Here is a 115,343-nt window from a genome sequence, read left to right as displayed (position 1 = left end):
GCCCGATACCGCCTAGAACCGCCTGCGCCAGCGCGGTGACAACCACGCCCAGCGCCACGGCGCGTACCGCCTGTCCGGCAAGGACCACCGCAGCATCGCCACGCTTTGAGGCCAGACGGGTAGCGAAGTAGCGGAAACCATAGGCGACGCGTTCGCCGCGCCAGTAAAGCAGGGCGCTGAACAACAGCATCAGTCCGCAGTAAACCAGCAGTTTACCAATATGCGCCGCCTGGCCGACAAACCAGGTGGTGGTGGCGCCGATATAAGGGCGAACCTTAGCCATAATCGCCGCGCCGCCCATCTCCAGCAGGCTATGCCAGGCGGAATAGAGTTTATCGCCGATCAGCGGAATCGAGTTCAGCCAGGCGAAATCCGGCAGCGTTACCTGGCCGGTGCTGACGATTTTGATCAGCGGGGCGCTATTATCGACCAGGCTATTCACCAGTAAGGCGATAGGAATAACGAACAGTAAAAACAGCAGCAGCGTCATCACCAGCACCGCCAGCGAGCGCTTGCCAAACAGCAGCTTTTGCAGACGCAGCAGCACCGGCCAGGTGGCGATGACCACGGTGCCGGCCCAGGCAAAAGAGAGAATAAATGGTTGCACAACCCACAGGCAGGAAATAATTATCAGGGACAAAAACAGCACCGACAGCAGAATTTGCGGTATGTCCCGGGGCTGATGTTGGTTAATCATAGAGAAAATTTACCTTTCCAGTCGCGTCTCAATGCTGACGCAGCGTAATTCCATGTACAGATAATAATATCAATAATTTCGCGCGCCTGATTTTGCCCGTAAATCTCGTGGGCGGATATGAAAAAAATGTGATAAAAAGTTGAGTGCGCCACGCAAACGTTTAATTTGCGCATTATTACATCATCTAAACACAACATATTCAGGCAGGGTCAAGCGTCATGATCCCACAGATTTCTCAAGCGCCGGGCGTCGTTCAACTGGTGCTGAATTTTTTGCAGGTACTGGAGCAACAAGGATTCACCGGCGATACCGCCACCAGCTATGCCGACCGGCTCACCATGGCGACCGATAACAGCGTCTATCAGCTGTTGCCGGACGCCATTCTGTTTCCCCGTTCCACCGCGGACGTCGCTTTACTGGCGCGGCTGGCGGCGGAACCGCGCTTTCAATCGCTGATTTTTACCCCACGCGGCGGCGGTACCGGCACCAATGGTCAAGCGCTGAATGCGGGGATCATCGTCGATATGTCGCGCTATATGAACCGTATTATCGAAATCAATCCTGAAGAGGGGTGGGTGCGGGTCGAAGCCGGGGTAATCAAAGACCAGCTCAACCAGTTTCTTAAGCCCTACGGCTACTTCTTCGCGCCGGAACTGTCGACCAGTAACCGCGCGACGCTCGGCGGAATGATCAATACCGATGCTTCCGGACAGGGTTCATTGGTTTACGGTAAAACCTCCGATCATGTGCTTGGGGTGCGATCGGTACTGATGGGCGGCGATATCCTTGATACCTTGCCTATTCCCGCCGCGCTGGCGGAAACGCTGGGGCGAGAGCAGTCAGCGATTGGCCGCATCTATCGTACCGTCTATCAGCGCTGTAAAGCGCAGCGTCAGCTGATCATCGATAAATTCCCGAAATTGAACCGCTTCCTGACCGGCTACGATCTGCGTCATGTCTTTAATGATGAGATGAGCGAGTTCGACCTGACGCGCATTCTGACTGGCTCCGAAGGCACGCTGGCATTTATCACCGAAGCGCGGCTCGATATTACGCGTCTGCCGAAAGTGCGCCGCTTGGTCAACGTCAAGTATGACTCCTTTGATTCGGCGCTGCGTAACGCGCCCTTTATGGTTGAAGCGAAGGCGCTGTCGGTGGAGACCGTCGACTCGAAGGTGCTTAATCTGGCCCGCGAAGATATCGTCTGGCACTCGGTAAGCGAACTGATCGCCGATGTGCCGGATAAAGAGATGCTGGGTCTCAATATCGTTGAGTTTGCCGGGGATGATGCTGAATTAATCGACGGCCAGGTAACCACCCTGTGTCAGCGTCTTGATGAACTCATGTCGCAGGGCGCCGCGGGAGTCATTGGCTGGCAGGTCTGTCATGAACTGGATGGCGTTGAGCGCATCTATGCCATGCGTAAAAAGGCGGTTGGGCTGCTAGGCAACGCCAAAGGCGCCGCTAAACCGATTCCTTTTGCTGAAGATACCTGCGTGCCGCCGGAGCATCTGGCGGATTACATCACCGAGTTTCGTGCTTTACTCGACGGGCATGGCCTGAGCTACGGCATGTTTGGACACGTCGACGCCGGGGTGCTGCACGTTCGTCCGGCGTTGGATATGTGCGACCCGCAGCAGGAGGTGCTGATGAAGCAGATCTCCGATGAGGTGGTGGCGCTGACGGCCAAATATGGCGGCCTGCTGTGGGGCGAACACGGTAAAGGGTTCCGCGCCGAGTACAGTCCGGCCTTTTTTGGCGAGGAGTTATATAGCGAACTGCGTAAAGTGAAAGCGGCATTTGATCCGGACAACCGATTGAATCCGGGGAAAATTTGCCCACCGGAAGGCGTCGATGCGCCGATGATGAAAGTCGATGCAGTGAAGCGCGGCACCTACGATCGTCAAATTCCCATTGCCGTGCGTAGCGCCTGGCGTGGCGCGATGGAGTGTAACGGTAACGGTCTGTGCTTTAACTTCGATGTAAAAAGCCCGATGTGTCCGTCAATGAAGGTCAGTAATCAGCGCATTCATTCGCCGAAAGGCCGCGCGACGCTGGTGCGTGAATGGTTACGTCTGCTGGCCGACCGCGGGATAGACCCGAACAAACTGGAGCAAGAACTTCCGGAAAAAGGTGTGAGCCTGCGCGCCCTGATCGAGCGTACCCGCAATAGCTGGCATGCGCGTAAAGGCGAATATGATTTCTCGCATGAAGTGAAAGAGGCGATGTCCGGCTGCCTGGCCTGTAAGGCCTGTTCAACCCAGTGCCCGATTAAGATCGACGTGCCGGAATTCCGCTCCCGCTTCCTGCAGCTGTATCACAGCCGCTACCTGCGCCCGGTACGCGATCATCTGGTGGCGACGGTCGAATCGTACGCGCCGCTGATGGCCCAGGCGCCGAAAACATTCAACTTCTTTATCAATCAGCCGTGGATGCGCAAGCTGTCGGAAAAACACATCGGCATGGTCGATCTGCCGCTGCTCTCCGTACCGTCGCTCAAGCAGCAGCTGGCAGGCCATCGCTCCGCCAATACCACGCTTGAGGATCTGGAAGCAATGAGCGTCGAACAGCGTGCGAAGAGAGTGCTGGTGGTGCAGGATCCGTTTACCAGCTACTACGAAGCGCAGGTGGTGGCTGACTTTGTCCGCCTGATTGAAAAAGTCGGCTATCAGCCGGTACTGTTGCCGTTCTCACCGAACGGTAAAGCGCAGCATATCAAGGGGTTCCTGACGCGCTTCGCGCGCACGGCGCAGAAAACCGCTGATTTCCTCAACCGCGTAGCGCAGCTGGATATACCGATGGTTGGCGTCGACCCGGCGCTGGTGCTTTGCTATCGCGATGAATATAACCAGACGCTGGGCGAGAAACGCGGCGATTTTCGCGTGATGCTGGTGCATGAATGGCTGACCGAGGCGATAGCGCCTTCAGCCGGGAGGGACAACAGCGGCGAACCCTGGTACCTGTTTGGCCATTGCACCGAAGTGACGGCGCTACCGGCCGCGCCCAAACAGTGGGCAGAGATCTTTGCCCGTTGCGGGGCGAAAATGGAGTACATCAGTACGGGTTGCTGCGGCATGGCTGGCACCTACGGCCACGAAGTGAAAAACCACGCCAACTCGCTGGCGATTTACGCGCTTTCCTGGCAGCAGGCGATGGCGCGTTTACCGCGCGGTCGCTGTCTGGCCACCGGCTATTCCTGCCGAAGCCAGGTGAAGCGTATCGAAGGTAGCGGGGTACGTCACCCGCTGCAGGCTCTGCTGGAGATTATGGGATGATTTGGAAACGTCAGGCTTCGCTGCCGCAGCTTAACGCGATGGGCGAGGGAAACATGGTTGGCCTGTTGGATATTCACTTTGTGTCCATCAGCGATAACGCGATTGAAGCGACGATGCCGGTGGATCACCGTACACATCAGCCTTTTGGTCTGCTACACGGCGGCGCATCGGTGGTTCTGGCTGAAACCCTTGGCTCGGTCGCGGGCTATCTGTGTACCGAAGGAGAACAAAAAGTGGTCGGCCTGGAAGTCAATGCCAACCATATTCGTTCGGTGCGCAGCGGGCGGGTGCGAGGGGTTTGTACCGCGTTGCATGTTGGGTCTCGCCATCAGGTGTGGCAAATCGATATCACCGATGAGCAGGGGCGACTGTGCTGCTCCTCACGACTGACCACCGCCGTGGTGTAACGGTCGCCACATTATTTTAAGGGGATGCGCTTGCATCCCCTTCTTGTTATTGCGTTTCGTCCTTGATGACCTCGCTGGCGCCGTTTTTCTGCACCGAGGCGATACCCTTTTTAGCCGCATCTTTCGACGAGTACATCTCGCTGGTGGCGATGGTCTCATGGTTGTCAGCCTTCAGCAGAAAATACCACGGCTGCGAGACACTCTTTTCAGACTTTTTCAGTACGTAATATCCCATTTCTCACTCCTTCGGCGTTAACGAGCACTGAATAATCTGTAGACCATGGCTAACGGCACGGCAAGCAATCATTTAATAAATATATATTTGTTAAATCATTCGTTGTAATTATGCTACTATTTTAATTACGAATTACATTCACGGTAACAAAGAGGACGGAGTTAACCATGGGTATCATTTCCTGGATCATTTTTGGTTTGATCGCTGGTATTTTGGCTAAGTGGATTATGCCGGGCAAAGACGGCGGTGGATTTATTGTCACCGTGATCCTCGGTATTATCGGTGCGGTAGTCGGTGGCTGGATCAGTACGTTATTCGGCTTTGGCAAAGTTGACGGTTTTAACTTCGGTAGCTTTGTCGTGGCGGTAATTGGCGCACTTGTGGTGCTGTTTATCTACCGTAAAGTGAAGAGCTAATACGCCGAGCGCCTATTCACTCTGAGACAGCAAACCGCCGTGAATCACGGCGGTTTTTTTTGTGCTCATGATAGCCGCAAGCAAACAAAAAAAGCCCGCTGGATACCCGCGGGCGAACCCATTTTGGCAAATTTTTCGGATGCTTCCTTACAAAGGGCGTAAACACCGTTTTGCCGGATGTTAAGGCGCAGCCCGACCGCTTCCCGGCTGGAGAAGCGGCTGGGAAATTTTATGCCCAATTCAGCGGTAAAATAAGCTAACAAAAACGGTAGGGGAAGGGGGGAATGGTTACTCCAGTAACACGCTCATCACCAGCAGCACTACCATGCACATCGACATAATACTGATATCAATCATCCTGTAAGACACAAGCTCCCGTAAATAATAGCCCAGCGTTGCTCCGGCAAGTATTCATCAACGACGTCAATTGTACATGAGTAAACGCAGACTTAACCAACCCTGCTTTTAAGAATTAACTCACTTCATCACAAAATTGAATCGTTCTGCAAAGAAGGCTTGCTATTAATTGCCAGCAGCGTCGATTGGCGCTTTGGGGAAAATCTGTAGTCGGGCTTCGGATGTGTAAAATGGAATCAGCAGAAAAGCTAAACCTGCACCACCGGTTGCATACTGCACTGCCAGATCGGCGCTGCGGGTGATAAATATTTGATGACCTCCCCAACTACAAGCCACGCTCATATCCGGCGTACAGTTTTTCCATTTGCTCAGTAACTCGCCACTTTTTGTCAGGTATAAGTACTTCTTGTCCGAACCCGATGGCGGCGCCGCGGATTCGGCTAACAGGATGAACGTTTGAGTGCTTACTACTTTCCCTTGTCCGTCTAACGATGAGGCCTGTAGCGTTGCGGTAGGGTAGTTGAAGCGTAATTCAACGGTTGCGGCATTTTTATCACTGACGTAAAAAACCTGCGTTAAATTATCCGCGCCCCAATACTTTCCGCCGCTGGATTGAAGCGGTTTGATCTTAAATCGATATACGTTCTGCGTGCGTATATCCTGGCGCTGGGAGTATTCGGCATTGTATTGCGCGCTTTGCGGCGCGTTAACCGAGCAGCCGGTAAGTAACCCCATTAATATTAATGCTGAAAATTTGCGCATGCCTTCCCCGTCCATCATTCATCTATTGCCGCCGGTTGATTATGCCCGTTAAGCCAAACGATAAAAAACGCAGAACGCTACCAAACTCGGTAGGTCGTTGCATCACGCGCCATCTGACATATAGTTAAAATAAGTGGCGGCACGCTTGTTATTGCATCATGGAACAGAGAGGGAGATATGACAATTACGCTGTGCAAAGCTTGCGGTACCTCCTATGAATTTAGCGAAGTCCCTACACAACAACATTGCCCGATCTGCGAAGACGAGCGTCAATTTGTTCCTGTGGGCGGGCAGCAGTGGATTACGTTAAATAAGCTTAACGCATCGCATAACAATAAGTGGCAGCAGCATAACAGTGGGCTTTTTAGCATTCGCACCATCCCCAGTTTTGCCATTAACCAGCGTGCATTTCTGCTGCGTACGCCGCAGGGCAATATTCTGTGGGACTGCATCGCCAACCTCGATGAGGCGACAAAAACGCTGGTTTCCGCGCTGGGTGGGCTGAAAGCCATCGCTATCTCACATCCGCATTACTACAGTTGTATGCAGGATTGGGCGGCGGAGTTCAAGGCGCCAATCTATCTGCATGGGGATGACCGCCAGTGGGTCATGCGCGACAGCCCGTGGATTACCTTCTGGGAGGGAGATAGTCTGCAACTGATAGCCGATGCCAGTCTGATTCGCCTTGGTGGGCATTTTGCTGGTGGCTGCGTCCTGCACTGGGCGCAGGGCGACGGCCTGCTATTATCCGGCGATATAGTCCAGGTTGCGCCGGGAGCTAACGCCGTTTCTTTCATGTGGAGTTATCCCAATATGCTGCCGCTGCCGGCTGCCACGGTGAGTGATATCCTCCGACGTCTCGACGGGGTGAAGTTTAGTCAAATCTACGGCGCGTTTGAAGGGCGGGAAATTCTGGTTAATGCCCAAGAAATCGTACGTCAATCGGGGAAAAAGTATGTGGCATGTTTGGCCAGACATAGCGTCTAGTTATGCCGGGCTCTCTTTAGGACGAAAAAAAACTGAATCGGAAGTATTCTTGAACCAGTAATATGCCCGGCGAAAGTTCATGAGGAATTGGCCATGAATATTTCTGGTCTTAAGCGACACTTATTATTTTGTGTTAATGTTTCTGGTTTATTTACCACAAAAATGATAATCGATAGTCTGCTTTGTGCATTGCTTGTAGCGGTTTTTTACAATGAGGTTTATATCATGGTTTTCTTCGCCAGCGAGTCACTTACCGTGGTGCAATAAATATTCTATGGAAAGTCATTAAAGGCATGGCGAAGAGCGTCAGCGCGGGGGGCGTTTCTTGTTGTGTCTGTACGCCCCTGTGACGGGGCATGATTGAAAATTATAATAGAAAGTCTTTTGATAGAAGTAGGGAATAATATTTGAGTTATTAATATTTCTTTTTGAATGTGTTTTTTTGTTTTTTTCGATCCTTGATATAGGAGATGAAAACAGCAATAGCAAGTAACAAAAGAATTATCACAATAATAACGAAAAATAAATTTTCCATTTGAGATATCCTCAGGAATGAAGATCGGCGATTTTATTGTTATGGCGAAGAATCTACCTCTCTACCAGGAAAAATCCTAGTAAAAAATACGCGTCGGATAACAAAAAGTATAACCGAATGATGGTTCATAATAGAGGTGGCATTAAATTCCGAATTCCAGCGGCAGAAACGCTATTTTCTATAGCTATTTACTATTATTTCCCTTTGATGACATCCTGAAGGCACAAGCGTTCTCAATCCTGGCGCTGGCAAGGAAGCTGCCTGTGGCTACCACATAGACGGGCCTTTTGCCTATTCAATAAATAGGTATTTTCGATACATCTTTCTTCATTGCCGCTTTATATACGCGCTTATCCTAATAACTTATTATTTATCAATCTATTAATTGCAAAAAATGCGGTCTGATAACCTCTCGACCAGGGTCTATGCTTATAGAAAAGCGTAAAAAGGGGCGAAATGGCCGAATACCCCTGTTCCCGCAGGGTTGAAGTGATAATCATTATCACTAACATGAGGGTAGGGCCCGATAGCGGCAATCGATGAGGTAGAGCGATGGAATTACAAACAAGCACCTTTAATCCCGACGATTTTAACTGGCAGGGGCTGACGATGACCCCCGCGGCGGCGGCCCATATCCGCGAACTGATGCATAAACAGCCGGACAAGCAGGGGCTACGTCTGGGAATCAAAACCAGCGGCTGCGCCGGTTTTGGCTACGTGCTGGAGATGATTGCCGAACCGGCGGACGACGACCTGCTGTTTGAGCGCGACGGCGCGAAGCTGTTTGCGCCGCTGCAGGCGATGCCGTTTATTGATGGCACCGAACTGGATTATGTTCGCGAAGGCTTAAATGAAATATTCAAGTTTCATAACCCGAAAGCGCAGCACGAATGCGGCTGCGGCGAAAGCTTCGGGGTGCAGGCGGAGTAACTATGTCTCGAAATACTGAAGCAACTGACGATGTCAAAAGCTGGACCGGCGGCCCGCTCAACTATAAAGAAGGCTTCTTTACTCAGCTACAAACCGATGAGCTGGCCAAAGGCATCAACGAAGAGGTGGTTCGCGCGATTTCCGCGCGTCGTAATGAACCGGATTGGATGCTCGAATTTCGTCTCAACGCTTTTAAGGCGTGGCAGGAGATGGAAGAGCCGCACTGGCTGAAAGCGCATTACGATAAGCTCAATTATCAGGATTACAGCTACTACTCGGCGCCATCCTGCGGTAACTGCGATGATACCTGCGCCTCGGAACCCGGCGCGGTACAGCAAACCGGGGCGAATACCTTCCTGACGAATGAAGTCGAGGAAGCCTTTAACCTGCTTGGCGTACCGGTGCGTGAAGGCAAAGAAGTGGCGGTGGACGCCATTTTCGACTCGGTATCCGTGGCGACCACCTACCGCGAGAAGCTGGCGGAGCAGGGGATCATCTTCTGCTCCTTTGGCGAAGCGATTCACGATCATCCGGAACTGGTGAAAAAGTACCTTGGTACCGTAGTGCCGGGCAACGACAACTTTTTTGCCGCGCTGAACGCCGCGGTCGCCTCTGATGGCACCTTTATCTACGTGCCGAAAGGCGTGCGTTGCCCGATGGAACTGTCGACCTATTTCCGTATCAACGCCGAGAAAACCGGCCAGTTTGAACGTACGATTCTGGTCGCCGACGAAGGTAGCTATGTGAGCTATATCGAAGGCTGCTCGGCGCCGGTACGCGACAGCTATCAGCTGCACGCGGCGGTGGTGGAAGTCATCATCCATAAAGATGCAGAAGTGAAGTACTCCACCGTGCAGAATTGGTTCCCCGGCGATAACAATACCGGCGGCATCCTTAACTTCGTCACCAAGCGCGCGCTGTGCGAAGGCGAAAACAGCAAGATGTCGTGGACCCAGTCGGAAACCGGTTCGGCCATTACCTGGAAATACCCGAGCTGCATCCTGCGCGGCGATAACTCGATCGGCGAATTCTTCTCGGTGGCGCTGACCAGCGGCCATCAGCAGGCGGATACCGGGACCAAAATGATTCATATCGGCAAGAACACCCGCTCGACCATTATCTCAAAAGGGATCTCCGCCGGACACAGCCAGAACAGCTATCGTGGGCTGGTCAAAATTATGCCGACCGCCACTAACGCCCGTAACTTCACCCAGTGCGATTCGATGCTGATCGGCCCGGACTGCGGGGCGCATACCTTCCCCTATGTCGAATGCCGCAATAACAGCGCCCAGCTGGAACACGAAGCCACCACCTCGCGTATTGGCGAAGATCAGCTGTTCTACTGTCTGCAGCGCGGCATTAGCGAAGATGATGCGATCTCGATGATCGTCAATGGATTCTGTAAAGACGTGTTCTCAGAATTGCCGCTGGAGTTCGCCGTCGAAGCGCAAAAATTGCTGGCTATTAGCCTTGAACATAGCGTCGGCTGATAATTAAGGAAAAAAGATGTTAAGTATTAAAGATTTGCAGGTCGCCGTAGAAGACAAAGAGATCCTGCGCGGGCTGAACCTTGAGGTGCGCCCCGGCGAAGTGCACGCGATCATGGGCCCTAACGGCTCAGGGAAAAGTACGCTCTCGGCGACGCTCGCCGGACGGGAAGATTACGAAGTCACCGGCGGCAGCGTCGAGTTTAAGGGCAAAAACCTGCTCGAATTAGCCCCGGAGGATCGCGCCGGGGAAGGCATTTTTATGGCTTTTCAGTACCCGGTGGAAATTCCCGGCGTCAGTAATCAATTTTTCCTGCAAACCGCGCTCAATGCGGTGCGCGGCTATCGCGGCGTGGAAGCGCTGGATCGTTTCGATTTCCAGGATTTAATGGAAGAGAAGATCAAACTGCTGAAGATGCCGGAAGATCTGCTAACTCGTTCGGTGAACGTCGGTTTCTCCGGCGGCGAGAAAAAACGCAACGATATTCTGCAAATGGCGGTGCTTGAGCCTGAGTTGTGTATCCTGGATGAATCGGATTCCGGGCTGGATATAGATGCCCTGAAGATTGTCTCGGAGGGGGTTAACTCGCTGCGCGACGGCAAACGCGCCTTTATTATCGTCACCCACTATCAGCGTATCCTCGATTACATCAAACCGGATTACGTCCACGTGCTGTATCAGGGGCGGATCGTCAAGTCAGGCGATTTTACTCTGGTTAAACAACTGGAGGAGCAGGGCTATGGCTGGCTTAGCGAACAGCAGTAACGCGCTGCAGCAGTGGCATCATCTGTTTGAAGCGCAGGGCGAGGCGCGCACGCCGCAGGCCAATCAGCATCTGCAGCAGCTGTTGCGCCTGGGACTGCCGACGCGCAAACATGAAAACTGGAAATACACCCCGCTGGATACGCTGCTAAGCGGCACTTTTGTTGCAAGTCCGGCGACGCTCGGCGTGGCGCAGCGCGACGCGCTGGCGCTCAATCTCGACGCCTGGCGGATGGTGTTTGTCGATGGCCGCTTCAGCCCGGCGCTCAGTGACGATCTCGCCGCTAGCGGTTTTGACGTCAGCGTTGATAACCAGCGCCAGCATCTGCCGGAAGCGGTACAGCCGGAAGTGTTTCTGCATCTCACTGAAAGCCTGGCGCAGACGGTGACTCGCATCAGCGTGAAGCGCAACCAGCGCCCGGAAAAGCCGCTGCTGCTGATGCATATCACCAGCGGTCTGGCCGGCGACGAGCTTAATACCGCCCACTATCGTCATCATCTGGCGCTGGAGAGCGGGGCGCAGGCGACCATCATCGAACACTATACTAGCCTTGATGAGCAGCGGCATTTCACCGGCGGACGCCTGACCATGTCTGTCGCCGACAATGCCCATCTGCAGCATATCAAGCTGGCATTTGAAAATGGGCAAAGCTATCACTTCGCCCATAACGATCTGCTGCTTGGCCGCGATGCTTCGGCTTTCAGCAGCAGCTTCCTGCTGGGCGGCGCGGTGTTACGACACCATACCAGCACCCGTCTGGCTGGTGAAAACAGCAATCTGCGTATTAACTCGCTGGCGATGCCGGTGAAAAACGAGGTCTGCGACAGCCGCACCTGGCTCGATCACCGCGTTGGCTACTGCAACAGCCGTCAACTACACAAAACCATCGTCAGCGATAAGGGGCGGGCGGTGTTTAATGGTCTGATTAACGTCGCGAAACACGCGCTGAAAACCGATGGTCAGATGACCAATAACAATCTGTTGTTGGGAAGGCTGGCGGAAGTCGATACCAAACCACAGCTGGAAATTTACGCCGACGACGTCAAATGCAGCCACGGCGCTACCGTCGGGCGCATTGATGACGAACAGCTGTTTTATTTGCGCTCGCGTGGTATCGATCAACAGGCGGCGCAGCAGATGATCCTTTACGCCTTCGCCGCCGAGCTCACTGAAGCTATTAGCGATGATGCGCTGAAACAACAGGTGTTGGCGCGTATAGGCAAGCGCCTGCCGGGAGGAGATGCATGACATTTTCAGTGGAACGCCTGCGCGCCGATTTCCCAGTGCTGAGCCGCGAGGTTAATGGTCAGCCGCTGGTCTATCTCGATAGCGCCGCCAGCGCGCAGAAACCGGAAGCGGTGATTAATGCCGAAGCCGAGTTTTATCGCCACGGTTACGCTGCCGTCCATCGTGGTATCCATACCCTGAGCGCCGAAGCGACGGCGCGGATGGAGCAGGTACGCCAGCAGGCGGCCGCTTTCCTTAATGCCCGTTCGCCGGAAGAGCTGGTGTTCGTGCGCGGTACCACCGAAGGCATCAATCTGGTGGCCAATAGCTGGGGCGGGGCTAACGTCGGGGCTGGCGATAATATTATCGTCAGCGAGATGGAACACCACGCCAATATCGTGCCGTGGCAGATGCTCTGCGCCCGCGTCGGCGCCGAGCTAAGAGTGATCCCCCTCAACCAGGATGGCACCCTACAGCTCGACGTTATCCCCGGCCTGTTTGACGACCGTACCCGGCTGCTGGCGATAACCCAGGTGTCGAACGTGCTGGGGACGGAAAACCCGCTATCGGCGCTGATCCCGCTGGCGCATCAGCATGGCGCGAAGGTGCTGGTGGATGGCGCGCAGGCGGTGATGCATCACCCGGTGGATGTGCAGGCGCTGGATTGTGATTTTTACGTCTTCTCGGCGCATAAACTGTACGGGCCGACCGGTATCGGCGTGTTGTACGCCAAAGAAGCATTGCTGCAGGAGATGCCGCCGTGGGAAGGCGGCGGGTCGATGATTGCCACCGTCAGCCTGAAGGAGGGCACTACCTGGGCGAAAGCGCCGTGGCGCTTTGAAGCCGGTACGCCGAATACCGGCGGAATTATTGGCCTCGGCGCGGCGCTGGACTATGTCAGCCAGATTGGGCTTGAGCAGATTGGCGAATATGAGCAGACGCTGATGCGCTATGCTCTCGAGGAGCTGAAAAAGGTGCCGGACTTGACGCTTTATGGCCCGCAACATCGGTTGGGCGTCATCGCTTTTAACCTCGGGAAACATCATGCCTACGATGTCGGCAGTTTTCTCGATAACTACGGGATCGCGGTGCGCACCGGACACCACTGCGCAATGCCGCTGATGGCGTTCTACCAGGTTCCGGCGATGTGCCGGGCATCGCTGGCGATGTACAATACGATGGAAGAGGTGGATCGGCTGGTGGCCGGGCTACAGCGGATCCACAAATTACTTGGTTAAAGGACGCGACTATGGCGGCATTACCAGACAAAGACAAATTGCTGCGCAACTTTATCCGCTGCGCCAACTGGGAAGAGAAGTATCTCTACATCATTGAACTCGGCCAGCGCCTGGCGCCGCTCAGCGCGGAAGAACACATCGCGCAGAACATTATTCAGGGCTGCCAAAGCCAGGTGTGGATCGTGATGGAGCAGGAGCCATCCGGCGTGATTACCCTGCGCGGCGATAGCGATGCGGCCATCGTCAAAGGGCTGATTGCGGTGGTCTTCATCCTTTACGACCGCATGACCGCGCAGGATATTAGCGAATTCGATGTGCGTCCGTGGTTTGAAAAAATGGCGCTGACCCAGCATCTTACCCCCTCCCGCTCGCAGGGCCTTGAAGCGATGATCCGCGCAATTCGCGCGAAAGCTGCAAATCTTAGCTAGAATAAACAGGTAGATTTCATTCTGTTACGTGCGACGAAGGCGAGTGCTTTCGTCGCCGCGCAGATCCTGGCGTTTTATCAGCGAAAGAAGGAATCTCAGTATGAAACGCGCGTCTCTCATCACGATGACCCTTCTCGCAGCTCTGAGCGCGCAGCACGGCGCCTGGGCTGTCGATTATCCACTTCCCCCTGCCAACAGCCGTTTGATTGGCCAAAACCAATACTGGACGGTACAGGAAGGGGATCGCAACCTGCAGGCTATCGCCCGCCACTTCGACACGGCGGCGATGCTGATTCTTGAAGCCAACGATACGATTGCGCCGGTGCAGCCGAAGCCGGGCACCCGGGTCTTAATCCCATCGCAGATGCTGCTGCCGGATGTGCCGCGTGAAGGCATTGTCGTCAATCTGGCCGAGCTGCGGCTGTACTATTTCCCGCCGGGGCAAAATCAGGTGCAGGTCTATCCCCTCGGCATTGGCCAGTTGGGGCTGGAAACGCCGGAGATGACTACCCGCGTCGGGCAGAAAATCCCTAACCCGACCTGGACGCCAACTGCCGGTATTCGCGCGCGCTCGCTGGAGAAGGGCATTAAGCTGCCGCCGGTGATCCCCGCCGGGCCTAATAATCCATTAGGCCGTTACGCCCTGCGGTTGGCCTACGGTAACGGCGAATATCTGATCCACGGTACCAACGCCCCTGATAGCGTCGGGCTACGGGTGAGCTCCGGCTGTATGCGGATGAATGCCGATGACATTAAGGCGCTGTTCAGCCAGGTGCGCGCCGGGACGCCGGTGCGGATTATCAATCAGCCGGTGAAGTTCGCGGTAGAACCCGATGGTAAACGCTACGTAGAGGTCCACAGGCCGCTTTCGCAAACCGAAGGGGAAAATACCCGGACAATCTCTTACACGCTTCCTGCCGCGTTTCAGGCCTTTTCTGACGATAAAGCGGTGGATGATCTGCAGCTGAAAAAAGCGCTGTCGCGTAGAGCAGGGTATCCGGTGGTGGTTTCGGAAGGGGCGGGCAGCGCGACGACGGAGCTGTCGGCGCAGAATAGCCAGCACAACGACGCTAAGCTGACGCAGTAGGGTAAAACGACAGGCAAAAAAAATGGCGCACAATGTGCGCCATTTTTATTACCAGAACTCTTACTTACGGTAAGAGTGAGCCTGGTTGTCCAGACGCTGGTTAGCGCGAGCTGCGTCGTCTTTAGCAGCCTGAACGTCAGAACGCATTGCGTTCACGTCGTTGCTCAGCTGGTCAACTTTAGCGTTCAGAGTCTGAACGTCAGAAGACAGCTGATCGATTTTAGCATTGCTGGAGCAACCAGCCAGCAGAGTAGAACCCAGGATTACCGCGCCCAGTACCAGTTTAGTACGATTCATTATTAATACCCTCTAGATTGAGTTAATCTCCATGTAGCGTTACAAGTATTACACAAACTTTTTTGGGATGAGAATATTTTTTTTATCCGAATGCACTTATTTTTGATCGTTCGCTCAAAGAAGCATCGAATTCGTCGATCTGGTTTAAAAAGCGCTGTGAAAACAGAAGGCTTCCATCGGATTCATCTTAGATAATCTCTTATTAAATAGTAAAATCCGATTTGCATTTTTATTAAGAACAGCTAGGGAATGAATAAAAAAAAGCGCCCCAGAGGGACGCTTTAAAAAAAGATAAAATAACCTGTAAATTATTACAGCACGTGCACGGAGGCTGTGTTAGTGGTGCCGCTTGGAACCAGCGCGCCGGAAACCATCACAACCACGTCGCCTTTACGCGCCAGGCCGCTCTGCAGCGCCAGCTCTTTACCCAGGTGGTAGAAATCATCAGTAGAGGCGATCTCTTTCACCAGTTGCGGTACCACGCCTTTGCTGAGAACTAACTGACGAGCGGTGGTTTCGTTGGTGGTCAACGCAAGGATAGTGGCGTCCGGGAAGTATTTACGCACTGCGCGCGCAGATTTACCGCCCTGGGTGGCGACGACGATCAGCGGCGCTTCCAGTTTCTCAGCGGTTTCAACAGCGCCGCGGCAAACCGCTTCGGTAATGCGCAGTTTACGGTTGTCGTTGTTGTAATCAAGACGGCTGGTCATCACGCGGTCGGTACGCTCGCAGATGGTCGCCATAATGGTAACGGCTTCCAGCGGGTATTTACCTTTCGCGGATTCGCCGGACAGCATAACGGCATCGGTGCCGTCGAGGATGGCGTTAGCGACGTCGCCTGCTTCAGCGCGGGTCGGGCGCGGGTTTTTGATCATGGAATCCAGCATCTGGGTCGCGGTGATAACGACTTTGCGCGCGCGGATACATTTTTCGATGATCATCTTCTGCGCGAAGATAACTTCTTCAACCGGGATTTCAACGCCCATATCGCCGCGAGCAACCATGATGCCGTCAGAAGCTTCGAGGATTTCGTCGAAGTTGTTCAGACCTTCCTGGTTTTCGATTTTGGAGATGATCTGGATGTTTTCGCCGCCGTGCGCCTTCAGGTGCTCGCGGATTTCAACGACGTCAGAACGTTTACGGATAAAGGAAGCCGCAACGAAATCAACGCCTTGCTCACAACCGAAGATCAGGTCCTGCTTGTCTTTGTCAGCCAGCGCCGGCAGAGCGATGGAAACGCCCGGCAGGTTAACGCCTTTGTTCTCGCCGAGGTCGCCGTTGTTCAGCACTTTACAGATAACTTTGTTACCTTCGATAGCGGTCACTTCCATGCCGATCAGACCATCGTCGACCAGCACGGTGTTGCCGACGCTCAGGTCGGTGGTGAAGCCTTCGTAGGTCACCGCAACGATTTCATTGTTGCCGACCACGGACTTGTCAGTGGTAAAGGTAAAGGTCTGGCCCGCTTTCAGGGAGACGTCGTTGCCGCCTTCCAGCTTAATGGTGCGGATTTCCGGCCCTTTGGTATCCAGCAGGATTGCGGCTTTCTTACCGGTTTTGTTCATCACATTGCGCAGGTTCTGGATGCGCTGACCGTGTTCCGCATAGTCGCCGTGAGAGAAGTTCAGACGCATGACGTTCATGCCCGCGTCCAGCATTTTGGTCAACATCTCTTCGGATTCGGTTTTCGGACCGATGGTGCAAACAATTTTGGTCTTTTTCATGACAGTCTTAGTCTTTAAGTTGTGAAGGATATGGAAATCTCGCTCCGGGGGCGCACTGCCGCGGAGTCAAACCTGTGTTACGAAAGTTGCAATGCCACGCTCTAAGGATAGGTGACAACAAAAGAGCGTGCAGAAGAATGTGTGCTGGCGGTTCAGCCCATGAAAAGTGGCAATGTTTTGTACGTTTTTTTGTGCAGTCCAATGCGCTGAAACCATTCAAGAAAGAATCGAGGCGCATTATACGCTGCCGAAACCAAAAAGGAAAATAAAAACGGCGTTTCATTTTTAGTGTGATTAATGTAACAAAATTCACACGATTTGCTCGCGAACCTGCAACACACTTTTGCCGCAGCGGATCAGATTAAACGGCGTTTTATCATATTTACTAACCGATTAAAGGCAGTAAAACGCCTCATTGAACGAAAAAAATAGCGCAGTTTGCTTTATTATAAAATCGTATCAATAATGAATTGATTGATAATGATAATTTAAGAGTCTTAATAATGGGAAATAAAGCGAAAGACGACGAGCTCTATCAGGAAATGTGCCGCGTAGTGGGTAAGGTGGTATTGGAAATGCGCGATCTTGGCCAGCAGCCAAAACATATTGTTATTGCCGGTGTCGTACGCACCGCGCTAGCAAATAGCAAAATTGAACGTTCCGCGCTAACCCGCGAGGCGATGGAAAGGGTGATTCATGCGTTATCGGGGCACTAATCGCCGCGCCCCGACATAAGTAATGCTTAAGAGATAACGAACCGAATCACCGCTTTCACCGCAATCTCGCAGTGGTGTGAAACCATTGCTTCGTCGTCGATTTCAGGCAGCGGATCGTCGAGGTACAGGCTACTGAAGGTATAAAAATTCGATACCTGATAGAAGCTGAAGCTGCTAATCAGTCGGTGCACGTCGCGCGCCTGCAGACCGGCCTGGAAAATCCCCTGTTGCTGGCCGCGTTGTAAAATATCCTCGATTATCGACAACGCGGTACGGTTCAGCGGCTTCAGCTCCTCTGAACCCTTGAGCCACTTCCCGCGCTGCATGTTTTCCATGCAGATAACCCGCATATAGTCGGCATGCGTGGCGTGATAGCGCACGCTCCATTTCACCAGTTGCGCCAGCGCCTCTACCGGCGGCAGATGCTCCAGCCCCAGCTGTTGTTCCGTTTCACGGATCTGCGCATACACATGTTGCAGTACCGCCTGGTACAGCTGCTCTTTGCTCTTGAAGTAGTAAACCACCATACGCTTGGTAGTTTGCGCCTCGATGGCGATCTGCTCCATACGCGCGCCGGGAAGGCCATATTCGGCGAACACGGTAATGGCGGCGGCGAAGATGCGCTCTTTCAGGGATTGTGCTTCATCATGAGCAACGAGGGACATAACGACTCCTTTTTCTGTGGAGACAAAAAATACACATAATGATCACAATTCAGCAACCAAATCTGGCGCCTGTGAACCAAATGATACATAGTCAGTGCTCATGTCGAATGATGACCCGAGGACTCTTATGTTGCGTTCCATCGCTACCGTTTCGATATCCGGTACTTTACCTGAAAAGCTGCACGCTATTGCCGCGGCCGGTTATCAGGGCGTTGAAATCTTTGAAAACGATCTGCTCTATTATACGGGCACGCCGCGCGATATTCGCAACCTTGCCGCTGAATTAGGGCTAAAAATCACGCTTTTTCAACCCTTTCGTGATTTCGAGGGCGCCAGCCGCGCGCAGTTTGCCGCTAACCTGCAGCGGGCGAAGCGGAAATTCGCCCTGATGCATGAATTAGGCTGCAACACCATGCTGCTCTGTAGCAACGTTCAGCCGGACTGTTCTGCCGATATCGAACTGCAGGTCGCCGACCTGCGCGCGCTGGCTGAGCTCGCCGAGCAGGAGGGGATTATCATCGGCTACGAGGCGCTGGCGTGGGGAACCCACGTCAACCGCTGGCGTCAGGCATGGGAACGGGTGCAGCGGGTGAACAGCCCGGCGATGGGCATTGTGCTTGATAGCTTCCATATTCTGTCGCTCGGGGATGATCTACAAGGCCTTGCCGCGGTGCCGGTTGAGAAAATCACCTTCCTGCAGTTGGCTGACGCGCCGATGATGAAGATGGATGTCCTTGAATGGAGCCGTCATTTCCGCTGCTTCCCGGGCCAGGGGCAACTGCCGCTGGTGGAATTCGCCTGTGAACTGACCCGCTGCGGCTACCGCGGACCCTGGTCGCTGGAGATTTTCAATGACGGCTTTCGCGCCTCACCCAACGGCGCCACGGCAAAAGATGGCTACCGTTCATTGCTGTGGCTCGAAGAGCAGACTCGTCGGCAGCTTGCGGATAGCGACGCGGCGTTATTTTCGCCACCTGCGCTACCGCACTATGACGGTCTGGAGTTTATCGAGTTCGCCGCCAGTCCGGCGGAGTCTACCGCGCTAGGCCAGCGCCTGACGCAACTGGGCTTTAAGCTTCAGGGCAAGCATCGTTCCAAGCAGGTTGCGCTCTGGCGCAATGGCGAGGCGCGGGTGATTGTTAATGCGCAGCCGCACAGCTGGGCCGACCATTTTCATCAGCGCCACGGCGTCTCATTGTGCGCGATGGCGCTACGGGTAAGCCGCAGCGCGCCGGTGGTGGAACGCGCCCGCGCCTACGGTTATGCCACCTGGCAGGGGGATGCGGGGCCAAATGAGAGTTCGATCCCGGCGGTTTGCGCTCCGGATGGCAGCCTGATCTACCTGGTCGAAGCCGGTGACGATATCTACGCCCGCGATTTTCATTTACAGGCAGCGGCGCCGCGCGACGACTACCGCGGTATTGACCATCTCGCGTTAGGCATGGAGGCCGAGAGCCGCGACAACTGGATTATCTTTTTCCGTACGGTTTTCGGCTTCAGTCTCGAACATGAACAGACGTTGCCTGACCCGTATGGACTGGTGCGCAGCCTGGCGGTTCGTAGCCCGCAGGGCGATATTCGTCTGGCGCTGAATATATCGCAAAGCCGAGCCACGCAGATTGCGCGTTCGGTCGCCTGTTATCAGGGGGCCGGGCTGCAGCACGCCGCTTTTGCCTGTCGCGATTTACCCGTAACGCTCGAAAGTCTGCCGCAGGCTGCGCTGAACGCGCTGCCTATCCCGGCGAATTACTATGAGGATCTGCTGGCGCGCTTTGGCGAAGAGCCGCAGGTAGAGACATTGCAGCGCCTGCAAATTCTCTACGACCGTGACGCCCGCGGCGGCGAATTCCTGCATCTTTATACCCGTCCATTTGTGGCGGGGCGCTTCTTCTTCGAATTGACCGAACGGCGTGACGGTTACGCCCAGTACGGCGCGGTAAATGCCGCCGTCCGCCTTTCGGCCATGCAGTACAGTTAAACGTAGCAAATGGTTCACAACACAACATCGCAAACACAATAACAACATTCATCTGTACTCAAGACAGGAAACGACTATGAATTCTTATAGCCATAACCAGGCGACGGCGGCGGATACTGCGACCACCGCGCCTCGCTCCCGGCGGCGTATCGGGATCCTGGCGCTGCTGGCCGTCGGTACGATGATTAACTATCTCGACCGCACGGTGCTCGGTATCGCTGCGCCGAGACTGACCGCCGAGCTTGGCATTGATGCCGCTATTATGGGAATTGTTTTTTCGGCCTTTGCCTGGACCTATGCGCTGGCGCAAATTCCCGGCGGTATTTTCCTCGATCGTTTCGGCAATAAGGTGACCTATTTTCTCTCCCTGGCGCTGTGGTCGCTGTTCACTTTATTTCACGGTATGGCAATTGGCTTGAAAACGCTGTTGCTGTGTCGTTTTGGGCTTGGCGTCAGTGAAGCGCCCTGTTTTCCGGTTAACAGCAGGGTAGTGAGTACCTGGTTTCCGCAGCAGGAGCGCGCGAAGGCCACGGCGGTCTACACCGTCGGCGAATATCTCGGGCTGGCCTGTTTCTCGCCGCTGCTGTTCTGGATTATGGGCAGCTTCGGCTGGCGTGCGCTGTTTATCAGCGTCGGGGTTGTCGGCATCCTGTTCGCGCTGGTCTGGTGGCGTTGCTACCGCGAACCCCATCAGGACAGCCGCCTGAGCGACAGTGAACGCGAACATATTCTTCGCGGCGGCGGACTGGCTAGCGCGCAGCAGCAGCAAAACGCTTTTAGCTGGCCGCTGGTGCGCCAGCTGGTGGCAAAACGACAGGTGATTGGTGCCAGCGTCGGTCAATTCGCCGGTAATACCGTGCTGGTCTTCTTTCTGACCTGGTTTCCAACGTACCTGGCGACCGAGCGCCACATGGCGTGGTTGAAAGTAGGCTTCTTCGCCATCTTGCCGTTTCTCGCCGCAGCGGGTGGCGTGCTGTTTGGCGGCTGGCTCTCCGACAAGCTGTTGAAAGCCACCGGTTCGGCCAATCTGGCGCGTAAGCTGCCTATCGTCGTCGGGCTGATGATGGCCAGCAGCATTATTTCCGCCAACTGGCTGCCGAGCGACCTGGCGGTGATCCTGATGATGTCTTTTGCCTTTTTCGGTCAGGGTATGGTTGGCCTTGGCTGGACGCTAATCTCCGATATCGCGCCGCAGGGGATGGGCGGGATAACCGCCGGTATCTTTAATTTCTGCACCAATCTGGCGGGGATCCTCACGCCGCTGATTATCGGTTTTATCGTTGCCGCTTCCGGTAGTTTTTTCTACGCGCTGGTCTATATCGGCGGCGCGGCGCTGCTTGGCGTAGTGGCCTATCTGTTTATTCTTGGCGATGTCAAACGCATCGAACTTTCGCAGTAACAACAGGAGTAGGGCATGATCATTAGTGGTCATACGCGGCTGATAGCGCATCTTGGTTATCCGACCGCCAGTTTTAAAGCGCCGATGATTTATAACCCATGGCTGGCCCATTGCGAGGCGGACGTCAAAGTGGTGCCGATGGGGGTGAAGCCGGAGGATTACGCGGCGCTGGTGCCAGCGCTGTTTTCCATGACTAACATCGTCGGCGCGCTGGTCACCATGCCGCATAAAATGGCTACCTGCGGGCTGGTAGACCAACTGAGCCCGACGGCGGCAATCGCCGGCGCCTGCAACGCCATCCGCCGCGAAGCCGACGGCAGCCTGCTCGGCGATATGTTCGATGGTGCAGGCTTTGTGCTGGGGATTACGCGCAAAGGCTTTCAACCACAAGGGGCGAGGGCGCAGGTGTTCGGCTGCGGCGGCGTCGGCTCGGCGATTGCCGCATCGCTGGCGGCCGCCGGGGTCAGTACCTTGACGCTGTTCGACACCTGTGTCGCCGCCGCCGAGGCGCTGGCGCAGCGGCTGCATCAGCACTATCCGCGTCTGGAGATCGTTCTGATGCAGTGCGATCCCGCCGCGCAGGATCTGGTGGTCAACGCCACGCCGCTGGGCATGAAAGCGGCTGATCCGCTACCGCTGGATGTTTCGCGCCTGTCGCCGCGTACCTGGGTCGGCGAGGTGGTGATGAGCGTTGAATATACTCCGCTACTGCGGGCGGCGCAGGCGCTGGGGTGCCCGATTCAGCGCGGTACCGATATGCTGTTCGAGATGATCCCGGCCTATCTCGAGTTCTTCCAACTGCCGGTGGCGACGCCGGAACAGCTGCGCGAACGGGCGGAAATTCGCTACTGAATCAGCAAAAAAGGCGTTACCCTAGCGCTATATCTTCATCTTTATAGCGATTGTTGTGATGACCACTTCATTGACCCTGCTGGCGGCGGGAAGCCTGAAAAGCGCTTTCCTCCCGCTGCTGGCGCGATTTCAGCAGCTTAGCGGCATTCTGGTCGAGGCGCAGTTCGGCCCGGCTGGTCTGCTGCGCGAACGCATTGAAGGCGGCGAACGCTGCTCGCTGTTCGCCAGTGCGAATACCGAACACCCTCAGGCGCTGCTGCAGGCCGGGCTTGCGATAAACTGCTGTTCGTTTGCCGCCAACCGGCTGATGCTGACTGCGCGCCGCGCGCCTGACACCGATCGCGCTGACTGGCTGGCGTTACTTCGCGACGGGCGACTGCGGCTGGCGACCTCGACGCCGGGCTGCGATCCTTCCGGCGATTACACCTGGCAGCTTTTTGCCCGTCTTGAGGCCAGCTATCCGGGCCTCGGACGGACGTTGATGGCCCGGGCGCAGCAGCTGGTCGGCGGTCGGGCGTCGCTGACTGTACCGTCGGGCGCTACCGCAGGGGCATGGCTAATTGGCGAAGACTTTGCCGATCTGTTTATCGGCTACGCCCACTATGCGGTTCAGATGACGGAGAGCGCGCAGTTTCGCACATTACTCATTCCCGAGCCGTGGAATATTCGCTGCGAATATCAGCTGGCGGAAATTGAGGAGAGCGCCGCCGCGCGGCAGCTACGGCGCTTTATCACCGCTGAGGAAGGGCAGAATTTTCTGCGCGCGGCAGGATTTTTGACCGTTAGCGATGGATCGTAAACTGCGGCGCCAGTAACGGCACTGCGCTACCGGGATGGTCGATTTTGTGAACCGGCAGGCCGTAGGCACGCTGCAGGTTCGCTTCGCTGAGTACCGCGAACGACTCTCCCGCCAGCCATTCGCCGCCGGGCAACAGCAGCAGGGTGTGGCTGGCTATCTGCAGAGCATGAGTCGGGTCATGGGTGGTGAATACCACGGTGCGCCTCTGTCGATGAGCAAGATTGCTAATCAGCTGTAATACAACCTGTTGATTAGCCAGATCCAGCGCCGAACAGGGTTCGTCTAACAGAATATTTTGACTGGCGCCGACCAGCGCGCGGGCAATGAGCACCAACTGCTGCTGGCCGCCGGACAGAGCGCGAAACACCTGATTGGCCAATGCGGCGATCCCCAGCAGCGCCAGCGCCTGTTGAACCTCCCGCTCATCTTCCGGCCCCGGCTGCGCGAACAGATCGACGAGTCGCGCGCGGCCCATCAGCACCACATCCCGTACCCGCCAGCCAAACGCCGGGCGGAACGATTGCGGCACGATGGCGATGCCGCCTTCTACGTTAAACTGCCCGCCGAGCGGCGGCAGGACGCCGGTAAGGGTATCCAGTAGCGTACTTTTGCCGCGACCGTTGGCGCCCAGTATCGCCCAGATTTCCCCGTGACGGCACTGCATGGACAGTGGGGCGAAGAGCGGCTGACGATGGCCGTAGCGCAGGGCGTTCAGTGATAATGAAATGTTCATTGGGCCACACCGCGGCGTTGGGACTGAATCAGTAAAAGGGTAAACAGCGGTGCGCCGAGCAGGGCGGTAATAATGCCAATCGGAATCTCCGCCTGGGTTAACGTGCGCGCCAGGTCGTCCACCACCACCATAAACGCGCCGCCGAGCCAGAATGCTGTTGGCAGCAGGCGGCGGTGATCGGCGCCGACCAGCAGTCGCGCCAGATGCGGAATAACCAGCCCGACCCAGGCGATGCTGCCGCTGACCGCGACCTGGGCGGCGACCAGCACCGCGCAGCAGACCAACACTCCGCGGCGCAACTTGACCACCGAAACGCCAAGACCGCGCGCATCTTTATCCTCCAGCGCCAGCAGGTTGATACGCCAGCGCAGCTTTAGCAGGATAACGGCGGCGACGGCGACCGGCAGCGCCATGGACAGCACTTTATGCCAGTTGGCGGTGGCAAAGCTGCCGAGCAGCCAGAAAACGATATTCGGCAGGGTTTCTTCCGTATCGGCAAGGTACTGCATCAGGCTGACCAGCGCGGCAAAGAAACCGCTGAGAATAATGCCGGAAAGGATCAGCGCCAGCGTGTTTTCACGCCCCTGCAGCGTGGCGATGAGATAAACCAGCGCGAGCGCGGCGAGGCCGAAGAAGAAGGTGCAACCCATCATCGATACGATGTCGAAGCCCAGCAGGATAGCAAGCGTCCCGCCGAAGGCGGAGCCGGAGGTTACCCCGATGATATGCGGGTCGACCAGCGGGTTATGGAATACGCCCTGTAGCGTCGCGCCGCATAGCCCCAGCGAGCCGCCGGCCAGCAGCGCCATCGCTACCCTGGGAAGTCTGACTGACCAGACGATCTGCCCGGCGACGCCGCTGCCGGGCGCGCCATGGGTGAGCTCATGAAAGACCTCGTTCAGGCCGAGGTGGTATTGCCCCAGGCATAGTGAGGCGATAGCGATAAATAGCGTCGCCGCCGCCAGCCCGCCGTGCAGCAGCGCCCAGTGAAGGTTACTGCGCATTCGGCGTCCATTTCACGCGGTAGAAGCGTTGATAGTAATCCTGCGCTTTGGCATCGACATCGACGTTCCGGTAGCGGGAAGGATAGAGCTTTTTCGCCATCCACAGTTCGCCTATAGCCAACGCCTCCGGCATCGGATAGCCCCAGGCCTTGGCGTATTCCGGCATCAGCCATACGCGGTGGTTTTTCACCGCGTCTATCGCTTGCCATTGCGGGTCGTTTTCAATCTGTTTGACCACCTGCGGATAGCGGTCCTGGACGAAGATAACCTCAGGGTTCCATTGCAGAATCTGTTCCAGCGAGACCTGGCGTGCGCCCTTGACCGTGGCGGCGGCGACGTTTAGCGCTCCAGCATGCTTCATCATCAGCCCGGTATATTTGCCGGAACCGTAGGTGTTGAGATCAGGGTTGGCCATGTACACGCGCACCCGCTGGCTGTCAGGGATAGCGGCGACCGGGGCGTTAGCTTCTGCCCGCGCCGCGAAGGTGTAATCAATCAGCGCTTCGGCCTGGCTTTGGCGTTCGACCACTTCGCCAATCAGGCGGATCCCCTGTTTCAGCCCGTCGTTATAGGCCTGTTCTTCATCGGCCATCGTCGGGTTCATTTTGTTTTTCTCACCCGCCGCGTCCTGACGCAGGGATATCGCGACGACCGGAACTCCGGCGTTTTGGATCTGCTGGATCATCGCCTGCGGCGCGTAGTTAGCGACGAACACCACCTGCGGATGCAGCGCCAGCAGGCTTTCGATATTGACCTGAGTTAAATCGCCCGGCGTCGGCAGCTTTTCAATAGTGGGCATAAAGCGGACAAACTGCGGCCCGAGCTGTTTTTTCCAGCTGCTTAACACGCCAACGATATCGTCGGCGGCATTCAACTGGACCAGGAGATTAAGCGTCTGGTGCTGCAGGACAACCGCGCGGGTGATGTGATCCGGCAGCGTAACCTGGCGGCCCAGCTGGTCGGTGACGGTGCGCTCGGCAAAAGCCTGGCTGGTGAACAGGCTGGCGCAGCACAACGTCAGCGCCAAAAGTAAACGGTGTGGTGACATGGATTGACCCGGTTGGATAAGAATAATCGATGTATATTAAATTATATAGCGGTGCCGGGTGCAAATAATTACTGCGTTCCCACCTTGTTATGGCCGGCAGCGAGCTTGAGGTCCCGCCGGGAACAAAGCATCCACATCTTGCGTATCGATGGGCTTTGGCCTACGGTAAATCCACCACCAATTTATTTACGCGCCGTTATGTCTTATCCATCCCGCTTATTAAGTGATATCCCCGGTATTCGCTACGCTTTTCTTGATGTGCACGAAACCGCCGCCTTTCCGTACAGCGAAATGGCGCCGGTGAAGCTGGTGCACGGCAATGTGGTTCATCACTATCAGGGGCCGCAGGCAGAGCGGCCGCACGCCGATGCGGTGTTTACGGCCCTGCGTGGGCAAAAGGTCGGCGTCGTTACCGCCGACTGTTTACCGTTATTGATGGCCTCGCGGGATGGGCGCTATGTTTGCAGCGTGCATGCTGGCTGGCGCGGAGCGGCGAGCGGCATTATTGAAAACAGCCTGGCGCTGTTTCACCAGCATCAGGTGGCGCCAGAAGAGATAGTGGTGGTCTGCGGGCCGCATATTCACGCCTGCTGCTATGAGGTTTCGGCCGAGTTTTATCAAACGCTGTTGACCATGCCGGCGGGCGAGTTGGTACGACGCTACAGCGACGAGCTGTTTCATCAGCGCCTCGCTCCGCCAGAAGCGGGGCAAGCGCGGGCTAGCGGTAGCGATAATCTGTGGTTCGATCTCCGCGCGCTGGCGCAACGGGTGCTGCAACAGGCCGGGGTGGCGGCGGAAAATACCGAATGGCTGGGGAGCTGTACCTACTGCACGCCGCAGGCGCTAGGCTCGTACCGTCGGCGCACCCATTTTCCGGCGGCCAAAACCTTCCAGTACTCATGGATTATGCGCGAATGAGATAAAATGATGTTTGCTGATGTGTAACATCGGCGCACGCTTGCTATCTCTACGGTCCTTCAAACAAGGAGGATCGTAAAATGAAAGCTAACTCAGTTGTACTGGCCCTGACTCCGCTGCTGGCCGCCAGCGCTTTTTCCGCCCATGCAGGACCGCAAGCCCAGGCGGTATGCGGCTACAGCCACACCCTTGGCGACGACGCGATTATGATGTTCGGTATGCCAAACCAGGCGATGTGGCATGATTTCTTCGGCAATACCCACACCGATGCCGTTTCTACCTATCAAACCCTGCGCGCACAGCCGGAAACCACCTGTGATAACAAGGCCGACAGTTCTGCCTATTGGGCGCCGTCGATGAAGTTACCGGATGGACAGATAGTTACTCCGGCTTATCAGAAAACCTATTATCAGGCGACGAAAGTCGATCGCTATCCGCTACATCCTTTCCCGTCGGGGCTGGAGCTGCTGGCTGGCGACCACCACGGTTCCGCCCCAAGCTCGCGGATTACCTTCCTGTGCGCCAACGGTAAAGGCTATAGCAACAAGGCCGGTGAGGTTTGCGGCCTGCGTAAAGCGGGAGATGCGGTGCAGTTTAATATCGGTATTCAGTTCCCCAACTGCTGGGATGGCGTCAACCTGAAACCGAGCCATGACCACAGCAACGCTGCTTATGATGTCAACGGCGCCTGCCCGGCCGACTATCCGGTAAAAATCCCGACGGTCAATATGAATATCGCCTACGTACTGCCGCAGATTACGTCTCTGGACACGGCGAAAATTGAGCTGTCGATGGACCCGGTCATGAAGGACGATAAACGTGAAGAGAAGTGGGGCAGCATCTATACCGCCCATGCTGATTTCATGAACGGCTGGACGGTAGAGGGCGCGCACTTCATGACCGAACACTGTATGAATGAAGGTATGGATTGCGGTACCAACGTGCCATATAGCTTCTCGTTGGCGGAAGACAACGCGGTGGTTGAGAGCGCGCAGCCGAATGTGAACTTCGGCGCGCCCGAAGCGCTGCAAATTTCCGATAACTGGAAGAACGGCGGCCGCACCAGCAACCCGGAAACCCTCACCCTGGTGAAGTTTAAAATCCCGGCGCTGCCGAAAGATCAGGATGCGTCGCTGTTTAAATATCGCCTGCGTCTGTACGGCGGTAAGGTTGAAACTAACGGCGCGGACCAGATCTTCTTCTATCCGGCCAGTAATGACTGGAGCGCGGCGAGCGTAACCTGGAAGCATCGCCCGACCTGCAGCTACAATTCAGATGCTCAACTGTATCTCAATTCATCTCGTGAGTATCGGATGGTGGATATCGATAAAGCGGTACGTAAAGCGCTGGCGGAAGGGAAAACCGAGATCTCCTGGTACATCGGCGGCGATCGTCAGGGTAACCACTATCAGTTTGACGCCGCATCGGCGCAGAAGCAGCCGATCCTGATGCTGGTTGGTTTTAAAACCACTCCGGAAATTTAATTCACAATAAAGGTAAGTTATTCCCGGTGGCCGTGTCGCCACCGGGTTTTTAACCTACAACACCTTAAAGCCGTGGGTACCATCGCGCGCTAGCTGTTCCACGAGGCCATACTCCCAGTCGAGATAAGCCTGCATCGCCTCTGCGGTGTTATCGGTTCCTTCATATGGCCGTCGGTAGCGATCGCTGCGTGCTGTCGCCAGATGCGTCTCGCCCTGTTCCAGCGCCAGCCCGGCATTAATCCACGCCAGCGTCCCGCCGCTTAACAGCTGTATCGGCTTACCGGTCAATGCCGCGACTTCAGGCGCGGCGTAGCGGGCCAGCAGACTGCTGCCGCAGGTGACAACGTAACGTTCGGCGGGAGGAATGACTTCCAGCGCCTGACGCAGCTGCGAACGCACCAGCCACCAGGCGCCGGGGATATGCCGTGCGACATAGTTAGCGCTAGTGGTGAAATCCAGTACCACGGTGCCGGGTTCGCGCAATTGTTCCGCTAACTGCGCTGGGGTTATCTCCTCAACCACCGGCGCAGGCGGAACGCTGGCGGGCGGAACGCCGCGTTCGCTCAATTGCTCCACGCGGACATCGCGTAATACCGCCACTTCCCAGCCCATTTGCGCCAGCCAGGACGCCGCGATCGGCGCGCGTATCTCATCATCGGCGACCAGCACAATCCGCGCTCCGCGTACGCTGGCGTAATGATCGGTTTCCTGCACCAGCTGGCCGCCGGGGGCATTCACGCTGTGCGGCAGATGGCCTGCGGCATACTCCTCGGGGCTGCGAACATCAAACAGATAGGTGGTGCGGCTCGGCTGCTGTTGCCAGCGGGCTAAAGTAGGGGCATCAATGAAGGCCACGCCAGCGCGCTCGGCCAACTGCGTCACTGCAGCCACGCGTTGCGCTGAGGCGCGGAAATCGGCGTCGTAGCGCCGCTGCTGGCCGTGCTCGAGCTCCAGTCCGGCTAAGGTCCAGCCGATGGTGCCGTTGCGCAGCGCGTAAACCGGATTGGCTAAACCGGCATTACGTAGCGATTGGCTGCCGATAATGCTGCGGGTACGGCCGGCGCAATTAACGATAACCGGCGTTTGCTGCGATGGCAGCAGGCCTTCGATGCGTAACGCCAGCTCGCCGCCGGGCACGCTGATGCTGCCGGGAATATTCATCGTTTGATATTCATCAAAACGACGCGCATCGACCACCACGACCGGCTGTGGACCCTCGATTAGCGCCTTCACTTCCTCGGCGCTCAACGAGGGCGTCTGGCGCTCGCTCTCTACCAGCTCGCCGAACGCTTTGCTCGGTGAGTTAACGTCCTGAAAAAGCTCGCCGCCGCTACGCTGCCAGCCCGTCAGGCCGCCTGCCAGTAGCGCAACATCCTGATAGCCCCAGCGTTGCAGCCGCTTAACGGCCTGCTCCACGAGACCTTCGCCATTGTCGTAGAGGGTAATCGGCGTCGTCAGGCGCGGTACGCGGCGAAAAATCTCCAGCTCCAGCTTGCTCAGCGGCAAATTAGCGGCAAATAGCGGATGGTTAGTGGCAAATGCGGCCTCTTCGCGAACATCGATGAGCGCCACTTCCGCGCCATCGATCAGCGCCTGGCGCACCTCGGCTGGCTGGCGGTAATTGTAATCAGGCATATGAATTATCCTTTGAGAGATCCCAGATATTGGGCAAGTGACGGTTGGAGTAACCGGAGACGAAAGGTTTGGCGATCCCATCCGCGCTATAAACCGCACGCCTGACGCCGCCGATGTTAGCGCCATAGATGTGAATACTGATTGAGACGTGGTCCGCGAGCGCGTTACTCACCCGATGAATATCGCCATCGCGGGAAGAGACTTTTTCTACTTTGCCGGCAGAAAGCCGTTCAGCAGGACCATTGGCGATCGGTAAACCGCGTTCGTCGAGTCGATAGCGCTGATTCTCCTCCGCGCCGCGCAACATACCGATGGCCCCCCATACCCGATGGTCGTGGATCGGCGTCGATTGCCCCGGTCCCCAGACGAAGCTGACAATCGAAAAGCGTTGGCCGGAATCGACATGCAGCAAATACTGCTGATAGTGGTGGGGATGCGGCAGGGTGTACTCTTCCGGCAACCAGTCATCTTTTTGCACCAGCGAAGCCAGGCGCACGGCGACGGCGTCGAGCAGGGTGGCCTCATCGGTAAACTGGCGATGCAGGGCATCAAGGTCTTGAATGAACTGGCGTAATTTTTCCACTCGCGGTGCGGTCATGGGGATTTCCTGTGGTCGGGACTGGTCATTACGCTAGCAAAGGCGTTAATATAATTAAAATGCAATTTCCGCATATATTAATATGCAAAAATCACATTAAGGATTGTATGCGTATCGATGACATTGATGCTCTGCTGGCTACCGTGCAGTTTTCCTCTCTGAATCAGGCGGCGGAATACCTTGGCATTACCCAATCGGCGATTACCCGTCGGCTCCAGCGTCTGGAGCAAACCCTCAATGTGACGCTGCTGGAGCGCCAGACCCGGCCCCTGACGCTCACCGCCGCCGGACATCGGGTGTATGAGCAGTGCCTGAGCATCAAGCGGGAAACCAAAAAGCTGTACGGTCTGCTTGACCCGGAGGCGGAGCCGCAGGGCGTTCTGCGTCTCGGCGTGCCGCAGAGCGTGGCGGAAATCGCCCTCCAGCCGGCGCTGAGCGCGCTACGCCAGCAGTTCCCGGCCCTTGAGCCGCAGGTGACCTGCGGCTGGAGCGGGCTGCTGCAAAAACGGCTGGAGAGCGTCGAACTGGATGGCGTGCTGGCGATGGGACCACAACAGCAGCGCTTTGCTGACGGCTACAGCGGGAGACTGCTGTGCCCGCTGGATATCGTGGTCATCGCGGCGAAAAGCTGGCGACTGCACGCCGAAGCGCTGCGCGACTGTGCGCAGCGAGGCTGGATACTCAATCCCGACGGCTGCGGCCTGCGGGCCGGGCTAATCCGCGAACTGCACTCGCAGGGGCTGCGGCTGGCGCTGAACGTCGAGACCGCCGGCGCCCAGTTGCAAATCAGCCTGGTGGCGCAGGGGCTGGGGCTTGGCCTGGTGCCTCGCGCCGCGCTGGCCGCCAGCCCGTGGCGCGATGAAGTGTCCACGCTTGCGCTCGCGGATTTTCAGCCGCAAGTGCATCTGTGGCTGGTACAGGCACAGAATCTGGCTAATCTCAGCCAGCCGCTGACTTTTTTCGCCGGAAAAGTGGTCCAGCAACTTAATGCATCTGACTGATACGTATATGTTATTTTTATAAATGCTTATCTTGCATATTAAGTTATGATAAAAATGCATTTTGCTCATTAAGGGCCTGTGTATAGGGTAATGAAAACGCGCCGCCGCCGCGGCCCATTCATTACCTTACTACCAGGAGTTCTGTATGAGCATTCAGTTTCTCGGCATGATCGGCCACCGCCTGTCGTCGGAAACCATCGCCCCGGTAGGGCCGATTTTTGACCGTGATTATATTGTGCGCTTCGCGCAAACACATGAAGCCGCGGGGTTTGACCGCCTGCTGGTGGGGCACTGGTCCGATCAACCTGACGGCTTTTTGGTGACCGCGCTGGCGGGGTTGTCGACGCAAAAGATAGCTTTCCTGCTGGCGCACCGTCCCGGTTTTGTCTCGCCAACTCTCGCCGCGCGTAAATTCGCCACCCTTGAACATCTGCTTGGCGGCCGGCTGGCGGTACATATCATCAGCGGCGGCAATGACGCCGAGCAGCGCCGTGACGGCGATTATCTCGACCACGACCAGCGCTATGCGCGCACCGACGCCTTCCTCGAGACCATCCGCCAGGTCTGGACCGCCGAACAGCCGGTGGACATCGACAATGATTTTTATCAGGCGCAACAGGCCTGGTCAGCCATTCGCCCGCTGCAGAAACCGCATATTCCCCTCTATTTCGGCGGTTCATCGGAAGCGGCGATTACGGTGGCCGGTAAACACGCTAACGTCTTCGCGCTATGGGGGGAGTCGCTGGCGCAAACGGCGGAAACTATCCAGCGGGTACGGGCGGAAGCGGCAAAACATCAGCGCGAGATCGGTTTCAGCGTGTCGTTTCGGCCGATTATCGCCGATAGCGAAGCGGAAGCCTGGGAGAAGGCCGAGCATATTCTGCATGTCGCCACCGAGCGGGCGGCGCAGAGTGAGGGGGGCTTTAAAGCCAAGCCCGATAGCGTTGGCGCGCAGCGTCTGCGGGCCACGGCGGCGCAGGGTAAGGTGGTGGATAAACGCCTGTGGACCGGCATCGCGCAGCTGGTGGGCGGCGGCCACAATTCCACCGCGCTGGTCGGCACGCCGGAACAGGTTGCCGATGCGCTGCTCGACTACTACGACCTCGGCGTACGTAACTTCCTGATCCGCGGATTCGACCCGCTGAACGATGCGCAGGAGTATGGCAAAGCGCTGCTGCCAATTACCCGCGAAAAAGCCGCGCTGCGCGCCGTGGCGGAGCGCGCATCATGAGGCCTCACCCCAGCGATGACTGGGGGCGGCAGCTCGCGGAGATCCGCCATCTGATGACGGAGGAGGCGGCCAGCCATGATGCCAGCGGCGATTTTCCCCATCGCAATATTGACGTTCTGCGCCGACGCGGGTTTTTAAGCCTTGCCGTACCGCAGCAGTACGGCGGATCAGGCGCCAGTTTAGCCAAGCTGCAACAGGCCATTGCCGCCATCGCCTGGGGCGAACCGGCGACCGCGCTGATTGTCTGCATGCAGTACCTGCATCATCTGCGGCTGGCGGAAAATGTCCATTGGGCTGAGCCGCTACGCCAGCGCGTGTTTGATGATGCGCTCACAAACGGCGGGTTGATGAATAGCCTGCGCGTCGAGCCGGATCTGGGCTCTCCGGCGCGCGGCGGTCTGCCGCAAACGATAGCCAGCCGGAACAGCCGGGGCTGGCTGATTAACGGCCACAAAATTTATACCACCGGTATCGAAGGATTGAGCTGGCTGGCGCTGTGGGCGCGTAGCGACGACAATCCGCCGCTGGTCGGTAGCTGGCTGGTTCCTGCCGACAGCGAGGGCATCAGCGTAGTGAAAAGCTGGGATCACGTCGGCATGCGGGCCACCGGCAGTCACGAGGTGGTGCTGAAAAACGTACAGGTATCCGCCGGGCACGCGGTAGACGTTTGGCCTGCCGACGAGCCGCCCGCGCCGGACGCCGAACAGTTTCGTCTGTTTGCTAACCGTCATACGGCGCTACTGGCGGCGATTTACGATAGCGTGGCCCGCGCGGCGCGCGACTGGCTTGTCGCGTGGCTGGGTGCGCGGGTCCCCGGCAATCTTGGACAACCGCTTTCCAGTCTGCCGCGGGTACAGGAAAAAGTGGGGCAGATAGAGGGGCTGCTGCTGGTTAACCGCGCGCTGCTGGAGAATGCCGCGGAGCTGGGCTTTTCCGCTATTGAGGCCAATCTGGCGAAAGTCACTATCACCGATAACGCCATTCAGGCGGTCAATCTGGCGCTTGAACTCACCGGCAATCATGGTTTAAGCCGGCAAAATCCTCTGGAACGCCACTATCGCAACGTCCTGTGCGGGCGGGTACATACGCCGCAGAACGACAGCGCGTGGCAGGCGGCGGGTAAACACGCTTTTCAACAACAAGGATAATTCAGATGCGCATACCTCATTTTACCCGCATAGCCGGGGCGCTAATGCTATTGACGCTGAGCGGCTATGTTGCGGCTCAGGAAAGAATCACCCTGCGAATTGCCGATCAAAAAGGCGGCATGCGGTCGCAACTGGAAGCTGCTAACGCCTTGCAAAACCTCGCTTACGATATTAAATGGGCCGAGTTTCCTGCCGCCGCGCCGCTGGCTGAAGCGCTCAACGCCGGCGCGGTTGACGTGGGGATTATCGGCGATGCGCCGCTGCTGTTCGCGCTGGCGAACGGCGCGCCGGTAAAAGCGATTGCCGTCGATAAGAGCAACCCGGCGGGGACCGCCGTGCTGGTGCCGCCCGGCAGCGCGTTAAAAAGCGCGTCGGATCTAAAAGGTAAACGCATTGCCACCGGTAAAGGATCGATTGGCCATTTTGTGGCGCTGAAAGCGCTGGAGCAGGCGGGGATTTCGCCGAAGGATGTGCAGTGGGTATTCCTTGGCCCGGTGGATGCGAAAGTCGCGCTGCTTAACGGTTCGGTAGATGCCTGGGCAACCTGGGAGCCCTATACCACGCAGTTGGTGAAAACCGCCGAAGGGCAGATTCTGGTGAGCGGCAAAGGGCTGCTGCCGGGTAATACTTTCCTGGCCGCCACCGATAATGCGCTGAAGGATCCGCAAAAGCGCGCGGCGCTTCAGGATTATCTCACCCGACTGGCCGGCGCCGAGCGTTGGGCTTATGCCAATCTCGATAGCTATGGCAAAACGCTGGGGGAGATCATTCGCTTCCCGGCGGAGATCGCCCGCGCGCAGTTTGCCAACCGCCAGTCGCAGTGGCAGCGGCTGGACGCGCCGACGGTCGCCCAGCAGCAGTCGACGGCGGACTTTTATCTTGCCAACGGCCTCATTCGCGCAAAGCTCGATGTAACGCCGACATTTGATAACGGTTTCAGCGTGCCCGTCGCGCCGGTTCATGCGGAGGCGGCGCCATGATGACCACACGTTTTACCCGTCGTCGTTTCTTACAGTTTACCGGCGGTCTGGCGCTGGCCGGGGCGTCTGCGCCGCTATGGGCTCACGATATGGCGGAGATGGCGAGCGGCGATGAATATCCGGCGCTGCGTCTGGCGCAGCCTTACAAAATCAAGCTGGCGATCAACAAAAGCGCGGTGTGCCTGGCGCCGGTCGCCGTCGCGGAGCAGCAGAAGATTTTTAGTAAATATAATCTCGACGTTGAGTTTGTTAACTTCGGTAACTCGACGGATGTCCTGCTGGAAGCGATTGCCACCGGCAAGGCCGACGCCGGGGTCGGCATGGCGCTACGCTGGCTGAAGGCGCTGGAGCAGGGCTTTGATGTCAAGCTCACCGCCGGGACGCACGGCGGCTGCCTGAATCTGCTGACGGCCAAAAACTCGCCTTTTAGCGCGCTGGAGAGTCTGAAAGGGCAAACCATTGGCGTCACCGATATGGCCGGGCCGGATAAAAACTTCTTCGCCATCTTGCTGAAACGCCACGGTATCGACCCGATTAGCGATGTGCAGTGGAAAGTCTATCCGGCCGACCTGCTCAGCGTGGCGCTGGATAAACGCGAAATCGCCGCCATCAGCGGCAGCGAACCCTTCAGCTATCGCCTGCTGGAAACCGGCAAATATCAGCTAATCGCCAGCAATATGACCGGCGATTACGCCAACCTTAGCTGCTGCGTGCTGGGCGTCAGCGGCTCCCTTGCGCGCGATCATAAACCGGCGGCGGCCGCGCTTACCCAGGCGATTCTGGAAGCGCACAGTTATGCCGCCGCGCACCCGGAAAGCGTGGCGCAATCTTTTCTCGCCCATGCGCTAAACACTAACGAAGCGGAGGTGAGCGGCATTCTTCACGGCCAGGGGCACGGCCATCATGCGGTGGGCGAGGCTTTTGTTAAAGAGCTGACGCAGTATGCCGTGGATCTGCAGCGGGTACAGGTCATCAAACCGGGAACCGATCCTCATCAGTTTGCGGAGAGTATTTATGTCAACGTTTTCGCCTGATCGCGCGCTCGCCCGACCGGGGCCCGGCGCTCTGCTCTGGACGGAGGGCGGGTTTGCCGCCGCGCTATGGCTGCTGGGCGGCCTGTTCACGCAGGCCTGGCCCGATGCTGGTCGGCGCTGGCCGTTTAGCGAGGAGTGGGCGCTGGCGCAGTTCACTCTCGGCGGCGGCCTGCTGTTACTGACGCTGAGTTACCGTTACTGGCGCCAGCGGGGGGCGCGTTTGCAGCGTGCCGGGAAATGGCTGGCGCTGCTGCCGGTGCTCTTTGCGCTATGGGAAGGGCTGACGGCCAAAACGGCGTTGTTGCCGGTGCCGTTTTTCGCTCCGCCGCAGGCGCTGGTTGAAGTGCTGCACGATGACTGGCCGCGGCTGCTTGATAGCCTGTTGCATTCGCTGGGGCTACTCGGGCTCGGAGTGCTGCTTGGCACCAGCTGCGGGTTTATCAGCGGGCTGGCGATTGGCTGGTCTCAGCGTATTGGTTATTGGGTGCATCCGATTTTACGCCTGCTGGGGCCGGTGCCTTCCACCGCGCTGCTGCCGCTATGCCTGTTTATCTTTCCTTCAAGCTTCGGCGCCAGCGTGTTTTTGATTGCGCTCAGCACCTGGTTCCCGGTCACGGTATTGACCTGGTCCGGGGTCATCGGTATCGATAAAGCGTGGTATGACGTGGCGCGAACGCTGGGAGCCAGCCAGCGATTTCTGATCCTGCACGTGGCGATCCCCGCCGCGCTGCCGAACGTGTTTGTCGGCTTGTTTATGGGGCTTGGCGCGTCGTTTTCGGTGCTGATTGTCGCCGAAATGGTCGGCGTCAAATCCGGGATCGGTTTTTATCTACAGTGGGCGCAGGGCTGGGCGGCCTATCCGAATATGTACGCGGCGCTATTCGTGATGGCGTTGTTATGTTCCGGCCTGATTAGCGGGCTATTTATGATTCGCGATCGGCTGCTGAGCTGGCAGCGCGGAGGGATGCAATGGTAAGTGCCCAGACAATTTCGACCGGCGCGGCGGTGGCGGTAGGTCATCTTCATCATGCGTTTACGTTGGGCAAACAGACGGTGCCGGTGCTGGAAAATATCAGCCTGCAGCTGCGGCCAGGCGAGAGCGTTGCGCTGCTTGGCCCTTCAGGATGCGGTAAATCGACGCTGCTGCGCCTGCTGGCGGGGCTGGAGCCACAGCAAAGCGGGTATATTGAGATTGACGATGCGGCGATGGGCGGACCGGGGCCGGAACGGATCCTCGTTTTCCAGGACCCGACGCTTTATCCGTGGCTGACGGTGCGGCAGAACGTGCTGCTGGGGCCGCAGGCGCAGGGGAAAAAGGGGCTGGAGCCGAAGGCCGACGCGCTGATTTCGCGCATCGGGCTGCAGGCGTTCAGCGAGGCGTGGCCGCGGCAGCTTTCCGGCGGGATGGCGCAGCGTGCGGCGCTGGCGCGCGCGTTGCTCAATGAACCGCGTTTACTGCTGCTTGATGAGCCGCTGGGTAAGCTGGATTCGCTCACCCGCATCAGCATGCAGCGCGAACTGATTGCGCTATGGCAGCAGCAGGGTTATACCAGCCTGCTGGTCACTCATGATATCGAAGAAGCGCTGCTGCTATGCGAGAGAGTGCTGGTGATGTCGCCGCGGCCGGGGCGCATTATCGCTGAGTTTACGCTGCCGCTGGCGTTTCCCCGCCATCGCGACAATCCGCTGTTATTGCAGCATCGGCAGGATATTTTGCGTATCCTCGGCCAGGAAGAGGATTGGTAAGCCAGGTGCGTTGTCCGGTATTTCCCCGCAGCAGGGGTTGGGGAGAAGTAGCCCGGATAAGGCGCAGCGCGCCGCTATCCGGGGCAGGGCAAGGTTTAAAAATCCATTTTCACCGTAAACTGCACTTCACGCGGGTCGCCAATCTGGTTGCCGAGATTATTGGTGCCGATTGACGAGGTGTAATAGGTCTTATCAAACAGGTTCTTCACATTCACCTGTAGCGTTACCGGATACTGCAGCTTCATTTTGTAAGCCGCGAAGACGTCGGCCACCGCATAGCCCTGCAGATAATAATCCGCGCCGTTGGTGCCGGACCGTTTGCTGACCGCGTGGCCGCCGCCGCCAACGGTCAGGGTGTTGCTGTTATAGACGTTATGAATGTCATAGGTCAGGAACAGCGAACCGGTATGTTTTGGCACGTTCGGTAGCGGTTTACCGGCATAATCAGGATCTTCCAGCACTTTAGCATCGGTATAGCCGTAGCTGGCGATGATGCTGAGGTTATCGGTGAGCGAGCCCGCCAGATCCACCTCCACGCCGCGCGAGCGAACCTTACCCGCGGTCTTCGCCACCGTCTCGTCGCCGATACTTTCGGTATACAGCACGTTACGTTTATGAATATCAAATAATGCGATATTGGCGGTAATACCCTCTAACAGGTCGAATTTGGCGCCGACTTCGTAAGAGGTGGACTCTTCCGGCGGCAGTTCGCCGATGTAGCTGGCAATCGACGACTGCGGCATAAACGATTGAGCGACGTTAGCAAACAGCGACACGTTTGGCGTTACCTTGTAGACCAGGCCTGCCTTCGGCGTCCATTTCTCATCGCGGCTATCGGTATTGACGTTAAACGGTCGGCCTTTCCCGGCATACTGGGTGTAATACTGGTAGCGTACGCCGGCCACGGCAATCCAGTTGTCGGTCAGATACAGGGCGTCCTGCAGATAGGTTGCGTAGCTCTCCTGTTTGATACGCTGATCGCTATCGGCAGCGGAGACGGTATTACAGGTATCGAGAGTGCCGTAAACCGGATGATAAATATTAAAGCCTTTCACGTTCTTACAACGCAGCATATCGGTACGCAGCAGATCGTAATTCTCATAGGCGACGCCGGTCAGCACTTCATTATAAAAGCCGCCGATTACCACATTGCCTTGTAGATCGGCGCGGGTGGAATGCATTTTTTGCGTTGAGCCATGGGTACCGTCGACCCGGCGGGTCAGGTTGCCGGTCGCAGAATCATAGGCCATCACCCTGGCCTGATTATCGTTGTAGTGATCCTGGCTGTAGCTGTAATCAAAGCGCGCGGTCCAGGCGCTGTTAAGTCGATACTCGGCATTCAATTGGGCAATATCGGAATAACCATCGGTGATATTAAAGGCTTCATCGAAACGGGTTTTACGGTCGACGTTGACCGCGTGGCCAGTATTGAGATCGAAAATGGTGCCGCGGTCAAAAGGAGCGCTGTAATCGCGATGTGAATACGAAGCGGTAATAGTCGCGCTATCGCCAAACCAGCTCAGGGAAGGGGCGATAAAGCTGCTTTTGTTCTTGCCGAAATTACGCCAGTAATCTTCATTTTGATATTCGCCGATCAGTCGATAGGCCAGACGAGTCCCTTCTATCGGACCGGTCACGTCGAAGCTACCCGTGCCGCCGCCAAAACTGCTGGAGGTGGCGGAAACCGAACCAGAGAACTGGCGCTCGGGGCGTTTGGTGACAACGTTAATCAGTCCGCCGGGGTCGAGAATACCGTACAGCGTCGAGGCCGGGCCTTTCAGAACTTCCACCCGTTCGGTCGCGGCGTTAAAGCTGCGCGGCAGAACGGTGCGCAGGCCGTTGGTCATGATAGAACCGTCGCGATTGGCGCCAAAGCCGCGGCGGGTAAAGGCATCCTGGGTACCGCCGAGGGTATTGGTCTGCACCACGTTGGCGACGTTATACAACGCTTCATCCAACGAGGTGGCGTGCTGCTCTTCCAGCACCCGGTCGCTGACGGTATTCACCACCTGCGGAATATCCAACAGCGGCATTGAGGTCAATGTCGCCGTAGATGAACTCAGTGGCTGATAGCCGCTGGTGGCGTTCTGCTGGCGGCCCTCAGCTACCACGGTAATGGTGTCCTCGGCGTCTTTTGTATTATTTGCCGCGTTATTTTCTGCGGCCATTAATCCCGGTGAGGCTAAAAAAAGAAGCGAAAAAAGCGCGCGCCCTTGCAACGTCCTGCAGGCGACATGGGGTTGAGTCATTATCTGTTTCTCGTGAACGAATCTGCCTTTGCGGTCAGATAAAGCCAATAAAATCATTGCCCTGAAAATAAAACCTATCTGTTAAGCGTCTGAACGCGCCTTCAGATATGTAATTGAGAATCATTCAAACACGAAGAAATGTAGTAGTAAATGTTATGTAAGATAAAAAATCGTCGCAGAAGAAAAGCACGATTTCGCAGCCTGTCGTAGGTAGTGAGATGCTTTTATTTTATTGATTATAAATACTATTCATAAAATTCATTTTGTGTCGCCGCGGGGTAGTGAACGTAACGATAACAACAAGAAGCACAGTATTGACTACTACATTCATCCCCTTCATGATCAAAAGAGAATGAGATTTATTTTGATTTGACTGCAGAACGTCGAGGGCTGATGCCGGAACGCTGCGGCGCAGGAGCGAGTTATGCCACAGCGGGTAAACCCTGCAGAAAAGGGGATCGTCCTGGAATCCCTGTCGGCCGGATATGGCCAGACGCTTATCGTCGATGACATTAACCTGACGATCCCCAGCGGTAAAATGACGGTGCTTGCCGGGGCCAACGGCTCAGGCAAATCAACGCTATTATCGACCATCGCCCGGATGCTAAAACCGCTCGGCGGCTGCGTGCGTCTGGACGGAAAGACCATCCACGAAATGCCGACCAAAGCGGTCTCCCGCCAGCTGGGGATCCTGCCGCAATCGCCGCTGACGCCGGAAGGGCTCACGGTGTTTGAACTGGTATCGCGCGGGCGCTATCCGTGGCAGGGGCTGATGCGCCAGTGGTCTGCAGCCGATGAACAGGCGGTGGAAGAGGCGCTGCAATTAACCGGCACCGCCGAATTCGCCCATCTGCCGGTCGATAGCCTTTCCGGTGGCCAGCGCCAGCGCTGCTGGATAGCGATGGCGCTGGCCCAGCAGACGAAAACCATTTTACTGGATGAGCCAACCACCTGGCTCGACCTGCGCTATCAGGTAGATATTCTTGAACTGCTGCAAAGCTTGACCCGCGAACATGGTCGTACGGTAGTGACGGTGCTTCACGACCTGAACTTTGCGGTGAACTATGCCGACCTGCTGGTATTTCTCAAAAAGGGGCGGATAGCCGGGACCATTTCAGAACAGGAAATCTGCAGCCCCGAACTGATTAAAAACGTCTTTGATGTTGATGTGCAGATGTCAATCAATCCGCAAACCGGCAAACCTTTCTTTATGCCGTTTCGCGCACCCCAGGCCGTTGCCCGATGAGCGCCTCCGTGCTGTACGCCACGCGGCGTCGTACCCGTCCGCGGCTGGCATTGCTGCTATTAACCCTGATGCTTATCGCCGGTTCGCTGGTTCATCTTGGTTTAGGCGCCCGCTGGATCGCGCCGCAAACGGTCCTGCAGGCGCTGCTCGAGTACGATCCGCGGAACTTCGATCACCGTATTATTGTTGATTTACGTCTGGTTCGGCTGGCGGCGGCGCTGGTGACCGGCGCGGCGCTCGGCGTAGCCGGGGTGCTGCTGCAGACGGTGATCCGCAACCCGCTTGGCGAACCGCATATTCTTGGGCTTAACGCCGGCGCCTCGCTGGCGGTGGTCGCGACCTCGGCGCTGGGCCTCTCTCTCGGCGATTTTCCGGCGGCACGCCCGCTAACCGCCGCCTGTGGCGCGGCGCTGCTGTTCGGCGGGGTGATGGCGCTGGCCGCTGCCGGGCGCGGCGGGGCGACGCCGCTGCGCATTACGCTATGCGGCGTGGCGCTCTCGGCGTTTGCCTCGGCGGTGACGGCGGCGATATTAATTCTTGATGAACAAACGCTGCTGGCGATGCGCACCTGGCTTGCCGGCGATCTGTCCGGGTTGAACTGGGCTAGCCTACAGGCGGCGCTGGTGCCGGCGCTTTCTGGCATGGGACTGGCGCTGCTTCTCGCGCCACGCCTGAACGTGCTGGCGCTGGGCGATAAAGTGGCGCTGGGGCTGGGGGTGAATCTGGTGCAGACCCGACTGTTGGGGCTGGTCGCTATCGCGCTGCTGTGCGGCGCGGCGGTGGCGGTCGCCGGGCCAATTGGGTTCGTCGGGCTGGTGGTGCCGCACGTAGTGCGCCGTCTGATAACGCAAGATATTCGTCTGGCGTTACCGCTGGCGGCGCCGGTCGGGGCGCTGGTGCTGGTGTTGGCGGATATCGCCGCCCGTACCCTCGTCGCGCCGCAGGAACTGGCGACCGGGGCGATGACCGCGCTGGTGGGCGCACCGCTATTTATCTTTATCGCCGCGAGGTTTTTTAAATGAAACGCGCCGTTCACCGCGCCGGATTTCGGCCACTGGGTTTTGCTTCAAGGCATCTGTTGTTGCGCCCGGCTTCATTAAAAATTGCCGCCTTCATCCTGCTGCTTTTGCTGGCTCTCGGGCTCTACAGCCTCAGCCGAGGCAGCTTCCCGCTGCCATCTTCGACATGGGCGCGTGCGCTGCTGGCGCCGGAGCAGATTGGCGAGCAGCAGCGTTTTATCCTGTTTGACATCCGCCTGCCGCGAATTTTGATGGCGCTGCTGTGCGGCGCCATGCTTGGGCTGGCCGGGGCGGCGATGCAGAGCATTACCCGTAACGGTCTGGCGGACCCCGGCCTGATTGGCGTCAAAGAGGGCGCCTGCATTGTCGTGCTGGCGCTAATTCTGTTTTTTCCGGCCGTAGGGCTGGCGTGGCGACCGCTGGCGGGAATGCTCGGCGGCGTGCTGGTGGCGCTGTTGGTGCTGGCGCTGGCGCGCGATTGTTCACGTCCGCGCTTTATTTTGATTGGCATTGGCGTGTCGTGGACGCTGGCGGCAGCGGTTGGCATTTTTATGACCACCGCCGACGTACGCGATGTACAGACGGCGATGATCTGGCTCTCCGGCAGCCTGCACGCGGCGAGCTGGCCGCTGCTGGCGGTGGCGTTTTGCTGGGCGCTGCCTGGCGCACTGATTCTGTTCTGCACTGCCCGCGCGGCGGATGTGGCGCTGCTTGGCGACAGTACCGCCATCGGTCTTGGCGTGCGTTTGCCCCAGCTCACGTTACTGCGTTTCTTCGCCCCCGTGCTGCTGACCTCTGCCAGCGTTTCCTGCGTTGGCAGTCTGGGTTTTGTCGGTCTGATGGCGCCGCATATGGCGCGCTTCGTCCTGCGCGGCGGTCAGGTGGCGCTGCTCTGCGGCAGCGCGCTGATTGGCGCGTTGCTGGTGCTGGCAACCGATACGCTGGGGCGGCTGGCGTTTGCGCCGCTGCAGATCCCGGCGGGGATTGTCATTGCGCTGGTAGGGTGCCCATTTTTTATTGCTCTGCTTTGGCGTCGCCGTGACGCCCTGTAAATCAAAAAGGATTGTTATGCGTTGGTTCGTTTCTCTGCTGGTGCTGTGCGCGGGCGCTGCCGCGGCTGTCGATTCGCAAACCTTCACCGACGATTTAGGTCGTACGGTGAGCGTACCGCTGCATCCGCAGCGTATCGTTTCGATGCACGATCTCGATATTACCATCCCGCTGATCGAGCTTGGGGTGCCGCCGGTGGCCAGCCATGGCCGCACGCGCCCTGACGGCAGCCATTACCTGCGCTCGAGCGCTCAGTTAACCGGCGTCGATTTCGACAATAGCGATATTCGCTTTATTGGCACCGCCGATATTGACCTTGAAGCCGTGGCCGCGGCGAAGCCGGATCTGATTATTACCGAGCCCAGCCGCCATGTCTCGGTGGAGCAGCTGGCGAAAATCGCGCCGACGGTCAGTATCGATCACCTGCAGGGCAGCGCGCCGCTGATTTACCGCAAACTGGCGCAGCTCACCGGCAGCCAGGCCCGGCTGGCGGTGCTTGAACGTCGTTATCAGGAACAAATTAAACAGCTAAAGGCCACGGTCGACCCGCAGCAGTACCGAGTGTCGGTGATTCAGGCGAATAACGGCAAGGTGACGGTACACCACTCGTATCACGCGCTGGGGCGGGTTCTGCGCGACGCCGGGTTCCGCTTCCCGCCGTTGATCGACAAGATCCCCGATGGCCAGCGAATCGACGTCAGCGCCGAACAGCTACCGGAGCTGGATGCCGATTTTGTCTTCGCCACCTGGCGTTCGGACACCGGCGGTAAGCCGCAGGATGAGCTAAAGGCCATGGAGGCGGTCATGCCCGGCTGGTGTGACTTTATGCGCGCCTGCCGAACCGGCCGCTATATTTTGCTGCCGCGCGAAGAGGTTATTTCTAATTCGTACGCCGCATTGACGCTGATGGTGGCTCAGGTGCAGTCGCACATCGCCGGACGGCCGATTCCAGCGGGGGCGAAATGAAAGCAGGGGTGAAAAAAGAGAAGGGCAGAGTCGATCTGTTTGGCGAGCGCTTTCGCGCTCGCGCGCACCAGCTTTCGCCCCGTTTACGCGAGGTGGCAAACTACATCAATGATAATCGTGAAGTGGTGCTGGAACGCACGGCAATGGAGATAGCCACCGCCACCCACACCTCCGATGCCACCGTGGTGAGGGCGATTCAGGCATTGGGTTTTGCCGGGCTGCGCGAGTTAAAAGAGACCATGGCGCGCTGGTTCGGGCCGTCAGCGACCTCGTCGGAAAAGATGCGCTCGACGGTGGGGGCGCTCTCCTGTGATGTCAATTCCAGCATCGATTTTGTGCTGGATGGTCATCAACGCGCCTGTGAGGTGCTATCGCGTGCCGATAATCGCGCGGCGGTAGCCCAGGCGGTGGCGCTACTGGGCGATGCGCGTCAGGTGGCGATATTTGGCATCGGGGCGTCGGGGATCCTCGCCGAGTACACCGCGCGTCTGTTTAATCGTATTGGCTTACCTGCCTGTACCCTCAACCGTACCGGCTTCAGTCTTGCCGAGCAGTTGATTAGCCTGCAGCGCGGCGATGTGCTGATTATGATGGGGCAAAAATCACCGCATCGGGAGGGCATGACCACATTGCGCGAGGCGCAGCGGCTGGGGATCCCGACGATATTACTCACCCAGGCGCTGGATTCGCGCTTCAGTCAACTGGCGCAGGTGGTGATTGATGTTCCGCGCGGCGGCGATAACGGGCGGGTGCCGCTGCACGGCACCGTGCTGATTTGCCTTGAGATGATCGTGCTGTCCGTCGCCTCGACCGCGCCGCAAAAGACGGTCAAATCAATGAAGCGAATCAATGAATTGCATCGAGCCATCGGCAAATCAGGTGGTCAACGCGGTTGAACAAAAGATAATTCACTATCCGGATGCTTTCCGGTTGCATGCCATGCTAAGTATGTGTATTTTTATGCAAAATAAATGCATAAAAAGGATATCTCATGGTCAAGAATTTGCTCAAAGCGTGTTTCATGATGGCCGCGCTGGCGGCAGCCGGACAGGCGGCTGCGGAAACCTATACCGTCGGCTCCGGCGGCACCTACCGTCCCTTTGAATTCGAAAATAGTCAAAAACAGCTGGAAGGCTTTGATATCGATATCATCAAAGCCATCGCCAGGGCCGAAGGTTTTGACGTGAAGCTGGTCAACACCCCCTGGGAGGGCATTTTCGCCACCCTGGGCACCGGCGATCGCGACATTATCATCTCGGGTATTACTATCACCGATAAACGCAAACAGATGGTGGATTTCTCTACGCCGTACTTCCCGGCCGAGCAGTCGATTGTGGTGCCGGAAGGTTCAAAAGTGAACTCGCTGGCGGCGTTGAAAAACGAGAAAGTTGGGGTGGTGAACTCCAGCACCGGCGATATTGTGGTTTCGCAGGAACTGGGTAAAAACAGCACCTCCATTAAGCGCTTCGACAATACGCCGCTGATGCTGCAGGAGCTGTTTGAGGATGGCGTCAGCGCCGCGGTAGGCGACGTCGGGGTAGTAAAATACTACATCAAGCAGCACCCGGAAAAGCAGTTCAAGCTGGTGCCTGACGCTAAATTTGAGCGCCAGTATTTCGGTATCGCCGTCGCTAAAGGTAACAGTGAACTGCTGGGCAAAATCAACGCCGGTTTGCAGAAAATCGTTGCCGACGGCACCTACGCCAAAATCTATAAAACCTGGTTCGATGACAACGTACCGACGCTGCCTGCGCAATAACACCATTTTTCAGTGACCGCGGCTGTCGCTCAGGCGATGGCCGTATTTTTTTAGGGAAGGACTATGACGGGATTCCGTTGGGAGATCATCGAGGAGTACGGCCCGCTGTTTATGGACGGCGCCTTGATGACGATTAAATGTACCATTATCTGCGTGATCCTCGGGACGCTGTGGGGGTTAACGCTTGGACTGGGGCGGATGGCGAAGGCCGAGCACGGGCCATGGAAATATATTCTGCGTTATCTGGTGCAGTTTCCGGTACGCTTCTACGTCAGCGCCTTCCGCGGTACGCCGCTGTTTGTGCAGATCATGGTGGTACACTTTGCGCTGGTGCCGCTGTTTATTAACCCGCGCGATGGCCTGCTGGTCACCAGCGGGATAATGAGCGCCGATTTTGCCCGCGAACTGCGTTCTAACTACGGCGCGTTTCTCTCCTGTATCGTGGCGATTACCCTTAACGCCGGGGCCTACGTGTCGGAGATTTTCCGCGCTGGCATCCAGTCTATCGATAAAGGGCAGATGGAAGCTTCGCGCGCGCTGGGTATGCCGTGGTGGAAAACCATGCGTAAAGTGATCCTGCCGCAGGCGTTTCGCCGCATTCTGCCGCCGCTTGGCAACAACGCTATCGCTATTGTTAAAGACTCATCGCTGGCCTCGGCGATCGGGCTTGCCGATCTGGCCTACGCGGCGCGAACCGTCTCCGGCGCTTACGCCACCTACTGGGAACCCTACCTGACTATCTCGCTGGTCTATTGGGTGATTACCTTCCTGCTGGCGCAGCTGGTTAACCGTCTGGAAAAGAGGTTTGGCAAAAGTGATTCACATTAATAACTTACATAAGCGCTTTGGCGATAGCCACGTACTGCGCGGCATCAGCTGCGATATTAAACCGCAGGAAGTGGTGTGCATTATCGGGCCCTCCGGCTCCGGCAAAAGCACCTTTCTGCGCTGCATGAACGCGCTGGAAACCGTGAGCGAAGGCGAAGTGGTGGTCAATGGCTTTGCCGCCCATGACCGGACGACCGACCTCAACAAGATGCGCGAAAGCGTTGGCATGGTGTTCCAGCGCTTTAACCTGTTCCCGCATATGACGGTGCTGGAAAACCTGCTGATGGCGCCGATGAATCTGCGCAACATGCCGCGCCAGCAGGCGGTCGACCTGGCGGATGCCTTGCTGGCGAAAGTGGGCCTCAGCGATAAGCGCGATGCCTGGCCTTCCAGCCTCTCCGGCGGTCAGCAGCAGCGGGTAGCGATTGCCCGCGCGCTGGCAATGAAGCCGTCGATTATGCTGTTTGATGAGCCCACGTCAGCGCTGGATCCGGAACTGGTAGGGGATGTGCTCGAAGTGATGAAAAATCTCGCCAGCGAAGGGATGACGATGGTAATCGTGACCCACGAAATGGGCTTTGCCCGAGAAGTGGCTGACCGGGTGATTTTCATCGATCAGGGGGTGATTCAGGAAGAGGGCAAACCGGCGCAGATCTTTAGCGCGCCGACCAATCCACGCACCGCCGCCTTCCTCAGTAAGGTGCTGTAGCCATAAGCAAAACGGGCAGGTGGAGTCCCGCCTGCCCGTTATCAACAACGCCCACTATTGCGCGGTCTCGGTAGCCTCTTCCATGTCTTCTTCCTGCTCATTGGCGAGCAGCGTTTTTTCATTCTTGCTAAGGCACTGGATAAGCAGGAACAGCACGCCGCTGGCGAACAGGGTGATGATCAAGCCGTCGTAGCCGGAGACGCCAATCAGCATGCCGCTGACAATCGGCCCGGCCACGCTACCGGAGGACCAGAAAAAGCCAAACAGGGCGTTAATCATGATTAACTTTTGCCCGCTAAAGGTTTTACCCGCCCGCACCAGCGACAGGGTATAAAGCGCCCCCGCCGCGGCGCCGAGCAGCAGGCAGATAGCCATCAGCTGTACGCGCGAGGCGAGCATAAACGGCAGCGCCAGTAGCGACAGGCTAAAGACAACCGCGCAGATAAGATGCACGCGACGGATGCCGAAGCGGTCGGCAACCCAGCCCAGCGGCGCCTGAAACATGGCGTCGCCGGTGAGGACGACGGTGACCAGCAGTACCGCCATCGTTTCATTTAAACCTTTATCAATGCCGTACAGCGGCAGTAGCGCGAGAATACTGGCGTCGAAGAAGGCAAAGCAGAATACCCCAGAGGCCAGGACCGGCAGGAAAGCCCCCAGGCTACGCCAGCTGGCGCGCTCGGCAAGGCTTTCGCGACTGCCGCGCGGCAGATGACGCAGCATCAGCAGGCAGACGGCGGTAATGGCGACAATCGCCATCAGCGCCGTGTGTTGCCAGGCGGGGCCGACGGAGATAAGCAGCGGGCCGGCGAGCTGGCAGCCGGTAAAGGCCGAGGCATAGATGCCGGTGAGAGTCGCGCGATTACTGCCCGCCGCGCCGCCGGTTATCCAGCTTTCCCCCAATACGATAATGACGCCGGAGGCGAGGCCGGTCAGCAGGCGCGGCACCAGCAGCAGCGTCATGTCGGTGGTCATGCAGGAGGCGATGGTCGCCAACGCCAGCAGGATCAGGCTAACGCTGAGCAACGCGCCCATTTCAAAACGACGGCACATCGCGGGAGAAAGAAAAGAAGAGAGCATCATTCCAGCGGGCGGCAGCGCGGCCAGCAGGCCGACATAAAGCGGAGCAACTTGCTGCTGCGCCAGCTCAAGGCTGATTAATGGCACCGTATAGCCGGTGATAAATCCCACAAGTGAAGCGGCCATGATCATCGCCAGCGTGGGGGCCAGGCGATTCTGGTCTGGGTTAAACATTGTATTCCCGATAACGGAAGGTTGCAGGTGGATAATCCGGCAAGACGCCGACCAGTCTGCATGATAATTAATCAGCTGACGGAAGTCACCGCTGAAATAGCTACTATTTTTGATATTGATAAAACGATCCGCTGGTGAATAGACAAAAATCATCATCGCTGAAGTTGTCAGCCGCGGGGGCGAAAGGATATAACGAAGGGTGCCGCCTGGAAGCAGCAGGACGGGGACTACTCATTCAGTAATGAAAGGAACAGGACATGGCGGTATCGTCTTCACTGATTGCCGAAGCTATCGGCTGGCGTCGCGATTTTCATGCTCATCCGGAGCTCGGGTACCAGGAGCAGGAGACCTCGCGTCGGGTCGCCGGGCTACTGGCTTCGTTCGGCCTGCAGGTGCATGTCGGGCTGGCCGGTACCGGGGTGGTCGCGACGCTTGAGAACGGCCCGGGGCCGGTGATTGGCCTGCGCGCCGATATGGATGCGCTACCGATCGCTGAACAGGGGACGGTGGAATATCGTTCGCGTCGTGCTGGCGTGATGCATGCCTGCGGTCATGACGGCCACACCGCCATGCTGTTGGCTGCCGCCGCGCACCTTGCCCAGACCCGCAACTTTGGCGGCACCGTGCATTTTGTCTTTCAGCCCGCGGAGGAGAACCTCGGCGGCGCGCGCAAAATGGTGGAAGAGGGGTTGTTCGAGCGCTTCCCGATGGACGCCATTTACGCGTTGCACAACTGGCCAGGCTTGCCGCTGGGGCATGTGGCGGTGAATCCCGGGGCAATGATGGCCTCGCTTGACGCCTTCGAGATAACGCTCACCGGTAAAAGCTGTCATGCGGCGATGCCGGAAAGCGGCGCCGACCCTATCGTCGCCGCCGCCCAGCTGATTATGGCGCTGCAGACGATTCCGTCGCGCCGCCTGTCGCCGCAGGATTCCGCGGTGGTCAGCATTACCCAGATCAACGGCGGTGAGGCGATCAACGTGCTGCCGGACCGCGTGGTGCTGCGCGGGACTTTTCGCTGCCTGAGCAATACGGTGCGCGAGCGGGTAAAAAACCTGATTGAGCAGTACGTGCATACGCAGCCGCAGGTTTCCGACGTTGACGGTCAGATTGCGTGGTATCCGGGCTATCCGGTGACCAAAAATGATGCGCAACAGGCGCTGAAGGTGCGCGAGGTGGCGCAGGCCGAGCTCGGCGAAGCCGCGGTGCGCTGGCAGATCAATCCTTCCATGGCGTCGGAGGATTTTGCCTGCATGCTGGAAGTGTGTCCCGGCGCCTATTTCTGGATAGGGACAGACGGCGAGACGCCCTCCAGGCCGCTACACAATGCCAGCTACGATTTTAACGACGATCTGCTGGCGCCCGGCGTGGCGCTGTGGACGGCGCTGGTGGAATCGCTGCTACCTGCCGGGCAGGGCTAAGTTATCGTGCGCCGCGGAAAGCGGGTCAAGGGTCTCCGGGCGCCAACATTTTGCAGTTTAAAAAGCCTCGAGGGGAGTTCACTCAGCTAAATAACCTCCATCGATGGGATAAACGCCGCCGGTACAGAACGCCGCATTTTCTGACAGCAAAAACAGTATGAAGTCTGCTATTTCCCGCATTTTTGCCATCCTCTTCATAGGGTGGCTATTGGCGAAACTACGTACGATATTGTCAGGAAATTCACTCATTCGTGGCGTTTGGACATAGCCCGGAGCGACGGCATTGATTCGAATGCCTTGCGTTGCAAACTCTAATGCTGCGGTTTGGGTCAAACCGATGATACCGTGTTTAGCCACGGTGTAAGGCGCTAATCCTGGAATGCCAACCAGACCATTTACTGCAGATAAATTAATGATAGAACCGCCAGACTTCATCATTGCAGGTATTTCGTATTTTAGGCAGTAAAAAACGCCGCTCAATGAAGTGGCAATAACTTTATCCCAGTTTTCAACCGTCTGCTCTGTTATATTTTTACCATGTTCACCTGTGATGCCCGCATTATTTACAGCATAATCAAGTCTGCCAAAATGTTTGATAACTTTAGCGATCATTTTCTCTACTTGCTCGGGTTGTGACACATCGCATCCGATCCCCAGCGCCTGTTGCCCCTGTGAAGATAATTGTTTCGCTTTTTGGATGGCCTGCTCTGGCGAGCGGGAGACAATAACGACCTTAGCCCCATGTTGGTGTAATTGCTCTGCGACTGCCTCACCTATCCCTGTCGTGCTTCCTGTGATGACAGCAACTTTATTCTGGAAATTCATCATTCCCCCTATGACGTAGTATTGAGTCTTGCATCTGGGGGAGTATACAAAATCGCTGTGACAGTTTTTGTCAGTACTCTTTTGCCTCGTCGATCCTTTCTTTTATTCTCCATTTTTTCAATAAAGCCGTCCGGCTTTCCTTGTAGATAGAGTCCAGTTGTGCCATCTCTGCAATTTGATCAGTTCTAAAGTGACGAAAATCATTTCTCATTTCGCACCATGCGACCAAAAGCCAACATGACTGCATATATGCCAATCCGATGGGCCATATAACACGAGAAGAGTAAGCGCCTTTCTTGTCACAATATTTTATTTTGATTTTCCTTTGCTTTTTAATAGCGCTACGAATGTCTTTGAAAAATACCTCATTGCTTTCTGCAGGGCCGATCAAATAGGATTGGCTTTCGATAAGGTTTTTTAATTCATCAGGAATGACGGCGTGTATTTTGGCAAGCGCATTCCTTGCTGTATTTTTGAAATCATCATCTGTGTTATGAGATACCCAGTTTAGCCCAAGGGTAATAGCATTGATTTCTTCATGAGAAAGATTTAAGGGCGGCAAATGAAAATCAGACTTGACGATATAACCAATACCGGCCCCACCTTCAATGCGAACCCCTTGATCCTGTAGCGTTTTTATATCTCTATAAAGCGAGCGCACGCTTATTCCTAATCTTTCTGAGAGCGCGGATGCCGTGATGGGATATCTTTGCGCCCTTAATATCTGTAGTAACTCGAGAAGCCTCTCTGTTCTGGTCATTTGATAAGTCCATCCTGATACAGCGAAAAAATCTTAAACCTAAAGTTTCCCGTTCATGCGCAGCGCATCAACAACGAGTGAGAAGGCTGGGGAAGGCTGTTTGCGGCTGGGATAATAAAGATAGTAGCCCGGAAAAGGATGACACCAGGACTCAAGCACGCGTACGAGACGACCTTCTCTGATGTGTGAGCCGAATTCCTCTTCAGGTAAAAAGGCGATGCCTAACCCTGCCAGGGCGGCGTCGACAACATGATCCGACGTGTTAAACGTCAACTGTCCATTAACCCGGACCTTCAACTCTCCTCCCTCGCGATCGAATTCCCAGACATAAATCCCGCCGGAGCGAACCATGCGCATATTAATACACTGATGCTGCGTCAGATCATGAGGCGTTTTCGGCACCGGGTATCGTGCGAAATAATCTGGCGAAGCGGCTGCTGCCATGCGCAGTTTCGGGCCGATTGGCATCGCTATCATATCTTTATCAATCGTATCGCCAAGTCGCACGCCCGCATCAAACCGATCCGCCACGATGTCCCGGAATCCGTGATTAGCATCGAACTCAATATGAATATCCGGATATTCGCGGAGCAGCGGCGCCAGCTTGGGTAGCAGGGTCGTTTTCAGCACGTTCGGCCCGCAGGTGATGCGGACGATTCCTGCAGGCTTGTCCCGCAGTTCAGTCAGCATGTCCAGCTCAGCCTCTATCTCATCAATACGATGGCCCACCGATTGCAACAGGCGTTCCCCGGCCGCCGTCGGGGACACACTGCGGGTGGTCCGCGTCAGCAGGCGGATTTGCATTCGCTCTTCCAGCCCGGAAATCGCCTGGCTCAGCGCAGGCTGGGTCACGCCAAGCTGCGCGGCGGCACGCGTGAAGCTGCCTTCCCGCGCCACGGTGACGAAAGAGAGTAAATCGTTGAGGTTGCGTCTTGCCATATTGGTTTCCGGGCTATTTATAAATTTTACTTATAAAGCTATTAAGCATTCATTAGCTAGTTTCACCGCTGCCTATTGGTAACAATAATGCGATGAAAAAGTCAACGCTAAACGAGATGTAAAATGCTCACCGTAAAACGACACCGCTGATGCTCCTCTCTGCCGGGCTCAGGGCTGCGGATTGAGCCGTCGCGCCTTCCATATCCATCGTTCTCTTTAACTCACGCGCTTATCCCCCACGTCGCCGTTTCAGAAGGGGAAGGGCATCCCATTATCAACAGAAAAGAAAGGCTAAATGCGTAATCAGAAAACTGAAACCAAAAACCAGAACGGAGCAAGTGAAAAACAACAGGCGCACTGGGGCGGCGTGTTTGCTATGACGCTGTGCGTCTTCGCCCTGATCGCCTCCGAGTTTATGCCGGTCAGCCTTCTGACATCGATGGCGCACTCCCTAAACGTCACCGAAGGCATGGCCGGGCAGGGGATCGCTATTTCCGGCGCGTTTGCGGTGGTGACCAGCCTGTTTATTTCCCGACTGGCAGGCACGCTTAACCGGAAAAACCTGCTGCTTGGCCTGACGTGCATCATGGCACTTTCGGGGGGCGTCATTGCGATGGCACCTAATTACCTGACCTATATGACCGGCCGGGCCCTGATTGGCATCGTGGTCGGTGGGTTCTGGTCGATGTCGGCGGCAACAGCGATGCGTCTGGTGCCGGTGCACCGTGTTCCGCTGGCCCTGGCCATTTTTAACAGCGGCAACGCGCTGGCAACCGTTGTGGCCGCGCCTCTGGGCAGCTGGCTGGGTTCCGTCATCGGCTGGCGGGGGGCCTTTTTGTGCCTGTTACCCGTCGCCATCGTCGCGTTTATCTGGCAACTGCTCAGCCTGCCCTCGATGCCGGTTACCCGCCAGCCAGCGGGGGCCGGCAACGTCTTCACACTGTTACGCCGCCGGGTGGTCACGTTGGGCATGCTCGGTGTGGGGATCTTCTTTATGGGACAGTTCACGCTCTTTACCTATATCAGACCTTTCCTTGAGACGGTCACGAAGGTAGACGCCTCAGCGGTGACTCTCATCCTGCTGGTTATCGGGATGGCGGGTTTCATCGGCACCACGCTGATTGGCCGGGTATTGAAGCGCGGATTCTACTCGACGCTAATGGCGATTCCCGTGCTGATGGCGATCGTCGCGCTGGCTCTGATCGCGTTTGGCAGCCAGGCAGCCATCGTGACGGCCTTGCTCGGGCTGTGGGGGTTTATTTCAACCGCCGCGCCCGTGGGATGGTGGGCATGGGTTCCACGCACGTTCCCCCAAAATGCCGAAGCGGGCGGCGGGCTGATGGTGGCGATGGTGCAATTGTCCATTGCGCTGGGATCCACCGTGGGGGGCCTGCTGTTCGACCATCATGGCTACCAGAGCACCTTTCTGGCCAGCGCCGCGATGTTGATTATCGCAACCGTACTGATTTTCCTGACCTCACGTGCAGACGCGTCTGCCGATGGTCTTTCATCACACTCGTCCTGACAAGGAAACTATCATGAATAAATTTGCGTTAGCCCTGGGAATGTTCATCAGCGCATTTGCCGCCTCGGCGGCGGATATGTCCAGAGGCGCTGATAACTTTTATAAAAGCGAAAAAGTGACGCAGCAGAAAGTCACTTTTAAAAATCAGTATCAAATGAACGTGGTTGGCAATCTGTTTGTCCCGAAAACGTTAAATCAGAACGCCAAAAACCCGGCGATCGTCGTTGGTCATCCAATGGGCGCGGTCAAGGAACAAAGCGCAAACCTATACGCGCAGAAGCTGGCGGAGCAGGGGTTTGTTACGCTGGCGATCGATCTCTCGTTCTGGGGGGAAAGCGAAGGCAAGCCGGGGCACCTGATTTCACCAGAAATCTACGCGGATGATTTCAGCGCGGCGGTGGATTACCTCAGTACACAATCGTTTATTGATCCAGAAAATATCGGCGTGCTGGGCATCTGCGGTAGCGGAAGTTTTGTCATCAGCGCCGCGAAAATTGACCCGCGTATGAAAGCTATCGCCACCGTCAGTATGTATGACATGGGCGCCGCGTTTCGTAACGGCCTTAACCACTCCCAGACGCTGGAACAGCGTAAGGCCTTTATCCAGTCGGCCATTGAGCAGCGGTTTGCCGAGTTCAAAGGAGGAGAGAAAGCATACATTCCGGGCACTGTGAATAAGCTGGACGCTTCCACGCCGGAAATTCAGCGCGAGTTCTTTGATTTCTACCGTACCGAACGCGGCGGTTATACCCCGCAGGGCGAGAAAGAGGAACTGACGACAAAACCGATGCTGAGCAGTATCGGTAAGTTTATGAACTTCTATCCTTTCAATGATATTGAAACCATTTCGCCGCGTCCGATGCTCTTTATTACCGGTGACCAAGCCCATTCAAAAGAGTTCAGCGAGGACGCCTTTAAACGCGCCGGTCAGCCTAAAGAGCTGTATGTCGTTCCGGGGGCAGGGCACGTCGATCTGTATGACCGCACGGACGTGATCCCCTTCGACAAGCTGACGGACTTTTTCCGCAACAACCTGAAATAACGCGTGGAAATGGGTTGTATCAACAGCTACCGGCCTTCGGGTCGGTAGTGGGGCGTAATTTAAGCAAAAGGACAAAATGCTGCCGCATCACTGAGAGTTGAAATGTCTGTGTAGTGCCAGGAGGGGACATTACAGAGATGGCTGTGTGGTGTCACTTGCGGGGGTTACATGATTTACCTGTAATCAAGTGCCATAGCAAACGGGCAAATATTCTTGAGGCTGCGGGGAAGTGCAGCCTCAGTGATATGACTGTGGAAAGCGGTTTATTATTTCTTTGCTGCTCGAATCAGGCCGTCAAGCCATTCCTGATGACCATTAAGCATTGGGTTCGGGCGGGTATTGGCCAGATCTTTTGCCGGGACTCCGTTCTGTGTTTCCTGCGTTAGGATACGGACCCTATGACCGGAAAGATCCTCCAGTAGCCACGCATGATGGACATCGAGTCGTTGAGCGGTATCTTTTTCACCGGCCCATCCGTGCCATGCCAGGCGAGCAGGTTTACCCTCAGCAGGTGGAACAAACTCCACAACCTGAGCTTCAACTGGGAAACCAAACGTGCTGAAGTAGAAGCGAACCCCATTTTCCAATTCTGGACCTTTGTTGTCATAAAAGCGCACATCGGCGGAATTTTTATAGTATTCCGGCCATAGCAGTGGCTGACACAGGAGCGGCCAGACATCATTGACGTTCAGACCTGAGATGATCATTTCATTAGAAACAAAGTTATCGGTAAAACCCGGAATAAAGCCTTCAGGCCAGTTAATCGCGTTCATAAATTTCTCCAATTGCTATAGTTGAGTGTACTGCGTGTGTCATTACGGCAGTAACGTGATGACAGTGATTATTGGTGCAATGGAGTTATAAGGCGAATTGTCATTACTTATATTCTTAATAAGATAAATTATATCAGGGCGCGGGATGTTGGCTTACTTCTGCGCATAAAGCACGAATCCACTGATGACTTGGGTCACGATGGGTTCGCTCATGCCAGGCCATGCTCTTGGTAAAGCCGGGTACTTTCAGGGGCAAAGGGAGAATGATGAGATCGTTGTTAGTCAAGACCATGCGGTGAGGTACAACTGCAATCATATCAGTCACTTGCAATATATCAGGTATCACCTGAAAACTGTTAACTGACATGCCTACTCGTCGTGTCAGACTGAGCTTAGCCAGTGCTTCATCTGTAACACCGGTGAAGTTACCTTCTGATGACACCAAAATATGTTCCTGTTTGCAAAATTGTTCGAGCGTCATTTCCGAACTCGCTGCCAGAGGATGATGACGTCGTGCTACGCAGACATAATCTTCTTCATAGAGCGCTCTTCCATGCAGGTCTTCGGGGGTTGTTTGCGGTGTTATCAAAGCCAGATCAACTTCACCCCGAGACAACTGCTGATACATTCGCTCATTGTCCACGGGCCGCACGGCGATTTTAATATTCGGTGCACGTTGTTTTAGCTCAGCCATCAACGGAACGACAACAGCCTTAAGTGCATAGTCCGTTGCTACGATGGTATAAGTCAGCTCCGCCGCCATAGGATCAAATTGCTTTGGTTTCAGCATGATAGCGATATCGGTGAGTATTTGTTTCACCGGCATAGAAAGTTCGGTGGCCCGCATTGTGGGAACCATACCGTGACTGGTGCGAACAAAGAGGGGATCGTCAAAATAATCACGCAAGCGAATAAGCATGCCACTGACGGCAGGTTGTGTCAGGGAGAGGCGCTGCGCAGCCCGGGTCACGCTTCCTTCATCCAGTAATGCATCAAGGGCCTTAAGAAGGTTAAGGTCGAGGGTTCTCATATCATTTTTCATAGTGAAGTAGCCTGACAGATATAAAATTTTAATTCAGGCTAAATGCTCGGGAAAAGGTTGTCTAGAAGGTTTATGAGTGTTTTCCTTTTGATGATCTTTTAGTTTTGGCTGGTAACCTTTGTAAAGATAAATCCGCTCTTCGCTTACGGCAGACCTGAGTTTGTCCGCTCCGTGCCAGAGGCGGACGTTGAGGAGAATGTTATTTTGATGCGAAATATTTGCGTAATATTTTTTCTAATAGCGAGAAAACGACCGTCACCCTTTTTGGAGTAATCAGCTGGTAAGGCCGATATAAATAGAATTGCCATTTCTCCTGTCGCAGTTCTGGCAGTGGGGGAACAAGTTGGCCGCTTGTTAAGTACTCCCTACAAATAAAATCGCTGGATTGTACAACTGTTTTCCCGGCCAAGGCAGCCTGAATTTCGGCGTATGGGTCTGTTGTATAAAACTCGATATGACGAGGGACAAAAGTATTCACTGCGTCACTCATAAACTCAAATAATTTTCCTGTATCAGGGTTAATTAAACCACTAAATGGATAACGCTGCCGAAGATCTTCTAAATCAGTTGGTGCTCCCAGGCGTGCAATGAGTTCAGGGGATGAGACTAAAATATGTTCAACTTGCCCGATGTTTTTAATGATAAAGTTAGGATTAGGTTCTCGCCCTACGCGTATACCTATATCGATACGATGCTCTATAGTATCAAGTTTCATCATATCTAAACGCCAGTCGATAAATAACTCAGGATAGGGACGTAGTGCAGTCAATAGTTCATACAATATTTGTTCATGATTTGGAAATCGAAGTAATGTGATACGAACAATACCCTTCATTTCATTATCATCTTTCGCCGTCTGAAATAGTTTTTCAGAATCCTCCAGCAGTCGCTTCGCTTGGGGTAAAAATAGCTCGCCGAAACTGGTGAGAAAGATCGAACGAGTATTGCGTTTGAAAAGAGGTTCACCAAGTTGTTTCTCCAGCTCAGCGACTGTCCGCGTGACTACTGATGGTGAAACCGACAGCTTGGTTGCTGCTTCGCGGAAGTTCAGGGTATCAGAGGCGATGATAAAAAACTTTAGAGCATCAAGTTTGTTCATGATTGTTGTGAAAATTGCAATAATGTATTTTGATAATAGCAATTAATTTGCAACTATTCCAGTCATATAATCGAACAATCAAATAAGTAACCTGTCTTAATTTTTTATCAGAACTCAAAAGAGTAAATTATGTCAATTCAACCAGTAGAGTTAAACAAAGCCTATCGTTTATTGCAGATCGGGCCAACAACAATGATATCGGCTAAAAATGATGGCATTGAAAATGTCATGGCAGCGGCTTGGGTGGGATTAATAGGCAATAACAAAGTGATGGCTTTTATAGGTCCACAGGCATTTACTCGTGGGCTTGTAGAAAAAAGCGGATATTACGTTGTCCAGATCCCAGTAGTAAATCAGATGGAAATGGTTTTATATGCTGGGGGCAACAGTTATTCTGACACACCCGATAAAAACAGTAAAATTCCACTGTTTTATCAGAAAGAGTTTGATCTGCCTTTAGTTGAAGGTTGCGTTGGTTGGCTAGTCTGTAAGGTCATACCCAATGAAGAAAATGAAAAGCAGCACAACTTGTTCATGGGGGAAATTGTCGGAGCATGGAGCGATGACCGCGTTTTCAGAAATGGGCACTGGATTTTTGATGATGCGCCTGATGAATTACGTACTGTCCATTACGTAGCTGGCGGACAGTTTTACGCCATTGGCAAAGGTACAAAATTTAATTATGGTCCAGGAAAAGACTAATCCTTACCTCTGTCTCAATGTAGCCATATAACATGGCTACATTGAGGTAGTAGCATAAAAAAATAATTAAGATGTCCGCTTCTCGTTCACTGCGGACCTCCAGCTAAGTTCGCCTTGTCATAACAGGAAAGCCCATTATACACGTGTATAATGGGCTTTCCTGTGCTGATTCGTTGGCTTGCTTCCCTTCATTATTAAGTGATGCCACCATTGAGAACCTGTTCCATAGGTAAGCATGACAGCTCTTCGCTCACAGTGGCCTTTCTGCTCAGTGAATCCGTCCACTCCGTGCCAGAGATAACCTCTTGATCTCAATAATAAATGGCATCTAATTTGTCCTGACTGATGCGGGATGACAGCACCTGATGGCTCTATTTTCGCTCGCTGTATCTCGGCAAGGTATCCGCTTTATCCTGGCTGTAACCATCAATAGTTTGAGGAGAGGGGATAAGTACCGTTGTACTTTTATCATAACTCCTGCTTTTGAGTTTCATATATTAAACAGAGATCAAAACCACGTACACCCATACGACGGCCTTATTACAGCAGAGCACAGAATCCGGGCACAATAAAACAATCTAAGCCGCTGAGGGCAGGTCAGTTGTATATAGGCGGTTTGAGCACCTGTGGAAAAATTGAATATTTAGCGCTGTTTCGTCAATACCCAGAAGCCCAGAAGGATAATAGTTTACCTGTGTAGAGCAAATTGCACCCTGACCATATGAAAAGGGGGTAAAAAGTGTCATATCGATATGGAATGGATTCGTATGAGTCTCAGGGGCATTATAGCGAAATACCATATCACGTTGAAACATGTGCAAGAGCTGACTGCAGAGCTTAAAAAAAGAAAATATTCACTCGATTGGATGAAGTGAATGCCGAAGCCAGACTTAGCTGACCTGGTGGCGGGTTTACACACAGATATCGGAGCTCGTGATATCTGTGTGTGAAGTTTTTAAAGCTGATGTTCCGGAATCCGGGCGATAACCTTTATCTCAAAATCAAATCCCGCCAGCCAGTTAACCCCCACGGCTGTCCAGTTGGGATATGGCGGCTTCGGAAAAACGGTTTGTTTCACCTGCATAATGGTTGAAAACTGACTCTCCGGATCGGTATGAAAGGTTGTCACATCGATAAGATCTTCAAACGAACATCCTGCGGCGGTAAGAGTGGCCTTGAGGTTTTCAAAGGCACGTTCTACCTGCGTTGCAAAGTCGGGCTCAGGACTACCATCTTCCCGGCTACCCACCTGACCGGATACAAACAGTAAATCACCAGAGCGGATCGCAGCAGAATAACCATGCTTCTCATAGAGAGCGTGGCGATTCGCCGGGAAAACAGGTTTCGGTTGGTTCATAACGTATCCTTTTTTCGGATGTGTGAAGCCGTGCGTGACATAAATAAATCAATTAATATACGCAGTGTATGTAAACTTAACCACACATACGCGGCGTATGTCAAATTTCATACGCTGCGTATATTGCAAGGAGTCCGCATGGCTGCCAAACGCCGCGCCGAAACGATGGAAGAAACCCGCACGAAGTTGATTACAGCCGCACGAAAAGCCTTTGCCGAAAAAGGGTTTGCAGCAGCATCAATGGATGATTTGACTGCCAGCGTTGGCCTGACGCGTGGGGCTCTGTACCATAATTTTGGGGACAAAAAAGGGTTGCTTGCCGCTGTGGTTGCCCAGATTGACTCAGAAATGGCACAAAGTGCCAAGAGTGCAGCGACACAGTTCAGGGATGACCAGCAAAAGCTTCTGGCTGAAGGGATAGCCTATATCAGAATGGCTCTGGATGAAGAAGTCCGGCGTATCGTTCTGCTTGATGGCCCGGCTTTTCTTGGCGATCCTACGAAATGGCCGAGTCAGAACAACTGCCTTGACGCCACCCGAGAGAGCATTTCAGATCTGATTGAACGCGGCTTAATCAAGCCGGTAGATGTGGATGCTACCGCCTGGCTGCTAAATGGAGCTGCACTGAATGCCGCTCAGTGGGTGGCTGCCAGTGAAGATCCGCAGCATGCTTTACCAAAAGCGATTCAGGTTTTCACCCTGCTGGTAAATGGCCTGCTGGAAGAGGGCAAGCACCCATAACCTCCATTCTCAACCTGAAGGTTCGTTAATAAGTTGAGCTCCGTGCCGCTTGTTCCGGCTTCGATTCTCTCGGGTCAGTAATTCAGTCTGAAAATCACATAAGGCCGGTTCAATACGGCCTTCACGAATCTTGATAGTAAAGAATTTTGTGTAGCAATGTTTTACCAGATTTTTCGGACGTTACAATACAGCCAGCCCGATTGTGTATAAACAGGCCCGAGAAGCTAAACTCCACCTTTCATTCATAGAGATCGTACGGCTATTCAGGCAGTCCGCGTCGCGCCAGAAGCGGATATTGATAATTTGATCAATTAATTATTCGATGCGTTTAACATCTGGATGACGTTCGGTTGCAGCTTCATGGAAAATATCATCTAACCAGCCTGCAATTTCATCTTCTGCCAGATCATCTGGAATAACAACGTCATAGATACGGGAATACTTTCTTTCTGTCAGATCTACTCGAAAAACCAACCAGCACTCATTCTTACGCAGAATGCCAAGGTATCGACCAAAGACATTATAAACCAACATGTTATACCTCCAGTAATGTCAATCAAACCACACGTTATATTACTTCGAATAAGAAAGGCAGAGAATAAATCCTGCATTCGTTAGAGGACAAGATCTTCTTTTGTCATGACAGTTCTGGTGATCCTGTATGCTGACCGCTTCGTGCCAGGAGCGGACGTTTATGAAAAGGGTGATAGATAAACATCAGCAATTTTATCTCCGATTACAGCACCTCAACCACTTCGAATTCTTCTGCGATCAACTCCATATCCTCAGAAAAATGACCTTCACGGATGAAAAATCGCTGATGCTCTTTCTTCCAGTATTCAAGACTTAAATCGCCTTCACCCTCTTTGCGAGCGAACTCCTCATTAATATCGCAAAAACGCACCAATTGTAGCGAAACCAGCCGGATCACGCATACCGGGACATTCTGTCCATCAAGAATTATGTTATAGCTGCCAATCCTCGGAGCAGATTCTTCCTGTTGGTAAGAGGCAAAAGATCCACAAGAGGCCGTTTTGATTCCTTTTTTAATAAGGTTAGCAAGCTCGCTTGCCAGTTCTGGACTGTCTCCCATTTGCCAGGCCCCTGCGCCTGGATATTTCATTTCTATTTCCCTAAGCTTAACCATTAATGCATCTGCCTAACCGTTGATGAAAAAAGTAATAATAGTATTAGCGTTAATGGGGTCACCATTAACAGTAATACGTTACCTCAGATAGTGTGGTTTGCTCTTCGCTCAGACTGGAGCTTAAACTCAGTTGGTTCATCCGCGCAGTGCCAAAAACTGCCCCTGACTGCTTGTTAACCGCGCCTCCTATTGTATAGATATTTTCTGTACATCAAGATACATTGAGATAGCTATTTAATGGCTTAAATAGTAATAGACACTAAGTTCAGGAAGGAAAAGTGCTGATGCCAATACCTATTCTCTATACAGAACGCTTACTGTTAAAACCATTATCCTCAGAAGATGCCTCACAAATTCAGATACTTTATCCTCGCTGGGAGATTGTTCGGTACATGGTCTCATCAGTACCGTGGCCCTATCCGGATAATGGCGCCGAGAATTATGTCAATAACGTTGCCTTGCCTGATATAGCAAATGGAATCGCCTGGTTCTGGACTATTAGGCATCGTGAAACACCTGACAACATGGTAGGTTTAATCTGTCTTTATGATGTTGAGGATAACAACCGAGGATTTTGGTTATCTCCGGAGCATCAGGGCAAAGGTTTTATGCGTGAGGCCTGTAACGCAGCTACAGATTATTGGTTCAATTCCTTAAATAAGACTATATTGCGTGCGCCGAAAGCGGCTCTCAATAACCGCTCCAAACGTATCTCACAAAGCAGTGGCATGCGGCTCATTAGGACTGAAAAGAAAGCATATGTCAGCGGTCTGCTGGATTCCGAGCTATGGGAAATCACACGTGATGAATGGAATGCTCGTAAAGGTGGCTGATAAGCTGATGGCATGTCCGCTAAGCGCTCCCAGCGGACCTTCAGCTTCGTTAACACGTCCGCTATGTGCCAAAAGCGGAAGTTAACTACGGATAAAATTCAGCGCCCCACACCCAGAGCCGCTGCATAACGGCAATAAGCTACACTTGTTCATTATTTCCACAACAGGAAAGCCTTCCGCTGCTTCAACGGTGTGTGTTTGACATCGCGCAGTTGGGACATTTTGATCAACAACGAGCATGGCCAGCTAACGATGAAATTGATACTTGTTCGACACGCAGAAACAGAGTGGAATTGGGAAGGAATTATTCAGGGGCACAGCGATAGCTCCTTGACCTGTCGGGGTTTGCGTGAAACATCCCTCCTACTAGCAGCGTTTAGTGCAAGTGAGTATCAAATAGAGCGTATTTACGCTTCTCCGCTTGGGCGTGCCTGGCAAATGGGGCAAAGCCTGGCTGAACACTTTCATTGTTCACTGACGGCTGAACCGGCCCTTAAAGAGCAGGCCTTTGGTCAGTTTGAAGGTATGCCGTTAGAACTACTCAGACAAAAACATCCAAACTATGCAAATGCATTATTCAGGCTTGATGCAGAGTATTGTCCACCAGGGGGGGAGTCACTGGCGCATGCTTCTCAGCGAGTTATGCGTTTTTTACAAAACCTGGAAGATACCTCATCACATCAACAAACAATATGTATTGTGTCTCACGGGCATGTCAGTCAGGGCACTCTGGCAATTCTTAAAGAAGGGACTGTCGATAGTTTCCCTCGCTATGCTCATCCCAATGCAAGTTATTCTGTTATCGACCTGATTAATGGAAAATGTATTGGCCTAAAGTGGGGGATTGCTACACATTTACGTCACCTGAATTAGTGGCTACCTTCCAGGCATTGAAAACCCATCCTGCCAGAGTCATCATTATTTAAGCACAATGTTCACACCTCGCTGTGAGTTCAACGGGTCGATGCAACGCTATCCTTAATCAAGGGGGGGACGTTGCTATGAAACGAAGAACTCGGATTAACTTATCCGCGTTGTGCCGGGAGTGCGCATCGCAAACTCATGCTCTTCTGATGACGTGGGTGCTAAAGATAATTGTCCATCCATTGAAACCTGACTTTTTCACACTGACACAATCAATGATTCCAGCCTAATTGAGGTAATGGCATAATCAGGCTGGCGAAAGTGAGGGTGAAATGGATAAAACAGAGAAAAATCAGATAGTAGATAGCGACATTGCACAGTTATTACTAAAGCACAGGAAAGCTCGTAACTGGACGGTAACGGAACTTGCTCAACGCTCAGGCGTCAGCCAGGCGATGATTAGTAAGATTGAACGAGGCGTCTCCAGCCCCAGCGCGACTATCCTAAGTCGGTTAGCCAACGCCATGAATATTACGCTATCAAAACTTTTCGCCGAGCTTGAGGAACATCAGAATTCGCTGGTTCGTTTCGCTCACCAGCAGCAGCATTGGAGAGATGAACAATCAGGCATTATTCGTTGGACATTGTCTCCGGCGGGCGCCAGTCCGGAACTGATAAAAGTTGAAATCCCTGCAATGGGTCAACTGACGATCCCCGCCTCCGCTATTGAGCATCTTTGCGGGCAAACACTTTGGATGCTGAGCGGCAACCTTGATTTTAGGGTCAATCATCAGACTCATCATTTGCAAGCGGGTGATTGTCTTGCTCTTACCTTTGCAGGCGAGTGCCAAATGACTAACCCGGATAGCGAACAGAGCTGTACATACATCGTTGCGTTTAGCCAAAAAAACAGATGATATTTCCCCTGGCAAACGGTTAGACGCCATTCCCTTTACGCAGGTGCAGCAGGGGATAAGGTCTTCCCTGACTATCCTGCCCGGAGCGCCCTGAAACCTGGAAGCCCATATGTTGATAAAACCCGACGGCCTGTTGGTTTTGTTCATTGACGTCGACGCTTAAATCAGGATGAAGAGCAAGGGCATGGGATATCAACAGTTTGCCGACGCCAAACCCGCGAGCAGCAGCATCTACGAACAGCGCCTCCAGATGACCATCATGTAAAAACATAAATCCGAGTGGCTGGTCTTCATCATTTGTCGCTACCCATACAGGGGTTTCTGAAAAAAAACCGACCACCTCTTTTTCGATCTCTTGCCGGTCATGTGTTGTCAGAAAATCATGCGTAGCATCTACAGAACTTTTCCAAATTTGGATGATGTCTTCCGCTTCAGAAGGTCGTGACATTCTGATTTTTATCATTTTATTTTCCTTAAAGTGGACATGGTTTGGGGTAATTACCTACAAAAATAACCCCATTAATTTACTATGGTGTAATTAAATTCACAATAGTGATGATGTCGCCATGTCTATCGTTGCTAGACTCACTTTCAGGTGCAGAATGCCACGACCGGCTCTGGCCAGATAGCGCTCGAAATGGCGTACAAGCCGTTCGAGCGTATGGAAAGCCGCGATGAGTTCCGATTTATTGTTGTGGAGCTCACCCTATGCATGTCCTCAAGGTCGTAGTCACTGCCCCGGCTATGAAGCAGACTCGCTACAAGATAGTCGAGTAAAGGGCAATGGATAAGGCCTTTCAGGCCGATGCGTTCTACTGACTCAGAAATCTTTTTTACGGAAGCTATCGCGGATGGCGTCCCCCATCAGACAGGTCAGGTTCATCCAGGTAGGCTCGACTGCGAAATTCGCCATGTTTCCAGCCATATTGTCGAATGCTCGCTTGTTGGTGTACAGCATGTGCCCTGGTGACATAAACTTTGCCTCCATGATCGATTTCTCAACGTTCTCGTAATTGAGTAGGTTGCCAAAGTTGCCGCGACCAGAAACGAACGTCTTGCCTGCCTCATTTCCACCCCAGGTAAGATAGGGGTTGAGAAAAATGAAGGACGGCATGCTGTTGATGGCGACCGCACCATATTCCAGGTCAGACACCGCTTGCTCGAGTAATTTCTGATGGGCCTTTCTGGTGTCCTCATCGATAAGTATCGCACTGGCGAGCGTGCCCAGGAGCTGGGTGTTGGCGAACTTGACGGCGCCGGGGAGGAAGTGCGCGGCATTGGCTGGCAGATCTAGCGGCACCTCAGCGAGCACCAGGCTGAACGCTTCATGTGAAGTGGCGTAGCCACCGGGCTCAACGTCTGTTAGTAATATGACGTCGGAATGCGGATACTTGCCGCCCTCGGGGCTCAGTACTACCGCATCGGGATAGGCCTGTCGAAAACCATCCACGACCTTGTCGGCGCCGGGGTAGTACATACCCATGGCCGGAGTAGTCTCCGAGATAGCGACCCGCAGCGCGTCGAGGAATTCCTTGCGCTGCGGCCAGTGTTTGCTTGTCACCAGAGTCTGGGGACGACCGCAGTTCGCGCCACCATTGAACTTTGCCATGGTGGCTATCTGCACTGCCTGATGCTCAATTTCCTTCTTTGTCCATGGCCGGTCGCCCGGCACGATGATGCATGGGTTATTGCCGCCGCATTCGGAGATAAGCGGCGTCTCTGTCGCTGACATGATAGCCTCGGCCGTTGCGGTTCCACCTGTAAAGTAGATCCGGGAGAGGCGGGGATCTACTGTCAGGTCTTGTCCCCGATCGGCATCGCAGAAGCTCAGAACGCGCCGATCGATCAGCGGCTGCATGATCTTCGCCCAAATCCTGTCGGTTTCTTCGTTCAGGTGATGCGGTTTGTGTACGACTGTACAGTTCTCGAAGAAGATCGCTTTCAACACCTCGAGCGCTGAGCTGTAGTTGCCGGCACCCAGCACGGCAATAATACCCGCGGGCTTTTCCATCGGATTGATTTGTTTCGGTGCGCCTTTCACACGGATGCGACTCTTCTGATCCGCGTACATCAACTTGTCCTTCCGCTCCTGCGGAAAGACATAAATGTCGTAGAGATCCTCACTCACTTTTTCCACGCTCAGCGGCTGTGGCATCTTGCCGTCGAGAATGGATTCATAAAGGATGATGGCTGCCAAGACGGTAGTCGCCATAGGAACGACGGTAGCAACCTTTGACATTGGGTATGAAAAAAGAGGCGCACCGAGGATGCCATTCTTCATCTTGCTGTCGGCGAAGGCGAGGTCATCACCGTACTTCTTCAGGTTTGCACGGATTTCCTCCAGCAGATGCAAACGTTCTGCGGGAGATGTTGTAGTCCATTTTTGGGGATCCAGTTGGTCGATAGCTTCGGTAGCATTCATTGGGATTTCTCTATTGTTCAGATTGGACCGTCAGGACTGGTGGAACGTGTCCTGGCTGGTGTGATGTTTTCATCTCACTATAGGAAGCAAGCCGCGACAACGCTCTGGCAATCCGCGCCAATTTTAATGCGAGAGATGCCAGCACAGGGAGTGAGTCGCGGATGTTACAGGTTGGCGCAACGTGCAGTCATTGTGGCGCGGTTTGACGGGGGTTAAGCGCACGACTGCTCTATACTCTGAGCGTCGGTTGAATGAGCAATAGTGACGGAGTGCTGAAGGTGCAAAACAAAACTTTTCCCATGGATATTGGCTGGCTGGCAATACTGAAGGACTTAGGTGTTCAGCCTGGCCATGTATTACGCCGGGCCGGCCTTCCAGACGATTTACTCTCCCGTACAAGACAGGGGCTTTCTGGCGAAGACTATTTTCGTTTCTGGCGCGCTTTAGAGGCTGAGGCAAGTGATGCCATGTTTCCCTTACGCCTCGTCGAGACTCTCTCGGCTGATTCTTTCAACCCACCGCTGTTCGCTGCCCTGTGCAGCACGAATCTGGTACAGGCTATGCAGCGCCTCGCCAAATACAAGCAACTTGTGGCGCCCATGAGCCTGGAAGTCAATACGGGTGACGCAGGCGAGCTGGTCGTGACGCCTCGCTGGTTGTCGATACAAACCGCGGTACCTCACTCGCTGCAAGTGGCCGAGATTGCGTTTTTCGTGCGACTAGCCAGACTGGCTACCCGTGAGCACATTAAGGCGCATCGCGTTATCCTGCCGGAACTTCCGTCCAGTCGTTATCTCCGGCGTTACGAGAATTTCTTCGGCGTACCTGTGCAAAAGGGAGAGTATCCAGCAATCGCTTTCGCCGCTGTGGATGCTTTGCGTCCATTCCTCACGGTCAACGAAAGCATGTTTCACGCGTTCGAACCCGATCTTCGTCGACGGCTCAGTGAACTTGATTCGACGGCGTCGACGGCGGAACGCGTGCGTGCTGTCTTACTTGAGCTGTTGCCTGGTAACGCGGCTACCATTGAGAAGGCCGCGGAACGACTGGGTTTGAGCAAGCGTACGCTTCAACGTCGGCTTGAGGAGGAGGGGGAAAACTTTCGCGCCCTGGTCAATATGGTGCGGGAGAGCCTTGCCCGACATTATCTGGCAAATACCACGATGTCCGGCGCAGAGATCGCTTTCCTCCTTGGATTCGAAGATCCCAATTCCTTTTATCGCGCATTCCAGGGGTGGACTGGAAAAACACCTGACAGCGTCCGTCATGCCATGCGCTTGAATTGAGGAAAAACACACCATGTCTAAACTTACCGAACAACGGAAAGTCCTGCTTGCTGGCGCCACAGGGCTGGTGGGCGGCTATATACTTCAGTCCCTGCTGGCAGGTCCCTGAGCGGTACAAAAGATTTTCACAAAGTCGTCCTGCCAAAGAAGGCCTATTTTGATGTCAATCCAGACAGCGTCAGATTCCAGGGAGAAGCTAAGCCTCCCCCTGAATTCACCCTCAGGCGTTAGCCGCCGCCTTTAACCGCGCCTTCATCAGACTATAGGTCGTCCAGGCGTACCGTTCCGCCCAGTCCTGGTCGGCAATGGCCTCGACCTTCACCGCGCAGTACTTGGTTTCCGGCGTTTTCGAGATAGGATCCAGATTATCCTGGGTCAGCTCATTACAGGCGCCGACCCACCACTGGTAGGTCATGTACACCGCGCCGGGGTTGATACGCTCGCTGAGATCGGCGCGAGTCATCACTTTGCCGCGCCGCGAACTCACCCATACCAGCTGACGATCGGCGATACCTGCCCGCTCGGCATCGGCTGGGTGCATCTGTATCCGGCCCGGTTCGTCCGCCAGCGACTGCAGCGCGGCGCAGTTGCCGGTCATTGAACGGCAGGAGTAATGTCCGACTTCGCGCACCGTGCAGAGCACCAGCGGGAAATCATCGTCCGGCGTTTCCGCCGGCGCGCGCCACGGCGCGGCGAACAGTTGCCCTTTGCCCGATGGGGTATCAAAGTGATTATCCTGATACAACCACGGCGTACCGGGGTGATCGAGCGTCGGGCACGGCCACTGCACGTGGCCCATATCGCCCATTTTCTCCCAGGTTACGCCGTAGAACAGCGGGCAGAGTTCGCGCATTTCATCCCAGATTTGCTGGTTACTGGCGTAATGCATTGGATAGCCCATCTCGCTGGCCAGTAGGCTGATAATTTCCCAATCGCGTTTCACGTTACCTGTGGGCGGAATAGCCTGCTCGAAACGCTGGAAGCCGCGGTCGGCGCAGGTAAAGACGCCGCCGTGCTCACCCCAGGACGTCGCCGGCAGCAGTACGTCAGCCACTTCCGCCGTTTTGGTCATAAAGATATCCTGCACCACCACGAAATCCAGCGCCTCCATCCCTTTGCGTACCAGACCCAGGTCAGCCTCGGTTTGCAGCGGATCCTCGCCCATGATGTAGTAGGCTTTGATTTCTCCCGCCAGCGCTTTATGCGGGACTTCGGTGATACGAGTGCCGATTTGCGTATCCATCAGCGCCGGATCGATGCCCCAGGCATTGGCGAATTTGACGCGAACCGCGGCGTCGGTGACATCCTGATAGCCCGGGAACTGGTTGGGTAATACGCCCATGTCGCAGGCGCCCTGAACGTTATTTTGTCCGCGAACCGGGCCGACGCCGACGTTAGGCCTTCCGAGGTTACCGGTCAGCAGCGCGAGGCTGGCGAGACCACGAACGACATCAACCGCCTGGCCGAATTGGGTTACGCCCATTCCCCACATAATGGTGGCGGAAGGGGCGGCGGCGAAGGTGCGCATCGCCCGCCGGATAGCCAGCGCCGGGACGCCGACCAGTGCTTCCACGGCTTCGGGAGAGTAGTCTTTCACCGCTTCGCGGTAGGCCTCCAGCCCTTCGGTATAACGCTCAACGTAATCGTGGTTGTAGAGATCTTCCTCCAGCAGGACATGGGCGAAGGCGTTGACCAGCGCCATATTGCTGCCGTTGTTGAGTTGCAGATGCTGGTCGGCGATGCGGGCGGTTTCAATGCGCCGCGGATCGCAGACGATGATTTTCGCGCCGTTATCGCGGGCTTTGAGCACCCGTCGCGCCACGATAGGATGAGAATCGGCACAGTTGTAGCCAAAGACCAGCAGGCATTTTGAGTTCTCGATATCGCTTATTGAGTTACTCATCGCGCCATTGCCGAGTGAAGCCTGCAGCCCGGCGACCGACGGCCCGTGGCAAACGCGGGCGCAACAGTCGACGTTATTGGTATTGAGTACCGCTCGGGCGAATTTCTGCATCACATAGTTGGTTTCGTTACCGGTGCCGCGGGACGATCCGGTGGTCATGATGGCGCGCGGCCCGTACTTGGCTTTGATCTCGCTGAGCTTAGCGGCGGTGTAGCGAATCGCTTCTTCCCAGCTGACCGGGGTGAACGGGCCGCCTTTCTGATAACGAATCATCGGTTGCTTGAGGCGAGGCGTGAGAAGCTGCGTGTCATTGAGGAAATCCCAGCCGTAGTAGCCTTTCAGGCATAGCTGGTTTTGATTGGTGACGCCGTCGGCGGCTTCGGCGCGAATGATTTTATCATTTTCGACAACCAATTTGAGTTTACAACCCGCCCCGCAATAGGGGCACACGCTGGTAATTTTATTCATCAGTAACAGACCTGTTAACAGTGAAGATAGGGCGATAGCGCGCCGGGCCCGGCAGGCTACCGTCAGCAAACGCGCGACATCGAACGTCGTGCGATGCAAATCGATTGCATAATGCGTGCCAAAGTGAAAATAGCGCTGATGACGCGGGATGAAGGTGATGAAGACGTGGGAAAATCACTGACGTCGTCACAAGTGACGATGACGCGGGACGCCGTAGCTGACGATCGCCCCGCGGGGACTGAGGTTAAGCGTTAACTTCCATATTTTGCTGCAGTTGGTTCAGCGTCTCTTGCGACATGCCGGCCTGCCGCGCGGCGGCGCAGATCGCCTGCCAGCTACTGGCATCGAGCGGAATACCGTTTGCCAACCGCTGCTGACGATTGGCCGCTTCCCACTCTCCAGGCGCCAGAATAGGCGTATCGGCATCATGCGGCGACTGTTTACACCAGTCGATAAAGGCCTCGGTTTCGCGCTGCATCTGCGGCGCATCGAAGGCTTCAGGGCTGAGAATAATGGTAGTCATGCAGTTGAAGATGGCGTCGACGCAGCCCTGCAGGCTGTCCTGATGGGTCGTTTGCCCGCCTGAGACCGCACCGCCGAGTACTTCGCAGAGCGTCGCCAGGGCATAGCCTTTATGTTGAGCAAAAGTGAGCAGGGCGCCAAGCGGCGAGGTCTGCATCACCGCCGGATCGGTGGTCGGTTCGCCGCGAGAGTCAATCAATGAGCCGGCAGGCACCGCTTCGCCTTTATGCCATGCGACGCGGGTTTTGCCAAAAGCGATGGCGCTGGTGGCGTAATCGAGCAGCAGCGGCGGATGGCCTTCACGCGGGAAGACCACGCAGAGTGGGTTAGTGCCGAAGCGACTATCTTTGCCGCGAAATGGCGCCACCATCGGGTCGCCGACGACGCTAACGAAATGAATGGATATTAACCCCTGCGCCGCGCATTGTTCCGCCCAGTAACCGATGCGCCCGATATGGTGAGCATTGCGCAGCGCCACGGCGGCGAGGCCGTGCTGTTTGGCTTTTTCAATCCCCAACTGCATGGCTTCATGGGCAACGACCTGGCCAAAACCGGCGTTGCCGTCGAGGGTGACGACGGCGCCGGCGTCTTTCATCACGCTGGCATGGCGGTTAAGTTGCAAAAAACCTTCGCTATGGGATTTTACGTAGCTCGGGATCATGCCGACGCCGTGGGAATCGTGTCCGGCAAGGTTGGCGGCGATCAGGTGGTCTGCGACCAGCGCGGCTTCGGTTGGCGTACTGCCCAGTTGCGTGAACAGGGTAGTGACGAAGTGGTGTAGCTCCGTGGGGCGAAATCGATGTCCTGTAGGCACGGATAGTCTCCTCGATGTATGTTGTTGTTTTGTTGCGTTTGCCGTTCCATGCTGCGCCGCAAGGCGCAGAAGATCAAGGAGCTAGCAGTAGAATTTAGGTTTAGACATAATAAATCGGTATGCTTGTTCGTGTAAAAAATAACCGATATATCATATGGATACGATCTTCTTAGCAAAGTGTTATTTAGAGAAGATAGTAAATAGCGATACCGCCTTTATTTCTTGAGGCTTTATATCTAGAGTTATATTTGTGACGCATTAAATGCGCACCAGGCATTCGCCTGCATACCAATAAATATGCCAGAGTATTTTCTTAATAGCATGGAAAACTAACATTAATGATATTCTACTTTATCATATAGAGGTTTATTATGCCGATTTCTGCACAGCAATTATCTAAGGTTGTTATTAATGAGTGGGATAGATGGGGAACCTACCCAGGAACGCCGAATTTAAAATCCCAACATTTGGAGTCACAGGCTAAGTTCTCGCCTATTGTTCATCAATACTGGCAATCTATAGGTGCTGATTTGGACGGTACGAGCCCTTATGCATGGTCGGCTGCTTTTATTTGTTTTTGTATAAAACAGATAGGCTATACTGGCCATGATTTTCCACTAAAATCGTATCATTCCGAATATTGCGCCTATATCTATGCGGGGAAATATCCAAAATTTTCATTGTTAGATCCAGAACTTACCCCGGTGCAAGTAGGCGATATCATTTGTAAAAGACGGCCTGATGCAAATGGCAATTATCATGAGCCATTAACCTACTATAGTGCAATTTCTTTTTATAATAACATTCTTGTTGACGATAGTAATAATTTTGATTCTCACAGTGATATTGTTATTGAGGTTAACAATGGTACGATTTTAGCTGTAGGGGGAAACGTTAGCGATGCAGTTGCTTCATCAACCTATGATCTGACAAGTAATGGCGGACTGAACATGAATGATGCTCCTTTTTTAGCTATTATTAGAATAAACTCATAATAGAGCTAAGGTAAATGACAGGAGAGCATCAATGATGTTCTCCTGGTTTATATCCTAGTTCAGTTTGGTTTCGCATTTTTTCATTTCATTCAATAGCTCGTCGGTTTCCGCTTGAGACATGTTAGAGCCACTATTTTTATTATTTTTTGTAATGACAGGGGGTGGCATTTTATATGGGTTGTTAATAATGGCGATTAAACCAGAAATATCGGGGGTGCCGAGTACCATCGAATATTGCAACTGTCTTAACTTCTCTCTGACATTAGTTAATGAGTCCAGTGCTGCGTTACGAATGGCATGGTTATCAGGAAACCTACGGTCTTTGAAAGGAAATGTTGCCATATATAGACACTGCATCGCCTGAGAAGCCAAATCGTAATTATGCGATTGCACTTCAAGGCGGTATCGCTTGCTGTATAGGGTACCTGCCGCACCCACTGACGCGCCGGCAATCACCGTCTCAGGGGATTTAGTGGCTAGTCCGACAGCACTGGCCAGTAATCCGTAAAAGGTTATTTCATCTGCTGTTTGCGACTCCAACTTTTTGGTATCGGCAACGTGCTCCCATTTTATGGCGAAGGCTTTATATGCACCAACTACCTTTTTAAAAGAATCTAGACCATCGGCATAATTATGACATGTACGAGCGTTCTGAATACACTCTTTATCGGCATCAATAATCGGAACCGGGAGTGGTGAGCTGCAGGAGATAAGCATTGATAACCCGGACAACAACCAGTATTTCATAGTTAATGATGCTTGGTGGGGAGTAACGGGAATCCCGGAGTGGCTTTACCGGGCCAAATTTCATACCTGACGGCAATTTCATCAATTCCTCCATGTAGCGGATTTCCGCCTACCCCGAGCGCCTCTGCTGCAGCGATGCTTAATTCACCAATACCATTGCCGCTACTATCTGCAACCACACAATTTATAGATTTATCTTTCCATGTTACTCTCGCCTGGCATCCAATCACTGTGCCTTTTGTTTGCGCGATCACTATCATTGGTACGGCAATGTAGAGAACTGTCGCTGCATCGATATAAGCTTTGGGGTCATCTAATGAAATATGTTGATAATGTAATGATGTTTTAGATGCAATAATTCCTTGCGGAAATATTTTTGGTTGACCATTGCCGTCTAAGATGGCATTAACTCCACTTGTAGGGTTTATTTTGTGGAATACACCATTGGAATCTATTTTTAAATTAAGGTTAACTAAACGATCGCTGCCTATTTCCTTAAACTGGTCATTTATTTGGTAAGCGGCGGGAAAACCGTTTTGCCCATTGGCGCCATCCGCATCAATACTGGCATCCGCCGTATAATAGACATACTCTCCTTCCTCAGTATTTTCAAGGTGTATATCAACCGGAATTTTGTGCTCTTTATGGACGACATAAAGTGTACCGATAATAGGCATGAGATTTGCTCCAGCTTAAATAGAGATAGATGACTTGTTAAAAGTAAACGGAATTGCACGCGCTTAAAATATTCAACATCAACAGACTGATAGCCGCAAATTGCTATCATGTTATTTATAAAAACGGTCAACGAAAAATACGGCAGATAAAAATGTTATTGTCGATTAAAATGAGTCTGGCACAAAAGCAAGAAAATACAATGCTGGCCGGTAAAAATAATTTCGCATAGTAACTTTATGTATTTATAAGAAATTACCATGATGACTGTATATGCTCGTTACTGAGACCCGCAGTTAGTGGTCGACTATAGGCGCTGGATAAACAGGCTTCAATACGCAGCATTAATCTGTGACCTCGCTCGCTGTTTTCACTACTCGCTGAATAAACTCCATAAACACCACTTTTTAAACTACACCACTGTCACAAAAGCTATAAAAAACCCGGCCCATGCGTTGCAGAGGTTGTTACAGCACTATATGTTAAATTTGTGTTTAATTATTGATGCTTAAGGGTTGATTTTATGTATAAGAAAATCGGTGGTTTAGTGGTTTCACTGACGACAGTCTTCTCGTACTCCTCGCTGGCGGAGGTGCCGCAGGGCTACCCGGCAGATTATCAAAAGGTCGTTGATGCCGGGGTGAAAGAGGGCAAAGTCGTGGTTTATTCCACAACGGACACCAAAGCGGCGGGGCCGTTAATTAAAGGCTTTGAAGCGCAATATCCTGGGATTAAAGTTGAATATAACGATATGAACAGCACCGAGCTGTACAACCGTTATATTAGTGAACAAGCTGCCGGCGGCGGGAGCGGCGACGTGGTGTGGAGCTCTTCCATGGACACGGCGCTGAAATTAGCCACCGATTATGCGCAAGAGTACGCTTCGCCGGAAGTCGGCAAGCTGCCGAAATGGGCGGTCTGGCAGCAAAAAGCATACGGCACAACCTATGAGCCGGTGGTCTTTATCTATAACAAACGGCTGATCCCACAAAATGAAGTGCCGGATTCACATACCGCATTGGCCAAACTTATCGCCGGGCAGGCTGATAAATTTAAAGGCAAAGTCACCACCTACGATATCGAGAAATCCGGGCTTGGTTTTATGCTGGCGGTGCAGGATAGCAAGGCTGACGGCAATTACTTTGCAGACCTGGCGAATATCGCCAAAGGCGGCCTGACGGTGCAATCCTCTACCGGCACCATGATGGAGCGCGTCTCCTCCGGTGAAAACCTGATCGGCTATAACATCCTCGGCTCCTATGCCGAAGCGCGCGCTAAAACCGACCCGTCATTAGGTATTGCCTATCCGAAGGATTACGTGCTGGTGCTGTCCCGCGTCTCATTTATCACCGCGGAAGCAGGGCATCCTAACGCGGCGAAACTGTGGTTCGACTACGTACTGTCGGAAAAAGGGCAAACGATTCTCGCCTCTCAGGGTGATATTCCATCAATTCGCAACGATATTGAAGGTAAAAATGATATCGACGGAATGACGAAATTACTGGGCAATGCCCTGAAGCCGATTCCGGTGGATGAAAGCCTGTTGCAATATCTGCAACCTAAACAGCGTCTGGAATTTATTAAGCAATGGCGTGCCGCCGCTGCGAAATAAAGTTATGGAATGTGAAAATTCCCCTGGAATGCAGTCGGGGGAATGACCTTATCAGTGTTCAGTAAATAAGTACTCATATCTCTTCTTGATAGTTTATCTCTGCACTTTGCCAGGGGAATTAAAGATGAACATTTTACGCAGAAAGTGGCAGGGACTACCGCGTGGCATGGTGGTATTGATTGCGGCGCTGGTGATTTACGTTCCGCTATTATTTATTGTGGCGCAAAGCTTTCTTTCCGCGCCATTTTTTGCCCGCTCAAAAGAGTGGAGCCTCGAAGCCTTCGCTTTTATTTTTACCGATCCGGATTTTTATCTGGCCTTACGCTCCGGATTTATTCTCGCCTTTGGTCTGGTCATTATCGCGATTCCGCTGGGTGGCATTCTGGCCTTTTTAATGGTTCGCACCGATTTACCCGGGCGACGTTTTATTGAGCCGCTGATCCTGGTGCCTATTTTCGTCTCGCCGATGGTGCTGGGCTTTGGTTACGTGGTGGCCGCCGGGCCGGTCGGTTTCCTGTCGCAGTGGGCGCAGGCGTGGCTTGGTTTTGTGCCGTGGAATATCTATTCGATGTTCAGCATCGTGGTAATCGCCGGTTTAACGCACGTCCCGCACGCCTATCTTTATATCTCCTCGGCGCTACGTAGCGTCGGTTCGGATGTGGAAGAGGCGGCGCGTACCGTCGGCGCCACGCCGCTGCAGGTGATGACCTCGGTGAGCCTGCCGATGGTACGGCCGTCCATTCTCTACGCCTGCGTGCTGCTGTTCTTCCTCGGCCTGGAGGTCTTTGGCCTGATGCTGGTGCTCGGCGATCCGGAGGGCAACATGGTGCTGGCGACCTATCTCTATAAGTTGACCAATAAACTGGGAACGCCTTCTTACCATCTGATGGCGGCGGTCGCGGTGGTGTTAATCTGCATTACCATTCCGCTGGTGATGTTGCAGCGCCGGTTGATGCGTACCGCCAACCGCTTCGTGACCATGAAAGGTAAAGCGTCGCAGTCGCGCGCCTTGCCGCTGGGGAAATGGCGTTGGGTCGCGGGCGCGGTCGTGGTGGCGTGGTTGACCGTGACCATCGGCGTCCCGCTGCTGGGCGTGGCGCTACGGGCCTTTATTTCCAATTGGGGCGTTGGCGTTTCGCTATGGGATGAGCTGTCGCTGGCGACTTTCCGCAATATCTGGCAGCAGCCGAACCTGCTGCGGGCGATCGTCAACTCGATGGCGATCGGGATTATCGGCGGCGCGCTGGCGGTGGTCTGCTATCTGTTTGTCGGTATCGCCATGCACCGCAAGCCGGATAACGTGACGCGTTTTCTCGACTACAGCGTGCTGGTACCGCGTGCGGTGCCTGGCCTGTTGGCCGGTCTGGCGTTTCTGTGGGTGTTTCTGTTTGTGCCGATGTGGCTCGATCAGTCGTTGAAAAACGGCTGGCTCTCGGCGCTGCCGGTCGCCGACTGGCTGCGCGAACACCTTATCGTGCAACTGCGCGCGCTGCGCAACACCATTTTCAGCGTCTGGTTGGCCTATACGGTGGTGTGGATGGCCTACGGCCTGCGCCTTATTTCATCAACGCTCCTGCAGGTGGCGCCGGAGCTGGAGGAGGCCGCGCGCAGCACCGGCGCCTCTCGCGGGCAAATCACCCGCCACGTCACTGTTCCTCTGGCGCGCTACGGGCTTATCGGCTCCTGGCTGCTGATGTTCCTGATCTTTGAACGCGAGTATTCAACCGGCGTTTATTTGTTGTCGCCAGGCACCGAAACGATCGGTTCGATGCTGGTCTCTCTGTGGGCGGCGGGCGCCATTGATATCGTCGCGGCGCTATCGTTTATCAATATTCTGCTGGTGGTAGTCGGTCTGGGTATCGCCCTGCGCTTTGGAGTGAAATTACATGATTGAGTTATCGGTAGACAATTTACATCTGACCTATGGCGACAACCCGGTGCTGAAAGGGGTGTCGATGGAGCTCAAACGCGGAGAGGTGGTGTCGCTGCTCGGCCCTTCAGGCAGCGGGAAAACCACGCTGCTGCGTGCGGTTGCTGGTCTGGAGAAACCGACCGCCGGGCGGATCACCATTGGCAATAACGTGGTTTATGACGGCAGCCCGCGTAGCGAGATCCCGGCGGAAGAGCGTAATCTCGGGCTGGTGTTCCAGTCCTACGCCCTGTGGCCGCATAAAACGGTATTCGACAACGTGGCCTATCCGCTGAAACTGCGTAAGGTGGCCAGCGGCGAGATTAAACAGCGGGTGCAGAGCGTACTCGAGCAGCTAGGTCTGGGACATCTGGGCAACCGGCACCCGCACCAGCTTTCCGGCGGCCAGCAGCAGCGCGTGGCAATTGGGCGGGCGCTGGTCTATAACCCGCCGGTTATTCTGCTGGATGAGCCGCTATCCAACCTCGACGCCAAGCTGCGTGAAGAGGCGCGGGTATTTCTGCGCGAGCTCATTATTAAGCTGGGCCTGTCGGCGCTGATGGTTACCCACGATCAGAATGAAGCGATGGCGATCTCCGATCGCATTTTGCTGCTTAACAACGGCGTGATTGAACAGCAGGGGACGCCGCAGGAGATGTACGGTAATCCGGCCACCCTGTTCGCCGCCGAGTTTATGGGCAGCAATAACCGCCTGCACGGTAAGGTGACGGCGCTGGAGAACGGACGCGCGCGGGTTGAAGGCGCCAGCTGGGCGCTATGGGGCCGCGCGGGCGAGGGGATTAGCGTTGGCCAGCCGGCGACGGCGGTGATCCGCGTCGAACGCCTGCGACTTGACTGCTCGCCGCAGGATAACAGCCTGGAACTTCCGCTGCTGACCAGCATGTACCTCGGCGATCGGTGGGAATATCTGTTCCGCACCGAGGGCGATGACTTTGCGATTCGCGCCTACGGCACGGCCCTGCGTGACGCCGAACATTGTCACCTGACGCTGCCCGCGGACGATGTGTGGATCTTCCCGCAGCGATAAACTTTGCTTAGGGCGCCAGATGACACACCGCTTCGATATTGTGTCCATCTGGCGCAATGACAAAGGCGGCGTAGTAATTGGCGTGGTAATTAGGCCGCAGTCCCGGCGCGCCGTTATCCTTGCCTCCGGCGGCCAGCGCCGCGTGCCAGAAGGCATCAACCTGCTCGCGGCTGTCGGCGCAAAAGGCGATATGCAGCGGCGCGGGTTTATCTTCGCTTTGATAGAGGCATAAAGAGGCATCGTTCGCCCCGGCTAGCTCCGCGCCGTAAGCCGGCTCGCCTTCGCCCGCCAGGGTCACGCCGAGCGGCGCCAGCGCCTGTAAAAAGAATGCCTTGCTCGCGGCATAATCACTGACGCCAAATTTAACATGATCGAACATAAATTCTCCTCGGTATTGGGAATATCTGTACGACATCACCGTGTCGTTAAAATGAGAAGGGCACAGATACTTTTTTAATTAACAACGGTGATTAACTAATTTAACAGCTCGAATTGTTTAATTATTCATTAAGCGAGTATTTACAGGTGCTTAATCTGCCATGTACCATAAACAAAAAATAACAAATGTGATACATATCACCCTTTATTGGCGCTTTGGTAAAACCAAAGGCGCGAAATTTCCGCATGACTTACCGCACTCAGGTTATTAAATGCCCGATCTTATCGTGACAACCCGGTGAATATTTGCGCCATTTTCCCGCGTTACGTTGAGAATCGTCTAATATCCAAACGATAACCCTATAAATCTTATCGCTATTGGCGATTTATTGTACGTCTTATTGGCCAAAGCCAGACGGTCTGTTTCGCAACAGTTCAATGGTATCGGTACCAGAGCGGGATTTGCTGGGCTTGTAAGCGACAAAACAGTATTTTTAATTGACAGGAATGTGATTATGTCGAGCGAGAAAACCAACAATTCAAGGCGTGATTTTTTAGTAAAATCAATGGCCTTGATTCCAACGGTAGTCATCGGCGGCGGCAGCGTGGGCGCCATTGGCGTGGCGGCGAGCGCCACGGCACAGGCGGCCTCCGCACCCTCAGCCGGTGGCAACGCGGCATCCAGCGACTGGAAGCCGCAATTCTTCAACGATCGCGAGTGGCTGTTTATCAACGCCGCCGTCGCTCGCTTAATCCCGGCTGATGAACTCGGTCCCGGCGCCAAAGAGGCCGGTGTGCCGGAATTTATCGACCGTCAGCTCAACACCCCTTATGCTACCGGTTCCATCTGGTATATGCAGGGGCCATTTAACCCCGACGTGCCGAAAGAGATGGGCTACCAGCTGCCGCTGGTACCAAAACAGATTTATAACCTCGGTATCGCCGATGCCGAAGAGTGGTGTCAAAACCAGTATCACAAGAGCTTTGCTGAACTGAGCGGCGAGCAGCAGGATGAGGCGCTCGGTCTGTGGGAATCCGGCAAGGCGCAGTTCAAACAGCTGCCGGCCTCGCTGTTTTTCTCCTATCTGTTGCAAAACACCCGCGAAGGCTTCTTTAGCGACCCTATCCATGGCGGCAATAAAGGCATGGTCGGCTGGACGCTGATTAATTTTCCCGGCGCGCGCGCCGACTTTATGGACTGGGTTGAACGAGGCGAACGCTATCCCTTCCCACCGGTATCAATTAATGGGGAGAGGGCGTAATCATGGCGACCGTATTGAAAAAAACCGATGTGGCGATCGTTGGCTTCGGCTGGGTTGGCGCGATCATGGCCAAAGAGCTGACCGAAGCGGGGCTCAACGTCGTCGCGCTGGAACGCGGTCCGATGCGCGATACCTGGCCGGACGGCGCTTATCCGCAGGTTATCGATGAGCTGACCTATAACATCCGCCGCAAGCTGTTCCAGGATCTCTCTAAAAGCACGGTGACGATTCGTCACAACACCAGCCAGCAGGCGGTTCCCTACCGTCAACTGGCCGCCTTCCTGCCGGGCACCGGCGTTGGCGGCGCGGGTCTGCACTGGTCCGGCGTGCATTTCCGCGTCGATCCGATCGAACTGCGTATGCGCAGCCACTATGAAGAGCGCTACGGCAAAAACTTCATTCCCCAGGATATGATCATCCAGGATTTCGGCGTCACCTACGACGAACTGGAACCGTTCTTCGATAAAGCGGAAAAAGTCTTTGGCACCTCCGGTACCGCCTGGTCGGTCAAAGGGAAGGTTGTCGGTAAAGGCCGCGGCGGTAACGCCTTCGCGCCGGATCGCTCGGACGATTTCCCGCTGCCGGCGCAGAAAAATACCTGGTCGGCGCAGCTGTTTGAAAAAGCGGCGCTGGAAGTGGGCTATCATCCCTATAACCTGCCGTCAGCAAACACCTCCGACTCCTATCTCCTATACCAACCCGTATGGCGCGCAGATGGGGCCGTGTAACTTCTGCGGTTTCTGCAGCGGCTACGCCTGCTATATGTATTCGAAAGCCTCGCCGAACGTGAACATCCTGCCGGCGCTGCGCCAGGAAAAACGCTTTGAACTGCGTACCAACGCCAACGTACTGAAGGTCAATCTGACTGACGATAAATCCCGCGCCACCGGTGTGACCTATGTCGACGGTCAGGGCCGTGAAATGGAACAGCCGGCGGATCTGGTGATTATCGGCGCCTTCCAGTTCCATAATGTGCATCTGATGCTGCTTTCCGGGATTGGTAAACCGTACAATCCTGAGACTGGCGAAGGGGTGGTCGGGCGTAACTTCGCCTATCAAAACATGACCACTATCAAGGCCATTTTCGATAAAGATACCTTCACCAACCCGTTCATCGGCGCGGGCGGCAACGGCGTCGGCGTCGATGACTTCAACGCCGATAACTTCGATCACGGTGCGGCGGGCTTCGTCGGCGGTTCGCCGTTCTGGGTTAACCAGGCGGGGACCAAGCCTATCTCCGGCCTGCCGGTGCCTCCGGGTACCCCGGCGTGGGGCAGTAAGTGGAAATCGGCGGTGGCCGACACCTACACGCACCACCTGTCGATGGATGCCCACGGCGCGCATCAGTCCTATCGCCAGAACTACCTCGATCTTGATCCGAACTACAAAAACGTCTTTGGTCAGCCGCTGCTGCGCATGACCTTCGACTGGCAGGAAAACGACATCAAGATGGCGCAGTTTATGTTCGATAAGATGGCGCCGATCGCCAAAGCGATGAAGCCGAAATATATGCTCGGCAGCCCGAAAAACGCCAATAGCCACTTTGACACCACCAGCTACCAGACCACCCATATGAACGGCGGCGCGGTGATGGGCGAAGATCCGAAGACCAGCGCGGTGAACCGTTATCTGCAGAGCTGGGACGTGCATAACGTCTTTGTCATCGGCGCTTCCGCTTTCCCGCAGGGGCTGGGCTACAACCCGACGGGTACCGTTGCCGCGCTGGCCTACTGGTCGGCGAAGGCTATCCGCGAACAGTACCTGAGAAATCCGGGTCCATTGGTGCAGGCATAAGGGAAAGCAAATCATGAAAATGCAATGGTTATCGGCACTGGTTCTCGGTGCGTTAAGCTGCGCGGCGTTCGCCGAAGAGGCGCCCGCGGACAGCAATCTGATTAAGCAGGGCGAATATCTGGCGCGCGCCGGCGACTGCGTGGCCTGCCACACCAACGGTAAAGAGGGCAAACCTTTTGCCGGCGGTTTGCCGATGGAAACGCCGATCGGCACCATTTATTCCACCAACATCACGCCGGACAAAGCGCACGGTATTGGCGGTTATACCTTCGAAGAGTTTGACGACGCGGTGCGTAAAGGCGTGCGTAAAGACGGCTCCACGCTCTATCCGGCGATGCCGTATCCTTCCTTCGCCCGTATCAACGAAGCGGATATGCGCGCCATGTACGCCTACTTTATGCACGGCGTGGAGCCGGTGAACGTTGCCAACAAAGACACGGACATCCCGTGGCCGCTGTCGATGCGCTGGCCGCTGGCGTTCTGGCGCGGCATCTTCGCCCCGACGCCGAGCGACTTTGTCGCCAATCCGCAGGTGGATCCTGTACTGGAGCGCGGCCGTTACCTGGTGGAAGGGCTTGGCCACTGCGGCGCCTGCCACACCCCGCGTAGCCTGACGATGCAGGAAAAAGCGCTTAGCGAAAGCGAAGGCGATGATTACCTGGCGGGTAGCAATGCGCCGATTGACGGTTGGGTGGCTTCCAGCCTGCGCGGTGAAAATCGCGACGGTCTGGGGAGCTGGAGCGAAGCCGAGCTGGCCGAGTTCCTGAAAACCGGGCGCAATGATAAATCCGTGGTCTTCGGCGGCATGAGCGACGTGGTTGAGCACAGCCTGCAGTATCTCTCGAATGACGATATCACCGCTATTGCCCGCTATCTGAAGTCGTTACCGCCGCGCGGCGGTAAACAGACGCCAGCTCCGGTTGAAGATAGCGTGGCGAAAGATCTGTGGAAAGGCGATGACAGCAAAACCGGCGCGGCGCTGTACGTCGATAACTGCGCCGCCTGCCACCGTACCGACGGCGTCGGTTATAAACGCGCGTTCCCGTCGTTGAAAGGCAACCCGGTGGTACAGACTGAAGATGCGACCTCGCTGATTCACATCATTCTGACCGGCAACACCACGCCGGCGGTGAAGGATGCGGTCTCGAACCTGACCATGCCGTCGTTCGGCTGGCGCCTTGACGATCAACAGGTCGCGGATGTGGTCAACTTCATCCGCACCAGTTGGGGCAACAACGCGCCGCCGGTGAGCGCCAGCGATGTGGCGAAAGTACGTAAAGATAAGTCGATGATTCGCGATGAGAAGGCGTTAGGTAACGCCGACGTCTCGAAACTGCCGGCTGCTGCAGAGTAACTGGGCCGGGGCGGGGCACTGGATTCGCCCCGCCTGAGGTAAAAAACGTGATGACACCTGAACAACAGGGGACACAGCCATGATGCCGGAACTGGGCAACTATCTGCTGTGTCTGGCGGCGGGGCTGGCGCTGCTGCTAAGTATCTTTCCGCTATGGGGCGCGGCGCGTCAGGAACGATGGCTGATGGCATTAGCCCGGCCGCTGGCCTGTGCGCTGTTTATCTGCATCATCGGCGCGTTTGCGCTGCTGGTGCATGCCTTTGTAATCAATGATTTCACCATCCGCTACGTGGCGGAAAACTCCAACACCGCGCTGCCGGTGTGGTACCGGGTGGCGGCCACCTGGGGAGCGCACGAAGGCTCTTTGCTGCTGTGGGTGCTGCTGCTCAGCGTGTGGACGTTCGCCGTCGCGCTCTTCAGCCGGCAGATGCCTTCCGACGCGGTGGCGCGGGTGCTGGCGGTGATGGGGATGATCGCCTTCGGTTTCCTGCTATTTATCCTGTTCACCTCCAATCCGTTCAGCCGCAGCCTGCCGCTGTATCCCGTAGATGGCCGCGATCTCAATCCTATGTTGCAGGATATCGGGATGATTTTTCATCCACCAATCCTTTACATGGGCTACGTTGGCTTCTCGGTGGCCTTCGCCTTCGCGATTGCGTCGCTGCTGGCGGGGCGGCTGGATACCGCATGGGCGAGATGGTCGCGCCCGTGGACGCAGGCGGCGTGGATGTTCCTGACACTTGGGATCGTGCTGGGCTCGGCGTGGGCCTATTACGAACTGGGCTGGGGCGGCTGGTGGTTCTGGGACCCGGTGGAAAATGCCTCGTTTATGCCGTGGCTGGTTGGCACCGCGTTGCTGCATTCGCTGGCGGTAACCGAAAAGCGCGGCAGCTTCCGCGCCTGGACCGTGCTGCTGGCGCTGGCTGCGTTTTCGCTGTGCCTGTTGGGGACTTTCCTTGTGCGATCTGGCGTGCTGGTATCGGTGCACTCCTTTGCCTCCGATCCGGCGCGCGGGATGTTTATTCTTGCCTTGTTGACCCTCGCGATTGGCGGCTCGCTGCTGCTGTATGCGGTGAAAGGTGGGCGAGTGCGGGCGCGAGTGGAACATACGCTCTGGTCGCGCGAGTCGTTCCTGCTTGGCAACAATATTCTGCTGATGGCCGCGATGCTGGTGGTGCTGTTAGGCACGCTGCTGCCGCTGGTGCACAAAGCGCTGGGTCTGGGGACGATATCGATCGGCGAACCGTTCTTCAATACCATGTTCACCGCGCTGATGGCGCCGTTTGCGCTGCTGCTGGGGCTGGGGCCGCTGATTCGTTGGCGTCGCGACCAGCCGGGTAAACAGCTTAAACGACTGGCGATATCTCTTCTGGTGACGTTGTCACTTTCTCTGGCGTTGCCATGGCTGCTTCAGGACCGCATCACCGCGATGGCGGTCATCGGCCTGATGATGGCGCTGTGGGTGCTTATCTTTGCGCTGATTGAAGTCCACGAGCGGGCCACGCATCGCCACGGTTTCTGGCGCGGCCTGCGTACCTTAACGCGCAGCCAGTGGGGCATGGTTCTCGGCCATGCCGGCGTGGCGGTAACCGTTATTGGCATCACCTTCAGCCAGAACTACAGCATCGAGCGCGATGTCCGCATGCGGGCTGGCGACAGCCTCGATATTCATCGTTATCACTTCGTCTTCAAGGGCGTGCGTAATATCGTCGGGCCGAACTGGAGCGGCGGCGAGGGCGTGATTGCCGTCAGCCGCAACGGTCGCCCGGAAGCCACGCTGTATGCTGAAAAACGCTTTTACACCGCCAGCCGGATGATGATGACCGAAGCGGCCATCAGCGGCGGGTTTACCCGCGATCTTTACGCCGCGCTGGGTGAAGAACTGGATGATGGCAGCTGGGCGGTGCGTCTGTACTATAAACCGTTCGTGCGCTGGATCTGGTACGGCGGCGTACTGATGGCGCTGGGTGGGCTCTGTTGCATGCTCGATCCGCGTTACCGCCGGTCGCGGCAACAGAAAACAGCAGCGGATCGCAATGACATCAACCGCTCGCTGTACCAGTCCCGACTGCGCGAACTTGAGCAGGAGCGTACTGATAGTAATGAAGCGATGATCGTCGAGCTGCAACGTACGTTGTTGGCGGATATTTCGCCGCAGGAACCGACGCGCGTTCGGCCGCTTAGCCGCTGGTTGCTGTTACCGGGGGCGCTATTATTGGTTTTCGTCAGCGGCGGGCTCTATCTGAAAACCAGCGATGTGGGTCAGGTGCTGCTGTGGCGACAAAGCGAGCGCCATTATCCCGCGCTGCTGGCGCAGGCGAAAGATCCGACCGCGGCGCCGCTGCGGATGGATGAGTTGGCCCAGTTGAGGCTTGGGCTGCGCAGCCATCTGCAGGATAGCCCTGACGATCTCGCCGGCTGGCAACTGCTTGGGCGGCTTGGCCTGCTGCTAAACGATGGCGAGACGGCGATCGGCGCGTTCGGGCGGGCGCATAAGCTGGCGCCGGATGACCCGGCGGCAAGTTTTGATTACGCCAGCGCGCTGGTACGGGCGGGCGATAACGCGCAGATGCGGATGGGCGAGCTGTTGCTGCGCGAGCTGCATCAGCGGCAGCCGAAAAACCTGCCGGTGCTGGAGATGCTGGCGCTCAGCGCGGTACGTAATGAAGACTATCCGCAGGCGGTAGCGGCGCTACAGCAGCTGCTGATGTTGTTGCCGGAGGGCGATGCCCGCCGCGAGGCGATTGCCCGCCAACTGGCTCAGGCGCAGCAGGCTCGGTAGTAGATACTGTTAGCGGTTGGCAACGGTTTTGTCGCACAGGGGTTTTCCCGGAGGCGGCGCGTTGCGCCTTCTCCGGGCTACCAAATCGCACAGCGCTGTAGCCCCGGTATGCGGCAGCGCCACCGGGGGGTTGGAGGCCATTGGTACCGGCAGTTTCAGCCAGCATGGTGAATAAATTAAAGGCAGGCCGTACGGACCGTAGATACTGTTATCGGTTGGCAACTTTTTTGTCGCACAGGGGGTTTCCCGGAGGCGGCGCGTTGCGCCTTCTCCGGGCTACCAAATCGCACAGCGCTGTAGCCCCGGTAAGCGGCAGCGCCACCGGGGGTTTGGAGGCCATTGGTACCGGCAGGGCCGTAGGCCGGGTAAGGCGTAGCCGCCACCCGGCAAAATAACGGCGTAATAGACGAAAAAAAGCCCCTGCGAACAGGCAGGGGCAAACCATGTCAGAGCTTATTTTTTATTAATTGAATACCATGCCGCCATCGATCAGCAGCGATTGACCGGTCATATAATCGGAATCCGGGCTGGCAAGATAAGAGACGCAGGCGGCAACATCTTCTGGCTCTGACAGGCGACCGAGGGTGATGCGTTTGGCGAATTCGGCGGTGCCATAGCCCAGAGGTTTACCGGCCGCTTCGGAGACCTGACGATCGATCTCGGCCCACATCGGCGTTTTCACAATCCCCGGGCAGTAGCCGTTGACGGTAATACCCAGCGGCGCCAGGTCGCGGGCGGCGGTTTGCGTTAAACCGCGTACGGCGAATTTGCTCGAGCTGTAGACCGCCAGTTCCGGGTTGCCCACGTGGCCGGCCTGCGAACAGGCGTTGATGATTTTGCCGCCGTGACCCTCTTTTTTAAAGGCATCGATTGCCGCCTGAATCCCCCAGATCACCCCTTTAACGTTGATGTTGTAGACCTTGTCGACAATCTCCGGCGTAATGGATTCGATAGGCGTCGATGGCGCAACCCCGGCGTTGTTGACGATGACGTTGAATCCGCCCAGCGTTTTCCGCGCCTGTTCGACGGCGGCAAACACCTGCTCGCGGTCGGAAACATCGACTTTGACCGCGATGGCCCGGCCGCCGTGCTGATTGATTTCATCCGCCACGGCTTTTGCAGTGGCGTCATTGTAATCGGCGATCGCCACGGCAAAACCGTCCTTCACGAGGCGTAACGCGATAGCTTTACCAATGCCCTGACCGGCGCCGGTGACAAGTGCGACTTTTTTCATTTCCATTTCCTTTTGTGATGACTTAAAGAATCTGACTCAGGTGTAGCTGGCCCATCAGCAGCGGGTTATCGCGATAATCCACGGGGATGGCGACCACCGCCGGGCCGTCGACGTCCATCGCCGCGCGTAGCGTCGGCTCCAGCGCATCAGCGCTTTCCACCGCAAACCCTTTCGCGCCGAAGGATTCGGCATAGGCTTTAAAATCCATTGGCCCGAACTCGACGCCGGACAGGCGTTGATATTTTTTCTCTTCCTGGATAGCAACCATGTTGTAGCCGTTATCGACCCAGATAAGATGCAGGATGTTGGCTTTCAGGCGGACCGCCGTTTCCAGTTCCATACTGGATTGCAGAAAACCGCCATCGCCGGAGACCGAGACTACTTTGCGCTGCGGATTGACCAGCCAGGCCCCGATGGCCCACGGCAGGGCGACGCCCATGGTTTGCTGACCGTTGGAGATCATCACCTGACGGGCGCGGAAGCTGTAGAGATAGCGGGCGATCCAGATATGGAAGCTGCCCATATCGACCGTCAGCGTGACGTCGCTGTTGACGATATCCTGCATGGCGCGAACGATGCGCAGCGGGTGCAGGGCGAACTGATTCAACTGCGCTCCGCGGCGGTCAAGCAGTTCCCGCTGATGCTGGCGGTCGTGGAGGATTTCAGCGGCCTGCGGCGAGAGCACCAGCCGATGAGCGATATTTTGCGCCAGCTTGTTCAGCGTGCCGGCGATGTCGCCCACCAGCTCGACATCCGGCGTGTAGTTACGCTCTTCATAGGCGGGCAGTACGTCGATATGTACCAGCGTCGCGTTGCCGCTGTTCCACATCGCCGGTTCGTATTCCACCGGGCTATAGCCGATGCAGATAACCAGGTCGGCCAGTTGCAATAAGCGGTCACCGGCCTGATTGTTAAACAGCCCGACGCGCCCGGCGAAGCGCGAGAAGTTATCCTGATTGACCGCCCCGGCGGCCTGATAGGTGCTGGTGACCGGAATATGGCTGGTTTCCAGCAAACGATGCAGCGCGGCGCTGTTTTCCGTCTGGCTGGCCATCAATCCAAGCAGGAACACCGGATTCTTCGCCTGGGCAATCAACTTCGCAACCTGATTGATTGCCTCGTCAGGCGCGGCGCCCATCTGCGGCGCGCTGCTGGCGGGCAGCACTTTGCCGGTCGCCGGACCATCGACGACATCCTGCGGCAAGCTGACGAAGGCGCTGCCCGGGCGCCCCTGCTCGGCGGCGCGAAAGGCATTAGAAACCACTTCCGCCAGCGCATCCGGCGAGGTCACTTCCACGGCGTATTTGGTGACCGGGCTGAACATCGCCACCGTGTCCATACTCTGATGCACCTGTTTGGCTTTATCGGCGCGTTTGACCGCGCCGCCCAACGCCACCACCGGGTCGCCTTCGCTATTAGCGGTGGCCATGCCGGTTATCAGGTTGGAACAGCCCGGACCGGAGGTCACCAGCGCGACGCCTGCTTTGCCGGTAATACGCCCGACCGCGGCGGCCATAAAGGCGGCATTGGCCTCGTGGCGCACTGGAATAATGCGGATTGAGGAGTCCAGTAATGAGTCGAAAACCTTATCGATTTTAGCGCCGGGGATCCCGAAGACCTGGCGTACGCCTTGCGCTTCCAGTTGGCTGACGACCAGATCGGCGCCGTGCGCCCACTGGCGCAGCGGATACTGTTTGTCCATGTGAACCTCCTAACTTTCTACTGAACGGATGGCGGCATCGAGATTGTCGGGATGCAAATTGGCCTGCAGGAACGCGCTGTCGGCGGGAAGGTCGATCATCAGCTTATGAATTTCGCCGAAGGTCAACACCCCATGGTCGAGCTGGTAGTCCAGCAGGTGGCCGCCGCCCTGGCGGTCATCGGTGATAAAGTGTTCGTGATAGCCGGCGACGTTAATTCCCTGCATATGCTGCGGGGTACGAAAGCCGACCAGTACGCCGTCACGCTGGTTAAAGCGGAACACCGGCTGATCGTCGAGTACGTCGGTCATCGCCCGGTAGGGCGGCGTCTGACGCGGCACGGTGCGGGTATGGGCGTGGCGGAAATGACCATCGATTCGCAGCGCGCAGAACAGATTGTCGGAAGGGATTTGCTGGTCAATGACCTCATGCAGCTGCTGGCGGCTGACCGGATGGTCAAAGGTTTTACGGTACTGCGGCTGAAACCAGGTCATTACCGCAAACGGGGTTTTCTGTTCCGGACGCGCTTTACGCGCGCTGCCGTCGGCACGCAGTTGATAAACCTGGCTGCTAAACGCGATCAGCTCGCCGTCGAGTTCATTAAATGTGCCGAGCCCGAAATCGCCGTGCTTCAGCAGGTCCGCAATGGTGGTGGTACCTTCGTAGACGCCGCTAAGCAGGGCGCTCATCAGCGAAGTTTGATATAGCACGCTATCGGGATGCTGGGCGGAAAACGCGCGTAGTGTTTCACACAGACTCTCTTCGCAGGTGCAATCTGAAGCATGATTCATGAGCCACTTCCTCGTTCAACAAATATAAGAAAGGTTAAATAAAGGTTGACCCGATTCAGCTCACAGTTCCAATATAGAAATCATGCTGGTTTGAGACGTTTTCGATATGGAACTTCGTTATCTACGCTATTTTGTCGCCGTCGCCCGGACGCGACACTTCACCCGGGCCGCGAAAGAACTGGGTATCTCACAGCCACCGTTAAGTCAGCAAATTCAGCGGCTTGAACGTGAAGTTGGCACCCCGCTGTTGCGTCGGCTAACCCGCGGGGTGGAGCTGACCGAAGCCGGGGAGTCCTTTTATGAAGATGCCTGCCAAATCCTCGCGCTGAGCGATGCGGCGCTGGAAAAGGCTAAGGGCATTGCCCGCGGCATGAACGGCAGTCTGTCGTTAGGTATTACCAGTTCTGATGCTTTCCATCCGCAAATCTTCACCTTGCTGCACCGTTTTCAGCTAGAACATCCGGGCGTCGCCCTCCATCAACAGGAAGGCAACATGGCGAATTTGATGGCGGCGCTGAGCGAGGCGGAGATCGATATCGCCTTTGTCCGCCTGCCGTGCGAAAGCAGCAAGGCGTTTAATCTGCGTATCATTGATGAGGAGCCCATGGTCATCGCGCTGCCGCGCGAGAATCCATTGTCAGCGGAGCCGACGCTGGCGCTGGAGCAGCTGCGGGACGTCGCGCCGATCCTCTTCCCGCGTGAAGTGGCGCCGGGTTTGTATGAGCTGGTGTTCAATAGCTGCCTGCGCGCCGGTATTGACATGAACCGCGCCAGACAATCGTCGCAGATTTCATCGTCGCTGAGTATGGTAAACGCCGGATTTGGTTTCGCGCTGGTGCCGCAGTCGATGACCTGTATCGCGCTGCCCAACGTCAGCTATCAATCGATACAGGGGACGCCGGTCAAGACCGATATTGCCATCGCCTGGCGCCGTTTTGAGCGTTCGCGCACGGTGAAGCGATTTTTGGAGATGTTCTAATTCCCGGGGCGCATAGCGTGACCCAACGGAGATACGCTGACCTTTTCTCCGTTGGGTTAGCGTTACTGCGCCACCCAGCCGCCATCCATATTCCACGCCGCGCCGCGAACCTGCGCGGCGGCGTCGGTGCATAAAAATAGCGCCATTTCCCCCAGTTGCTGAGGCGTCACGAATTCGCCGGAGGGTTGTTTTTCGGCAAGCAGCTGCGCTCTGGCCTGCTCCGGGTCGGCCCCCTCGGCGATACGTTTATCGATCTGCTGCTGAACCAGCGGCGTCAGCACCCAACCGGGGCAAATCGCGTTGCAGGTAATGCCGGTACGCGCGGTCTCCAGCGCCAGCGTTTTGCTAAAACCAATCACCCCATGCTTAGCGGCGACATAGGCGGATTTCTCTTTCGAGGCGACTAACCCATGCACGGAGGCAATATTAATAATCCGCCCCCAGTTGCGCTCGCGCATGCCCGGCAGCGCCAGGCGGCTGGTGTGGAAAACGCTGGACAGATTTATCGCCAGAATATCGTTCCATTTTTCCACCGCGAACTGCTCCACCGGCGCAACATGCTGGATACCGGCGTTATTAATCACAATATCGACGCCGCCAAATTCGCTTTCGGCATAGCGCATCATGGCTTCAATTTGCCCTACGTCGCGCAGGTCGGCATCGTGATAGCCGGGAATTTTACCCAGCGCGGCAACCTCGGCTCGCGCGCTCGTGCTGTCGCCAAAACCATTCAACACCAGCTGCGCGCCGGCCTGCGCCAGCACTTTGGCAATGCCTAAACCAATACCGCTGGTGGAGCCGGTGACCAGCGCTGTTTTACCGTTTAAATTCATTTCATTACTCCTTACATCAGGCATCAGACAATGCCGGTTAAATAGAACACGGCAATGACAAACAGAACCGCGAGGCTTTTGATAAGCGTAATGGCGAAAATGCCGCCGTAAGCCTGGCGATGGCTTAAGCCGGTGATTGCCAGCAGCGTGATGACGGCGCCGTTATGCGGCAGGGTATCCATGCCGCCGCTGGCCATCGACGCGACGCGGTGCAGTACCTCAAGCGGGATATTGGCGGCGTGCGCGGCGGCCACGAAGGTATCTGACATCGCCGCCAGCGCGATGCTCATTCCGCCGGAGGCGGAACCGGTGATCCCGGCCAGTACGGTGACGCTTATCGCCTCGTTTAACAGGGGATTGGGAATAGCTGTCAGGGCTTTCGACAACACCAGGAAACCCGGCAGGGCGGCAATCACCGCGCCGAAACCATATTCCGAAGCGGTATTCATCGCCGCGAGGATCGCGCCACCCACCGCCGTACGGCTGCCTTCCGCCAGACGGCCGCGGATATTGCGAAATCCGAACAACAGCACCACGACGATGCCGGACAGCAGCGCGGCCTCGACGGCCCAGATAGCGGTGATTTTGCCGACCTCGGTGACGATGGGTTTGGCAAGCCCAGGCAGGGTCAGCTCGTGGCTGGCGCCATACCACTGCGGGATCCAGCGGGTAAACAGCAGGTTCAGCACGCCGACCAGCAGCAGCGGGGCAATGGCGATCAGCGGATGCGGCAGATTGATGTTATCCGGCGTCTGCGGCTCGTTTTGCAGATCGGTACCGTAACCCTCGCCATTCGCGAGCGCTTTACGCCGCTGTCGTTCCAGCCACAGTAAACCGAAGGTGATGATAAACAGTGAACCTATCAACCCAAGCCAGGGGGCGGCCCAGGCGTTGGTGCCAAAAAAGCTGGTGGGGATAATGTTCTGGATCTGCGGGGTGCCCGGTAGGGCATCCATGGTGAAAGAGAACGCGCCCAGCGCGACGGTTGCCGGGATCAGCCGTTTCGGGATACCGCTCTGGCGAAACAGTTCGGCGGCAAAGGGATAGACCGCAAACGCTACCACGAACAGCGAAACGCCGCCGTAGGTCAGCAGGGCGCAGACCAGCACGATCACCGGGATCGCATGTCGCCGCCCGAGAATTTGAATCGCGGCGGCGACGATGGAGCGCGAGAAGCCCGATAGTTCAATCAGCTTGCCAAAGACGGCGCCGAGCAGGAATACCGGAAAATAGAGCTTCACGAAACCGACCATTTTTTCCATAAACAGGCCGGTAAAGGTGGGGCCTACCGCGCTCGGGTCGGTGAGCAGAACCGCGCCAAGCGCGGCGATAGGGGCAAACAGGATAACGCTGTATCCACGATACGCAGCCAGCATCAGTAATGCCAGCGCGGCCAGGGCGATCAACACACTCATTACGACTCCTCACTATCATTGTTATTGTCGGGGTACAAAACGAGAAGTTACGGTTTCAGGGCGTAGCGCAGCTGATGTTCACGGCGCGACTGTATTCGTTTCTGCCGGGCCTCATCCCAGCGATAAAAACCTTGCCCGCTACGGGCGCCGGTAGCGCCTTGCGCGACCTTGTCGGCGACCAGCGACATCATGTCGCTGCCCGTGGCCAGTTCCGGCAGCAGGTGCTGGCAGATATCCTGGACCGTCGCCAGACCGGTCATATCGGCGGCTTCCAGCGGGCCGACCATCGCGTAACGGCGGCCGAGCGAAGCGCGCATCACTTTGTCGACCACTTCTGGCGAAGCGATGCCGCTCTTGACGATATGCAGCGCTTCGCGCAGCAGGGCGAACTGTAGTCGGTTGCCGACGAACCCCGGCGCGGCGCGGTTGAGTACTACCGCTTCCAGCGAGCAGGAGGATAAAAAGTCGCTGACCTGGTTGGCGAGATGCGGCAGGGTAGCGCTACCCGGCACCACTTCCACCAGCGGGATAAAATGCGGCGGATGCCAGAAGTGGGCGATTAACAAGCGCTCCGGATGCCGCATCCCCTGCGCCAGCCGATCCGGCGGTAGTCCGCTGGTGTTGCTGGCGATGATAGCTTCGTCGGCGATCAGCGTTTCCAGTTCCCGGTATAAGGCGTGCTTGAGCGCCAGACGCTCCGGAATCGCTTCGATCAGCAAGCTGGCGTCAGCAAGATCGCCTAATGCCGTGGTGCCGGACAGGCGCGAGAGCACCGACGCACGCTGAGCGGCGTCAAACTGCTCGCACTCTTCAAGCTCGCGCAAAATGGCGGCGGCGACGCTCTGGATCTCGCTAATGCGCGCCGGGTCGGTGTCGTAGAGGCGTACGGCGTGGCCGTGGCGGGCAAAATGGCAGGCGATGCCGACGCCCATCAGGCCGGCGCCCAGTACCGCCAGTTGTGGTGTAAACATAGTGGCTCCTGTTAACGTTCGATGGTCATCGCGATACCCTGACCGCCGCCGACGCAAAGCGTCGCCAGGCCTTTGCCGACATCGCGGCGCTGCATTTCGTGCAGCAGACTAACCAGAATGCGACATCCTGAGGCGCCAATCGGGTGGCCGAGCGCGATAGCGCCGCCATTGACGTTGACCTTCTGGTTGTCCCACTCCAGCAATTTACCGACTGCCAGCGCCTGTACGGCAAAGGCCTCGTTGGCTTCGATGAGATCCACCTCATCCAGCGCCCAGCCGGCGCGCTGCAGCGCCTTCCGGCAAGCGCTTACCGGACCGATACCCATTACGGACGGATCGACGCCGGCCACCGCAGAGCTGACTATTCGCGCCAGCACCGGCAAGCCAAGCTGCCGCGCTTTATCGACGCTCATCAATAAGACTGCCGCCGCGCCATCGTTGAGTGAAGAGGCATTGCCCGCGGTAACGCTGCCATCTTCTGTGCGGAAGGCCGGGCGCAACTGCGCCAGCTGTTGTTCGCTGGTTTCCGGGCGCGGCTGTTCGTCTGCGTCCACCCTGCGCGGCGCTTTTTTACCCTGAGGGACGCTCAGCGGCACTATCTCAGCTTGAAAGCGCCCGGCGGCTATCGCGGCGGCGGCTTTGCGCTGCGAAAGGGCGGCGAAGGCATCCTGCTGGGGGCGGGAGATGTCAAAGGCGTCGGCAAGGTTCTCGGCGGTGATGCCCATGTGATAGTCGTTAAACGCATCCCATAATCCGTCCTGAATCATGCTGTCCTGCATGCTGGCATGGCCGAAGCGCAGGCCATCGCGCGCGCCCTGAACCAGATACGGGGCATTGCTCATGCTCTCCTGGCCGCCGGCGATAACGATCTCCGCCTCGCCGCTGCGAATGGCCTGTACTGCCTGTTGCACGGCTTTCAGCCCGGAACCGCAAACCAGATTGACGGTAACGGCCGGGGTTTCAACCGGTAGCCCGGCGCGCAGCGCGGTTTGTCGCGCCGGATTCTGTCCACAGCCGGCGGTTAATACCTGACCAAAAATCAGTTCGTCAACGGCGCTGGCCGGTAGCTGTGTGCGTTCAAGCAGACCACGCACTACGGCGGCGCCAAGCTCGACGGCGGAAAGGGAAGATAAGGCGCCGCGAAAACTGCCGATTGGCGTACGTAGCGCGCAGACGATAGCGACTTCTTTCATATTGCCTCCTTAGTTGAAGCGCATTTCGCGGACGTCATCGGCAATGACCAACCGTCCAGCCGTTTTACGGGCAATTTCGTCAATGCTGACGCCGGGAGCGTATTCGCGCAGAACAAAGGCGCCGTCGCTAATTTCCAGCAGCGCGAGATCGGTCAGTACCCGGCGAATACAGCCCGCGCCGGTGAGCGGCAGGGTGCACTGCGCCAGCAGTTTGGATTCGCCGTTTTTCGAAGCGTGCGTCATCACCACGATGATGTTTTGCGCGCCGGCCACCAGATCCATGGCGCCGCCCATGCCTTTCACCATTTTCCCGGGGATCATCCACGAGGCGATATTGCCCGCGACATCGACCTCAAAAGCGCCCAGAACCGTGAGATCGACGTGGCCGCCGCGGATCATGGCGAAGGACTGGGCGGAGTCAAAGATAGCCGCCCCGGTTTGTGCGGTAACGGTCTGCTTGCCGGCGTTAATCATGTCGGCATCAATCGTTGACTCATCGGGAAATTCGCCCATCCCCAACAGGCCGTTTTCCGACTGCAGCATCACTTCAATACCGGCGGGAATATAGTTAGCGACCAGCGTGGGAATGCCGATACCGAGATTGACATAATCGCCGTCGCGCAGTTCCTGGGCGACGCGCATCGCCATTTGTTCGCGAGTTAACATGTTCAGTTCCCTCCGGCGCGCAGCGTGCGCTGTTCAATACGTTTTTCGAATTGCCCGACGATCAGCCGGTCGACATAAATACCGGGCGTGTGGATGGCGGAAGGAGGGAGTTCGCCTGGCGCGACGATTTCTTCGACTTCCACTACCGTGATCCGCCCGGCGGTGGCCATCAACGGGTTAAAATTCTGCGCGGTATGGCGGTAGACCACGTTACCGTACCAGTCGGCTTTCCAGCCCTTAACAAGGGCGAAATCGCCGCGAATAGCCTCTTCGAGAATGTAATTTTTACCGTCGAACTGACGCACTTCTTTGCCTTGCGCCACCGGCGTGCCGTAACCGGTCGCGGTATAGAATCCGGGGATCCCGGCGCCGCCGGCGCGAATTTTCTCGGCAAGCGTCCCTTGCGGCGTCAGCTCCACGGCGAGTTCGCCGCTTAGTACCAGCTGTTCGAAGAGGGCGTTTTCGCCCACGTAGGAAGCCACGACTTTGCGCACCTGGCGCGTTTCCAGCAGCATGCCGAGACCAAAGCCATCGACGCCGCAGTTATTAGAAACTACCGTCAGGCCCTGTACCTGGCGGCGTTTGACCTCGGCAATTAAGTTTTCCGGAATGCCGCACAGGCCGAAGCCGCCGGCCAGTAACGTCATGCCATCGGTTAATCCGTCCAGCGCCGCTTCATAGCTGGCGACGCGCTTATCCAGTCCTGCCATCATTTTTCTCCTGCCTTGCGATGGCTCTATCATTAAGGGCGCCGACTGATTTGATAATTTTGAATTTGTGACCCACTCATTTGGATTTTTTATTAATTTATCGTTAACTAAATTCTTTCAATTAGTTAACAGGTGGAAAAATGAGAATGAGTGTCAAACAGTTACGCGCGTTTCTAGCGGTAGCTCACACTCTCAATTTCGCTCACGCCAGCGAGCGCCTGAACCTGTCGCAGCCGGCGCTGAGTTTGACCATCAAGGGGCTGGAAGAGGCGCTTGGCGGCGCGTTGCTGCAGCGCAGCACCCGCAAAGTGACCTTAACCCAGGAGGGAGAGACCTTTCTGCCGATGGCCCGCCAGCTGCTGGCGGACTGGGACAATGCCGAAGAGGCGATGCGGCAAAGTTTCACCCTGCAGCGGGGAAAGATCTCCGTCGCCGCGATGCCGTCGTTTGCCGCTAACGTGCTACCGGAAGTGCTTAAAGCCTTTCGCGACCGCTATGCGGGAGTCAACGTGACGGTGCATGACGTGATTAATGAGCAGGTGATTGAGATGGTGCGCGAAGGCCGGGTGGAGATGGGGATCGCGTTTGAGCCATCGCCCGGCAACAATTTGTTGTTTACGCCGCTGGCGGTGGATCGCTTTGTGGCGATCGTACCGAAAACGTCGCCTTTAGCGAGTAAAAAGCAGTTAAGCTGGCGTGAACTGCTGACGCTGGATTTCATTACCCTGCAGCGACCGTCGGCGGTGCGTTTGATGCTGGAAGAAGAGCTGGCGCGCAGCGGCAGCCAGTTGGACGTGGCGCTGGAAAGTCATCAGTTGGTCACCGTCGGGCGGATGGTCGCCAGCGGTCTGGGCGGCAGCGCGGTGCCCGCGTTATGCCAGTCGCAGATGCAGTCGCTGGGAGCGGTTTGTCTGCCGTTAAGCGATCCGCCGATTGAAAAGTGTATTGGCGTTATTCACGCCGGACATATGCAGTTGTCGAAAGCGGCGCAGGCGCTGCTGGAAACGCTGAAGGGTTTTTTGCCCGCTTAGGTCGTTCACAGATAAAAAAACCGGCCTGGTAAGCCGGTTTAATCATCAGATTTTGCAGGCATCGCCGCAATCATCATCGGCAACAATCGCCTGCGCTTTTTTGTCCGCTTCGTCCAGGCGTTCAGCGTTACGTTCTTCCGCTTCTTCCAGGCCGCTAAACACCAGGTTGTCGAGATCAATTTCCATGAGTTACCCACTTTGCTACTTTTTTGACTGTCGGCAGAGTATAGGTCAAAACAATGGAAGGTTGCACCCCGCGCCCGAAGCTATCGCACAGAGCGTTAATCGTCAGCTTGTTTTTGGTAGCGGAGTGGGGGGTATTAGTCAATAACCGCTATTATTCATAGTTGACATTATTCATTTATTATATGAAAGCATAAAATGATAATTTTCGGATTGTTTCTTAAATGAAATGACAACGAACCAGTAAATAACGATTGACCCGTTTCAGATATGGTAATATGGCCGCGATTATGGATGAGTCTATGGACCTTGATCAATGGTATCGATAACAGCATCTGCCATCAAAGAATGGCGGAGAAATAATAAAGTCATTTGTCACGTAAAACTTAAATATAAAAAGGTATTGCGAAAATGTCGCGAAATACCTTTAACAGGAGGTAAGTACAAGGAATATCAACGGCTTTGCCAGACATACACATGTGCAAAATTGACCAGTGCGACGCCGGGGCTGGTACATTTTGAAGATAAGCCTTTTAAGGCATATTTAAATAAGCGAATGTCGAAAAGAGCTAAACTGAATATTGCCCATGGCGCTTTGAATTTTATTGAAAAAAGCTTTCAGGCGGAAATATTACCGCAGTTGTATAATGTATCGTCGTTCGGTTGCTCGATGATTACCATCCCGTTGAAGAATGGAACCAGCCTGGAAGTGAAACTTCTGGCCTCGCCGTTCCAGGAAGAGGGGGAACTGATGCTGCAGATGTTCTTTGAAAATAAACGCGTATATAGCGTCTGTTTTTCCTGCACGGATCAAGGAAGCGCGTGGATTGGCGGTATTCAGGGCGGTAAAGACATTAGCAACGATGAAGTGAAGGCGTTGACCAAAGAGCTCTACGGCACGCGGCCAAAAAACCTGATTATCACCTTGCTGTACGGGTTATTGCGCCACTTTAATATCCGTGAGATCTACGCCATCGACAGCGACTACCATGTGAAGAGCGACAAGGTGAAAGCCAGTTACTCAGAGTTGTGGTTAGAAATCGGCGGCGAGAAGCAGCGGCGCGGTTGGTACAAATTACCTCCACAAGAGATTAAAAAAAGTCTTGAAGAGGTGAAAAGTAAACATCGCAGCCAGTTCATTAAACGTGAGAGTTTAAAAGAGCAGGCGCAGTTGGATCTGATCGCAGCATTACGGCAGATTAGCGTAGGTAACAACACCAACCAACCATAATACTGGATTGCCGATTCGCCGGGGGCGGCGGGTCGGCAAGCCATGATTGATGCCATCTTCTTCCTTGCGGCCCCGTCTAACACCACTCTCCTTTACAACCTGCTCATCTATCAAATCCAGTTTATAAATTAAAAAATTTTAAACATTTTATGCGGTTAAATTTTACATAAAATTTACATGTCAATATACTTTCTTACGTTCTTCGCCCTGGTTTGGGGCGTCCAACCAACAGGTTAACTGCGCTGTACGGCATCGCTTATCGATCGGCGCTTTAAAATAAATGCTTTGGTTATATCGACATATGTCGAATGGGATGAAATATGGACGAACAAAAAGGTCATGGTCGAAGGATCTTCTTCACCATATACCGATTGCTTTTTGTGTTACTGAGTTTTGGCATTGGGATTTTCTTAACTATCTGGGGGGGCAAGCTGCTCTCGCTCGGCGGCAGCGCCTGGTATCTGTTAGCCGGTCTCGCTTATCTCATCATCGCCGTCGGTTACTTCACTCGTAGTCAATACGCGCTTCCTCTTGCTGTTCTTACCTTTCTGTTAACGCTGGCCTGGGCGCTGTATGAAGTGCAGCTCAGCTACTGGGGCTTGATCCCTCGTCTGGTGGTTCCTGCGCTGATGCTGATGCTGGCCCTGTGGCTGGCGGCGGCGATGCCGGTGGCTCGCGTGCGTCTGGCGAACTGGAGCGCGACGGTTATCTTTATTGCGCTGCTGGCGACGCTGGTTTCGGCGTTCTACCCGCACGGCGGCATCCATAATGGCGTCGTGAAAGCGGCGAATGGCAACAGCGCGACGCAGGCGGCAAAAAGCGATAACTGGGAGTTCTTCGGCCGCGATGCCTCCGGCACCCGTTTTGCGCCGTATACAGATATTACCCCGGAAAACGTTCATAAGCTGAAAGTTGCCTGGACCTACCACACAGGCCGCCGCCTGACCGGCCCTGCCATTGGCGTTGACGAAAATACGCCGCTGCAAATTGGCGATACGCTGTATTCCTGTACGCCGCTTAACGTGGTGACCGCCATTGATGCCGATACCGGCAAGGCGCGCTGGCGCTTTGACCCGCACGCGCAGACGGCGGAACATGTGACCTGCCGCGGCGTGGGTTACTATGATGTGCAGAGCGACGATACGCTCAGCGCGGAAGAAAAAGCGAGCCCGGCGCTGCAACAGTGTCCGCAGCGGATCATGGTATCGACCGTGGATGCGCGCCTGCTGGCGCTGAATGCAAAAACCGGCGAACTGTGCGATGACTTCGGCGACCACGGCAGCGTGGATCTGAAGCAGGGCATGGGCGACACCGAAAACAGCAAACGCTACCATCCGACTTCAACGCCGGTGATCATGGGGCATATTGCGGTGCTGGGCGGCTGGGTACGCGATATCGTACACGGCGAGCCATCCGGGGTCGTACGCGCTTTTGACGTACGCGATGGTAAAGTCGTCTGGGCCTGGGATGTCGGCAAGCCGGAAAATATCACCGACCCGGAAAAAGGCCGCGTTTATACGCTCGAAACGCCGAACGTGTGGACCATTCCCGGCTTTGATAAAGAGCTGAATCTGGTTTATCTGCCGACCGGTAACGGGCCGCCGGACTACTGGGGCGGCGATCGTAATGAAGCGAAAGAGAAATATGGCTCCGCGGTGGTGGCGGTGGATGCCAGTACCGGTAAAACAAAATGGGTTTTCCAGACCGTTCACCACGATATCTGGGATTACGACCTGCCATCGCAGCCGGTACTGTTCCACATGAAAAACGAGCAGGGCGAGGACGTCCCGGTTCTGATCCAGACCACCAAAACCGGACAGATTCACGTGCTCGACCGCCGCACCGGCAAACCGGTGACCCGCGTCGAAGAACTGCCGGTCGCTCATCAGGGAGCGGAGGGCGAACATCTGTCTGCCACCCAGCCGTTCTCTACCGGCATGCCGCAGTTAGGCGTCGAGCCGCTGAGCGAAAAATCAATGTGGGGCGTGACGCCGTTCGACCAACTAATGTGCCGTATCGATTTTAAAGAGTCGACCTACCTTGGCATGTATACGCCGCCGTCAGAGAAACCGTATATCGAGTGGCCAAGCCTGCTCGGCGGCATGAACTGGGGCGGCATCACCATCGATGAACGTACCGGCACGCTGTTCGTCAACGATATGCGTATGCCGTTGCGGATGTCGCTGGTGCGCAAAGAAGAGATGGCGAAATACAAAGTCTCCACCGACGAAGTCCCTGGCTTTATGGGCACCGTTCGCCCGCAAGTTGCCGGGCCTTACGGCGGCGTGCGTATCGACATCCTGCAGTCCGCGCTGGGCGTGCCCTGTAATACCCCGCCGTTTGGTACCATGAGCGCTATTGACCTGAACAGCCGTCAGCTCTTGTGGCAGGTGCCGATGGGCTCGGTAGAAGATACCGGGCCGCTGGGGATGAAAACCCATCTGCATATCCCGCTGGGGATGCCGACGCTGGGCGGCCCAACCTCCACCGCCTCGGGCCTGGTGTTCTTCGCCGGTACCCAGGATAACTATCTGCGGGCGCTGGATTCCGCCAGCGGTAAAGAGCTGTGGCGCGCTCGCTTGCCGGTTGGCGCGGTAGCGGCGCCGCTGGTCTACAAATCGCCGAAAACCGGCAAAGAGTACGTGCTGATTTCCGCCGGCGGCGCCAGCCACTCGCCGGACGTCGGTGACGATATCATCGCTTACACGCTGGAGGACTAACCTCCTTACACGAAACAGGTCCCGGAAACGGGACCTGTTACTGGCTGACAGCCCGCGCGTTGCAGGGGTCAATCCTGGACTTTTACTATCTGAACATCGCTTAGCGCAATACGCTGCCCTGCGGCATTGACGTAGGCCAGAGACACCGGCGCACCGCTGATTTTATCTACTAACTGGATATGCGGCGACGTATGCAAGAGTTGCTGATGTCCCCATTCCATCAGGGCAAAAAGGACCGGCGCCAGGCTGCGGCTCTTTTCGGTCAGCGTATATTCATAACGCTCACGCGCCCCCGCTTCGCGATAGGGAAATTTACGTAGTAGCCCCATATCAACCATCAATTTTAAACGCTGAGTTAACGTCTGTTTGCTCATTCCGGTATGAGCGCGAATCGTTTCGAAACGCGTCACGCCGTAAAACGCCTCTCTTAAAATCAATAAAATCCATTGATCGCCAACAATTTTAGCGCTTTCCGCCAGGCCGCAAAGTTCTGCGGGCAGGTAAGGGGATGAATTATCTTTTGACATGATTTAGGTTATCTCCTAACCTGAGTTTGAAATATAGACTCAGTTAATCAGGAGAATACTGTGCCTTTTGTTAATGTGCAAACGATTAAAGGGATCATGACCGCCGAGCAGAAGAATGAACTGCTGCGTCGCATGACTGACCTCATGGTGGAAATTGAAGGCCGGGGCGATCCGCAATTCCGTCAGTCCGTCTGGATCCGTATTGATGAACACGAGCCGGAACAGTGGAGCCTCGGAGGAATACAGCCGACAGCGGAGATGATAGCGGCAAAATTTGCCGCTAAACGATGATCTAATTGCCGTTATTGTTATGCGATAACCACGCGCGATTCAGCCTCAATTTCATGACAGGCGACCTGGTGCCCCGGCGCGATTTCGCGTAGACGCGGCGGTTCGCGACGGCAACGTTCGTTTGCCTGCGGGCAGCGAGATGAAAAGCGGCAGCCAGCAGGCGGTCGGGAAGGGTCGGGAATTTCCCCCTGAACGACCGCCAGCGGCTCGCTATCAGGATCCAGCGTGGGCACTGCGGCCAGCAGCGCCTGGGTATAGGGATGAAGAGGGCGGCTAAACAGCGCATCGCGGCTGGCCGTTTCCACCAGTTGACCGAGGTACATCACCGCCACGTCGTCGCACAGATGCTCCACTACTCCGAGGTCATGTGAGATGAATAAAAAAGTGACGCCACGTTCGTCGCGCAGGTCGGCAAACAGATTGATAATCTGCGCCTGAATCGACACATCGAGTGCGGAAATGGGTTCATCGGCGACGATAAAGTCCGGATTAAGAATCAGCGCACGCGCGATGCCGATGCGCTGCCGCTGACCACCGGAAAATTCATGCGGAAAACGGTGGTAATGCTGAGGCGCCAGCCCGCATATCTTCATCACCGCAATGACTTTCTCATAGAGTTCAGCGCGCGTGCACAGTTTATGCTGCAGCATCGCCTCGCCAATCGCCTCGCCGATGCGGATGCGTGGATTCAGTGAACTATAGGGGTCCTGAAATACCAGCTGAATTTTTGGCCGTAAAGCCTGCATTGCTGCCGCTGACAGTTCGGATAACTCCTGACCGCGGAATTTAATGCTGCCGGCGGTTTTTTCATACAATCCAAGCAAGGTGCGGCCAACGGTGGTTTTACCGCTACCGGATTCTCCGACGAGGCCGAAAATCGTTCCCGGACGGATATTAAAACTGACGTCATCGACCGCGCGCAGTTCCCCGGTCTGCTGGCCGAACAGGCCGTCGCGCAGCGGAAAATACTTTTTCAAGCCATTAACTTCAATTACATAGGGCTGATTCATGCCACCGACTCCGTGAATTCACTATAAAAACAGGCCGCCTGGTGAGAGGGCCCCAAAAGTGGCGGTGTATCCTGGCGGCAGCGCGCGGTTGCCTGTTGGCAGCGATCGGCAAACGCGCAGCCCGCAGGCAGTTGCGCGAGGTCCGGTACCTGGCCGGGAATGGAGTAAAGCCGCCGGCGGCGTGCGCCCGGCACCGGGCGAGAGGCGATAAGACCGCGGGTATAGGGATGCTGCGGCTGGCGAAGTACCTCGGCGGTGGTTCCCTGTTCGACGATCCGCCCGGCATACATCACCACTACCCGTTCGGCCATCTGTGCGATCACTCCCAGATCGTGGGTGATCAGCAGCAGAGCCATCTGGTTTTCGCGCGCGCGGTCGCGCAGCAGTCGCAGGATCTGCGCCTGTACGGTGACATCCAGCGCGGTTGTCGGTTCATCCGCTATTAATAATTTTGGCCGGCAGCTCAGCGCCATGGCGATCATTACCCGCTGTAGCATGCCGCCGGAAAGCTGGTGTGGATAGTTCGCCATCAGGCTTTCGCTGCGCGCCAGTCCCACCTCGTTTAACAGTTGTATTGCGCGCTGCCAGGCGGCTTGCGGCGAGTCACCGCGATGACGTATTAGCGGCTCGCAGAGCTGTTCGCCTATGGTCAGTACCGGGTTGAGCGCCGACATCGGCTCCTGGAAGATCATCGCCAACTGGTTGCCGCGCAGGTCGGCCATGTGACGGGCTTTCAGCTTGAGCAGATCGCGTCCTTCGAAATGGATCTCGCCGCCGTCAATGCGAGCGGCCTGTGGAGGCAGCAGGCCCATTAACGACATGGCGGTCACGCTTTTGCCGCAGCCGGACTCACCGACGATACCTACCGTTTGCCCGGCCTGAATCGAAAAAGAGACCTCCTGTACCGCGCGCACCCGGCTACCTTCAGCAGCGAAAGAGACAGAAAGTTGCTTAAAAGAAATTAATGGCGTGCTCATTTCAGCCTCTGTTTCATTTTCGGGTCCATTGCGTCGCGCAGGCCGTCGCCCAGCACATTAATAGCAATCACAGTAATAAAGATGGCAATCCCGGGAGGCATCCATAGCCACGGTCGCCGCTGAAAATCAATCAGGCTGTTAGCAGCATCCATCATGTTGCCCCACGATGGTGTCGGCGGTACCACGCCGAGGCCGAGATAGCTCAGCGCCGATTCGCTCAGAATGGCGTTAGCGACCGCCATTGTCGCCATCACCACCAGAATCGGGATGGTATTGGGCAGCAGGTGACCGAACAGCCGGCGACGCGCCGAGAGTCCCAGTACCTGCGTCGCCAGCATAAAATCGCGCTCGCGTAGCGACAGGCACTGCCCGCGCACCAGCCGCGCCAGCTTCGGCCACTCCAGCAGGCTGAGCATAATTACGACCATCCAGATGCGGGAATCCGGCGAAAAGTCGAGCTCGGAGAGCATCGCGCCGGCGACGATTAATAATGGCAGGCCGGGTATCGTCATCACCAGATCGGCTAGCCGCATGATCAGTTTATCGGTGAGCCCGCCGACATAGCCCGACAGCGCTCCCAGCAGGTAGCCCAGCGTTACCGATAGCAGCATAGTCAACAGGCCGATTATCAGTGAAATGCGCCCGGCCAGCAGTAAACGCGTATAGATATCGCGGCCAAGAAAATCGGTACCTAACCAGTGTTCGGCGCCGGGTGGTTTGTTGATCATCAGCGCATCGGTGGCGTCATCTTTCCACGGCGACCACATCGGCCCGAGCGCGCACCACAGGGCCATCACCGCAAGCAGGATTAAACACAGCATCGCCATTCGGTTGCGGCGCAGTTGGCGCCACGCCTGATGCCATGGAGAGGGAGTTATTTGCGCGAGCGCGGGGATTGTCGCCTGGCGCAGGCGGCGACGGTGGCCAAACAGGGAAGTTATCATCATTACCTCACTCGAATGCGCGGATCGGCCCACGCGTAGAGCACATCGGCCAGTAAATTACCGATGATCGTCAGCACCGCCAGAAACAGGGTAAACCCCATCAATACCGGATAGTCGCGAGCGGCCAGCGAATCGATATGAATGTGTCCGGCCCCCGGCCAGTTAAATACTTTTTCGGTAATGATGGCGCCAGAGAACAATCCCGGCAGTTCAAAGCCAAGCAGGGTGATGACCGGCAGTAGCGCATTGCGCAGCGCGTGTTTCATGATAACCGTGCGTTCTCGCAGCCCTTTAGCACGGGCGGTACGAATGAAATCCATCTTCACCACGTCGAGCATGCTGGCGCGAAAATAGCGCGTCAGGCTACCGGCCTGCAGCATCACCAGCGCCAGTACCGGCAGTACCAGATGGGCGGCGACCTGCAGCACATACTGCCAGCCGCTATCGTCGCTGCCGGTATTGGTCATCCCGCCTACCGGCAGCCAGTGAAGGTCGACGGCAAACCACTTAATTAGCAGCAGGCAGAGGAAAAAGGTGGGAAAGGACATCGCGGCGAACACCGCGATACTCACCAGATGATCAAACCAGGAATTAGGTCTGAGCGCGGAGACCACGCCAACCGTCAGGCCGATACCCCAGTAGAAAACCAGCGCCACGCTCGCCAGCAGGAAGGAGTTCCAGATGTACTGGTTCAGTAACTGGCTGACCGGAATTTGGTATTGCAGCGAGAAGCCTAAATCCCCGCGCAGCAGTTGCCCCAGCCAGTGAAGGTAGCGGGTGAAAAGTGGCTGGTCGAGGCCGTATATCGCCTTCAGTTCGGCGGCGCGGGCGGCCGTCAAGGTGATATTGCCATCGATAAAGTCGCCGGGGGTTTTGGCAAAGAGCATAAAAATGATAAAGGAGGCCAGCAGCAGCATCGGCAGCGTTTGCAATAAGCGCCTCAGGATGAAATTTTTCATAACATTCTCACATCAGCCGCCGGGGAGGCCGGCGGCTGGGGGATTTACTTCACGATTTTCACGTCCGGCAAACTGCCGGTGAGGCCGTTATAGATATCCGGCTTAAAGCCGGTCACGCGGGCGCTGCTGGCGGAAAGAATCTCCCGGTATCCAAGCAAGATAACCGGCGGATCCTCGGCCAGCACCTGGTACAGCTGGTGATAAATAGGCTTGCGTTGTTCGACATCCAGCACCGCGTTACCCGCATTGATAAGCTTATCGACTTCAGCATTGTGGTAGCCCGACTCTTTGGCTTCGCTGCTGTAGAAGTCCCACACGCCGTCATGCGGATCGTTGAGGGTGCTGGTGCTAAACGACGCCAGATCGTAATTACCTGCTTTGCGCTGCGCCATCAGCGCGTTGAAATCAACCACCTGCGGTTTCAGCAGCACGCCGATCTGCCGCCAGTTCTCTTTGGCAATCGGAATCAGCGCGTCGTTAATGACTTTTTTGCTCGCCAGCAGGGTCAGCTCCAGCCGTTTACCGTCTTTCACGCGGATGCCATCGGCGCCAGGCAGCCAGCCCGCTTCATCGAGCAGTTTTTTCGCCTGCGCCGGATCGTAATGATAGGGGTTGACGCCCTGCGCGTTGAAAGCCCAGGAAATAGGCGCGATCGGTTCAATGGCTACCTTGCCGTATCCCTGATACACCACGTCGATTAACTTCTGGCGGTCAAGCCCGTAAATCAGCGCCTGACGCACTTTTTTATCCTGCAGCGCCGGGCGATGGACGTTGAACTCCACCTGGCTGTAGTCGCTGGAACCGTAGAGGTTGATATTGGCAAAACCGAGCATCTTAAGCTGCTCAATATCATCCGGACGCGAGGTGAAGGCGTCGTAGTCGGTTTCGCCAGTCTGGAATAACTGGAAATTGGTGGACGGATTGGTCACGCGATAGATAAAGCGTGGCGTTGGCGGCGTACCGCGGTAAAAATGCGTGTTGGCGTGGAAGCGAATCTCCTGACCGGGAATATATTTATCGTAGACATACGGGCCGTTACCCAGCGGTTTTCCGTGCAGAGAACGCAGATAATCCAGATTTCCGCGTTGATACCCTTTGCCGTACCAGGCTTTCGATAATACCGGACCGCCGATTTTCGCCAGCGTCGTCGCGCCCGGCTGAGTGGTGGTAACCTGCAGGGTCAGCGGATCGATAACTTTCAGGCCACTCACGCTATCGGCTTTGCCGGCTTTATATTCTGCGCCGCCGGCGATATTGGCCAGAGTAATATCGGTGTCGCCGTCATATTTCGGGTCGAGCAGAACGGTCAGCGTAAAGGCGACATCCTCCGCGGTGAGTGGCGATCCGTCGCTGAAGGTCAGGTTAGGGCGTAATTTGATGGTATAGACTTTGTTATCCGCGCTCACCGTCCAGCTCTCAGCCAGCCCCGGCACCAGCTTACCCTGACTGTCCCAGTCAATCAGGCGCGAGAAAATAACGTTGGTGACGTTCTCATCCCAACCGTTGACGAAGAAGTAAGGGTTAAAGATCCCCTGCGGTTCAGAAATGCCGGCCACCACCGTGTCTTTACGCAGTTTGGCGCTTGCCGGGATCTGGCTGGCATCGGTTGCGGGAGTGATCCCTTCTTTAAGGATATCGTCGGCGTTGGCGACAGAAGAAAATGCCACCATGCTACCGAGTAGCGCCACTTTCAGCGCCAGCGCGAAGCGCGTTTGTCTGGTTTTTAATCCTTGCCGTAATCTGGACAAAAGTGCTACCTCATCAAATGATTGCGTTGTTATTTACAATTCATGACGAAGATAAGAGGCGCGCTGAATACTGTCTAACAACGAAACGCTATGGTTTATAGCCATTTCGCATTAGCAAAAAACCGGCAATATAATGCCGGTTTTCGGGGAAGTCATAGTGGATTGTTCTTTATGCCGCGGCAGCTAATCGCGGGCCTCAACCGGCAGCCACAGAGCCTGCGGATTGGCGAAATAATATTCAACTTCGGCATAAAAACGGCTGGCGTGCAGGCCATCCACAAAAGCGTGATTAAATCGGCCGGCAACCGGAATGATGCCATTTTTCAGTTTCCCCCACGTCAGGGCGGGCACCGCCGCGCCAACGTAGTATTCCGCATGGGTCATGGCGCTGAAGTGCAGCCACGGCAGGCAACTGGCGCAAAAGAAATTTTCTTCTTCCACAATAAGCGGTGAGGGATTGGTGCTTCTTGCGGCCTCAATGCGCGGCGTTGCGGCGGCGCTAAACGCGGGGAAATCAGCGGCGTTATCGCACCATACCTGCCGAAAACCTTCGCTGGTCGTCATGATCGGCGTCATCACCGAGATGGCGTCATATTCGATGATATCGTCGTTGCGCAGGCGCTGTCTTAGCTGCGGTACGGCGTTGGCCGCGCGCAACAGGCCGAATAATGCCAGTTGAAAGAAGGAGACGCCGTGGTCCTTCGCGCAGGTATACAACTGTTGCGCTTCGACCGGTACGCACAGATTGAAGCTGGGATTGGCAAAGGTACGGTAGAACGTAAAATGATCCAGGCGAGGCCAGCTCGCTTTATCAATGACGCGATAATGTGCCACGGTTGACTCCTTCATGTGGGTTTCCCTTACTATGCGACGATTTCCACCAGGTTACCATCCGGGTCTTTGATAACCGCCTCATAATAGCCATCACCGGTGGTGCGCGGGGCAGAGACTAAAATTCCCGCCATTTCAGCGCGTTTGGCTAACGCATTAACCTGTTCCGCGCCGCCGACGGCGATCGCCAGATGCGCCCACCCCGTATGGTTGTTATCGCGGGGCGAGTCCTGTAAGCCGGGTTTGGCCATTAACTCAATTGCCACGTCAGAGCCAATTTTTACAAAGTAGGATTCAAAACCAGGATTGGTCTTACTGTGGTACTTTTCGTTGATTTCACCGGCAAAAAACTCCACCCAAAAGCGTGCTTGTTGCTCAAGATGGCGGGTCCAGAGGGCGATGTGGGCGACTTTCATGATTTACCTCGTAAGGGTTCGGGTTGACAGCATGCGCATGAGTGAATGATTATGCTCTTTGCTGCTCGTTATGTTTATTTAAAGGAGTTATTGTGCTCGATTATGCTGCTTTCCCTCAGCAACGACAAGCGCTGATTTGTCAGATCCTGCAGGAGGACGGTAGGGTCGTCTGCGCCGATTTGGCTCAGCGCTTACAGGTCTCTGAACACACTATTCGCCGCGATCTTCATGAGTTGAGCAAAGAAGGATATTGTAAGAAAGTCTACGGCGGCGCGGTGATGACCCTGCCGGAATCCATGGAGTACAGCGAACGTAAAGAGAAAAACAGGGCAACAAAGAGCAGGATCGCACAGAAGTGCGCACAGCTAGTGAAACCGGGCGGCTGTATTTTTATTGATACCGGCACCACCAATCTGGCAATGGCGGAAGCGCTACCGGGCGAGCTGGCCTTAACCGTGGTCACCAATTCTCCGGAAATCGCGGCGGTTCTGCTTAAAAAACCGCTTTACGAGGTTGTGATGCTCGGAGGTCTGGTGCAACGCGCGGCTGGCGGTTGTGTCGGCGCATCGGCGGTGGCCCAGGTGCAGGGGATCCTCTTTGACCAGGGGTTTATTGGCGGCTGCGCGATGGCTCCGGAGTCAGGTTTAACCGGCTTTGATCACGCCGATTGTGAATTTAAGAAAGCGGTTATCAAACAGTGCAGTGAGATTATCGTTGGCTTAACCTCAGATAAAATCCCCGCCGTCGCGCGTTTTGTGGTAGCTGAAAGCAGCGCCATTGACGTGCTGGTGGTGGAGGAAAACATTAGCCGTAAATACCGGGATGCTTTCCGTGAACACGAGATCCGTATCTATACCGTCTAGTACAGGGGCAAATTATTAATTTGAGAAAACCGGGCTATCACTTTGATAAAAATGGCGGCGAAATGTTTCTGCCCTGCGGGCCGCGGCCTTAGTAGCGCTATTTTCTCCGCACTTTAGCCGTATTTTGCGCGGCGACTCACAAAAACGAAGCTTACGCAGCACCTCATTGATTTCTGGCACAAATCTTGGATTTGTTATCGGTGAAGTGGCTTTTCCCATGGGTTATGGATAGCGCGACGTTTAGCGAACCCGGGATTGCCCGCAACGGATAATCATTGAGGGGACTGTTATGTGTGCTTCACCTTCAGCGCCGCTACGGCGCGTGGATGGACTGGCGAAAGTCAAAGGAACGGCCGTTTATGGCGACGATATTACCTTACCGGGCATGCTGTATGGCGTTTGCCGCTTTGCGGATATACCCGCCGGGAAAATTGAGGCGATAGATCTTAGCGAGGCGCTGAATGTTGCAGGCGTGGTAAAAATCGCCACCTGGCAGGATATCCCCGGTACACCGGTCGTGGGGATCATCGTCAAAGATTATCTGCCTATCGTCAAAGACGAGGTGGTCTTCCACGGCGATGTCGTCGCCGTGGTGGCGGCAACCAGTTATGAAGCCGCCTGCGAAGCGGCGGATAAAATACATGTGCGCTATACGCCTTATGAGCCGCTAACGGACGTAGAAGCCGCGCTGGCGGCGGACGCCCGGCGAATTCACCCGGAGCGCAGCGATAATATCGCCGCCCATCACCACACCGTTAAGGGCGACATCGCCAAAGGCTTTGCCGAAGCCAGTCACGTGATTGAACGTGAATATGAAGTGGGCTTCCAGGAACACGCCTACATCGAACCGGAAGTCGTACTGACCTGGCTTGATCCTACCGATGGTAGCCTGATTATCTCCGGCTCCATTCAGAACCCGCACCGCGTACGCAGCTTCGTGGCTAAGTTTATGGGCTGTCCGCAAAGCCAGATTAACGTCAAACGCGCGGTGATGGGCGGCTCGTTCGGCGGGAAAGACGACATCATCGATCATCTGGCCTGCCGTTCCGCATTGATGACGCGGCTTACCGGTCGTCCGGTTAAATTTACCTACACCCGCGAGCAGTCCATTATCGAAAGCTGTAAGCGCCACCCTTATAAAATGAAGTATCGCGCCGGGGTGGACGACAACGGGCGTATTCTGTCGATCAAAATCGATATTCTTGCCGATAGCGGCGGTTATGCGGCGTCTTCCCCGTTCGTCACCTGGCGTTCTTCGGTGCAGGCGGCGGGGCCGTACAATATTGATAACGTCCATATCGACGTCAAAGCCGTCTATACCAACAACAGCTATACCTCGGCGATGCGTGGTTTCGGTTCACCACAGGTGGTTTACGCCAACGAATCCTTTATGGATGAAATTGCCGAAGTGCTCAATCTCTCGCCGGTGGCGGTGCGTGAAGTGAATGCGCTGCGTCAGGGAGATACCTCGGTCACCGGGCAGCGGTTTGATAAACACACCGTCTCGGCGACTGAAGTCCTGAGTAAGGCGGTGAATGCCTCGGAATTTGCGGCAAAACGCCAGCACTATCGTGAATTGAACCAAAAAGGCGGCGTTTATCGATATGGTATTGGCCTGGCGCTGAGCTATCGCGGCTGTTCCATTGGCGCGGAAGGGGTTGATACTTCGACGGCGCTTATCCAGGTCAATGAAGACGGTAGCGTCAATCTGGCGACATCGGTATCGGAAAACGGTCAGGGTCTGCAAACCGCGATGTCGCTAATCGCCGCGGAAGCCTTTGGTATTCCTCTTTCTGAACTGCATTTTATGGAGCCGCCGACCTCGGTTATCGGCGACGGCGGATCGACGGCGGCGACCCGCGGGACAATGGTCGGCGGCGGGGCGATTCTTGACGCCGCCGACAAGATAAAACGCCGTATTCTTAGCGTCGTCGGCGACAGCATCGGCACCCGCGAGTTGGAAGAAACCCTGTGGCAGGACGGCTTTATCATCAACGCCCAGGACAGTGAACGGCGTATTGACTTCAAAACCGCGGTTAATAAGACCAAATGGGCCAGCGTCAGCCTGACCGAGTACGGCTGGTTTGTGCCGCCGCCCATTCATTGGGATGAAGAAAAAGGCTGCGGCAGCCCGTACTTTACCTGGGTCTACGGCTGCCAGGTGGCGGAGGTACGGGTGAATACCAGCACCGGTAAAACCGATTTGCTGCATGTTACCGCCGCCCATGACGTGGGTCGGGTACTCAACCCGGTGGGTTTTGAAGGCCAGGTTTACGGTGGGGTGGCGCAGGGTTTCGGCTATGCGCTGCTGGAAGACTTCAACATTGAAAACGGCCGGGTCAAATCGGAAAACTTCGACAGCTACCTGCTACCGACGATGAAAGATATTCCGCCGATGACGATTATCGGCGTAGAAAACCCGGATATCGCCGGGCCTCTGGGGGCGAAGGGGATCGGCGAGCCGGCCACTGAACTCGCGGCGGCGGCTATCAACAACGCGGTAAGTTTCGCCCTCGAGACGCGGTTTAATAAATTACCGCTGACCCTTGAACAGGTGATCCTCGGCTACAACCTGAAAAAGCCGGTTCGCCAAAGCGAAATGATGCTGGAGGCGGAAAACAAGAAGCAGGTGCTGCGTCTCACTGACGTGGAAGTGACTCGCGCGAAAAGCCTGCAGGAGGCGTTAGCCCTGCTGGCGCAAGAGGGCGTGACGGCTATCGCCGGCGGTACCGATGTAATTGTGCAGGGGCGTCTGCAAACCCGCGCGATGCGGCTGGTTGATATTTCCCGTCTGCCGGAGTTGACGCAGGTGAGCGAAGATCCGGTCAGCCATGAGGTCATCATTGGCGGAGCGATGACCTTTAACCGTATTACCGATCATCCGCTGTTGCGCGAACGTTACCCGCTGCTGGTGCAGGCCTGTCATACCGTCGGTTCGCACCAGATCCGCAACCGCGCCACCATCGGCGGCAATATCGTCAACGCCGCGCCCTGCGGCGATTCCATTCCGCCTGCCATCCTCTATGACGCGCGCATCGAACTGCGCTCGCTAAATGGCGCACGCACCCTCGGTCTGGCCGAGTTCTTGCTGTCTGGCTACAAGACCCAGCGCCAGCCGGATGAACTGCTGACCAAAGTGATACTGCCGCCGCCGGCGCGCCCGCAGGCGAAAGGGTTTTATCACCAGTTAGGGCGGCGCAACGCCCTCAACATCACCCGTCAGAGCCTGAGCGCGTTACTGGACTTTGCTGATGATGGCACGGTGAGCTACTGCCGGCTGGTGGACGGCGCGCTGTTCAGTAAGCCGCAGCGGCTGCTCGATATTGAGCGCTGTCTGCTGGGGAAACCACTGAACAACGACACCATCGATAGCGCCTGCGAAGTGCTGGATAAGCTTATCTATGCGGCCATCGGCAAGCGCTGGTCGGCGGCATATAAGCAGCCGGTGTTCGTCAATATGTTCCGCGACATGATGGCCGAGGCGCAACGGGCCTCAGGGATTTAATGATTCAATCAGGGCGCCAGAGCGCCCTGTACAGGATAAAGCTATGAGCACAATTAAAGTGAAGGTAAACGGCAAGCTGGTGGAAGCAAAAGTAGAAGGCAATATGCGCCTATTGGATCTGGTGCGGGATACATTGCATCTTACCGCCACCAAAGAGGGATGTTCGATTGGCGAATGCGGCGCCTGCACGGTGCTGATGGACGGTAGCGCCGTTTGTTCTTGTCTGGTACTGGCCGAACAGTGTGATGAAGCGGAGATCGAGACCCTGGAAGGGTTAAACGATAATCCGATTACGCAAAAATTACAGGATGCGTTTATTGAGAAGGGCGGCGTGCAGTGCGGGTTCTGTACGCCGGGAGTATTGGTCAGCGCCACCGAGTTGTTAACCAAAGAGCCGCACCCGGACGAAGCGCAAATAAAGGATGTATTAGAAGGCAATATGTGCCGCTGTACCGGCTATCAGCCGATTATTGACTCCATTCAACACGCGATTAAATCGTGATCTTGTACCGGGGCTGCTGTTTTGTGCGATTTGGTGGCCGGATAAGGCGCCACCGGGGGAGAATTCCCGGATAGCGGCGCATGGCGCCTTATCCGGGTTACGGTTCGGTAGTCGTCGGTATCCCCGGTAAGCGTAAGCGCCACCGGGGAGGATTCCCGGATAGCGGCGCATAGCGCCTTATCCGGGCTACGGTTCGGTAGTCGGTTGGTAGCCCCGGTAAGCGTAAGCGCCACCGGGGAGGATTCCCAGATAG

General features: G+C 55.5%; 104 protein-coding genes and 6 pseudogenes (1 of these 110 running past the window's edge). 61 read left to right on the top strand and 49 right to left on the bottom strand.

The window, feature by feature from the left end; genetic code table 11:
- Positions 1-697: the 5' portion of an AI-2E family transporter YdiK gene (gene ydiK / locus PGR23_RS15675; protein WP_015367025.1), read on the bottom strand. It extends 428 nt beyond the left edge of the window; only the first 697 of its 1,125 coding nucleotides appear in the window; its start codon is at positions 695-697; its stop codon lies beyond the left edge, outside the window.
- Positions 698-915: 218 nt separating this feature from the next.
- Between ydiK and ydiJ the strand changes: the two genes are divergently transcribed.
- Positions 916-3,972, top strand: a complete 3,057-nt coding sequence (gene ydiJ / locus PGR23_RS15670) for a D-2-hydroxyglutarate dehydrogenase YdiJ (protein ID WP_045396078.1) — start codon at positions 916-918, stop codon at positions 3,970-3,972.
- Positions 3,969-4,379: a 1,4-dihydroxy-2-naphthoyl-CoA hydrolase gene (gene menI, locus PGR23_RS15665; protein ID WP_045396082.1), complete on the top strand. Its 411-nt coding sequence runs from the start codon at positions 3,969-3,971 to the stop codon at positions 4,377-4,379. The genes ydiJ and menI overlap by 4 nt, the downstream gene beginning before the upstream one ends.
- Before the next feature lie 46 nt (positions 4,380-4,425).
- Here the strand turns inward: menI and PGR23_RS15660 are convergent, their stop codons facing one another.
- Positions 4,426-4,614, bottom strand: a complete 189-nt coding sequence (locus PGR23_RS15660) for a YegP family protein (RefSeq protein ID WP_045396087.1) — start codon at positions 4,612-4,614, stop codon at positions 4,426-4,428.
- Positions 4,615-4,781: 167 nt separating this feature from the next.
- On the opposite strand from PGR23_RS15660, the gene PGR23_RS15655 reads away from it, so the two are divergent.
- A complete protein-coding gene (locus tag PGR23_RS15655) occupies positions 4,782-5,030 on the top strand; it encodes a GlsB/YeaQ/YmgE family stress response membrane protein (protein ID WP_020079088.1) in 249 nt (82 codons plus the stop codon).
- A 522-nt stretch (positions 5,031-5,552) separates the two neighbouring features.
- Here the strand turns inward: PGR23_RS15655 and PGR23_RS15650 are convergent.
- Positions 5,553-6,149 (bottom strand): hypothetical protein, encoded by a 597-nt coding sequence (locus tag PGR23_RS15650; RefSeq protein WP_047046943.1) that lies wholly within the window; start codon positions 6,147-6,149, stop codon positions 5,553-5,555.
- Positions 6,150-6,326: 177 nt separating this feature from the next.
- On the opposite strand from PGR23_RS15650, the gene PGR23_RS15645 reads away from it, so the two are divergent.
- Both PGR23_RS15645 and PGR23_RS15640 read left to right on the top strand, forming a co-directional pair.
- Positions 6,327-7,136 carry an MBL fold metallo-hydrolase gene (locus PGR23_RS15645; protein ID WP_315710105.1) on the top strand — a complete coding sequence of 270 codons (810 nt, stop codon included), beginning with the start codon at positions 6,327-6,329 and terminating at the stop codon, positions 7,134-7,136.
- 93 nt (positions 7,137-7,229) lie between these two features.
- Positions 7,230-7,403, top strand: coding sequence for a hypothetical protein (locus PGR23_RS15640; RefSeq protein ID WP_315710107.1), 174 nt, complete (start codon positions 7,230-7,232; stop codon positions 7,401-7,403).
- Positions 7,404-7,551: 148 nt separating this feature from the next.
- Here the strand turns inward: PGR23_RS15640 and PGR23_RS15635 are convergent, their stop codons facing one another.
- On the bottom strand, positions 7,552-7,671 hold the full coding sequence (locus PGR23_RS15635; RefSeq protein WP_141097063.1) for a small membrane protein: 120 nt from the start codon (positions 7,669-7,671) through the stop codon (positions 7,552-7,554).
- 552 nt (positions 7,672-8,223) lie between these two features.
- On the opposite strand from PGR23_RS15635, the gene sufA reads away from it, so the two are divergent.
- The 7 genes from sufA (at position 8,224) to ldtE (ending at position 14,832) form a co-directional block, all read left to right on the top strand.
- Positions 8,224-8,601: a Fe-S cluster assembly scaffold SufA gene (gene sufA / locus PGR23_RS15630; protein WP_045396094.1), complete on the top strand. Its 378-nt coding sequence runs from the start codon at positions 8,224-8,226 to the stop codon at positions 8,599-8,601.
- A 2-nt stretch (positions 8,602-8,603) separates the two neighbouring features.
- The gene (gene sufB / locus PGR23_RS15625) at positions 8,604-10,091 is read left to right on the top strand and encodes a Fe-S cluster assembly protein SufB (protein WP_045396097.1); all 1,488 of its coding nucleotides are present in this window, start codon (positions 8,604-8,606) and stop codon (positions 10,089-10,091) included.
- Positions 10,092-10,107: 16 nt separating this feature from the next.
- Positions 10,108-10,854, top strand: coding sequence for a Fe-S cluster assembly ATPase SufC (gene sufC / locus PGR23_RS15620; RefSeq protein ID WP_430915638.1), 747 nt, complete (start codon positions 10,108-10,110; stop codon positions 10,852-10,854).
- On the top strand, positions 10,829-12,100 hold the full coding sequence (gene sufD / locus PGR23_RS15615) for a Fe-S cluster assembly protein SufD (protein WP_045396101.1): 1,272 nt from the start codon (positions 10,829-10,831) through the stop codon (positions 12,098-12,100). Before sufC ends, sufD begins: the two co-directional genes overlap by 26 nt.
- Entirely contained in the window at positions 12,097-13,317 is a 1,221-nt protein-coding gene (sufS, locus tag PGR23_RS15610; protein WP_047050186.1) for a cysteine desulfurase SufS, read from the top strand. Before sufD ends, sufS begins: the two co-directional genes overlap by 4 nt.
- A gap of 11 nt (positions 13,318-13,328) precedes the next feature.
- Positions 13,329-13,745 carry a cysteine desulfuration protein SufE gene (gene sufE / locus PGR23_RS15605; RefSeq protein ID WP_315710112.1) on the top strand — a complete coding sequence of 139 codons (417 nt, stop codon included), beginning with the start codon at positions 13,329-13,331 and terminating at the stop codon, positions 13,743-13,745.
- 100 nt (positions 13,746-13,845) lie between these two features.
- Positions 13,846-14,832: a L,D-transpeptidase LdtE gene (ldtE, locus tag PGR23_RS15600; RefSeq protein WP_315710114.1), complete on the top strand. Its 987-nt coding sequence runs from the start codon at positions 13,846-13,848 to the stop codon at positions 14,830-14,832.
- 60 nt (positions 14,833-14,892) lie between these two features.
- Here the strand turns inward: ldtE and PGR23_RS15595 are convergent, their stop codons facing one another.
- The 3 genes and pseudogenes from PGR23_RS15595 to PGR23_RS15585 form a co-directional block, all read right to left on the bottom strand.
- Positions 14,893-15,129, bottom strand: a complete 237-nt coding sequence (locus tag PGR23_RS15595; RefSeq protein WP_002908860.1) for a major outer membrane lipoprotein — start codon at positions 15,127-15,129, stop codon at positions 14,893-14,895.
- Between the two features lie 311 nt (positions 15,130-15,440).
- Positions 15,441-16,853, bottom strand: a complete 1,413-nt coding sequence (gene pykF / locus PGR23_RS15590) for a pyruvate kinase PykF (protein WP_045396113.1) — start codon at positions 16,851-16,853, stop codon at positions 15,441-15,443.
- Positions 16,854-16,860: 7 nt separating this feature from the next.
- Positions 16,861-16,995, bottom strand: a pseudogene (locus tag PGR23_RS15585) (hypothetical protein); the annotation flags it as partial.
- Between PGR23_RS15585 and PGR23_RS15580 the strand changes: the two are divergent.
- Together PGR23_RS15580 and fumD are read left to right on the top strand one after the other, a co-directional pair.
- The gene (locus PGR23_RS15580) at positions 16,991-17,122 is read left to right on the top strand and encodes a hypothetical protein (protein WP_161801916.1); all 132 of its coding nucleotides are present in this window, start codon (positions 16,991-16,993) and stop codon (positions 17,120-17,122) included. The pseudogene PGR23_RS15585 and the gene PGR23_RS15580 sit on opposite strands and share 5 nt — an antisense overlap.
- Positions 17,123-17,356: 234 nt before the next feature.
- Positions 17,357-17,569, top strand: a complete 213-nt coding sequence (gene fumD, locus PGR23_RS15575; RefSeq protein WP_045396115.1) for a fumarate hydratase FumD — start codon at positions 17,357-17,359, stop codon at positions 17,567-17,569.
- A gap of 26 nt (positions 17,570-17,595) precedes the next feature.
- Here fumD and PGR23_RS15570 read toward each other — a convergent pair whose 3' ends face one another.
- Positions 17,596-18,234, bottom strand: coding sequence for a TetR family transcriptional regulator (locus PGR23_RS15570; RefSeq protein WP_045396118.1), 639 nt, complete (start codon positions 18,232-18,234; stop codon positions 17,596-17,598).
- 127 nt (positions 18,235-18,361) lie between these two features.
- Here PGR23_RS15570 and PGR23_RS15565 point away from each other — a divergent pair, with 127 nt between their 5' ends.
- The 4 genes from PGR23_RS15565 (at position 18,362) to PGR23_RS15550 (ending at position 23,262) form a co-directional block, all read left to right on the top strand.
- A complete protein-coding gene (locus PGR23_RS15565) occupies positions 18,362-20,212 on the top strand; it encodes a bifunctional sugar phosphate isomerase/epimerase/4-hydroxyphenylpyruvate dioxygenase family protein (protein WP_315710116.1) in 1,851 nt (616 codons plus the stop codon).
- Positions 20,213-20,288: 76 nt separating this feature from the next.
- Complete coding sequence (locus PGR23_RS15560; protein ID WP_315710117.1) at positions 20,289-21,611, top strand: MFS transporter; 1,323 nt, start codon at positions 20,289-20,291, stop codon at positions 21,609-21,611.
- A 15-nt stretch (positions 21,612-21,626) separates the two neighbouring features.
- The gene (locus tag PGR23_RS15555) at positions 21,627-22,463 is read left to right on the top strand and encodes a shikimate dehydrogenase family protein (RefSeq protein ID WP_047046672.1); all 837 of its coding nucleotides are present in this window, start codon (positions 21,627-21,629) and stop codon (positions 22,461-22,463) included.
- 55 nt (positions 22,464-22,518) lie between these two features.
- The gene (locus tag PGR23_RS15550) at positions 22,519-23,262 is read left to right on the top strand and encodes a substrate-binding domain-containing protein (protein WP_226473477.1); all 744 of its coding nucleotides are present in this window, start codon (positions 22,519-22,521) and stop codon (positions 23,260-23,262) included.
- Here PGR23_RS15550 and PGR23_RS15545 read toward each other — a convergent pair.
- Genes PGR23_RS15545 through PGR23_RS15535 form a run of 3 tightly spaced genes read right to left on the bottom strand, consistent with a single transcriptional unit; the run spans position 23,246 to position 26,047 of the window.
- Positions 23,246-23,995: an ABC transporter ATP-binding protein gene (locus tag PGR23_RS15545; protein ID WP_047046668.1), complete on the bottom strand. Its 750-nt coding sequence runs from the start codon at positions 23,993-23,995 to the stop codon at positions 23,246-23,248. The two genes, PGR23_RS15550 and PGR23_RS15545, sit on opposite strands and share 17 nt — an antisense overlap.
- Positions 23,992-24,999, bottom strand: coding sequence for a FecCD family ABC transporter permease (locus PGR23_RS15540; protein ID WP_047046667.1), 1,008 nt, complete (start codon positions 24,997-24,999; stop codon positions 23,992-23,994). Before PGR23_RS15540 ends, PGR23_RS15545 begins: the two co-directional genes overlap by 4 nt.
- A complete protein-coding gene (locus tag PGR23_RS15535) occupies positions 24,989-26,047 on the bottom strand; it encodes an ABC transporter substrate-binding protein (protein WP_315710120.1) in 1,059 nt (352 codons plus the stop codon). The genes PGR23_RS15540 and PGR23_RS15535 overlap by 11 nt, the downstream gene beginning before the upstream one ends.
- A gap of 198 nt (positions 26,048-26,245) precedes the next feature.
- On the opposite strand from PGR23_RS15535, the gene PGR23_RS15530 reads away from it, so the two are divergent.
- Positions 26,246-26,965: a polyphenol oxidase family protein gene (locus tag PGR23_RS15530; RefSeq protein WP_047078791.1), complete on the top strand. Its 720-nt coding sequence runs from the start codon at positions 26,246-26,248 to the stop codon at positions 26,963-26,965.
- Positions 26,966-27,045: 80 nt separating this feature from the next.
- Entirely contained in the window at positions 27,046-28,449 is a 1,404-nt protein-coding gene (locus PGR23_RS15525) for a DUF7594 domain-containing protein (RefSeq protein ID WP_289576590.1), read from the top strand.
- A 54-nt stretch (positions 28,450-28,503) separates the two neighbouring features.
- Here PGR23_RS15525 and PGR23_RS15520 read toward each other — a convergent pair whose 3' ends face one another.
- Together PGR23_RS15520 and PGR23_RS15515 are read right to left on the bottom strand one after the other, a co-directional pair.
- Positions 28,504-30,084: a rhodanese homology domain-containing protein gene (locus tag PGR23_RS15520; protein ID WP_289576588.1), complete on the bottom strand. Its 1,581-nt coding sequence runs from the start codon at positions 30,082-30,084 to the stop codon at positions 28,504-28,506.
- Positions 30,077-30,682, bottom strand: a complete 606-nt coding sequence (locus PGR23_RS15515; protein WP_315710126.1) for a cysteine dioxygenase — start codon at positions 30,680-30,682, stop codon at positions 30,077-30,079. The genes PGR23_RS15520 and PGR23_RS15515 overlap by 8 nt, the downstream gene beginning before the upstream one ends.
- Before the next feature lie 107 nt (positions 30,683-30,789).
- Between PGR23_RS15515 and PGR23_RS15510 the strand changes: the two genes are divergently transcribed.
- The 7 genes and pseudogenes from PGR23_RS15510 (at position 30,790) to PGR23_RS15480 (ending at position 37,822) form a co-directional block, all read left to right on the top strand.
- Positions 30,790-31,683, top strand: coding sequence for a LysR family transcriptional regulator (locus tag PGR23_RS15510; RefSeq protein WP_308959168.1), 894 nt, complete (start codon positions 30,790-30,792; stop codon positions 31,681-31,683).
- A gap of 145 nt (positions 31,684-31,828) precedes the next feature.
- Positions 31,829-32,933, top strand: a pseudogene (locus tag PGR23_RS15505) (LLM class flavin-dependent oxidoreductase).
- Positions 32,911-34,062, top strand: a complete 1,152-nt coding sequence (locus PGR23_RS15500; RefSeq protein WP_315710132.1) for an acyl-CoA dehydrogenase family protein — start codon at positions 32,911-32,913, stop codon at positions 34,060-34,062. The pseudogene PGR23_RS15505 and the gene PGR23_RS15500 overlap by 23 nt, the downstream one beginning before the upstream one ends.
- A 5-nt stretch (positions 34,063-34,067) precedes the next feature.
- The gene (locus tag PGR23_RS15495; protein ID WP_047046645.1) at positions 34,068-35,042 is read left to right on the top strand and encodes an ABC transporter substrate-binding protein; all 975 of its coding nucleotides are present in this window, start codon (positions 34,068-34,070) and stop codon (positions 35,040-35,042) included.
- Positions 35,039-36,076 carry an ABC transporter substrate-binding protein gene (locus tag PGR23_RS15490; RefSeq protein WP_045396161.1) on the top strand — a complete coding sequence of 346 codons (1,038 nt, stop codon included), beginning with the start codon at positions 35,039-35,041 and terminating at the stop codon, positions 36,074-36,076. Before PGR23_RS15495 ends, PGR23_RS15490 begins: the two co-directional genes overlap by 4 nt.
- Entirely contained in the window at positions 36,057-37,052 is a 996-nt protein-coding gene (locus PGR23_RS15485; protein WP_315710135.1) for an ABC transporter permease, read from the top strand. The genes PGR23_RS15490 and PGR23_RS15485 overlap by 20 nt, the downstream gene beginning before the upstream one ends.
- On the top strand, positions 37,046-37,822 hold the full coding sequence (locus PGR23_RS15480) for an ABC transporter ATP-binding protein (RefSeq protein ID WP_047046636.1): 777 nt from the start codon (positions 37,046-37,048) through the stop codon (positions 37,820-37,822). The genes PGR23_RS15485 and PGR23_RS15480 overlap by 7 nt, the downstream gene beginning before the upstream one ends.
- 95 nt (positions 37,823-37,917) lie before the next feature.
- Here the strand turns inward: PGR23_RS15480 and PGR23_RS15475 are convergent, their stop codons facing one another.
- Entirely contained in the window at positions 37,918-39,990 is a 2,073-nt protein-coding gene (locus PGR23_RS15475) for a TonB-dependent siderophore receptor (protein ID WP_289576578.1), read from the bottom strand.
- A 505-nt stretch (positions 39,991-40,495) separates the two neighbouring features.
- On the opposite strand from PGR23_RS15475, the gene PGR23_RS15470 reads away from it, so the two are divergent.
- The 8 genes and pseudogenes from PGR23_RS15470 to PGR23_RS15435 all read left to right on the top strand — a co-directional run bounded on the left by PGR23_RS15470 (position 40,496) and on the right by PGR23_RS15435 (position 47,648).
- Entirely contained in the window at positions 40,496-41,317 is an 822-nt protein-coding gene (locus PGR23_RS15470) for an ABC transporter ATP-binding protein (RefSeq protein ID WP_315710140.1), read from the top strand.
- A complete protein-coding gene (locus tag PGR23_RS15465; protein WP_315710141.1) occupies positions 41,314-42,339 on the top strand; it encodes a FecCD family ABC transporter permease in 1,026 nt (341 codons plus the stop codon). Before PGR23_RS15470 ends, PGR23_RS15465 begins: the two co-directional genes overlap by 4 nt.
- Positions 42,336-43,388, top strand: coding sequence for a FecCD family ABC transporter permease (locus PGR23_RS15460; RefSeq protein ID WP_047046626.1), 1,053 nt, complete (start codon positions 42,336-42,338; stop codon positions 43,386-43,388). Before PGR23_RS15465 ends, PGR23_RS15460 begins: the two co-directional genes overlap by 4 nt.
- A gap of 11 nt (positions 43,389-43,399) precedes the next feature.
- A pseudogene (locus tag PGR23_RS15455) lies at positions 43,400-44,352 on the top strand (iron-siderophore ABC transporter substrate-binding protein).
- Positions 44,321-45,248: pseudogene (locus PGR23_RS15450) on the top strand (MurR/RpiR family transcriptional regulator); the annotation flags it as partial. The pseudogenes PGR23_RS15455 and PGR23_RS15450, both read left to right, overlap by 32 nt.
- A gap of 95 nt (positions 45,249-45,343) precedes the next feature.
- The gene (locus PGR23_RS15445) at positions 45,344-46,111 is read left to right on the top strand and encodes a basic amino acid ABC transporter substrate-binding protein (protein WP_047046620.1); all 768 of its coding nucleotides are present in this window, start codon (positions 45,344-45,346) and stop codon (positions 46,109-46,111) included.
- Positions 46,112-46,174: 63 nt separating this feature from the next.
- Positions 46,175-46,939, top strand: coding sequence for an amino acid ABC transporter permease (locus PGR23_RS15440; protein ID WP_020079062.1), 765 nt, complete (start codon positions 46,175-46,177; stop codon positions 46,937-46,939).
- Positions 46,926-47,648: an amino acid ABC transporter ATP-binding protein gene (locus PGR23_RS15435; protein WP_032715551.1), complete on the top strand. Its 723-nt coding sequence runs from the start codon at positions 46,926-46,928 to the stop codon at positions 47,646-47,648. The genes PGR23_RS15440 and PGR23_RS15435 overlap by 14 nt, the downstream gene beginning before the upstream one ends.
- A 54-nt stretch (positions 47,649-47,702) precedes the next feature.
- Here the strand turns inward: PGR23_RS15435 and PGR23_RS15430 are convergent, their stop codons facing one another.
- Positions 47,703-48,902 carry an MFS transporter gene (locus PGR23_RS15430; RefSeq protein ID WP_315710145.1) on the bottom strand — a complete coding sequence of 400 codons (1,200 nt, stop codon included), beginning with the start codon at positions 48,900-48,902 and terminating at the stop codon, positions 47,703-47,705.
- A gap of 257 nt (positions 48,903-49,159) precedes the next feature.
- Here PGR23_RS15430 and PGR23_RS15425 point away from each other — a divergent pair, with 257 nt between their 5' ends.
- Positions 49,160-50,323 (top strand): M20 aminoacylase family protein, encoded by a 1,164-nt coding sequence (locus tag PGR23_RS15425; RefSeq protein ID WP_015366979.1) that lies wholly within the window; start codon positions 49,160-49,162, stop codon positions 50,321-50,323.
- A gap of 78 nt (positions 50,324-50,401) precedes the next feature.
- Here the strand turns inward: PGR23_RS15425 and PGR23_RS15420 are convergent, their stop codons facing one another.
- The 3 genes from PGR23_RS15420 to PGR23_RS15410 all read right to left on the bottom strand — a co-directional run bounded on the left by PGR23_RS15420 (position 50,402) and on the right by PGR23_RS15410 (position 52,847).
- Positions 50,402-51,148, bottom strand: coding sequence for an SDR family NAD(P)-dependent oxidoreductase (locus PGR23_RS15420; protein ID WP_315712766.1), 747 nt, complete (start codon positions 51,146-51,148; stop codon positions 50,402-50,404).
- A gap of 70 nt (positions 51,149-51,218) precedes the next feature.
- Positions 51,219-51,908, bottom strand: a complete 690-nt coding sequence (locus tag PGR23_RS15415) for a helix-turn-helix transcriptional regulator (protein ID WP_315710146.1) — start codon at positions 51,906-51,908, stop codon at positions 51,219-51,221.
- Positions 51,909-51,947: 39 nt separating this feature from the next.
- Positions 51,948-52,847: a LysR family transcriptional regulator gene (locus PGR23_RS15410; RefSeq protein WP_045366971.1), complete on the bottom strand. Its 900-nt coding sequence runs from the start codon at positions 52,845-52,847 to the stop codon at positions 51,948-51,950.
- A 295-nt stretch (positions 52,848-53,142) separates the two neighbouring features.
- Between PGR23_RS15410 and PGR23_RS15405 the strand changes: the two genes are divergently transcribed.
- Both PGR23_RS15405 and PGR23_RS15400 read left to right on the top strand, forming a co-directional pair.
- Positions 53,143-54,372 (top strand): MFS transporter, encoded by a 1,230-nt coding sequence (locus PGR23_RS15405; RefSeq protein ID WP_315710149.1) that lies wholly within the window; start codon positions 53,143-53,145, stop codon positions 54,370-54,372.
- 13 nt (positions 54,373-54,385) lie between these two features.
- The gene (locus PGR23_RS15400) at positions 54,386-55,414 is read left to right on the top strand and encodes an alpha/beta hydrolase (RefSeq protein WP_047046608.1); all 1,029 of its coding nucleotides are present in this window, start codon (positions 54,386-54,388) and stop codon (positions 55,412-55,414) included.
- Between the two features lie 266 nt (positions 55,415-55,680).
- On the opposite strand, the gene PGR23_RS15395 is transcribed toward PGR23_RS15400, so the two are convergent.
- The 3 genes from PGR23_RS15395 to PGR23_RS15385 form a co-directional block, all read right to left on the bottom strand.
- Positions 55,681-56,187, bottom strand: a complete 507-nt coding sequence (locus tag PGR23_RS15395) for a polyketide cyclase (protein ID WP_045396209.1) — start codon at positions 56,185-56,187, stop codon at positions 55,681-55,683.
- A gap of 133 nt (positions 56,188-56,320) precedes the next feature.
- Positions 56,321-57,229, bottom strand: coding sequence for a LysR family transcriptional regulator (locus tag PGR23_RS15390; protein WP_032711470.1), 909 nt, complete (start codon positions 57,227-57,229; stop codon positions 56,321-56,323).
- Between the two features lie 199 nt (positions 57,230-57,428).
- Positions 57,429-58,328, bottom strand: coding sequence for a LysR family transcriptional regulator (locus PGR23_RS15385; protein WP_032709936.1), 900 nt, complete (start codon positions 58,326-58,328; stop codon positions 57,429-57,431).
- A gap of 129 nt (positions 58,329-58,457) precedes the next feature.
- On the opposite strand from PGR23_RS15385, the gene PGR23_RS15380 reads away from it, so the two are divergent.
- A complete protein-coding gene (locus PGR23_RS15380; protein ID WP_047046604.1) occupies positions 58,458-59,030 on the top strand; it encodes a flavin reductase family protein in 573 nt (190 codons plus the stop codon).
- A 955-nt stretch (positions 59,031-59,985) separates the two neighbouring features.
- On the opposite strand, the gene PGR23_RS15375 is transcribed toward PGR23_RS15380, so the two are convergent.
- Positions 59,986-60,387, bottom strand: coding sequence for a RidA family protein (locus PGR23_RS15375; protein WP_015705171.1), 402 nt, complete (start codon positions 60,385-60,387; stop codon positions 59,986-59,988).
- 138 nt (positions 60,388-60,525) lie between these two features.
- On the opposite strand from PGR23_RS15375, the gene PGR23_RS15370 reads away from it, so the two are divergent.
- Complete coding sequence (locus PGR23_RS15370) at positions 60,526-61,128, top strand: TetR/AcrR family transcriptional regulator (protein ID WP_015705172.1); 603 nt, start codon at positions 60,526-60,528, stop codon at positions 61,126-61,128.
- Between the two features lie 315 nt (positions 61,129-61,443).
- Here the strand turns inward: PGR23_RS15370 and PGR23_RS15365 are convergent, their stop codons facing one another.
- Positions 61,444-61,662 (bottom strand): DUF7661 family protein, encoded by a 219-nt coding sequence (locus tag PGR23_RS15365; protein ID WP_015366962.1) that lies wholly within the window; start codon positions 61,660-61,662, stop codon positions 61,444-61,446.
- Between the two features lie 202 nt (positions 61,663-61,864).
- Positions 61,865-62,221, bottom strand: coding sequence for an ASCH domain-containing protein (locus PGR23_RS15360; protein WP_161798772.1), 357 nt, complete (start codon positions 62,219-62,221; stop codon positions 61,865-61,867).
- Between the two features lie 338 nt (positions 62,222-62,559).
- Between PGR23_RS15360 and PGR23_RS15355 the strand changes: the two genes are divergently transcribed.
- The 3 genes from PGR23_RS15355 to PGR23_RS15345 all read left to right on the top strand — a co-directional run bounded on the left by PGR23_RS15355 (position 62,560) and on the right by PGR23_RS15345 (position 64,889).
- Positions 62,560-63,108 carry a GNAT family N-acetyltransferase gene (locus PGR23_RS15355; protein ID WP_315710154.1) on the top strand — a complete coding sequence of 183 codons (549 nt, stop codon included), beginning with the start codon at positions 62,560-62,562 and terminating at the stop codon, positions 63,106-63,108.
- A gap of 252 nt (positions 63,109-63,360) precedes the next feature.
- Positions 63,361-63,981: a histidine phosphatase family protein gene (locus PGR23_RS15350; RefSeq protein ID WP_071609823.1), complete on the top strand. Its 621-nt coding sequence runs from the start codon at positions 63,361-63,363 to the stop codon at positions 63,979-63,981.
- A gap of 323 nt (positions 63,982-64,304) precedes the next feature.
- Entirely contained in the window at positions 64,305-64,889 is a 585-nt protein-coding gene (locus tag PGR23_RS15345) for a helix-turn-helix transcriptional regulator (RefSeq protein WP_063411099.1), read from the top strand.
- Positions 64,890-64,908: 19 nt separating this feature from the next.
- Here PGR23_RS15345 and PGR23_RS15340 read toward each other — a convergent pair whose 3' ends face one another.
- Entirely contained in the window at positions 64,909-65,352 is a 444-nt protein-coding gene (locus PGR23_RS15340; protein WP_315710157.1) for an acetyltransferase, read from the bottom strand.
- Positions 65,353-65,709: 357 nt separating this feature from the next.
- A complete protein-coding gene (locus tag PGR23_RS15335; RefSeq protein ID WP_396279739.1) occupies positions 65,710-67,311 on the bottom strand; it encodes an aldehyde dehydrogenase family protein in 1,602 nt (533 codons plus the stop codon).
- Between the two features lie 278 nt (positions 67,312-67,589).
- Here PGR23_RS15335 and PGR23_RS15330 point away from each other — a divergent pair, with 278 nt between their 5' ends.
- Positions 67,590-68,597, top strand: a complete 1,008-nt coding sequence (locus PGR23_RS15330) for an AraC family transcriptional regulator (protein ID WP_075052328.1) — start codon at positions 67,590-67,592, stop codon at positions 68,595-68,597.
- 220 nt (positions 68,598-68,817) lie between these two features.
- Here the strand turns inward: PGR23_RS15330 and fdhF are convergent, their stop codons facing one another.
- Together fdhF and PGR23_RS15320 are read right to left on the bottom strand one after the other, a co-directional pair.
- A complete protein-coding gene (gene fdhF / locus PGR23_RS15325) occupies positions 68,818-70,968 on the bottom strand; it encodes a formate dehydrogenase subunit alpha (protein ID WP_315710161.1) in 2,151 nt (716 codons plus the stop codon).
- A 244-nt stretch (positions 70,969-71,212) separates the two neighbouring features.
- Positions 71,213-72,304: a malate/lactate/ureidoglycolate dehydrogenase gene (locus PGR23_RS15320; RefSeq protein WP_015705181.1), complete on the bottom strand. Its 1,092-nt coding sequence runs from the start codon at positions 72,302-72,304 to the stop codon at positions 71,213-71,215.
- 371 nt (positions 72,305-72,675) lie between these two features.
- Here PGR23_RS15320 and PGR23_RS15315 point away from each other — a divergent pair, with 371 nt between their 5' ends.
- Positions 72,676-73,299 (top strand): DUF2272 domain-containing protein, encoded by a 624-nt coding sequence (locus PGR23_RS15315; protein WP_080957264.1) that lies wholly within the window; start codon positions 72,676-72,678, stop codon positions 73,297-73,299.
- 54 nt (positions 73,300-73,353) lie between these two features.
- On the opposite strand, the gene PGR23_RS15310 is transcribed toward PGR23_RS15315, so the two are convergent.
- Positions 73,354-74,046 (bottom strand): hypothetical protein, encoded by a 693-nt coding sequence (locus PGR23_RS15310; RefSeq protein ID WP_047046589.1) that lies wholly within the window; start codon positions 74,044-74,046, stop codon positions 73,354-73,356.
- A 2-nt stretch (positions 74,047-74,048) separates the two neighbouring features.
- The gene (locus PGR23_RS15305; RefSeq protein ID WP_196796339.1) at positions 74,049-74,723 is read right to left on the bottom strand and encodes a hypothetical protein; all 675 of its coding nucleotides are present in this window, start codon (positions 74,721-74,723) and stop codon (positions 74,049-74,051) included.
- Between the two features lie 521 nt (positions 74,724-75,244).
- Here PGR23_RS15305 and PGR23_RS15300 point away from each other — a divergent pair.
- The 3 genes from PGR23_RS15300 to PGR23_RS15290 all read left to right on the top strand — a co-directional run bounded on the left by PGR23_RS15300 (position 75,245) and on the right by PGR23_RS15290 (position 79,290).
- Positions 75,245-76,333, top strand: a complete 1,089-nt coding sequence (locus PGR23_RS15300; protein WP_315710167.1) for an ABC transporter substrate-binding protein — start codon at positions 75,245-75,247, stop codon at positions 76,331-76,333.
- A 124-nt stretch (positions 76,334-76,457) separates the two neighbouring features.
- Positions 76,458-78,227 carry an ABC transporter permease gene (locus PGR23_RS15295; RefSeq protein ID WP_315710168.1) on the top strand — a complete coding sequence of 590 codons (1,770 nt, stop codon included), beginning with the start codon at positions 76,458-76,460 and terminating at the stop codon, positions 78,225-78,227.
- Positions 78,220-79,290 carry an ABC transporter ATP-binding protein gene (locus PGR23_RS15290; protein WP_047050603.1) on the top strand — a complete coding sequence of 357 codons (1,071 nt, stop codon included), beginning with the start codon at positions 78,220-78,222 and terminating at the stop codon, positions 79,288-79,290. Before PGR23_RS15295 ends, PGR23_RS15290 begins: the two co-directional genes overlap by 8 nt.
- 7 nt (positions 79,291-79,297) lie before the next feature.
- Here PGR23_RS15290 and PGR23_RS15285 read toward each other — a convergent pair whose 3' ends face one another.
- Positions 79,298-79,669, bottom strand: a complete 372-nt coding sequence (locus PGR23_RS15285) for a VOC family protein (RefSeq protein WP_020079032.1) — start codon at positions 79,667-79,669, stop codon at positions 79,298-79,300.
- Between the two features lie 511 nt (positions 79,670-80,180).
- On the opposite strand from PGR23_RS15285, the gene PGR23_RS15280 reads away from it, so the two are divergent.
- The 5 genes and pseudogenes from PGR23_RS15280 (at position 80,181) to PGR23_RS15260 (ending at position 86,860) form a co-directional block, all read left to right on the top strand.
- Positions 80,181-80,930 carry a gluconate 2-dehydrogenase subunit 3 family protein gene (locus tag PGR23_RS15280; protein ID WP_161799853.1) on the top strand — a complete coding sequence of 250 codons (750 nt, stop codon included), beginning with the start codon at positions 80,181-80,183 and terminating at the stop codon, positions 80,928-80,930.
- Positions 80,931-80,932: 2 nt separating this feature from the next.
- Positions 80,933-82,724, top strand: a pseudogene (locus PGR23_RS15275) (GMC family oxidoreductase).
- Positions 82,725-82,734: 10 nt separating this feature from the next.
- A complete protein-coding gene (locus tag PGR23_RS15270) occupies positions 82,735-84,078 on the top strand; it encodes a c-type cytochrome (RefSeq protein WP_161799854.1) in 1,344 nt (447 codons plus the stop codon).
- A gap of 79 nt (positions 84,079-84,157) precedes the next feature.
- A pseudogene (gene ccmI, locus PGR23_RS15265) lies at positions 84,158-86,317 on the top strand (c-type cytochrome biogenesis protein CcmI); the annotation flags it as partial.
- Between the two features lie 18 nt (positions 86,318-86,335).
- Entirely contained in the window at positions 86,336-86,860 is a 525-nt protein-coding gene (locus PGR23_RS15260; protein ID WP_430915640.1) for a tetratricopeptide repeat protein, read from the top strand.
- 463 nt (positions 86,861-87,323) lie between these two features.
- On the opposite strand, the gene PGR23_RS15255 is transcribed toward PGR23_RS15260, so the two are convergent.
- Genes PGR23_RS15255 through budA form a run of 3 tightly spaced genes read right to left on the bottom strand, consistent with a single transcriptional unit; the run spans position 87,324 to position 90,585 of the window.
- Complete coding sequence (locus PGR23_RS15255) at positions 87,324-88,094, bottom strand: (S)-acetoin forming diacetyl reductase (protein WP_315710175.1); 771 nt, start codon at positions 88,092-88,094, stop codon at positions 87,324-87,326.
- A 22-nt stretch (positions 88,095-88,116) separates the two neighbouring features.
- Positions 88,117-89,796, bottom strand: coding sequence for an acetolactate synthase AlsS (alsS, locus tag PGR23_RS15250; RefSeq protein ID WP_396279738.1), 1,680 nt, complete (start codon positions 89,794-89,796; stop codon positions 88,117-88,119).
- Between the two features lie 9 nt (positions 89,797-89,805).
- Entirely contained in the window at positions 89,806-90,585 is a 780-nt protein-coding gene (gene budA / locus PGR23_RS15245) for an acetolactate decarboxylase (RefSeq protein WP_015705188.1), read from the bottom strand.
- Positions 90,586-90,691: 106 nt separating this feature from the next.
- On the opposite strand from budA, the gene PGR23_RS15240 reads away from it, so the two are divergent.
- Complete coding sequence (locus PGR23_RS15240) at positions 90,692-91,564, top strand: LysR family transcriptional regulator (protein WP_315710180.1); 873 nt, start codon at positions 90,692-90,694, stop codon at positions 91,562-91,564.
- Between the two features lie 62 nt (positions 91,565-91,626).
- On the opposite strand, the gene PGR23_RS15235 is transcribed toward PGR23_RS15240, so the two are convergent.
- From PGR23_RS15235 to PGR23_RS15210, 6 genes are read right to left on the bottom strand one after another with little or no spacing between them, the layout of a single operon-like run.
- Positions 91,627-92,397 carry a 3-hydroxybutyrate dehydrogenase gene (locus PGR23_RS15235; protein ID WP_315710182.1) on the bottom strand — a complete coding sequence of 257 codons (771 nt, stop codon included), beginning with the start codon at positions 92,395-92,397 and terminating at the stop codon, positions 91,627-91,629.
- Positions 92,398-92,420: 23 nt separating this feature from the next.
- Entirely contained in the window at positions 92,421-93,812 is a 1,392-nt protein-coding gene (locus PGR23_RS15230; protein ID WP_045397687.1) for a GntP family permease, read from the bottom strand.
- A gap of 47 nt (positions 93,813-93,859) precedes the next feature.
- Positions 93,860-94,783 carry a 3-hydroxyacyl-CoA dehydrogenase family protein gene (locus tag PGR23_RS15225; protein WP_315710185.1) on the bottom strand — a complete coding sequence of 308 codons (924 nt, stop codon included), beginning with the start codon at positions 94,781-94,783 and terminating at the stop codon, positions 93,860-93,862.
- An 11-nt stretch (positions 94,784-94,794) separates the two neighbouring features.
- The gene (locus PGR23_RS15220) at positions 94,795-95,976 is read right to left on the bottom strand and encodes an acetyl-CoA C-acetyltransferase (RefSeq protein WP_047078443.1); all 1,182 of its coding nucleotides are present in this window, start codon (positions 95,974-95,976) and stop codon (positions 94,795-94,797) included.
- Positions 95,977-95,985: 9 nt separating this feature from the next.
- A complete protein-coding gene (locus tag PGR23_RS15215; protein WP_047046538.1) occupies positions 95,986-96,642 on the bottom strand; it encodes a CoA transferase subunit B in 657 nt (218 codons plus the stop codon).
- 2 nt (positions 96,643-96,644) lie between these two features.
- Complete coding sequence (locus PGR23_RS15210) at positions 96,645-97,352, bottom strand: CoA transferase subunit A (protein ID WP_047046533.1); 708 nt, start codon at positions 97,350-97,352, stop codon at positions 96,645-96,647.
- Between the two features lie 140 nt (positions 97,353-97,492).
- On the opposite strand from PGR23_RS15210, the gene PGR23_RS15205 reads away from it, so the two are divergent.
- Positions 97,493-98,383, top strand: coding sequence for a LysR family transcriptional regulator (locus PGR23_RS15205; RefSeq protein ID WP_020079025.1), 891 nt, complete (start codon positions 97,493-97,495; stop codon positions 98,381-98,383).
- Positions 98,384-98,428: 45 nt separating this feature from the next.
- Here the strand turns inward: PGR23_RS15205 and PGR23_RS15200 are convergent, their stop codons facing one another.
- Complete coding sequence (locus tag PGR23_RS15200; protein ID WP_015705194.1) at positions 98,429-98,569, bottom strand: hypothetical protein; 141 nt, start codon at positions 98,567-98,569, stop codon at positions 98,429-98,431.
- 313 nt (positions 98,570-98,882) lie between these two features.
- Here PGR23_RS15200 and PGR23_RS15195 point away from each other — a divergent pair, with 313 nt between their 5' ends.
- Complete coding sequence (locus tag PGR23_RS15195) at positions 98,883-99,797, top strand: DUF535 family protein (protein ID WP_045397678.1); 915 nt, start codon at positions 98,883-98,885, stop codon at positions 99,795-99,797.
- A 320-nt stretch (positions 99,798-100,117) separates the two neighbouring features.
- Complete coding sequence (locus PGR23_RS15190; RefSeq protein WP_315710192.1) at positions 100,118-102,517, top strand: membrane-bound PQQ-dependent dehydrogenase, glucose/quinate/shikimate family; 2,400 nt, start codon at positions 100,118-100,120, stop codon at positions 102,515-102,517.
- A 68-nt stretch (positions 102,518-102,585) separates the two neighbouring features.
- Here the strand turns inward: PGR23_RS15190 and PGR23_RS15185 are convergent, their stop codons facing one another.
- Positions 102,586-103,044, bottom strand: coding sequence for a winged helix-turn-helix transcriptional regulator (locus tag PGR23_RS15185; RefSeq protein ID WP_315710194.1), 459 nt, complete (start codon positions 103,042-103,044; stop codon positions 102,586-102,588).
- A 60-nt stretch (positions 103,045-103,104) separates the two neighbouring features.
- Here PGR23_RS15185 and PGR23_RS15180 point away from each other — a divergent pair, with 60 nt between their 5' ends.
- Positions 103,105-103,335, top strand: a complete 231-nt coding sequence (locus tag PGR23_RS15180; RefSeq protein ID WP_045397673.1) for a tautomerase family protein — start codon at positions 103,105-103,107, stop codon at positions 103,333-103,335.
- Positions 103,336-103,352: 17 nt separating this feature from the next.
- Here the strand turns inward: PGR23_RS15180 and PGR23_RS15175 are convergent, their stop codons facing one another.
- The 7 genes from PGR23_RS15175 to PGR23_RS15145 all read right to left on the bottom strand — a co-directional run bounded on the left by PGR23_RS15175 (position 103,353) and on the right by PGR23_RS15145 (position 110,220).
- A complete protein-coding gene (locus tag PGR23_RS15175; RefSeq protein ID WP_047050611.1) occupies positions 103,353-104,345 on the bottom strand; it encodes an ABC transporter ATP-binding protein in 993 nt (330 codons plus the stop codon).
- Complete coding sequence (locus PGR23_RS15170) at positions 104,342-105,322, bottom strand: ABC transporter ATP-binding protein (protein ID WP_047046519.1); 981 nt, start codon at positions 105,320-105,322, stop codon at positions 104,342-104,344. The genes PGR23_RS15175 and PGR23_RS15170 overlap by 4 nt, the downstream gene beginning before the upstream one ends.
- Positions 105,319-106,266, bottom strand: a complete 948-nt coding sequence (opp4C, locus tag PGR23_RS15165) for an oligopeptide ABC transporter permease (RefSeq protein ID WP_045397668.1) — start codon at positions 106,264-106,266, stop codon at positions 105,319-105,321. The genes PGR23_RS15170 and opp4C overlap by 4 nt, the downstream gene beginning before the upstream one ends.
- Before the next feature lie 2 nt (positions 106,267-106,268).
- Complete coding sequence (locus PGR23_RS15160; RefSeq protein WP_015705201.1) at positions 106,269-107,225, bottom strand: ABC transporter permease; 957 nt, start codon at positions 107,223-107,225, stop codon at positions 106,269-106,271.
- Positions 107,226-107,269: 44 nt separating this feature from the next.
- Positions 107,270-108,973, bottom strand: coding sequence for an ABC transporter substrate-binding protein (locus PGR23_RS15155; RefSeq protein ID WP_308958422.1), 1,704 nt, complete (start codon positions 108,971-108,973; stop codon positions 107,270-107,272).
- A gap of 183 nt (positions 108,974-109,156) precedes the next feature.
- On the bottom strand, positions 109,157-109,807 hold the full coding sequence (locus PGR23_RS15150; RefSeq protein WP_045397692.1) for a CatA-like O-acetyltransferase, family 1: 651 nt from the start codon (positions 109,805-109,807) through the stop codon (positions 109,157-109,159).
- 29 nt (positions 109,808-109,836) lie between these two features.
- Positions 109,837-110,220 (bottom strand): VOC family protein, encoded by a 384-nt coding sequence (locus tag PGR23_RS15145; protein ID WP_315710202.1) that lies wholly within the window; start codon positions 110,218-110,220, stop codon positions 109,837-109,839.
- A gap of 92 nt (positions 110,221-110,312) precedes the next feature.
- Between PGR23_RS15145 and PGR23_RS15140 the strand changes: the two genes are divergently transcribed.
- The 3 genes from PGR23_RS15140 to PGR23_RS15130 all read left to right on the top strand — a co-directional run bounded on the left by PGR23_RS15140 (position 110,313) and on the right by PGR23_RS15130 (position 115,090).
- Positions 110,313-111,083, top strand: a complete 771-nt coding sequence (locus PGR23_RS15140; protein ID WP_045397662.1) for a DeoR/GlpR family DNA-binding transcription regulator — start codon at positions 110,313-110,315, stop codon at positions 111,081-111,083.
- A gap of 289 nt (positions 111,084-111,372) precedes the next feature.
- On the top strand, positions 111,373-114,588 hold the full coding sequence (locus PGR23_RS15135) for a molybdopterin cofactor-binding domain-containing protein (RefSeq protein ID WP_063414383.1): 3,216 nt from the start codon (positions 111,373-111,375) through the stop codon (positions 114,586-114,588).
- A gap of 43 nt (positions 114,589-114,631) precedes the next feature.
- On the top strand, positions 114,632-115,090 hold the full coding sequence (locus PGR23_RS15130) for a (2Fe-2S)-binding protein (protein WP_063414385.1): 459 nt from the start codon (positions 114,632-114,634) through the stop codon (positions 115,088-115,090).
- Positions 115,091-115,343: the final 253 nt, after the last annotated feature.

It is taken from the genome of Klebsiella sp. 141162 (assembly GCF_050600755.1).
GTDB classification, from domain to species: domain Bacteria; phylum Pseudomonadota; class Gammaproteobacteria; order Enterobacterales; family Enterobacteriaceae; genus Klebsiella; species Klebsiella aerogenes.
This window is presented reverse-complemented; position numbering and strand designations above follow the sequence as displayed.

Coding starts and splice junctions, on each gene's coding strand:
- PGR23_RS15395 (WP_045396209.1), bottom strand. CDS start 56,187: ATGAACGCGATTAACTGGCCTGAAGGCTTTATTCCGGGTTTTACCGAT.
- PGR23_RS15220 (WP_047078443.1), bottom strand. CDS start 95,976: ATGAAAGAAGTCGCTATCGTCTGCGCGCTACGTACGCCAATCGGCAGT.
- ydiJ (WP_045396078.1), top strand. CDS start 916: ATGATCCCACAGATTTCTCAAGCGCCGGGCGTCGTTCAACTGGTGCTG.
- PGR23_RS15650 (WP_047046943.1), bottom strand. CDS start 6,149: ATGCGCAAATTTTCAGCATTAATATTAATGGGGTTACTTACCGGCTGC.
- PGR23_RS15655 (WP_020079088.1), top strand. CDS start 4,782: ATGGGTATCATTTCCTGGATCATTTTTGGTTTGATCGCTGGTATTTTG.
- PGR23_RS15230 (WP_045397687.1), bottom strand. CDS start 93,812: ATGAGTGTGTTGATCGCCCTGGCCGCGCTGGCATTACTGATGCTGGCT.
- PGR23_RS15340 (WP_315710157.1), bottom strand. CDS start 65,352: ATGATAAAAATCAGAATGTCACGACCTTCTGAAGCGGAAGACATCATC.
- PGR23_RS15405 (WP_315710149.1), top strand. CDS start 53,143: ATGCGTAATCAGAAAACTGAAACCAAAAACCAGAACGGAGCAAGTGAA.
- PGR23_RS15430 (WP_315710145.1), bottom strand. CDS start 48,902: ATGTTTAACCCAGACCAGAATCGCCTGGCCCCCACGCTGGCGATGATC.
- PGR23_RS15500 (WP_315710132.1), top strand. CDS start 32,911: ATGAGGCCTCACCCCAGCGATGACTGGGGGCGGCAGCTCGCGGAGATC.
- pykF (WP_045396113.1), bottom strand. CDS start 16,853: ATGAAAAAGACCAAAATTGTTTGCACCATCGGTCCGAAAACCGAATCC.
- PGR23_RS15525 (WP_289576590.1), top strand. CDS start 27,046: ATGAAAGCTAACTCAGTTGTACTGGCCCTGACTCCGCTGCTGGCCGCC.
- PGR23_RS15400 (WP_047046608.1), top strand. CDS start 54,386: ATGAATAAATTTGCGTTAGCCCTGGGAATGTTCATCAGCGCATTTGCC.
- PGR23_RS15240 (WP_315710180.1), top strand. CDS start 90,692: ATGGAACTTCGTTATCTACGCTATTTTGTCGCCGTCGCCCGGACGCGA.
- PGR23_RS15200 (WP_015705194.1), bottom strand. CDS start 98,569: ATGGAAATTGATCTCGACAACCTGGTGTTTAGCGGCCTGGAAGAAGCG.
- PGR23_RS15570 (WP_045396118.1), bottom strand. CDS start 18,234: ATGTCCCTCGTTGCTCATGATGAAGCACAATCCCTGAAAGAGCGCATC.
- PGR23_RS15195 (WP_045397678.1), top strand. CDS start 98,883: ATGGTATCGATAACAGCATCTGCCATCAAAGAATGGCGGAGAAATAAT.
- sufS (WP_047050186.1), top strand. CDS start 12,097: ATGACATTTTCAGTGGAACGCCTGCGCGCCGATTTCCCAGTGCTGAGC.
- PGR23_RS15410 (WP_045366971.1), bottom strand. CDS start 52,847: ATGGCAAGACGCAACCTCAACGATTTACTCTCTTTCGTCACCGTGGCG.
- PGR23_RS15535 (WP_315710120.1), bottom strand. CDS start 26,047: ATGTCACCACACCGTTTACTTTTGGCGCTGACGTTGTGCTGCGCCAGC.
- PGR23_RS15170 (WP_047046519.1), bottom strand. CDS start 105,322: ATGAGCACGCCATTAATTTCTTTTAAGCAACTTTCTGTCTCTTTCGCT.
- PGR23_RS15210 (WP_047046533.1), bottom strand. CDS start 97,352: ATGGCAGGACTGGATAAGCGCGTCGCCAGCTATGAAGCGGCGCTGGAC.
- PGR23_RS15510 (WP_308959168.1), top strand. CDS start 30,790: ATGCGTATCGATGACATTGATGCTCTGCTGGCTACCGTGCAGTTTTCC.
- fumD (WP_045396115.1), top strand. CDS start 17,357: ATGGGAAATAAAGCGAAAGACGACGAGCTCTATCAGGAAATGTGCCGC.
- PGR23_RS15530 (WP_047078791.1), top strand. CDS start 26,246: ATGTCTTATCCATCCCGCTTATTAAGTGATATCCCCGGTATTCGCTAC.
- PGR23_RS15540 (WP_047046667.1), bottom strand. CDS start 24,999: ATGCGCAGTAACCTTCACTGGGCGCTGCTGCACGGCGGGCTGGCGGCG.
- PGR23_RS15580 (WP_161801916.1), top strand. CDS start 16,991: ATGTGTGCTGGCGGTTCAGCCCATGAAAAGTGGCAATGTTTTGTACGT.
- PGR23_RS15130 (WP_063414385.1), top strand. CDS start 114,632: ATGAGCACAATTAAAGTGAAGGTAAACGGCAAGCTGGTGGAAGCAAAA.
- PGR23_RS15520 (WP_289576588.1), bottom strand. CDS start 30,084: ATGCCTGATTACAATTACCGCCAGCCAGCCGAGGTGCGCCAGGCGCTG.
- PGR23_RS15470 (WP_315710140.1), top strand. CDS start 40,496: ATGCCACAGCGGGTAAACCCTGCAGAAAAGGGGATCGTCCTGGAATCC.
- PGR23_RS15635 (WP_141097063.1), bottom strand. CDS start 7,671: ATGGAAAATTTATTTTTCGTTATTATTGTGATAATTCTTTTGTTACTT.
- PGR23_RS15300 (WP_315710167.1), top strand. CDS start 75,245: ATGTATAAGAAAATCGGTGGTTTAGTGGTTTCACTGACGACAGTCTTC.
- PGR23_RS15390 (WP_032711470.1), bottom strand. CDS start 57,229: ATGAAAAATGATATGAGAACCCTCGACCTTAACCTTCTTAAGGCCCTT.
- PGR23_RS15215 (WP_047046538.1), bottom strand. CDS start 96,642: ATGTTAACTCGCGAACAAATGGCGATGCGCGTCGCCCAGGAACTGCGC.
- PGR23_RS15175 (WP_047050611.1), bottom strand. CDS start 104,345: ATGAATCAGCCCTATGTAATTGAAGTTAATGGCTTGAAAAAGTATTTT.
- budA (WP_015705188.1), bottom strand. CDS start 90,585: ATGAATCATGCTTCAGATTGCACCTGCGAAGAGAGTCTGTGTGAAACA.
- ldtE (WP_315710114.1), top strand. CDS start 13,846: ATGAAACGCGCGTCTCTCATCACGATGACCCTTCTCGCAGCTCTGAGC.
- fdhF (WP_315710161.1), bottom strand. CDS start 70,968: ATGAATAAAATTACCAGCGTGTGCCCCTATTGCGGGGCGGGTTGTAAA.
- PGR23_RS15285 (WP_020079032.1), bottom strand. CDS start 79,669: ATGTTCGATCATGTTAAATTTGGCGTCAGTGATTATGCCGCGAGCAAG.
- sufD (WP_045396101.1), top strand. CDS start 10,829: ATGGCTGGCTTAGCGAACAGCAGTAACGCGCTGCAGCAGTGGCATCAT.
- sufB (WP_045396097.1), top strand. CDS start 8,604: ATGTCTCGAAATACTGAAGCAACTGACGATGTCAAAAGCTGGACCGGC.
- PGR23_RS15460 (WP_047046626.1), top strand. CDS start 42,336: ATGAAACGCGCCGTTCACCGCGCCGGATTTCGGCCACTGGGTTTTGCT.
- PGR23_RS15640 (WP_315710107.1), top strand. CDS start 7,230: ATGAATATTTCTGGTCTTAAGCGACACTTATTATTTTGTGTTAATGTT.
- PGR23_RS15290 (WP_047050603.1), top strand. CDS start 78,220: ATGATTGAGTTATCGGTAGACAATTTACATCTGACCTATGGCGACAAC.
- PGR23_RS15595 (WP_002908860.1), bottom strand. CDS start 15,129: ATGAATCGTACTAAACTGGTACTGGGCGCGGTAATCCTGGGTTCTACT.
- PGR23_RS15350 (WP_071609823.1), top strand. CDS start 63,361: ATGAAATTGATACTTGTTCGACACGCAGAAACAGAGTGGAATTGGGAA.
- PGR23_RS15490 (WP_045396161.1), top strand. CDS start 35,039: ATGATGACCACACGTTTTACCCGTCGTCGTTTCTTACAGTTTACCGGC.
- PGR23_RS15190 (WP_315710192.1), top strand. CDS start 100,118: ATGGACGAACAAAAAGGTCATGGTCGAAGGATCTTCTTCACCATATAC.
- PGR23_RS15365 (WP_015366962.1), bottom strand. CDS start 61,662: ATGTTGGTTTATAATGTCTTTGGTCGATACCTTGGCATTCTGCGTAAG.
- PGR23_RS15495 (WP_047046645.1), top strand. CDS start 34,068: ATGCGCATACCTCATTTTACCCGCATAGCCGGGGCGCTAATGCTATTG.
- PGR23_RS15185 (WP_315710194.1), bottom strand. CDS start 103,044: ATGTCAAAAGATAATTCATCCCCTTACCTGCCCGCAGAACTTTGCGGC.
- PGR23_RS15205 (WP_020079025.1), top strand. CDS start 97,493: ATGAGAATGAGTGTCAAACAGTTACGCGCGTTTCTAGCGGTAGCTCAC.
- PGR23_RS15345 (WP_063411099.1), top strand. CDS start 64,305: ATGGATAAAACAGAGAAAAATCAGATAGTAGATAGCGACATTGCACAG.
- sufE (WP_315710112.1), top strand. CDS start 13,329: ATGGCGGCATTACCAGACAAAGACAAATTGCTGCGCAACTTTATCCGC.
- PGR23_RS15475 (WP_289576578.1), bottom strand. CDS start 39,990: ATGGCCGCAGAAAATAACGCGGCAAATAATACAAAAGACGCCGAGGAC.
- PGR23_RS15485 (WP_315710135.1), top strand. CDS start 36,057: ATGTCAACGTTTTCGCCTGATCGCGCGCTCGCCCGACCGGGGCCCGGC.
- PGR23_RS15305 (WP_196796339.1), bottom strand. CDS start 74,723: ATGCCTATTATCGGTACACTTTATGTCGTCCATAAAGAGCACAAAATT.
- PGR23_RS15145 (WP_315710202.1), bottom strand. CDS start 110,220: ATGAAAGTCGCCCACATCGCCCTCTGGACCCGCCATCTTGAGCAACAA.
- PGR23_RS15440 (WP_020079062.1), top strand. CDS start 46,175: ATGACGGGATTCCGTTGGGAGATCATCGAGGAGTACGGCCCGCTGTTT.
- PGR23_RS15555 (WP_047046672.1), top strand. CDS start 21,627: ATGATCATTAGTGGTCATACGCGGCTGATAGCGCATCTTGGTTATCCG.
- sufA (WP_045396094.1), top strand. CDS start 8,224: ATGGAATTACAAACAAGCACCTTTAATCCCGACGATTTTAACTGGCAG.
- PGR23_RS15295 (WP_315710168.1), top strand. CDS start 76,458: ATGAACATTTTACGCAGAAAGTGGCAGGGACTACCGCGTGGCATGGTG.
- PGR23_RS15515 (WP_315710126.1), bottom strand. CDS start 30,682: ATGACCGCACCGCGAGTGGAAAAATTACGCCAGTTCATTCAAGACCTT.
- PGR23_RS15565 (WP_315710116.1), top strand. CDS start 18,362: ATGTTGCGTTCCATCGCTACCGTTTCGATATCCGGTACTTTACCTGAA.
- sufC (WP_430915638.1), top strand. CDS start 10,108: ATGTTAAGTATTAAAGATTTGCAGGTCGCCGTAGAAGACAAAGAGATC.
- PGR23_RS15375 (WP_015705171.1), bottom strand. CDS start 60,387: ATGAACCAACCGAAACCTGTTTTCCCGGCGAATCGCCACGCTCTCTAT.
- PGR23_RS15255 (WP_315710175.1), bottom strand. CDS start 88,094: ATGAAAAAAGTCGCACTTGTCACCGGCGCCGGTCAGGGCATTGGTAAA.
- PGR23_RS15370 (WP_015705172.1), top strand. CDS start 60,526: ATGGCTGCCAAACGCCGCGCCGAAACGATGGAAGAAACCCGCACGAAG.
- PGR23_RS15235 (WP_315710182.1), bottom strand. CDS start 92,397: ATGAATTTAAACGGTAAAACAGCGCTGGTCACCGGCTCCACCAGCGGT.
- PGR23_RS15560 (WP_315710117.1), top strand. CDS start 20,289: ATGAATTCTTATAGCCATAACCAGGCGACGGCGGCGGATACTGCGACC.
- menI (WP_045396082.1), top strand. CDS start 3,969: ATGATTTGGAAACGTCAGGCTTCGCTGCCGCAGCTTAACGCGATGGGC.
- PGR23_RS15225 (WP_315710185.1), bottom strand. CDS start 94,783: ATGTTTACACCACAACTGGCGGTACTGGGCGCCGGCCTGATGGGCGTC.
- PGR23_RS15315 (WP_080957264.1), top strand. CDS start 72,676: ATGCCGATTTCTGCACAGCAATTATCTAAGGTTGTTATTAATGAGTGG.
- PGR23_RS15480 (WP_047046636.1), top strand. CDS start 37,046: ATGGTAAGTGCCCAGACAATTTCGACCGGCGCGGCGGTGGCGGTAGGT.
- PGR23_RS15420 (WP_315712766.1), bottom strand. CDS start 51,148: ATGAATTTCCAGAATAAAGTTGCTGTCATCACAGGAAGCACGACAGGG.
- PGR23_RS15360 (WP_161798772.1), bottom strand. CDS start 62,221: ATGGGAGACAGTCCAGAACTGGCAAGCGAGCTTGCTAACCTTATTAAA.
- PGR23_RS15660 (WP_045396087.1), bottom strand. CDS start 4,614: ATGGGATATTACGTACTGAAAAAGTCTGAAAAGAGTGTCTCGCAGCCG.
- PGR23_RS15385 (WP_032709936.1), bottom strand. CDS start 58,328: ATGAACAAACTTGATGCTCTAAAGTTTTTTATCATCGCCTCTGATACC.
- opp4C (WP_045397668.1), bottom strand. CDS start 106,266: ATGATAACTTCCCTGTTTGGCCACCGTCGCCGCCTGCGCCAGGCGACA.
- PGR23_RS15380 (WP_047046604.1), top strand. CDS start 58,458: ATGTCAATTCAACCAGTAGAGTTAAACAAAGCCTATCGTTTATTGCAG.
- alsS (WP_396279738.1), bottom strand. CDS start 89,796: ATGGACAAACAGTATCCGCTGCGCCAGTGGGCGCACGGCGCCGATCTG.
- PGR23_RS15135 (WP_063414383.1), top strand. CDS start 111,373: ATGTGTGCTTCACCTTCAGCGCCGCTACGGCGCGTGGATGGACTGGCG.
- PGR23_RS15310 (WP_047046589.1), bottom strand. CDS start 74,046: ATGAAATACTGGTTGTTGTCCGGGTTATCAATGCTTATCTCCTGCAGC.
- PGR23_RS15645 (WP_315710105.1), top strand. CDS start 6,327: ATGACAATTACGCTGTGCAAAGCTTGCGGTACCTCCTATGAATTTAGC.
- PGR23_RS15335 (WP_396279739.1), bottom strand. CDS start 67,311: ATGAATGCTACCGAAGCTATCGACCAACTGGATCCCCAAAAATGGACT.
- PGR23_RS15425 (WP_015366979.1), top strand. CDS start 49,160: ATGGCGGTATCGTCTTCACTGATTGCCGAAGCTATCGGCTGGCGTCGC.
- PGR23_RS15415 (WP_315710146.1), bottom strand. CDS start 51,908: ATGACCAGAACAGAGAGGCTTCTCGAGTTACTACAGATATTAAGGGCG.
- PGR23_RS15160 (WP_015705201.1), bottom strand. CDS start 107,225: ATGAAAAATTTCATCCTGAGGCGCTTATTGCAAACGCTGCCGATGCTG.
- PGR23_RS15445 (WP_047046620.1), top strand. CDS start 45,344: ATGGTCAAGAATTTGCTCAAAGCGTGTTTCATGATGGCCGCGCTGGCG.
- PGR23_RS15545 (WP_047046668.1), bottom strand. CDS start 23,995: ATGAACATTTCATTATCACTGAACGCCCTGCGCTACGGCCATCGTCAG.
- PGR23_RS15355 (WP_315710154.1), top strand. CDS start 62,560: ATGCCAATACCTATTCTCTATACAGAACGCTTACTGTTAAAACCATTA.
- PGR23_RS15465 (WP_315710141.1), top strand. CDS start 41,314: ATGAGCGCCTCCGTGCTGTACGCCACGCGGCGTCGTACCCGTCCGCGG.